Origin of the sequence: Tsukamurella sp. USMM236, assembly GCF_037148755.1 — a bacterium.
Classification (GTDB): Bacteria; Actinomycetota; Actinomycetes; order Mycobacteriales; family Mycobacteriaceae; genus Tsukamurella.
Genome location: NZ_JBBCSS010000004.1, coordinates 166771 through 280849, shown reverse-complemented (window position 1 = coordinate 280849; position 114079 = coordinate 166771). Strand labels below are relative to the sequence as shown.

At 71.7% G+C, this 114079-nt stretch carries 107 protein-coding genes and 1 pseudogene (2 of these 108 running past the window's edge); 60 read left to right on the top strand and 48 right to left on the bottom strand.

The genetic code is table 11. The features are described 5' to 3' along the window. The 5 genes from WFK95_RS15430 to eno all read left to right on the top strand — a co-directional run. Positions 1-945 carry the 3' portion of a sugar-binding transcriptional regulator gene (locus WFK95_RS15430; RefSeq protein ID WP_336671188.1) on the top strand. Its footprint begins 9 nt before the window's first position, so 945 of the gene's 954 nt are visible here — the last part of the coding sequence; the start codon falls outside the window, past its left edge; it ends in the stop codon at positions 943-945. Positions 946-1001: 56 nt separating this feature from the next. After that, complete coding sequence (pyk, locus tag WFK95_RS15425) at positions 1002-2432, top strand: pyruvate kinase (protein ID WP_336671187.1); 1431 nt, start codon at positions 1002-1004, stop codon at positions 2430-2432. A 56-nt stretch (positions 2433-2488) separates the two neighbouring features. After that, the gene (gene fbaA, locus WFK95_RS15420; RefSeq protein ID WP_336671186.1) at positions 2489-3517 is read left to right on the top strand and encodes a class II fructose-bisphosphate aldolase; all 1029 of its coding nucleotides are present in this window, start codon (positions 2489-2491) and stop codon (positions 3515-3517) included. Positions 3518-3598: 81 nt separating this feature from the next. Beyond that, entirely contained in the window at positions 3599-4618 is a 1020-nt protein-coding gene (gene gap, locus WFK95_RS15415) for a type I glyceraldehyde-3-phosphate dehydrogenase (RefSeq protein WP_336671185.1), read from the top strand. Next, on the top strand, positions 4615-5901 hold the full coding sequence (gene eno / locus WFK95_RS15410) for a phosphopyruvate hydratase (protein WP_443081552.1): 1287 nt from the start codon (positions 4615-4617) through the stop codon (positions 5899-5901). Before gap ends, eno begins: the two co-directional genes overlap by 4 nt. Positions 5902-5914: 13 nt before the next feature. Here the strand turns inward: eno and WFK95_RS15405 are convergent, their stop codons facing one another. Further along, positions 5915-7072 carry an aminotransferase-like domain-containing protein gene (locus WFK95_RS15405; RefSeq protein ID WP_336671184.1) on the bottom strand — a complete coding sequence of 386 codons (1158 nt, stop codon included), beginning with the start codon at positions 7070-7072 and terminating at the stop codon, positions 5915-5917. 68 nt (positions 7073-7140) lie between these two features. Then, positions 7141-8700, bottom strand: a complete 1560-nt coding sequence (gene glpK / locus WFK95_RS15400; protein WP_336671183.1) for a glycerol kinase GlpK — start codon at positions 8698-8700, stop codon at positions 7141-7143. A gap of 75 nt (positions 8701-8775) precedes the next feature. Here glpK and WFK95_RS15395 point away from each other — a divergent pair, with 75 nt between their 5' ends. After that, positions 8776-10542 carry a glycerol-3-phosphate dehydrogenase/oxidase gene (locus WFK95_RS15395; RefSeq protein WP_336671182.1) on the top strand — a complete coding sequence of 589 codons (1767 nt, stop codon included), beginning with the start codon at positions 8776-8778 and terminating at the stop codon, positions 10540-10542. Here the strand turns inward: WFK95_RS15395 and WFK95_RS15390 are convergent, their stop codons facing one another. After that, positions 10543-11115, bottom strand: a complete 573-nt coding sequence (locus WFK95_RS15390) for an META domain-containing protein (protein ID WP_224647290.1) — start codon at positions 11113-11115, stop codon at positions 10543-10545. 50 nt (positions 11116-11165) lie between these two features. Next, positions 11166-12791 carry an MDR family MFS transporter gene (locus tag WFK95_RS15385; RefSeq protein ID WP_336671181.1) on the bottom strand — a complete coding sequence of 542 codons (1626 nt, stop codon included), beginning with the start codon at positions 12789-12791 and terminating at the stop codon, positions 11166-11168. A gap of 128 nt (positions 12792-12919) precedes the next feature. Between WFK95_RS15385 and WFK95_RS15380 the strand changes: the two genes are divergently transcribed. Then, positions 12920-13363, top strand: coding sequence for an SRPBCC domain-containing protein (locus WFK95_RS15380; protein ID WP_336671180.1), 444 nt, complete (start codon positions 12920-12922; stop codon positions 13361-13363). A gap of 26 nt (positions 13364-13389) precedes the next feature. On the opposite strand, the gene WFK95_RS15375 is transcribed toward WFK95_RS15380, so the two are convergent. From WFK95_RS15375 to WFK95_RS15355, 5 genes and pseudogenes are all read right to left on the bottom strand, one after another. Then, the gene (locus WFK95_RS15375) at positions 13390-13605 is read right to left on the bottom strand and encodes a dodecin (protein WP_224647287.1); all 216 of its coding nucleotides are present in this window, start codon (positions 13603-13605) and stop codon (positions 13390-13392) included. 65 nt (positions 13606-13670) lie between these two features. Next, complete coding sequence (locus tag WFK95_RS15370; protein ID WP_336671179.1) at positions 13671-14036, bottom strand: VOC family protein; 366 nt, start codon at positions 14034-14036, stop codon at positions 13671-13673. Positions 14037-14167: 131 nt separating this feature from the next. Continuing rightward, a complete protein-coding gene (locus tag WFK95_RS15365) occupies positions 14168-14557 on the bottom strand; it encodes a PaaI family thioesterase (RefSeq protein ID WP_224647284.1) in 390 nt (129 codons plus the stop codon). Positions 14558-15276: 719 nt separating this feature from the next. Next, positions 15277-16680: pseudogene (locus tag WFK95_RS15360) on the bottom strand (acyl-CoA synthetase); the annotation flags it as partial. Further along, entirely contained in the window at positions 16677-18014 is a 1338-nt protein-coding gene (locus WFK95_RS15355; protein WP_336671178.1) for an SLC13 family permease, read from the bottom strand. The pseudogene WFK95_RS15360 and the gene WFK95_RS15355, both read right to left, overlap by 4 nt. A 100-nt stretch (positions 18015-18114) precedes the next feature. On the opposite strand from WFK95_RS15355, the gene WFK95_RS15350 reads away from it, so the two are divergent. Further along, complete coding sequence (locus tag WFK95_RS15350; protein WP_336671177.1) at positions 18115-18858, top strand: IclR family transcriptional regulator; 744 nt, start codon at positions 18115-18117, stop codon at positions 18856-18858. Positions 18859-18868: 10 nt separating this feature from the next. On the opposite strand, the gene WFK95_RS15345 is transcribed toward WFK95_RS15350, so the two are convergent. Further along, positions 18869-23335 (bottom strand): ATP-dependent helicase, encoded by a 4467-nt coding sequence (locus WFK95_RS15345; protein ID WP_336671176.1) that lies wholly within the window; start codon positions 23333-23335, stop codon positions 18869-18871. A 171-nt stretch (positions 23336-23506) separates the two neighbouring features. Here WFK95_RS15345 and WFK95_RS15340 point away from each other — a divergent pair, with 171 nt between their 5' ends. The 3 genes from WFK95_RS15340 to mftM all read left to right on the top strand — a co-directional run bounded on the left by WFK95_RS15340 (position 23507) and on the right by mftM (position 26552). Then, positions 23507-24931: a carboxylesterase/lipase family protein gene (locus tag WFK95_RS15340; protein ID WP_224647277.1), complete on the top strand. Its 1425-nt coding sequence runs from the start codon at positions 23507-23509 to the stop codon at positions 24929-24931. A 109-nt stretch (positions 24932-25040) separates the two neighbouring features. Next, positions 25041-25658 (top strand): LGFP repeat-containing protein, encoded by a 618-nt coding sequence (locus tag WFK95_RS15335; RefSeq protein WP_224647275.1) that lies wholly within the window; start codon positions 25041-25043, stop codon positions 25656-25658. A gap of 87 nt (positions 25659-25745) precedes the next feature. Next, on the top strand, positions 25746-26552 hold the full coding sequence (gene mftM / locus WFK95_RS15330) for a mycofactocin oligosaccharide methyltransferase MftM (RefSeq protein ID WP_224647273.1): 807 nt from the start codon (positions 25746-25748) through the stop codon (positions 26550-26552). A 6-nt stretch (positions 26553-26558) separates the two neighbouring features. Here the strand turns inward: mftM and WFK95_RS15325 are convergent, their stop codons facing one another. From WFK95_RS15325 to WFK95_RS15290, 8 genes are all read right to left on the bottom strand, one after another. Further along, a complete protein-coding gene (locus WFK95_RS15325) occupies positions 26559-27215 on the bottom strand; it encodes a MadR family response regulator transcription factor (protein WP_224647271.1) in 657 nt (218 codons plus the stop codon). After that, the gene (locus WFK95_RS15320; protein WP_308011446.1) at positions 27212-28546 is read right to left on the bottom strand and encodes a MadS family sensor histidine kinase; all 1335 of its coding nucleotides are present in this window, start codon (positions 28544-28546) and stop codon (positions 27212-27214) included. The genes WFK95_RS15325 and WFK95_RS15320 overlap by 4 nt, the downstream gene beginning before the upstream one ends. Further along, positions 28543-29715: an iron-containing alcohol dehydrogenase gene (locus tag WFK95_RS15315; RefSeq protein WP_336671307.1), complete on the bottom strand. Its 1173-nt coding sequence runs from the start codon at positions 29713-29715 to the stop codon at positions 28543-28545. The genes WFK95_RS15320 and WFK95_RS15315 overlap by 4 nt, the downstream gene beginning before the upstream one ends. Positions 29716-29874: 159 nt before the next feature. Continuing rightward, positions 29875-31371, bottom strand: coding sequence for a MadC family VWA domain-containing protein (madC, locus tag WFK95_RS15310; protein WP_336671175.1), 1497 nt, complete (start codon positions 31369-31371; stop codon positions 29875-29877). After that, positions 31358-32419 carry a MadB family AAA-type ATPase gene (locus WFK95_RS15305; RefSeq protein ID WP_336671174.1) on the bottom strand — a complete coding sequence of 354 codons (1062 nt, stop codon included), beginning with the start codon at positions 32417-32419 and terminating at the stop codon, positions 31358-31360. The genes madC and WFK95_RS15305 overlap by 14 nt, the downstream gene beginning before the upstream one ends. Before the next feature lie 29 nt (positions 32420-32448). After that, on the bottom strand, positions 32449-33720 hold the full coding sequence (gene mdo, locus WFK95_RS15300) for an NDMA-dependent methanol dehydrogenase (protein ID WP_224647266.1): 1272 nt from the start codon (positions 33718-33720) through the stop codon (positions 32449-32451). Positions 33721-33897: 177 nt separating this feature from the next. After that, positions 33898-35661: an N-acyl-D-amino-acid deacylase family protein gene (locus tag WFK95_RS15295; protein ID WP_336671173.1), complete on the bottom strand. Its 1764-nt coding sequence runs from the start codon at positions 35659-35661 to the stop codon at positions 33898-33900. Positions 35662-35754: 93 nt separating this feature from the next. Then, positions 35755-36315 carry an NADPH-dependent FMN reductase gene (locus WFK95_RS15290; RefSeq protein ID WP_224647262.1) on the bottom strand — a complete coding sequence of 187 codons (561 nt, stop codon included), beginning with the start codon at positions 36313-36315 and terminating at the stop codon, positions 35755-35757. 125 nt (positions 36316-36440) lie between these two features. On the opposite strand from WFK95_RS15290, the gene WFK95_RS15285 reads away from it, so the two are divergent. Genes WFK95_RS15285 through WFK95_RS15275 form a run of 3 tightly spaced genes read left to right on the top strand, consistent with a single transcriptional unit; the run spans position 36441 to position 37710 of the window. Further along, complete coding sequence (locus WFK95_RS15285) at positions 36441-36701, top strand: type II toxin-antitoxin system Phd/YefM family antitoxin (protein WP_224647261.1); 261 nt, start codon at positions 36441-36443, stop codon at positions 36699-36701. Further along, entirely contained in the window at positions 36698-37111 is a 414-nt protein-coding gene (locus WFK95_RS15280; protein ID WP_336671172.1) for a type II toxin-antitoxin system VapC family toxin, read from the top strand. Before WFK95_RS15285 ends, WFK95_RS15280 begins: the two co-directional genes overlap by 4 nt. A 20-nt stretch (positions 37112-37131) precedes the next feature. Continuing rightward, positions 37132-37710 carry a helix-turn-helix domain-containing protein gene (locus tag WFK95_RS15275; protein ID WP_224647257.1) on the top strand — a complete coding sequence of 193 codons (579 nt, stop codon included), beginning with the start codon at positions 37132-37134 and terminating at the stop codon, positions 37708-37710. 3 nt (positions 37711-37713) lie between these two features. Here WFK95_RS15275 and WFK95_RS15270 read toward each other — a convergent pair whose 3' ends face one another. After that, entirely contained in the window at positions 37714-38130 is a 417-nt protein-coding gene (locus WFK95_RS15270) for a hypothetical protein (protein WP_224647255.1), read from the bottom strand. Between the two features lie 186 nt (positions 38131-38316). Between WFK95_RS15270 and WFK95_RS15265 the strand changes: the two genes are divergently transcribed. After that, positions 38317-39537 (top strand): HNH endonuclease, encoded by a 1221-nt coding sequence (locus WFK95_RS15265; protein WP_336671171.1) that lies wholly within the window; start codon positions 38317-38319, stop codon positions 39535-39537. Here WFK95_RS15265 and WFK95_RS15260 read toward each other — a convergent pair. The 14 genes from WFK95_RS15260 to WFK95_RS15195 form a co-directional block, all read right to left on the bottom strand. After that, positions 39534-39761, bottom strand: a complete 228-nt coding sequence (locus WFK95_RS15260; RefSeq protein ID WP_224647251.1) for a hypothetical protein — start codon at positions 39759-39761, stop codon at positions 39534-39536. The two genes, WFK95_RS15265 and WFK95_RS15260, sit on opposite strands and share 4 nt — an antisense overlap. 3 nt (positions 39762-39764) lie before the next feature. After that, positions 39765-41573, bottom strand: a complete 1809-nt coding sequence (locus WFK95_RS15255; RefSeq protein WP_336671170.1) for an acetyl/propionyl/methylcrotonyl-CoA carboxylase subunit alpha — start codon at positions 41571-41573, stop codon at positions 39765-39767. Positions 41574-41702: 129 nt separating this feature from the next. Continuing rightward, the gene (locus WFK95_RS15250) at positions 41703-43163 is read right to left on the bottom strand and encodes a condensation domain-containing protein (protein WP_224647249.1); all 1461 of its coding nucleotides are present in this window, start codon (positions 43161-43163) and stop codon (positions 41703-41705) included. 24 nt (positions 43164-43187) lie between these two features. Next, positions 43188-43604 (bottom strand): SufE family protein, encoded by a 417-nt coding sequence (locus WFK95_RS15245; protein ID WP_224647247.1) that lies wholly within the window; start codon positions 43602-43604, stop codon positions 43188-43190. Continuing rightward, positions 43601-44494 carry a sulfurtransferase gene (locus tag WFK95_RS15240; RefSeq protein ID WP_224647245.1) on the bottom strand — a complete coding sequence of 298 codons (894 nt, stop codon included), beginning with the start codon at positions 44492-44494 and terminating at the stop codon, positions 43601-43603. Before WFK95_RS15240 ends, WFK95_RS15245 begins: the two co-directional genes overlap by 4 nt. Positions 44495-44564: 70 nt before the next feature. Continuing rightward, entirely contained in the window at positions 44565-45839 is a 1275-nt protein-coding gene (locus tag WFK95_RS15235; protein ID WP_224647243.1) for a hypothetical protein, read from the bottom strand. Next, positions 45836-47083: a phthiocerol/phthiodiolone dimycocerosyl transferase family protein gene (locus tag WFK95_RS15230; protein ID WP_336671169.1), complete on the bottom strand. Its 1248-nt coding sequence runs from the start codon at positions 47081-47083 to the stop codon at positions 45836-45838. Before WFK95_RS15230 ends, WFK95_RS15235 begins: the two co-directional genes overlap by 4 nt. Position 47084: 1 nt before the next feature. Continuing rightward, positions 47085-48467, bottom strand: coding sequence for a glycosyltransferase (locus WFK95_RS15225; RefSeq protein WP_224647241.1), 1383 nt, complete (start codon positions 48465-48467; stop codon positions 47085-47087). A 1-nt stretch (position 48468) separates the two neighbouring features. Further along, positions 48469-49176, bottom strand: a complete 708-nt coding sequence (locus WFK95_RS15220) for a VC0807 family protein (RefSeq protein ID WP_336671168.1) — start codon at positions 49174-49176, stop codon at positions 48469-48471. Further along, a complete protein-coding gene (locus WFK95_RS15215; protein WP_336671167.1) occupies positions 49173-50459 on the bottom strand; it encodes a phthiocerol/phthiodiolone dimycocerosyl transferase family protein in 1287 nt (428 codons plus the stop codon). The genes WFK95_RS15220 and WFK95_RS15215 overlap by 4 nt, the downstream gene beginning before the upstream one ends. 55 nt (positions 50460-50514) lie before the next feature. After that, positions 50515-51756, bottom strand: coding sequence for a phthiocerol/phthiodiolone dimycocerosyl transferase family protein (locus WFK95_RS15210; RefSeq protein WP_336671166.1), 1242 nt, complete (start codon positions 51754-51756; stop codon positions 50515-50517). Positions 51757-52021: 265 nt separating this feature from the next. Then, a complete protein-coding gene (locus WFK95_RS15205) occupies positions 52022-52651 on the bottom strand; it encodes a Maf family protein (protein ID WP_336671306.1) in 630 nt (209 codons plus the stop codon). Positions 52652-52671: 20 nt separating this feature from the next. After that, complete coding sequence (locus tag WFK95_RS15200; RefSeq protein WP_336671165.1) at positions 52672-52944, bottom strand: acyl-CoA carboxylase epsilon subunit; 273 nt, start codon at positions 52942-52944, stop codon at positions 52672-52674. After that, on the bottom strand, positions 52941-54593 hold the full coding sequence (locus WFK95_RS15195) for an acyl-CoA carboxylase subunit beta (RefSeq protein ID WP_336671164.1): 1653 nt from the start codon (positions 54591-54593) through the stop codon (positions 52941-52943). The genes WFK95_RS15200 and WFK95_RS15195 overlap by 4 nt, the downstream gene beginning before the upstream one ends. Before the next feature lie 61 nt (positions 54594-54654). Here WFK95_RS15195 and WFK95_RS15190 point away from each other — a divergent pair, with 61 nt between their 5' ends. The 4 genes from WFK95_RS15190 to WFK95_RS15175 are packed head-to-tail and all read left to right on the top strand — an operon-like array spanning position 54655 to position 58312. After that, a complete protein-coding gene (locus WFK95_RS15190) occupies positions 54655-55461 on the top strand; it encodes a biotin--[acetyl-CoA-carboxylase] ligase (protein WP_224647230.1) in 807 nt (268 codons plus the stop codon). 2 nt (positions 55462-55463) lie between these two features. After that, the gene (locus tag WFK95_RS15185; RefSeq protein WP_336671163.1) at positions 55464-56009 is read left to right on the top strand and encodes a PH domain-containing protein; all 546 of its coding nucleotides are present in this window, start codon (positions 55464-55466) and stop codon (positions 56007-56009) included. After that, the gene (locus WFK95_RS15180; RefSeq protein ID WP_224647226.1) at positions 56006-56692 is read left to right on the top strand and encodes a response regulator transcription factor; all 687 of its coding nucleotides are present in this window, start codon (positions 56006-56008) and stop codon (positions 56690-56692) included. The genes WFK95_RS15185 and WFK95_RS15180 overlap by 4 nt, the downstream gene beginning before the upstream one ends. A gap of 48 nt (positions 56693-56740) precedes the next feature. Continuing rightward, the gene (locus tag WFK95_RS15175) at positions 56741-58312 is read left to right on the top strand and encodes a GMC oxidoreductase (RefSeq protein WP_336671162.1); all 1572 of its coding nucleotides are present in this window, start codon (positions 56741-56743) and stop codon (positions 58310-58312) included. A 9-nt stretch (positions 58313-58321) separates the two neighbouring features. Here the strand turns inward: WFK95_RS15175 and WFK95_RS15170 are convergent, their stop codons facing one another. Together WFK95_RS15170 and WFK95_RS15165 are read right to left on the bottom strand one after the other, a co-directional pair. Next, complete coding sequence (locus WFK95_RS15170; protein ID WP_224647222.1) at positions 58322-59629, bottom strand: sensor histidine kinase; 1308 nt, start codon at positions 59627-59629, stop codon at positions 58322-58324. Positions 59630-59640: 11 nt separating this feature from the next. After that, complete coding sequence (locus WFK95_RS15165) at positions 59641-60126, bottom strand: GtrA family protein (protein ID WP_255603464.1); 486 nt, start codon at positions 60124-60126, stop codon at positions 59641-59643. Between the two features lie 216 nt (positions 60127-60342). Between WFK95_RS15165 and WFK95_RS15160 the strand changes: the two genes are divergently transcribed. Genes WFK95_RS15160 through WFK95_RS15150 form a run of 3 tightly spaced genes read left to right on the top strand, consistent with a single transcriptional unit; the run spans position 60343 to position 62703 of the window. Beyond that, positions 60343-61527, top strand: a complete 1185-nt coding sequence (locus WFK95_RS15160; protein WP_336671305.1) for a 5-(carboxyamino)imidazole ribonucleotide synthase — start codon at positions 60343-60345, stop codon at positions 61525-61527. Beyond that, entirely contained in the window at positions 61520-62026 is a 507-nt protein-coding gene (gene purE / locus WFK95_RS15155; RefSeq protein WP_224647218.1) for a 5-(carboxyamino)imidazole ribonucleotide mutase, read from the top strand. Before WFK95_RS15160 ends, purE begins: the two co-directional genes overlap by 8 nt. Positions 62027-62046: 20 nt before the next feature. Continuing rightward, positions 62047-62703, top strand: coding sequence for a dihydrofolate reductase family protein (locus WFK95_RS15150; RefSeq protein WP_224647217.1), 657 nt, complete (start codon positions 62047-62049; stop codon positions 62701-62703). A gap of 10 nt (positions 62704-62713) precedes the next feature. Here the strand turns inward: WFK95_RS15150 and WFK95_RS15145 are convergent, their stop codons facing one another. Then, complete coding sequence (locus tag WFK95_RS15145) at positions 62714-63487, bottom strand: DUF6882 domain-containing protein (protein ID WP_224647215.1); 774 nt, start codon at positions 63485-63487, stop codon at positions 62714-62716. A gap of 201 nt (positions 63488-63688) precedes the next feature. Here WFK95_RS15145 and WFK95_RS15140 point away from each other — a divergent pair, with 201 nt between their 5' ends. Beyond that, entirely contained in the window at positions 63689-64849 is a 1161-nt protein-coding gene (locus WFK95_RS15140) for an acyl-CoA dehydrogenase (protein ID WP_224647214.1), read from the top strand. Positions 64850-64947: 98 nt separating this feature from the next. Beyond that, on the top strand, positions 64948-65556 hold the full coding sequence (locus WFK95_RS15135) for an AMIN-like domain-containing (lipo)protein (RefSeq protein WP_224647212.1): 609 nt from the start codon (positions 64948-64950) through the stop codon (positions 65554-65556). Between the two features lie 4 nt (positions 65557-65560). On the opposite strand, the gene WFK95_RS15130 is transcribed toward WFK95_RS15135, so the two are convergent. Together WFK95_RS15130 and WFK95_RS15125 are read right to left on the bottom strand one after the other, a co-directional pair. Continuing rightward, positions 65561-66262, bottom strand: a complete 702-nt coding sequence (locus WFK95_RS15130) for a TIGR03089 family protein (RefSeq protein WP_224647211.1) — start codon at positions 66260-66262, stop codon at positions 65561-65563. Then, complete coding sequence (locus tag WFK95_RS15125; RefSeq protein WP_224647210.1) at positions 66250-67992, bottom strand: LCP family protein; 1743 nt, start codon at positions 67990-67992, stop codon at positions 66250-66252. Before WFK95_RS15125 ends, WFK95_RS15130 begins: the two co-directional genes overlap by 13 nt. A 123-nt stretch (positions 67993-68115) precedes the next feature. Between WFK95_RS15125 and rfbD the strand changes: the two genes are divergently transcribed. Genes rfbD through WFK95_RS15105 form a run of 4 tightly spaced genes read left to right on the top strand, consistent with a single transcriptional unit; the run spans position 68116 to position 71842 of the window. Next, a complete protein-coding gene (gene rfbD, locus WFK95_RS15120) occupies positions 68116-69012 on the top strand; it encodes a dTDP-4-dehydrorhamnose reductase (RefSeq protein ID WP_336671161.1) in 897 nt (298 codons plus the stop codon). A gap of 9 nt (positions 69013-69021) precedes the next feature. Continuing rightward, entirely contained in the window at positions 69022-69924 is a 903-nt protein-coding gene (locus WFK95_RS15115) for a glycosyltransferase family 2 protein (protein WP_224647207.1), read from the top strand. Beyond that, positions 69924-71027, top strand: a complete 1104-nt coding sequence (locus WFK95_RS15110; protein ID WP_224647205.1) for a sugar phosphate nucleotidyltransferase — start codon at positions 69924-69926, stop codon at positions 71025-71027. The genes WFK95_RS15115 and WFK95_RS15110 overlap by 1 nt, the downstream gene beginning before the upstream one ends. A gap of 8 nt (positions 71028-71035) precedes the next feature. After that, the gene (locus WFK95_RS15105; RefSeq protein ID WP_224647204.1) at positions 71036-71842 is read left to right on the top strand and encodes an SGNH/GDSL hydrolase family protein; all 807 of its coding nucleotides are present in this window, start codon (positions 71036-71038) and stop codon (positions 71840-71842) included. 181 nt (positions 71843-72023) lie between these two features. On the opposite strand, the gene WFK95_RS15100 is transcribed toward WFK95_RS15105, so the two are convergent. Then, positions 72024-72677 (bottom strand): O-methyltransferase, encoded by a 654-nt coding sequence (locus tag WFK95_RS15100; RefSeq protein WP_224647203.1) that lies wholly within the window; start codon positions 72675-72677, stop codon positions 72024-72026. Between the two features lie 242 nt (positions 72678-72919). Between WFK95_RS15100 and sigE the strand changes: the two genes are divergently transcribed. The 5 genes from sigE to WFK95_RS15075 all read left to right on the top strand — a co-directional run bounded on the left by sigE (position 72920) and on the right by WFK95_RS15075 (position 77273). Continuing rightward, entirely contained in the window at positions 72920-73573 is a 654-nt protein-coding gene (sigE, locus tag WFK95_RS15095; protein ID WP_224647201.1) for an RNA polymerase sigma factor SigE, read from the top strand. 118 nt (positions 73574-73691) lie between these two features. Further along, positions 73692-74072, top strand: coding sequence for an RNA polymerase subunit sigma-70 (locus WFK95_RS15090; RefSeq protein WP_224647200.1), 381 nt, complete (start codon positions 73692-73694; stop codon positions 74070-74072). A 10-nt stretch (positions 74073-74082) separates the two neighbouring features. Continuing rightward, positions 74083-75558, top strand: coding sequence for a S1C family serine protease (locus tag WFK95_RS15085; RefSeq protein ID WP_224647198.1), 1476 nt, complete (start codon positions 74083-74085; stop codon positions 75556-75558). 60 nt (positions 75559-75618) lie between these two features. Beyond that, positions 75619-76110, top strand: coding sequence for a Sec-independent protein translocase protein TatB (tatB, locus tag WFK95_RS15080; RefSeq protein ID WP_224647197.1), 492 nt, complete (start codon positions 75619-75621; stop codon positions 76108-76110). Positions 76111-76748: 638 nt separating this feature from the next. Then, positions 76749-77273 carry a hypothetical protein gene (locus WFK95_RS15075; RefSeq protein WP_336671160.1) on the top strand — a complete coding sequence of 175 codons (525 nt, stop codon included), beginning with the start codon at positions 76749-76751 and terminating at the stop codon, positions 77271-77273. Between the two features lie 197 nt (positions 77274-77470). On the opposite strand, the gene WFK95_RS15070 is transcribed toward WFK95_RS15075, so the two are convergent. From WFK95_RS15070 to WFK95_RS15060, 3 genes are all read right to left on the bottom strand, one after another. After that, entirely contained in the window at positions 77471-78607 is a 1137-nt protein-coding gene (locus WFK95_RS15070) for an Mrp/NBP35 family ATP-binding protein (RefSeq protein WP_224647194.1), read from the bottom strand. A gap of 45 nt (positions 78608-78652) precedes the next feature. Next, the gene (locus WFK95_RS15065; protein ID WP_336671159.1) at positions 78653-79990 is read right to left on the bottom strand and encodes a lytic transglycosylase domain-containing protein; all 1338 of its coding nucleotides are present in this window, start codon (positions 79988-79990) and stop codon (positions 78653-78655) included. Positions 79991-80090: 100 nt separating this feature from the next. Then, complete coding sequence (locus tag WFK95_RS15060; RefSeq protein ID WP_336671158.1) at positions 80091-80729, bottom strand: dTMP kinase; 639 nt, start codon at positions 80727-80729, stop codon at positions 80091-80093. Between the two features lie 52 nt (positions 80730-80781). Here WFK95_RS15060 and mtrA point away from each other — a divergent pair, with 52 nt between their 5' ends. From mtrA to secA, 6 genes are all read left to right on the top strand, one after another. Next, the gene (gene mtrA / locus WFK95_RS15055) at positions 80782-81468 is read left to right on the top strand and encodes an MtrAB system response regulator MtrA (RefSeq protein WP_224649371.1); all 687 of its coding nucleotides are present in this window, start codon (positions 80782-80784) and stop codon (positions 81466-81468) included. A 94-nt stretch (positions 81469-81562) separates the two neighbouring features. Then, entirely contained in the window at positions 81563-83173 is a 1611-nt protein-coding gene (gene mtrB, locus WFK95_RS15050) for an MtrAB system histidine kinase MtrB (RefSeq protein ID WP_224649473.1), read from the top strand. Next, complete coding sequence (lpqB, locus tag WFK95_RS15045) at positions 83166-84977, top strand: MtrAB system accessory lipoprotein LpqB (protein ID WP_336671157.1); 1812 nt, start codon at positions 83166-83168, stop codon at positions 84975-84977. The genes mtrB and lpqB overlap by 8 nt, the downstream gene beginning before the upstream one ends. A gap of 23 nt (positions 84978-85000) precedes the next feature. Next, positions 85001-85681, top strand: a complete 681-nt coding sequence (locus tag WFK95_RS15040; RefSeq protein ID WP_336671156.1) for a ComF family protein — start codon at positions 85001-85003, stop codon at positions 85679-85681. A 230-nt stretch (positions 85682-85911) separates the two neighbouring features. Continuing rightward, positions 85912-86637: a ribosome hibernation-promoting factor, HPF/YfiA family gene (hpf, locus tag WFK95_RS15035; protein ID WP_336671155.1), complete on the top strand. Its 726-nt coding sequence runs from the start codon at positions 85912-85914 to the stop codon at positions 86635-86637. Positions 86638-86772: 135 nt separating this feature from the next. Then, positions 86773-89487 (top strand): preprotein translocase subunit SecA, encoded by a 2715-nt coding sequence (secA, locus tag WFK95_RS15030; RefSeq protein ID WP_443081566.1) that lies wholly within the window; start codon positions 86773-86775, stop codon positions 89485-89487. A gap of 66 nt (positions 89488-89553) precedes the next feature. Here secA and WFK95_RS15025 read toward each other — a convergent pair whose 3' ends face one another. Together WFK95_RS15025 and WFK95_RS15020 are read right to left on the bottom strand one after the other, a co-directional pair. Next, the gene (locus tag WFK95_RS15025; protein ID WP_224649393.1) at positions 89554-90234 is read right to left on the bottom strand and encodes a lysophospholipid acyltransferase family protein; all 681 of its coding nucleotides are present in this window, start codon (positions 90232-90234) and stop codon (positions 89554-89556) included. A gap of 66 nt (positions 90235-90300) precedes the next feature. After that, entirely contained in the window at positions 90301-90861 is a 561-nt protein-coding gene (locus WFK95_RS15020; RefSeq protein ID WP_336671153.1) for an Rv3235 family protein, read from the bottom strand. A 107-nt stretch (positions 90862-90968) separates the two neighbouring features. Between WFK95_RS15020 and WFK95_RS15015 the strand changes: the two genes are divergently transcribed. From WFK95_RS15015 to msrA, 15 genes are all read left to right on the top strand, one after another. Continuing rightward, complete coding sequence (locus WFK95_RS15015; protein ID WP_336671152.1) at positions 90969-92372, top strand: WS/DGAT/MGAT family O-acyltransferase; 1404 nt, start codon at positions 90969-90971, stop codon at positions 92370-92372. After that, positions 92373-92915, top strand: coding sequence for a DUF6912 family protein (locus tag WFK95_RS15010; protein WP_336671151.1), 543 nt, complete (start codon positions 92373-92375; stop codon positions 92913-92915). It abuts the gene before it with no gap. 37 nt (positions 92916-92952) lie between these two features. After that, a complete protein-coding gene (locus tag WFK95_RS15005) occupies positions 92953-93564 on the top strand; it encodes a Uma2 family endonuclease (RefSeq protein ID WP_336671150.1) in 612 nt (203 codons plus the stop codon). Positions 93565-93586: 22 nt separating this feature from the next. Then, the gene (locus WFK95_RS15000; RefSeq protein WP_224649402.1) at positions 93587-94021 is read left to right on the top strand and encodes an META domain-containing protein; all 435 of its coding nucleotides are present in this window, start codon (positions 93587-93589) and stop codon (positions 94019-94021) included. Between the two features lie 72 nt (positions 94022-94093). Next, complete coding sequence (locus WFK95_RS14995) at positions 94094-95239, top strand: ferredoxin reductase (RefSeq protein WP_224649405.1); 1146 nt, start codon at positions 94094-94096, stop codon at positions 95237-95239. Then, the gene (locus WFK95_RS14990) at positions 95236-96321 is read left to right on the top strand and encodes a hypothetical protein (RefSeq protein WP_336671149.1); all 1086 of its coding nucleotides are present in this window, start codon (positions 95236-95238) and stop codon (positions 96319-96321) included. The genes WFK95_RS14995 and WFK95_RS14990 overlap by 4 nt, the downstream gene beginning before the upstream one ends. Then, on the top strand, positions 96321-97193 hold the full coding sequence (locus tag WFK95_RS14985; RefSeq protein WP_336671148.1) for a hypothetical protein: 873 nt from the start codon (positions 96321-96323) through the stop codon (positions 97191-97193). The genes WFK95_RS14990 and WFK95_RS14985 overlap by 1 nt, the downstream gene beginning before the upstream one ends. Beyond that, entirely contained in the window at positions 97190-97579 is a 390-nt protein-coding gene (locus tag WFK95_RS14980) for a GntR family transcriptional regulator (RefSeq protein ID WP_224649411.1), read from the top strand. Before WFK95_RS14985 ends, WFK95_RS14980 begins: the two co-directional genes overlap by 4 nt. Before the next feature lie 98 nt (positions 97580-97677). Then, complete coding sequence (locus WFK95_RS14975; RefSeq protein ID WP_224649414.1) at positions 97678-98940, top strand: fatty acid desaturase family protein; 1263 nt, start codon at positions 97678-97680, stop codon at positions 98938-98940. 52 nt (positions 98941-98992) lie between these two features. Next, positions 98993-99712: an endonuclease/exonuclease/phosphatase family protein gene (locus WFK95_RS14970; RefSeq protein ID WP_224649416.1), complete on the top strand. Its 720-nt coding sequence runs from the start codon at positions 98993-98995 to the stop codon at positions 99710-99712. Between the two features lie 176 nt (positions 99713-99888). Then, positions 99889-101175 carry a fatty acid desaturase family protein gene (locus WFK95_RS14965; protein WP_224649418.1) on the top strand — a complete coding sequence of 429 codons (1287 nt, stop codon included), beginning with the start codon at positions 99889-99891 and terminating at the stop codon, positions 101173-101175. A gap of 33 nt (positions 101176-101208) precedes the next feature. Continuing rightward, positions 101209-102627, top strand: a complete 1419-nt coding sequence (locus WFK95_RS14960) for a fatty acid desaturase (protein WP_224649431.1) — start codon at positions 101209-101211, stop codon at positions 102625-102627. Between the two features lie 60 nt (positions 102628-102687). Next, positions 102688-104055, top strand: coding sequence for an FAD-dependent oxidoreductase (locus tag WFK95_RS14955; protein ID WP_224649433.1), 1368 nt, complete (start codon positions 102688-102690; stop codon positions 104053-104055). Beyond that, the gene (locus WFK95_RS14950; RefSeq protein WP_374201347.1) at positions 104052-104540 is read left to right on the top strand and encodes a GNAT family N-acetyltransferase; all 489 of its coding nucleotides are present in this window, start codon (positions 104052-104054) and stop codon (positions 104538-104540) included. Before WFK95_RS14955 ends, WFK95_RS14950 begins: the two co-directional genes overlap by 4 nt. A 44-nt stretch (positions 104541-104584) precedes the next feature. After that, positions 104585-105121 carry a peptide-methionine (S)-S-oxide reductase MsrA gene (msrA, locus tag WFK95_RS14945; protein ID WP_224649435.1) on the top strand — a complete coding sequence of 179 codons (537 nt, stop codon included), beginning with the start codon at positions 104585-104587 and terminating at the stop codon, positions 105119-105121. On the opposite strand, the gene WFK95_RS14940 is transcribed toward msrA, so the two are convergent. Genes WFK95_RS14940 through aroA form a run of 3 tightly spaced genes read right to left on the bottom strand, consistent with a single transcriptional unit; the run spans position 105064 to position 108629 of the window. After that, entirely contained in the window at positions 105064-106308 is a 1245-nt protein-coding gene (locus WFK95_RS14940) for a glycosyltransferase (protein ID WP_224649437.1), read from the bottom strand. The two genes, msrA and WFK95_RS14940, sit on opposite strands and share 58 nt — an antisense overlap. 35 nt (positions 106309-106343) lie before the next feature. Beyond that, positions 106344-107336: a ribosome small subunit-dependent GTPase A gene (gene rsgA, locus WFK95_RS14935; RefSeq protein WP_224649439.1), complete on the bottom strand. Its 993-nt coding sequence runs from the start codon at positions 107334-107336 to the stop codon at positions 106344-106346. 3 nt (positions 107337-107339) lie between these two features. Beyond that, positions 107340-108629 (bottom strand): 3-phosphoshikimate 1-carboxyvinyltransferase, encoded by a 1290-nt coding sequence (gene aroA / locus WFK95_RS14930; RefSeq protein ID WP_224649442.1) that lies wholly within the window; start codon positions 108627-108629, stop codon positions 107340-107342. Positions 108630-108698: 69 nt separating this feature from the next. On the opposite strand from aroA, the gene WFK95_RS14925 reads away from it, so the two are divergent. From WFK95_RS14925 to WFK95_RS14900, 6 genes are all read left to right on the top strand, one after another. Continuing rightward, entirely contained in the window at positions 108699-109568 is an 870-nt protein-coding gene (locus tag WFK95_RS14925; protein ID WP_224649444.1) for a hypothetical protein, read from the top strand. A gap of 33 nt (positions 109569-109601) precedes the next feature. Beyond that, positions 109602-110054 (top strand): redox-sensitive transcriptional activator SoxR, encoded by a 453-nt coding sequence (gene soxR, locus WFK95_RS14920; RefSeq protein ID WP_224649446.1) that lies wholly within the window; start codon positions 109602-109604, stop codon positions 110052-110054. Positions 110055-110095: 41 nt separating this feature from the next. After that, positions 110096-110860 carry an SOS response-associated peptidase gene (locus WFK95_RS14915; RefSeq protein ID WP_336671147.1) on the top strand — a complete coding sequence of 255 codons (765 nt, stop codon included), beginning with the start codon at positions 110096-110098 and terminating at the stop codon, positions 110858-110860. Between the two features lie 67 nt (positions 110861-110927). After that, positions 110928-111251, top strand: a complete 324-nt coding sequence (locus WFK95_RS14910; protein ID WP_336671146.1) for a hypothetical protein — start codon at positions 110928-110930, stop codon at positions 111249-111251. Positions 111252-111259: 8 nt separating this feature from the next. Further along, a complete protein-coding gene (locus WFK95_RS14905; protein ID WP_336671145.1) occupies positions 111260-111436 on the top strand; it encodes a hypothetical protein in 177 nt (58 codons plus the stop codon). Between the two features lie 173 nt (positions 111437-111609). Further along, on the top strand, positions 111610-113019 hold the full coding sequence (locus WFK95_RS14900; protein WP_336671144.1) for a serine hydrolase domain-containing protein: 1410 nt from the start codon (positions 111610-111612) through the stop codon (positions 113017-113019). A 96-nt stretch (positions 113020-113115) separates the two neighbouring features. On the opposite strand, the gene WFK95_RS14895 is transcribed toward WFK95_RS14900, so the two are convergent. Beyond that, positions 113116-114079, bottom strand: the 3' portion of a protein-coding gene (locus WFK95_RS14895; protein ID WP_224649454.1) for an NAD-dependent succinate-semialdehyde dehydrogenase. 389 nt of this gene lie beyond the right edge of the window; the window shows 964 of its 1353 coding nt (coding positions 390-1353); the start codon falls outside the window, past its right edge — the gene reads right to left on this strand; it ends in the stop codon at positions 113116-113118.

The following is a 114079-nucleotide window of genomic DNA, read 5'->3' as shown; positions in this document are numbered from 1 at the left end:
GCCGAAGTCGTCCAGGCCGCCGCCATCGCGCGACGGTTCTACTTCGACGGGAAGTCGAAGATGGAGATCGGCGCCGAGTACGGGCTGTCCCGGTACAAAGTGGCCAGGATCCTGGACGCGTGCCTCGAATCGGGCCTGGTCCGCATCGAGATCAACACCGATGCCGCGGTCGACGCGGACCTCTCGGAGCGGCTGCGCCGCGCGTACGGGTTGCGACGTGCGCTGGTCGCCACCGGCTCGTTCACCGACTTCGACGGCCTGCGGCACGGCCTCGGACGGGTCGCTGCGGACCTGCTCAGCGAGGTCGTGACCGAGTCGGACGTGCTCGGCGTCGGCTGGGGGCGCACCCTGGACGCGATGGCGCAGCACGTCCGCGACCTGCCGCCGTGCACGATCGTCCAGATGTCCGGCGTGGTGGGCGACGTGCAGGCCAGCTCGGTCGACCTGGTGCGCCAGCTGACCTCGGTCTCCCGCGGCCCCCAGTACCCCATCTACGCACCGCTGATCATGTCGGACCAGCGGATGAAGGCGGCCCTCGCCCGCCAGCCCGGCGTCGCCACCGCGATGGGCCTGTGGAAGCGGATCACCGTGGCCGTGGTCGCGGTCGGCAGCCTCGATCTCACGGGATCCCAGGTGTACGCCATGCTGTCGGATCAGGGCCGGGCGGAACTGGATTCGCTCAGCGTCGCGGCCGAGCTCTGCGCCATTCAGTTCGACGCCGCGGGGCGCCCGGTGCGCACGAACTACAGCGGGCGCACGCTCGCCATCTCGTACCGCGAGCTGAGCGCGGTCGACGAGGTCATCGCCATCGCCGGCGGACACCAGAAGGTGGAGGCCATCCGCGCGAGCCTCATCAGCGGGGTCGTCACGTCGCTGGTCACCGACCGCGAGACCGCCATCTCGCTGCTGCGCGTGGCGCCGGCCGAATCGGCGGATCGCGCCTGATGCCCATATGGGCGTGACGGTTGTCACCCCGATCCGGGGTGCATACGTTCCGTCCTGTGACTCGTCGAACCAAGATCGTCTGCACCCTGGGCCCCGCTGTCGGAACCGATGAGAAGGTTCTTGCTCTCGTCGAGGAGGGCATGGACGTTGCGCGCCTGAATTTCAGCCACGGTGAGCACGCCGATCACGGCGTGAACTACGAGCGGGTCCGTGCGGCTTCGGATAAGACCGGTCGTGCGGTCGGGATCCTCGCGGATCTGCAGGGCCCGAAGATCCGGCTGGGCCGGTTCGCCGGTGACGGCCGGACGGTGTGGGAGACGGGTGAGACGGTGCGGATCACCGTCGAGGATGTGGTCGGTACGCATGATCGGGTCTCCACCACCTACAAGGAGTTGGCGCAGGACGCCCGCCCGGGCGATCGGCTGCTGGTCGATGACGGCAAGGTCGGCCTGAAGGTCACCTCGGTCGACGGCAACGACGTGGTGTGTGAGGTCACCGAGGGCGGCCCGGTCTCGAACAACAAGGGCGTCTCGCTGCCGGGGATGAACGTCTCGGTTCCGGCGCTGTCGGAGAAGGACATCGAGGATCTGGAGTTCGCGCTCGAGCTGGGGGTGGATTTCATCGCCTTGTCGTTCGTGCGGGCTCCGGCGGATATCGAGCGGGTGCACGCGGTGATGGACCGCGTGGGTCGCCGGATTCCGGTGATCGCGAAGCTGGAGAAGCCGGAGGCCATCGAGAACCTGGAGGCGGTGATTCTGGCGTTCGATGCGGTGATGGTCGCCCGTGGTGATCTGGGTGTGGAGTTGCCGCTGGAGGAGGTGCCGCTGGTGCAGAAGCGGGCGATTCAGATCGCGCGGGAGAACGCGAAGCCGGTGATCGTGGCGACGCAGATGCTGGAGTCGATGATCGAGAACAGCCGTCCGACCCGGGCGGAGGCCTCGGATGTGGCGAACGCGGTGCTCGACGGTGCGGATGCGGTGATGCTCTCCGGTGAGGTGTCGGTGGGCAAGTACCCGATCGAGACCGTCCGGACCATGGCCAAGATCGTCTGCGCCGTCGAGGACGTGGAGGACGGTGCGCCGTCCGTCCCGCCGCTCAATCATGTACCGCGCACCAAGCCGGGCATCCTCTCCTACGCGGCCCGCGACATCGGGGAGCGGCTCAACGCCAAGGCGTTGGTGGCGTTCACCCAGTCGGGTGACACGGTGCGCCGCCTGGCCCGGCTGCACACCCGCCTGCCGCTGCTCGCGTTCACGCCGCTGCCGGAGGTCCGCAGCCGGCTCGCCCTGTCCTGGGGCACCGAGACCTTCCTCGTGGACGGTGTGGACAGCACCGACGCGATGATTCGGCAGGTCGACCACTCATTGGAAGGCATCGGTGGCTACTCCACGGGCGATCAAGTCGTGATCGTCGCCGGTGCGCCTCCCGGGACCGTCGGCTCGACCAACCTGATCCACGTGCACCGCATCGGCGAAGACGACCACTGAGCGCCTGAATCCCCGCCACTCCCACGACTTTTACTCAGCTACAGAAGGACACGACCATGCCTATCGCCACCCCCGAGGCCTACCGGGAGATGCTGGACCGCGCCCGTGAGGGCGGTTACGCCTATCCGGCGATCAATTGCACGTCGAGCGAGACGATCAACGCGGCGATCAAGGGCTTCGCCGATGCGGGCAGTGACGGGATCGTCCAGTTCTCCACCGGCGGCGCCGAGTTCGGTTCCGGCCTGGGCGTCAAGGACATGGTGGTCGGTGCGGTCGCGTTGGCGGAGTTCGCGCATGTGGTGGCGGCGCAGTACGACGTGACCGTCGCCCTGCACACCGATCACTGCCCGAAGGACAAGCTCGACAGCTATGTGCGGCCGCTGCTCGCCATCTCGCAGGAGCGCGTCGATGCGGGGCAGAACCCGTTGTTCCAGTCTCACATGTGGGACGGCTCGGCGGTGCCGCTGGAGGAGAACCTGCAGATCGCCCAGGAGCTGCTCGCCAAGGCGAAGGCGGCGAAGATCATCCTGGAGATCGAGATCGGCGTGGTCGGTGGTGAGGAGGACGGTGTCGAGAACGAGATCAACGACAAGCTGTTCACCTCGGATGAGGATTTCGCGAAGACCGTCGATGCGCTGGGCGCGGAGGGGTATCTGCTGGCGGCGACGTTCGGCAACGTCCACGGCGTGTACAAGCCGGGGAATGTGAAGCTGCGGCCGGAGGTGCTGCGGGACGGTCAGGCGGTGGCGTCGGCGAAGCTGGGCCTGCCGGCGGGGAGCAAGCCCTTCGATTTCGTGTTCCACGGCGGTTCGGGGTCGCTGAAGTCGGAGATCGAGGACTCGCTGTCCTATGGCGTGGTGAAGATGAACGTCGACACCGATACGCAGTACGCGTTCACCCGGCCGGTGGCGGGGCACATGCTGTCGAACTACGACGGGGTGCTCAAGATCGACGGTGAGGTCGGCAACAAGAAGGTCTACGACCCCCGCTCCTACCTGAAGAAGGCGGAGACGTCGATGGCCGAGCGGGTCGTCGAGGCGTGCAACGACCTGCACTCCGCCGGCAAGTCCATCAGCACGAACTAGCCGAAACCGGCTGCATCCCAGACTCATCCCGTCCGACGACGCGGAGACACCGCGAACGGACACATCTGAAAGGAACAACCCATGACGATTCGCGTAGGCATCAACGGATTCGGCCGGATCGGCCGCAACTTCTTCCGGGCCGTCGCCGCCCAGAAGGCGCTCGGCGGCGCCACCGACATCGAGATCGTCGCGGTCAACGACCTCACCGATAACGCCATGTTGGCGCACCTGCTCAAGTTCGACTCCATCCTCGGCCGCCTCGACGCGGACGTGGTCGCGGACGGCGATTCCATCCGCGTGGGCGATCAGGTGATCAAGGCGCTCGAGGTCCGCGAGGGGCCGTCGGCGCTGCCGTGGGGCGACCTCGGCGTCGATGTGGTCGTCGAGTCGACGGGCATCTTCACCGCCCGCGACAAGGCGCAGGGCCACCTCGATTCCGGCGCCAAGAAGGTGGTCATCTCCGCACCCGCCTCGGGCGAGGACATCACCATCGTGATGGGCGTCAACGACGACAAGTACGACGGCAGCCAGAACATCATCTCCAACGCCTCCTGCACCACGAACTGCCTCGGCCCGCTCGCGAAGGTCGTCAACGACGAGTTCGGCATCGTCAGCGGCCTGATGACCACAGTCCACGCCTACACGCAGGACCAGAACCTGCAGGACGGCCCGCACAAGGACCCGCGCCGCGCCCGCGCCGCCGCGATCAACATCGTGCCCACCTCCACCGGCGCCGCCAAGGCCATCGGCCTCGTCCTCCCCGAGCTCAAGGGCAAGCTCGACGGCTACGCGCTCCGCGTGCCGATCCCCACCGGCTCGGTCACCGACCTCACCGTCGAGCTGGGCAAGCGCGCCACCGCCGACGAGATCAACGCCGCCCTCAAGTCCGCGGCCGAGGGGAAGCTCAAGGGCATCCTCAAGTACTACGACGCCCCGATCGTCTCCTCCGACATCGTCACCGACCCGCACAGCTCGCTCTTCGACGCCGGCCTCACCAAGGTGATCGACAACCAGGCCAAGGTCGTCTCCTGGTACGACAACGAATGGGGCTACAGCAACCGCCTCGTGGATCTCACCGGCCTGGTGGGGAAGTCGCTGTGACGACCGCCGGAGAGATCGTCCAGGTAGGTGCCCGCGAGATCCTCGATTCCCGTGGTAACCCCACGGTGGAGGTGGAGATCGTGCTGGCCGATGGCAGCTTCGCTCGTGCGGCGGTGCCGTCGGGTGCGTCGACCGGTGAGCACGAGGCCGTGGAGCTGCGGGATGGTGGCGAGCGGTACGGCGGCAAAGGCGTCACGAAGGCCGTCGAGGGCGTGCTGGATGTCATCGCGCCCGAGGTGATCGGCATCCCCGCCGATGAGCAGCGGATCATCGATCAGACCCTGCTGGATCTGGACGGTACCCCGGACAAGAGCCGTCTGGGTGCGAACGCCCTGCTGGGTGTGTCGCTGGCGGCGGCGAAGGCCGCCGCCGAGTCGGCGGCGCTGCCGCTGTTCCGGTATCTCGGTGGCCCGAACGCGCACATCCTGCCGGTGCCGATGATGAACATTCTCAACGGCGGCGCGCATGCGGACAGCGGTGTGGATGTGCAGGAGTTCATGGTCGCGCCGATCGGTGCGGAGACGTATCGGGAGTCGCTGCGCTGGGGTACCGAGGTGTACCACTCGCTGAAGTCGGTGCTCAAGAGCAAGGGGCTGAACACCGGCCTCGGCGACGAGGGTGGTTTCGCCCCGTCGGTCGCGGGCACTCGGGAGGCGTTGGAGCTGATCTCGGAGGCCGTCGCGAAGACGGGCCTTAAGCTCGGCTCCGATGTGGCGTTGGCGCTGGATGTGGCGGCGACGGAGTTCTACAGCCCGGAGGGCTACAAGTTCGAGGGCAAGGTGCTCACCGCGGCGCAGATGGGTGAGTTCTACGCCGAGCTGATCGGTGAGTTCCCGCTGGTGTCCATCGAGGATCCGCTGTCGGAGGACGACTGGGAGGGGTGGGTCGACCTGACGGATGCGATCGGCGACAAGATCCAGCTCGTCGGCGACGATCTGTTCGTCACCAACCCCGAGCGGCTGGAGGACGGTATCGCCCGGGGCGCCGCGAACGCGCTGTTGGTGAAGGTCAATCAGATCGGCACGCTGACGGAGACGCTGGATGCGGTGGCGTTGGCGCACAACAACGGCTACAAGAGCATGATGAGTCATCGCTCGGGGGAGACGGAGGACACCACCATCGCCGACCTGGCCGTGGCGGTGGGGTCGGGGCAGATCAAGACCGGTGCCCCGGCCCGCAGCGAGCGGGTCGCGAAGTACAACCAGCTGCTGCGCATCGAGGAGGAGCTGGGCGACGCCGCACGGTACGCCGGCGACATCGCCTTCCCCCGCTACGGCGCTTGACTGGCCTGCCCGATCACAGCACCGTCGACAGTCGCCGGACGGCCTCGCGGAGATCGTCCGGCGATCCGGTCGTGAAGCACAGGCGCAGGGCGTGATCGAGGTCGCGCTGCACCGCGAAGGCGGAGCCGGGGACGTAGGCGACGCCGGCGTCCACGGCCGCAGTGAGGGCCCGGGATGTCGGTGTGCCGTCGGTGAACTCGCCCCAGAGGAACATTCCGCCCTCGGGCGTGGTCAGGCGCAGCCGGTCGCCGAAGGCGTCGACGAGTGCGGCGTGCAGGGCCAGCGCCCGCTCGGCGTAGACCTCCCGGATGCCGGCGACGTGCGAATCGAGCCAGGCGGTGTCCGCGAGCAGTTCCGCCGCGATCGCCTGGGTGAGGCTCGAGCCGCACAGGTCGGCGCCCTGTTTGAGCCGCTCCACGAGGGCGAGAACGGAAGCGTCGCCGTGCATCCAGCCCACGCGCAGCGACGGCGCGACGATCTTCGACGCGCTCGACAGGCGCAGCACCCGGTCCGAGAAGGCGGCGACGGGCGGCACCGTCGTTCCTGCGAAGCGCAGCCCTCCGTACGGGTCGTCCTCGATGATCCAGAAGCCGAATTCGTCGGCGAGGCGGGCGAGTTCGCGCCGCCGTTCCTCGGAGAGGGTGGCGCCGCCGGGGTTGTGGAAGTTCGAGACGGTGTGCACGACCCGGACCCGCTCGCGCTCCAGCAGCGGGCGCAGCTCGTCGACGCGCATCCCGTCGGCGTCCATCGGCACGCCGATGACGCGCGCGCGGGTGGTGTCGAAGGCCTGCAGCGCGCCGATGTAGCCGGGGTCCTCGACGATCACCGCGTCGCCGGGGTCGAGCAGCGCCTGGGCCAGGAGGGAGAGCGCCTGCTGTGAGCCGTGCGTGACGACCACGGCGCCCGCGTCGCGTCCGAGCGCGGCCGACTCGCGGGCGTGGACCACGTCCCGGAGTGCGGGGGCGCCGGTGGTGAGGCCGTACTGCAGCGCCGACGGCGAGCGCAACGCGGACTCCGCCGCGCGGGCCACCCGTGCGGCGGGCAGCAGGTCCGCCGCCGGCAGGCCGCCGGCGAGGGAGATGACCCCGGGACGTTCGGTCACGGCGAGCAGATCGCGGATCGCCGAGCCGCGCACGGCCCGGACGGACTGGGAACCGGTTTCCTCGGACATGCGAGCACTCTCTCAACAACCCCTCCCAGTTGTCGAGATAGATATCTCAGTATATGAACACTCGCAGGTCAGGCCCAGTTCAGCGTGCGCTCCACCGCGCGGTTCCACTCGCTGAACAGGTGCTCGCGCTCGTCGGCGGGCATCGTCGGCAGCCACCGCGCGTCCTCCGCCCAGTTGGTGCGGATCTCGTCGAGCGTCCACACGCCCGTGGCGTAGCCGGCCGCGTAGGCGGCGCCGAGCGCGGTGGTCTCGATGATCCGCGGCCGGATCACGGGCACGTTCAGCACGTCGGCCTGGAACTGCATCAGCGTGTCGTTGACGACCATGCCGCCGTCGACCCGCAGCTCGGTGAGCGGGATCCCGCTGTCGCCGTTCATCGCCTCGATCACCTCGCGCGACTGGTACGCGGTCGCCTCCAGGGCGGCCCGCGCGATGTGCCGCTTGTCGGAGAAGCGGGTCAGGCCCACGATCACCCCGCGGGCGTCCGGCCGCCAGCGCGGCGCGAACAGGCCGGAGAAGGCCGGCACCACGTAGACCCCGCCGTTGTCGGGGACGCCGGTGGCGAGCTCCTCGATCTCGGGCGCCGCGGAGATGATGCCGAGGTTGTCGCGCAGCCACTGCACCAGCGAGCCGCTCACCGCGACGGACCCCTCGAGCGCGTACACAGTGGCCTCGTCGCCGAGCTTGTAGCAGACCGTCGTGAGGAGGCCGTGCTCGCTGAAGATCGGTCGCTCGCCCGTGTTGAGGAGCAGGAAGTTGCCGGTGCCGTAGGTGTTCTTGGCCGAGCCCTCGTCGAGCGCGGCCTGGCCGAACATCGCGGCCTGCTGGTCGCCCAGGATCCCGGCGATCGGCACGCCGCCGAAGACGCCGCGCTCGCGGACGGTGCCGTAGACCTCGGCGCTGGAACGGATCTCGGGGAGCATCGCCATGGGGATCCCCATCGCCGCGCAGGTCGCCGGGTCCCAGGCGCCGTCCGCCAGGTTCATCAGCATCGTCCGCGAGGCGTTGGTGATGTCGGTGACGTGCAGCGGGCGGGCGGTGTCGCTGCGCTCCATGCCGGTGCCGAAGTCGTCGTCCGTGGTCAGGTTCCACACCAGCCACGAGTCGATGGTCCCGGCGCACAGCTCCCCGCGTTCGGCTCGCTCGCGCGCACCGTCGACGTGGTCGAGGATCCAGGCGATCTTGGGTCCCGAGAAGTAGGTGGAGAGCGGCAGGCCGCACGAGGCCTTGAACCGGTCGCGGTCGGGCTCGTCGAGGCCGACGGCGGCGAGCTCCTCGCACAGCGCGTCGGTGCGGGTGTCCTGCCAGACGATGGCGTTGTGGATCGGTGCGCCGGTGGCGCGGTCCCAGACCACGACGGTCTCGCGCTGGTTGGTGATCCCGACGGCTGCGATGTCGGTGGCGGTGAGGTCGGACGCCGCGAGGGCCTCCGCGCACACCAGTCGCGTGTTCACCCATATCTGCGTGGCGTCGTGCTCCACCCAGCCGCCGCGTGGGAAGATCTGGTCGTGTTCCCGTTGTTCGGAGGCCACGATGGTCCCGTGCCGATCGAAGATGATGCACCGCGTCGAGCTGGTGCCCTGATCGATTGCGGCGACGAACTGCGGGTCGCGCGATGAAAGAGCCACGACCGAATACTGACATGGTGATCACTGATGAACGCTGCCAACCCTGAAACCGCCACGACTCCGGGGACTTCCGGAATGGCGTCCGCGGGTGTCGCGACCGCCGCGCCGCTGCTGTCGCCGGAGTACCGGGCGCAGGCCTGGGACCGGCTGGGCTCGGAGGAGTTCGACGTCGTCGTGATCGGCGGCGGCATCGTCGGCGTCGGCTCGGCCCTGGACGCGGCCACGCGCGGTCTTAAGGTGGCGCTGGTGGAGGCCCGCGACTTCGCGTCGGGCACCAGTTCCCGCAGCTCGAAGATGTTCCACGGCGGGCTCCGCTACCTGGAGCAGCTGGAGTTCGGCCTGGTCCGCGAGGCCCTGCACGAGCGCGAGCTCTCCCTCTCGACGCTGGCGCCGCACCTGGTCAAGCCGCTGCCCTTCCTCGCGCCGCTCACCAAGCGCGTCTTCGAGCGCCCCTACATGGCCGCCGGCATGTTCCTCTACGACACCATGGGCGGCGCCAAGTCGGTGCCCGCGCAGAAGCACCTCACCCGCGCCGGGGCCCTGCGGCTCGCGCCCGGCCTCAAGCGCGGCGCGCTGGTCGGCGGCATCCGCTACTACGACACCGTCGTCGACGACGCCCGGCACACCATGACCGTCGCCCGGACCGCCGCGCACTACGGCGCCGTCGTCCGCACGTCGACGCAGGTCGTCGACTTCCTCCGCGAGGCCGACCGGGTCTCCGGCGTGGTGGTCCGCGACAGCGAGACCGGCGCCACCACCGAGGTCCGCTCGACGGTGGTCATCAACGCCACCGGCGTGTGGACCGACGAGCTGCAGGCCCTCTCGCACCAGAAGGGGCGCTTCCGCGTCCGTGCGAGCAAGGGCGTGCACATCCTGGTGCCGCGCGACCGCATCGTCAGCGACGTGGCGCTGATCCTGCGCACCGAGAAGAGCGTCCTGTTCGTGATCCCGTGGGGCATCCACTGGATCATCGGCACCACCGACACCGACTGGAACCTCGACCTGGCGCACCCCGCGGCCACGGCGACGGACATCGACTACATCCTCGACCACGTCAACAAGGTGCTCATCACCGAGCTGACGCGCGAGGACATCACCGGCGTCTACGCCGGCCTGCGCCCGTTGCTGGCGGGGGAGTCGGACGAGACGTCGAAGCTGTCGCGTGAGCACGCTGTGGCTGCCATCGCGCCCGGCCTCGTGACCATCGCTGGCGGCAAGTACACGACCTACCGGGTCATGGGATCCGACGCCGTCGACGCCGCGGAGGCCTACCTGCCGCACAAGATCCCCGCGTCCTGCACGGAGAAGGTGCCGCTGCTCGGCGCCGACGGCTACTACGCCCTCACCAACCAGACCACGTCGATCGCGCGCGAGCACGACGTGCACCCGCACCGCGTGACGCACCTGCTCAACCGGTACGGCTCGCTGATCGGCGACGTGCTCGCCCTCGCCGAGAGCGACCGCGGCCTGCTGGAGCCCCTGGCCGGGGCCCCGCAGTACCTCCGCGTGGAGGCGCTGTACGCGGCGAAGGCCGAGGGAGCGCTGCACCTCGAGGACGTGCTGGCCCGACGGACCCGTATCTCCATCGAGTACCCGGACCGCGGGCTCGAGGCCGCCGCCGAGGTCGCCGAGCTCATCGCCCCCGTCCTGGGCTGGTCGGCCGCGGACGTCGAGCGAGAGCTCGAGAACTACGGCGCGCGCGTGGCCGCCGAGCTCGAATCGCAGAACATGCCCGACGACGAGACGGCCGACGCGCTGCGCGCCGCCGCGCCCGAGGCGCGGGGCGAGATCCTCGAGCCCGTGCCGGTGCCCGACGCGGTCGCGCGGGCGATCAAGCGCTGATCAGCGCGCGGGGGTGACCGCGGCCGACGGTGCCGGGGTCGCCGCGGTGGAGACCGCCGCGGCGGGGTTCGACGGGGTGGGGCTCGACGGCGCGGCCGCCGCGCTCGACGAGGCGCCCGCGGGGGTCAGGACGAAGGTCCACGCCCGGTTGTTGTCGGGGTCGGTGAGCACCAGCTCGGTGCCGTTGCGCGACCAGATGCGTTCGCCCTTGAGGGCCTCGCTGATCGCCGTCTGCGTGCCCTTGGGGTCCGTGCAGTAGCGCTGCGTGGCCGCGAGGCCGGCACCGAAGTCGACGCGGTCCGCGGTGGCCAGCGATGTGGCCGTGCCGGTGAGCGAGTTGCAGGAGTCGTTGCCCGTGATGTTCGAGCCGCGGACCCAGAACCAGGCCGTCGGATCGGACTTCAGGCGCCACTGCGAGCCCACGAGGGCGGGCTTCGACGCGGCCGCCGATGCGGACGGGGCGGCGGACGTCGAGGTGGCCGGGTCGGCGCCCGCGGAGGCGGCGCAGCCGGCCGTCAGGACCGCGGCGCCCGCGAGCAGCGGAAGGGCGAGGGAGGCGGACTTACGCATCATGCCTGCGATTATGCCGTCTCACTCGCCCCTTGCGCACCTTCAGTTACACCTCAGTTGGTCTTGGAGATCCCTACCCGAGGCCTGTCGGCGGCCTCCGTCGGGGCGCCGGTGACGGCGTCCGCGCAGGTCGGGGCGTTCGGGCCGGTCTCGTCGGCCGGCGCGGCATCCGCGCCGGACTCCATGTCGATCGTGGTGCGCAGCGGCTTGTTGGGCAGCAACGCGACCGCGATCAAAGTGACGATCGCGCACGCCGTCGAGACCAGGAAGATGCGTCCGGTCGCGTCGCCGAACGCGGCATTGGTGATCTCCCGGATGAGCGGGCTGTGCGGATCGCGGACGTGGTTCGCGACGACGCCCTCCTTGACCAGGTCCGTGACGCGGGCGGTGAGGACCGCGCCGAGCGCGGAGACGCCGATCGCGCCGCCGAAGGTCCGGAAGAAGGCGACCGAACTGGACGCTGCGCCGATGTTCTGCACGCTCACGGTGTTCTGCACGGCGAGCACCAGGTTCTGCATCAGCGCGCCGATGCCGAAGCCCATGACGGCGATGTACGCCTGCACCTGCCAGATGGGCGTCAGGTGATCGATGGTGCTGAGCAGCGCGAAACCGATGACCAGGATGACGGCGCCGCCCACGACGTACCGCTTCCACTGGCCGGTGCGGGTGATCAGCTGGCCGGAGGCGACGGACGAGATCAGCATGCCGAGCACCATCGGGATGGTGAGGATGCCGGCCATTGTTGGGCTGTAGCCGCGCGAGCTCTGGAAGTACAGGCCCAGGAAGGACATGGCGCCGAACATGCCCACGCCCACGGCGATCGAGGCGATGATCGCGAGACCCGTGGTCTTCTCCGTGATGATCTTCAGCGGGATGATCGGCTCTTTCGCCCGCGATTCCACGAACACGGTGGCCGCGAGCAGCCCGAATCCGCCGACGAGGTACACGACGGTCGACACCGACAGCCAGCCGTAGTTCTTGCCGGCGAACGAGACCCAGATGAGCAGCACGGAGACACCGGCGGTGAGCAGAGTGGCACCGAGCCAGTCGATGGAGACCTGGTCGTTGCGCTTCGTCGGCAGGTGCAGGGTGCGCTGGATGAGGATCAATGCGGCCACCGCGACCGGGACGCTGATGTAGAAGCACCAGCGCCAGCCGATGTGATCGGTGATGATGCCGCCCAGGATGGGGCCGCCGGCCATCGAGACCGCCATGACGGCGCCCATGTAGCCGGAGTACCGGCCGCGCTCGCGCGGCGGGATGATGCTGCCCATGATGGCGACGACGAGCGCCGTGAGGCCGCCCATGCCGATGCCCTGGATCACGCGGGCGACCAGCAGGACCTCGATGTTCGGGGTGGCGCCGGCGAGGACCGAGCCGGCGACGAAGATGACGATCGCGGCCTGGACCAGGACCTTCTTGTTGAACAGGTCGGCCAGCTTGCCCCAGATCGGGGTGGAGGCCGCGTTGGCCAGCAGCGCCGCGGTGATGACCCAGGAGAACGCCGTCGTGGAGGCGCCCAGGTCGGAGATGATCTTCGGCAGCGCGGTCGAGACGACCGTGGTGCTCAGCAGTGCGGTGAACAGTGCGGCGAGCAGGCCCGCCATGACCTCGAGGATCTCCCGGTGCGTCATGGGGGCCGAGGCCTGTGGTTCGGCTTCCGCCGTGATCTCGGACATCGGGACCTTCCTTCAAAGCTCTAAGCAATAACGTGCAGGGTGCAACTGTAACTTCGGCGAAGATATTCCGCCACCTCATTACCTGTGACTCAGCTCGCAGCGGGTGGAACATGTTCTAGGTTGGTGGCATGCCCTTCACCATCGATCACACCCGCGAGATCGCCGCCCCTCCGGCGCTCGTCTGGCAGGCGCTCACCGACTTCGACGCCTACGGGCAGTGGAACCCCTTCGCCGTCGAGGCGGCCTGCGACCTCCGGCCCGGCGGCGCCATCACCATGCGGGTGGCGCTCCGGCCGCCGAAGGTGATGACGCAGAAGGAGTTCATCGTCTCCGTCGACGAGGGCCGCGGCTTCGCGTACGCCATGAAGCCCGCCCCCGCCGGGCTGTTGCGCAGCATCCGCGAGCAGGACATCGTCGACCTCGGCGACGGCCGGTCGCGCTACACCTCGCACTTCCAGCTCGACGGTCCGCTCTCACCCGTCGTGAGCGCACTCCTCGGCGCGCACCTGCGCCGCGGCTTCGACGGCAACGTCGACGGACTCGTACGGCAGGCGGAGAAGCTGGCTCGGTGACCGCCGACCGCCTGACCCGCACGGGGTCAGGCGGTGTCGTCCATCCGGAAGCCGATCTTCAGCGTCACCTGGGTGTGCGCGACGGCGCCGTTCTCGATGTGTCCGCGGGTGGACACCACCTCGAACCACTCCAGGTTCCGCATCGTCTGCGAGGCGCGGCCGACCGCGTTCGCCACGGCCGCGTCGTACCCCTCGGTGGAGGTGCCGACGACTTCGATGACTCGGTACACGTTGTTCGTCATACCTCCCCATACTCCGCTTCCCGCGGTGCCGGGGTGGCGGAACGGCGAGGTCGCTAGCGTCCGGCTCAGTCCACCGGGGAGACCCGGATGAGGTTGCCGTCGGGGTCCGTGACCACGAACGTGCGGCCGAAGACCGCGTCGTGCGGCTCCTCCACGACGCGGACCCCCTTCGCGACCCACTTCGTGAAGATCTCGTCCACCGCGGACGCCGGTCCCGGCACCATCAGTCCGACCTCGCTCGTGCGCGGGGTGGCCGGGGCCACGTGCTCGCCGCCTCCCGTCCACACCGCGAACAGGACGCCGGGAGCGACGTCGAAAGCCACGTAGTGGGGGGTGATGAAGCTCGGTTCGATCTCGAACAGGTCGCTGTAGAAGGTCGTCGCGGCCGTTGCGTCGCGGACGTAGGTCAGGAACAGGTTGGGTGCGGGCACGGAGCGCTCCTCGGGTCGGTGACTGTCGTACCGCTCCAGTCGACCGCACCATCGGGACAGTTCCTGTCCCGAATTCGCCAGGAACGCCCAGGGGGCCGCCCCGCCCTCGATCGGAGCCCCTGTAGGGCGGGCTATCTCGCGCGGACGCGCCGGGTGAACCGGGCGGTGGCGCGGGCGATCACCTGCTCCTCCGGGTCGGTGACCCGGATGACGAAGATGTCCTCCTTGGGGAGCCGCTCGCCGACGCTCGCCTCGGCGCGCAGGGCGTCGCCGAGGCGGGTGGGACGCAGGTAGTCGATGTGGATCGCGCTGGCGACGCCGGTGTGCTCGTCGTCGTTCGCCGCCGCGGCGACGGCCGTGCCCACGAGGGCGAAGACGAAGGCGCCGTGCGTGGTGTCGTGCGGGTTGAGGTGGTCCTCGGTGACGGTCACCGTCGACACCGCCCGGCCACCGCCGTGCCCGGTGACCTCGATCCCGAGGAACTGCGCGTAGCGGTCGACGGGCTGTTGCGGGGTGCTCATCGGTCCATCTTCTCCGATCGGGCATCGGCCGCCGCGAGCGCGGCGCGCATCGCCTCTCGCTCGGCCTCGGGCCAGGGGCCGGACGCGGCGAGGGGGATCTCGGTGAGGAAGCGCCGTTGGTCCTCCGGGATCCGGGTGACGAACAGGTCGGGGTCGCGTCCCGCCGTCGCGAACAGGTCCGGGCCGTCGGCGTAGTACGGGTCGATGAGGACGGGGCTGCCGTCCGCGCGGAGCATGACGTTCGACGGGTTGGTGTCGAGCGGCCCGCACCACGGCAGGTCTCGGAGCGCGTTCTCGTGGACCCGGCCCACGACGGCCGCCAGCTCGGCGACCTCCTCCGTCCCGGCCGCGATGGACCGATGGAAGGCCTCCGCCGCGCCCTGCGGGGCCTCGGCGAGCCGCTCCATCACCTGCAGGTCGCCGCCTCCCGCCAGCCGGCGGTGCGCGTGCAACACGGGAACCTGCCCGGTGCCGGCCGCCTCCCGGTACAGCGTCGCGCTGTACGGCCCGACGGGGTCGAACGGGCTGATCCGCGCGACGAGGGCACCATCGGGCGAGGCCAGCGCGACGGCCCAGTCCCCGGCCCCGCACCGCTCCCAGCCCGCGGCCGCGAAGGCGGCCTCCGCGGCGCGATGATCGGCGCCGGACGGCAGGTCGACGGGGAGCGGGTCCATGGCCCCAGTGTGCCCGGCGGCGTCGGCGGCGGGCCCGTCGCCGCGGATCAGGGCGGCCTTCTGCACCTTGCCCATCGCGTTGCGCGGCAGTGCGTCGACGAAGCGGATCTCGCGCGGACGCTTGTGCCAGGACAGCTCGCCGGCGACGTGCGCGACGAGCGCCTCGGCGTCCGCGTCGCTCCCGGGTGTCGCGGCCACGTACGCGACGATCCGCTGCCCGAGGTCGGCGTCCGGCACGCCCACGACGGCGACCTCGCGGACCTCCGGCCGGGCGAGGAGTGAGGTCTCGATCTCGCCCGCACCGATCCGGTAGCCACCGGACTTGATGAGGTCGACGGACTCCCGCCCGACGATGCGGTGGAACCCGGCCCCGTCCTTGACGGCGACGTCGCCGGTGATGAACCAGCCGTCCTCGGTCCACGACGCGGCGGTCGCGTCCGGCCGGCCCAGGTAGCCCGCGAACAGCATGGGGCCGCGGACTTCGAGTCGTCCGACGCTCTCGCCGTCGGCCGGCACCTCCGCGCCGTCCTCTCCGCGGAGCCGGGTGTCGACGCCGTCGACGGCGGAGCCCACCCACCCGGGGCGGCGCTCGCCGTCGGCGCGGGTGCTCAGCGTGATCATCGTCTCGGTCATGCCGTACCGCTCGATCGGCGCGTGGCCGGTGAGTGCGCGCAGCCGCTCGAAGACGGGCAGAGGGAGCGGGGCGCTGCCGGACACGAGCAGCCGCGCGTCGGCGAGTGCGCGGGCGGACGCCTCGTCCGCGGCGATCCGCCCCCACACGGTGGGGACGCCGAAGTACATCGTGGCCGGTGTCGCGGCGTACCGCTCGGGCACGGCCTTCCCGGTGTGCACCACGCGGGACCCGATGTGCAGCGAGCCGAGGATCCCGAGGATGAGCCCGTGGGTGTGGAACAGGGGCAGCCCGTGGGCGACGGTGTCGCGGTCGGTCCAGTCCCACGCCTCCGCGAGCGCGTCGATGCCGGCCGCGATCGCCGCACGACTGAGCAGCACGCCCTTCGGGGCGCCCGTGGTGCCGGAGGTGTAGAGGATCATCGCGACAGCGTCGTCGTCCGGCTCCGCCTCCTGCGCCGGAACGGATCCCGTGTCCGGGACGACCTGATGGACGGGCAGGTCCACGTGCTCGCGCGGCTCGCCGACCCAGGCGGTCGCCGCGGAATCCGCGAGGATGTGGGCGATCTCGGCCGAACCGGCGTCGGGCGGGACCGGTACCGCGGTGATGCCGGCTAGGAGGCAGCCGGTGACGGCGACGACGGTCTCCAGGGTCGGCGTCGCGCAGATCGCGACGGGGCCGCGGGTGTCCAGGGATGCGGCGAAGGACAGGGCTGACGCACGCAGTTCGGCGCGGGAGACGCTGTGGCCGTCGACGGTGACCGCCCGCGGATCGTCGGCACGGGTGCGATCGAGGAGGGCGGCGAGCAGAGCAGTCATGAGAACACCATTCCTGGGACGATGAGGACGAGCGTGAGGACGATCGGGCCCGCGACGACCATGGACAGGCCCCAGCGGGTGAGCAGCCGCGTCATGCGCGGCCGTTCGGCCTCGTCGACGGTGGTGGCGACGTAGGTCGCGCCGACGGTGGAGAAGGGCGAGACGTCGACGATCGACGAGCACACGCCGATCGCGCAGATCAGGGCCCAGCCCGGGATGCCGCCGTCGGCGATGAGCGGGAGCGCGAGGGGGACCAGGGCGGCCAGCATGCCCGTGGTCGAGGCGAACGCCGAGATCAGGCCGGCGGCGGCGCAGAGCAGGAGGGCCGCGACGAGCGGGGAGCCGAGGTGGACGGCCTGCTTGCCGAGCAGGTCGACCACGCCGAGCCGGGTGAGGACGCCGACGAAGGTGATGATGCCGCCGACGAGGAGGACGGAGCCCCAGTCGATCCGGGTCATGGCCTGCTTGCCCGCGACGGGATCGACGAGGGCGAGGACGGCGCCGAGGGCGAAGCCGAGGACGCCGATGTCGGGCTCGAGGCCGCTGACCGAGAGCGCGATGACAGTACCTACGAGGCCGGCCATGGCGACCACGGTGAGGAGCTGGATCGGTGTCGGCCGGCCGGGGCGCGCCGGCTCGGCGGCCGGACCCTCGTCGACGGCGAGGGTGGTCTGGCCGGATTCGGAGAGCGCGGCGCCGCGGGCGACCATGGCCTCCGCGAAGGCGGGCGTGCGGCGCTCCGCGCGTGAGCGTCCGAAGAGGGCGTAGGCGACGGCGACGAGCACCAGGTTCACGGCGACCGCGACGCCGAACAGTAGGAGCGGGCTCAGCGGGATGCCCGCGGCGTCGGCGGTGCCCCAGGTGATGATGCCGAACAGACTGGTGGGCGCGAAGGCGCCCGCGCTCAGGCCGGCGCCCATGGCGAGCGCCATGAGCATCGGATCGATGTTCCGGCGGTGCGCGATGCTCATGCCCATCGGCGCCATCACCAGGCCGCCGAGCGGGGCGCCCATCGCCGAGAGCGCGGCGGTGAGGACGAAGAAGACGACCGGGAAGAGCTTGTCCCGCCCGCCGACCCGGGCGAGTGAGGACTCGATGAGCCAGTCGACGGTGCCGTTCGCGTGCGCGACGCCGAAGAAGTAGGTCACCCCGACGAGCAGCACCAGGATGGACAGGGGGAACCCCGCGACGACGTCCTTGAGCGCCATGTCCGCGACCCAGAGCCCGACGCCGCACGCGGCCGGGAACATGACGATCCCGATGTTCACGTTCCGGGCGGCGGACAGGGCGAAGATCGCGACGAACACTCCCAGCGCTATCAGTTGTGCTGACACGGGGACCTCTTTTCCTATCGGTCCACTGTGTGGCACAATGGACTACTGTATGGACCAGCGGGATGTAATGTAGGTCACGACCGAGGAGCGGGGCAAGGGAATGGCGACGAACAGTGTGGTCTCGGCGTTCAAGGTGCTCGAGGCGGTGGCGCGGATGCAGCCCGTGGGGCTCTCCGAACTCGCCCGCGCGGTGGAGCTCCCCAAGAGCACGACCCAGCGGTGCCTGCTGACGCTCCAGGAGGTGGGGTGGCTGGCGCCCACCGAGGGCAGTCCGCCGCGGTGGCAGATGACCTATCGCGCCATCGCGGTCTGCGGCCGCGCCGGCGTCGGGCGTGGGCTGCGCGACGTGGCGATCTCCACCATGAACGAGCTGCAGCTCGCGACGACGGAGACCGTCCACCTGTGCGCACCGGACGGCGATTCGCTGGTGCTCATCGAGCGCCTGGACACCTCGCACCCGCTGCGCGCCTTCCTGCCGCTCGGAGAACGGATCTCGTTGCACGCCAGCGCGACCGGGCTCGCCTACCTGTCCGCGTGTACGGCGGAGACCATCGACGAGTACCTCGCCGGACCGCTGGTGGCGTCCACGCCGGATTCGATCACGGACCCGGGCCGGCTCCGCGAGGTCCTCGCGGCGGTGGCGGAGCGGGGCTATTCGACGAACGTCGGCGGGCTGTCCGTGGGGATCAGCTCGATCGGCGCGCCGATCCTCGACCACGGCGGGTCCCCGGTCGGTGCGATCTCGGTGTCCGGGCCGAGCAGCCGGCTGGTCCAGGACCGCTTCGACGAGCTCGGGCCTCAGGTCGCCGGCGCCGCCGCGCGGATCGGCCTTCTCCTGCAGTGACTCCCGCGGGTCAGCGCACGCGCAGCCCCTTCGGGGTGCGCGCGAAGCCGGCCGCCGCGAGCGCGCCGGCCAGCGGCGAGGTGAGCGCGGGGGCACCGTCGACCTTCTCGACGGTGAGGCCGCCGAGCCGCGGCGCCGCCCCCGCGAGCGCGGTGAGGGCGGCGTCCGGCGCGTCGGTGAAGGTCAGCAGGGTGCGGCCGCCGCGCTCGACGAACAGCGCGAGCGCACCGTCGACCAGCACGACGAGGGCGCCCGCCTTGCGGCCGGGCCGGGCACCGTCGGGCGTCTCCGGCCAGGGGAGCGCGGCGCCGTACGGGTTGGCGGGGTCGGTGGCCGCCAGCACCAGCGCGGACGCCTCGCCCCGCTCCTGGGCCCGCTCCAGCGCGGACGCCGCGTCGCGCAGCGCGTCGACGGTGCCGCCCCGCGCGAACTGTGCCGCCCCCAGCCGCTCGATGAAGTAGCCGCGCCGCGCCTTCCCGGATTCCTCGAACGCGGCCAGGGTGCGATAGATCCGGGCGAAACCGCCCTCGACGTGCTCGGCCATGACTGCGCCGCGGGTCACCACGCCGTATCGCTCCAGCAGCTGCTCCGCCAGGGCGGCGGACTGCTCCGTGGCGCTCGCCTCCGCCGGCGCGGGCGGCAGCGACCAGCGGCCGGCGACCATGGGCGGCGACTGGTCCACGGCGACGCGGAACCGCGCGCGGGGAGCGCGCCGCGGCGTGCGGTGGGCGGTGGCGCGGCGGCCGCCCGCGAGCCGGGCCCGGACGGGAGCGAAGGTGTCGCCCGTGAGCCGGCCCGCCCACACCAGGTCCCACAGCGCCTCCGGGGTGGCGCCGGCGAGCTGGCGGTAGAAGTACGCGCCGCCGCCACGGACCGCGTCCTCGATCGCCTCGTGCGCCGCGGCGGTGTCGAGCGCGCCCGGCGGGGGCAGGGTGAGCGGCGCGAGATCCGCGGGGTGGAACGCGATCCAGCCGTCCTGCGCGCCGATCGCCCCGTGCCCCGTCCACACCACCTCGCCGGTGCCGGTCAGCTCGTCGAGCATGGCGGGTGAGTAGTCGGCGACGCGCTGCGGCAGCACGACGGACTCCCACGCGGACGCGGGGATCGGAACCCCGGCGAGCTGGTCGATCACGGCGGCGACGCCGTCGATCCCGCGCAGCGGGGCCTTGAGGTGGTGCCAGCCCGCGAGGAACTCGGCGTAGGCCCGCTCGGGCACCGGTTCCACGTCCTGCCGGAGCCGGGCGAGGCTCCGCTGCCGGATGCGGCGCAGCACTTCTGCGTCGCAGAACTGCGGGACCCCGTCGACGCCCGCGTCCTCGCCGTCCGGGACGAAGCGGCCCTCGATCACCTTTCGCGACGCGACCAGTTCGGTCAGCGGGCGCTGCACCACCGCGACGCCCAGGCCGTAGCGCGCGGCGACCTCGGCGGCGGTGAACGGGCCGTGCCGGCGGGCGTACCGGGCGACCAGGTCGCCGACCGGGTCCGGCACGGCATCAGTGAACGCCGACGCGATGCCCGGCTGCAGGGGGACGCCGAGCCCGTCCCGCAGGCGCGCCGCGTCCTCGACGGCGGCGATCCAGCCGTCGCCGTACTCGAAGACCCTTCCCGCGCCGAGTAACTCGTCGACCGCAGAGGGCGCCCCCTCGGAGCGCTCGCCGATCTCGGCGCGCGTGAGCGGGCCCAGCTCGCGGATCAGGTCCGCCACCTGCTCGACCGTGCGCGCCCGATAGCCGGGCGCAGTGCGCTGCAGCTGCGCCGCGATCTCGGCGAGGATCTCGGCGTCGAGGAGCTCGGTCAGCTCGACCCGGCCGAGCAGCTGGGAGAGCACCGCCGGGTCCAGGCTGAGCACGGCGGCGCGGCGCTCGGCCAGCGGCGCGTCGCCCTCGTACATGAACGCGCCGACGTAACTGAACAGCAGCGAGGCCGCGAAGGGCGAGGGCGCGACCGTCTCCACCTCCGCCAGCCGGACGGTGCGCGACTCGAGCGAGCGGTGCACGGCGATCAGCTCCGGCACGTCGTAGACGTCCTGCAGGCACTCGCGGACCGCCTCGAGGACGATGGGGAACTGCGGGTAGCCGCGCGCCACCTCGAGCAGCTGGCTCGCGCGCTGGCGCTGCTGCCAAAGCGGCGCCCGCTTGCCGGGGTCGCGGCGGGGCAGCAGCAGCGCCCGGGCCGCGCACTCGCGGAACCGCGAGGCGAACAGGGCGCTGGATCCCACGGCCTCGGTGACCAGGGCGTCGATCTCGTCCGGTTCGAAGCGGAAGAGCTCGGCGCCGGGCGGGGCGTCGTCGGTGTCGGGCAGGCGGACGAGGATCCCGTCGTCCGTCGCGGTGACCGCGCCGGAGAGCCCGAGGCCGGCGTTCAGCCGCGCGCCGATCGCGAGCGCCCAGGGGGCGTGCACCTTCATCCCGAGCGGCGAGTGCAGCGCCACGCGCCAGTCGCCGAGCTCGTCCCGGAACCGCTCCACCACGAGCGTGCGGTCGGTGGGCAGGACGCCCGTGGCCCGCTGCTGCTCGTCGAGCAGGGCGACGAGATTGTCGGTGGCCCACGCGCCCAGGCCCACCTCCCGGGCCTGCGCGCGCTGCTCGGCGTCGCCGAGCGCGGTGAACTCGCGGGTGAACCGGCCGATGGCGCGGCCCAGCTCGGCCGGGCGGCCTACGGTGTCGCCGATCCAGAAGGGCAGCCGTCCCGGCTGGCCGAAGGCGGGGGAGACCAGCACCCGGTCGTGCGTGATCTCCTCGATCTTCCAACTGGTGGCGCCGAGCGCGAAGACGTCGCCCACGCGGGACTCGTAGACCATCTCCTCGTCGAGCTCGCCCACCCGGGAGGCCTTCTCTCCCACCATGAAGACGCCGAAGAGGCCGCGGTCGGGGATGGCGCCGCCGGAGGTGACCGCGAGCCGCCCGGCGCCGGGACGCCCGGTGAGCGTGCCGGCGTCGCGGTCCCAGACGACGCGCGAGCGCAGCTCACCGAAGTCCTCCGCGGGGTACCGCCCGGAGATCAGGTCGAGCACCGCCTCGTACGCCGAATCCGGCAGCGCGGCATAGGGGTGCGCCCGCCGCACCAGAGCGAGCCAGTCGTGCACGTCCAGCTGGTCCATCGCCGCGGCGGCGATGGTCTGCTGCGCCAGCACGTCGAGCGGGTTGCGGGGGACGACGAGCTTCTCGATGGCGCCCTCACGCATCCGCTGCACCGTGACGGTGCTGTGCAGCAGGTCCGTGCGGTGCTTGGGGAAGAAGACGCCGCGGCTGGGCTCGCCCACCTGGTGGCCCGCGCGGCCCACGCGCTGCAGGCCCGCGGCCACCGACGGCGGCGCCTCCACCTGGATCACGAGATCGACCGCGCCCATGTCGATCCCGAGTTCCAGGCTGGACGTGGCGACGACGCAGCGGAGCCGGCCGGACTTCAGATCGTCCTCGATGATCGCGCGCTGCTCCTTGCTCACCGAGCCGTGGTGCGCCCGTGCGAGCACCGCGTCCGCACCGTGCGTCTGGCCGCTGGCGAGCACCTGCGCCGGGGAGCCGCCCGCGACCGCGGGGTTCGGCGGACCGGCGTGCACGCCCGCGGCCAGCTCGTTGATCCGGGCCGTGAGCCGCTCCGCGAGGCGGCGGGAGTTGGCGAAGACGATGGTGGAGCGGTGCCGCTCGATGAGCTCCACGATGGACGATTCCACGTGCGGCCACAGCGAACCCTGCTGCACCGGCTCGTCCGGATCTTCCGAGACCACGTCCAGCTCCGTCATGTCCGGGACCGGCACCGTGACGGTGAGCTCGAACTCCTTCTGCGACGGCGGGCGCACGACCGTCGCCGGCCGCGGGCCGCCGAGGAACGCCGCCACCTCCTGCGCCGGCTCGACGGTGGCGGACAGCCCGATCCGCTGGGCGGGTTCGTCCAGCAGCTCGTCGAGGCGCTCGAGCGAGAGCGCGAGGTGCGTGCCGCGCTTGGTGCCGGCGACGGCGTGCACCTCGTCCACGATGACCGTGCCAACCTGCGCCAGGGTCTCGCGGGCCTGCGAGGTGAGCATGAGGAAGAGCGACTCGGGCGTGGTGATGAGGATGTCCGGAGGCCTGCGGACGAGCTGCCGCCGCTGCTGCGCCGGCGTGTCGCCCGAGCGCACGCCGACGGTGACCGCGGGCGCCGGCTCGCCCCGGCGCTCCCGGACCCGGGCGATCCCGGCGAGGGGCGCGCGGAGGTTGCGCTCGACGTCGACCGCGAGGGCCTTGAGTGGGGAGACGTAGAGGACCGACGTGCCGCGCGGACCGTCGGACTCCGACGGTGCGGGGCGGTCCGCGAGCCGATCGAGGGCCCAGAGGAACGCCGAGAGGGTCTTGCCCGAGCCCGTGGGGGCCACGACCAGCGTGTTGTTCCCCTGCGCGATCGACCGCCAGGCGCCGGCCTGTGCCGCGGTGGGCGCGGCGAAGGACTCGGCGAACCATTCGGCGGTGGCGGGCGTGAACGCCCGGAGGGCGTCCGGCATGGGTCCATCATGGCGCAGCCCTCCGACATGTGGCCGCGGCCGGAATGCCGCACGTGTGCATCGGTCGGTCGCAAAGCCGTCGGACCGCCGCGAGTTCTGCTTCAATCGCAAAGGACAGGTGTTGGAACGGGCCGTTCGGGCGACCGCCGGCCCCGGTGAAGGTGGTGCGGAATGAGTGGACCCAGGGTCGTGTGCCCGGCCGGCGAGATCAGCGGCGCATTGGTGGGAGGTGTCGCGCGGTACCTCGGGATCCCGTACGCCAAGCCCCCCGTGGGGGAGCGCCGCTTCGCGCTGCCCGAGCCGGCGGATCCGTTCGACGGTGTCTTCGAGGCCACCGCGTTCGGGCCGACGCCGCCGCCGTCGATGGAACTGCCGCAGCCCTACACCTACCCGGTGATCGAGGGCGACGACTGGCTCACGCTCAACGTCTGGGCGCCGGCCGATGCGCAGCCGGGCGACGCGCTCCCGGTCTACGTGTGGATCTACGGTGGCTCGTTCGCCATGGGCAACACCGCGCAATCGCTCTTCGACGGGACCGCCTTCGCGCGCGACGGCGCGGTGTACGTCTCGGCGAACTACCGGGTGGGCCTCGAGGGCTTCACGCACCTGCCGGACGCCCCCGACAATCGTGGCCTGCACGACCAGCTGCAGGCGCTGCGCTGGGTGCAGGCGAACATCGCCGCGTTCGGCGGCGACCCCGGGCGCGTGACGATCGGCGGCGAGTCCGCGGGCTCGATGTCGGTGTCGTCCCTCGCGACCACGGAGTTCGCCGGAAAGCTGTTCCATCAGGTCATCTGCGAATCCGGCATCGGCGTGGCGGCCGACGTGCCGACGGCGGCGAAGCTCGCGGACCCGCTCAAGGCCGCGTTGGGCCTGCACCTGACCGCGAAGGCGCTGCGTGAGAAGGACCCTCGGGAGTCCGCCGCCGCCGTCGCGAAGGTGCTGCGCAAGCTGAGCCCGCACAACGTGCTCACGCTGTTCCCGCCCGTGATCGACGGCGAGCTGCTGCCCGAGAACCCGGTGAGTCGCCTGGCGAAGGGACCCGTGCCCGTCCGGATGATCATCGGCAACAACCACAAGGAGTCCGACTTCTGGCGAGTGTTCGGCGAGTTCGTGCCCGGCGACAATCCGCTCAAGGCGCTCGACGTGCTGCTGCGCCCGTTCGGCGACACGGCGCCGATCGTGGGCGCGTACCGGAAGGTGTACGGCGACACGCTCACACCGGGCGAGATCGTGCTGGAGCTGCTGTCCGACGGTGCCTTCGGCGGACCCAGCTACGCGGCGCAGCGGGGACAGGGCGAGAACTGCTACGCCTACTACTTCACGTGGCCGTCGAGCGTGCACACGAAGTCGGCGATGCACACCCTCGACCTCGGTTTCGCCTTCGACAACGTGGCCGACCCTGGCTTCGCGATGTACGCGGGCGACGCCGCGCCGCAGGCCCTGGCCGACGACATCCACGGGCGCTGGATGGAGTTCATCGCCACCGGCGTTCCGGGACAGGACTGGCGGCCGTTCGGCTCCGAGGCCGACGTCAAGGTGTTCGGGCCGCCCGCCACGCGGAACCTGGACGCGTTGGGCTCCTGGCAGTACTGACGTCCGGTGTGTCGCCGGGCACACGCCCGGCGACACACCAGTGATTGTTGTTGTTTGTGTGACTCATGTGATTCATGATGTTCAGGAGGTACGGACCTAAGGAGCAGGAATGACCACGCACGTCTCGTCGAACAGCCACCGTCGCGCCTGGGTCCGGGGTGCCGTCGCTGCGGCGGCCGTCGCCGTCGGCATCAGCGGCACCGTGGCTGCGGTAGCCAGGGCCGACCAGCAGGTCGGCCGCTTCCTCGTCAAGGGCCAGATCGAGGTCTCCTACTTCGCGACGGGCGGGCCGTCGACGTGGGGAGTGCCGCTCATCGCCGAGACGAACGCCGGCCGCGGCGGCAAGTTCCAGACCTTCAAGAACCAGGCCTCGTTCTACTGGCACCCCGGCGCCGACGGGGGCAACGCCCACCAGATCGGCGGCGCGATCCGCGCCAAGTGGGGCGAGAACCGCTGGGAGAACGGCCCGCTGGGCTACCCGACCACCGACGAGCTGCAGTCCCGCGGCCCGTTCAACGCCGTCACCGGCGCGATGAACGCCTTCCAGGGCGGCGTGATCTACTGGTCGCCCGCGTCCGGCGCGTGGCCCGTGTGGGGCGAGATCCTGGTGAAGTGGAGCGCCGACAAGCGCGAGTCCGGCAAGTACGGCTACCCGACCGGCCCCGAGATCCGCACCGGCAGCACCTTCTCCCAGACCTTCCAGCGCGGCGTGATCACCTGGCCGTGACGGCCGGCGCGTCCCCTCCGACCGGGTAGGCCTCCGCCCCGCCGTCGGCCCGGCGCGGTGCGCCGCGGGCGTTCCTACGCTCGGAGGATGATCGATGTCCTCGCCCCGCAACGGCCCGGAACCTGGTCCGACGGAACGGTGACCGTGTCCCGGTCGGCCGAGCTCGACGGGGCGCTCGTCACCGTCGAACGCGCGGGCGGGCGGGTGCACCTGCGGCACCGGCTGCGGCCCGAGCACCTGCGGGACTCCCTCGCGGCGCGCCTCGCCGCCGTCGCGGCGCCGCGCACCGTCGACGAGTTCGAGCGGCTCGTCGTGGGCGCGGTGCGCAGCACCGTCGACGCCGCGGACGCGGCCTGGCTCACCTACTACCGCAACTCCCTCGCGGACCTCGAATCCGGCTGCACCCCTTTCGCCCCCGTCCACGCCCGTGCAGAGGAACTGTTGGAGGGGGATTCGCTGCTCGACCTCGGTTCCTGCTTCGGCTTCTTCGCGCTGCGCGCGGCCCGCCGCGGGTGGCGCGTCACCGCCTCGGACCTGTGCCCCGGCGCCATGGACCTGCTCGCGCGGGTCGCTCCCGACCTCGGGGCGCCGCTGCGCACCGTCGCCGCGGACGCCGCCGCGACCGGCCTGTCCGACGGGTACGCCGACACCGTCACCGCCCTGCACCTGCTCGAGCACGTGCCGCCCGCGGCCGGGCGCGCGATCCTCGCCGAGGCGGTGCGGCTGGCCCGCCGCCGGGTGATCGTCGCGGTGCCCTACGAGGACGAGCCCGACGCCCGGTACGGGCATGTGCGCACCTTCACGGCCGCGGCGCTGCGCGACCTCGGCGCCGCGACCGGCCTCGGCTTCTCGGTCTCTGAGCACCACGGCGGGTGGCTCGTTCTCGACCGGTGACGCTCGCTAGATGATCCCGCGCTTGCTGGCCTCGTAGGCCGCCTCGGTGCGGCGGCTCACGCCCAGCTTGCGCAGCAGGTTGCTGACGTGGAACTTGACCGTGGTGGGCGAGATGAACAGTTGCTCGCCGATCCGGCTGTTGGAGTGGCCCTTCGCCAACAGGCGCAGCACCTCCAGTTCGCGGACGGTCAGGGTGTCGTCGGGCGCGCCGCCCGCGAGCGTCCGCACCACGGCGACGGCGGTGCGCGAGTCGAAGGCGCTCTGCCCGCGCGAGACCGACCGGATGGCGCTCACGAGCTCCGTGGTGTCGACGTCCTTGACCACGTAGCCGCGCGCACCGGCCTGGACGGCCTCCACCACGAGCCGCTCGTCGAGGAACGTGGTGAGCACGAGCAGCCCGATCTCCGGGTGCGCCGCCGTGAGGTCGCGGCACAGGCTCAGGCCCTCGAGTTCCGAACCGCCCGACAGCTTCAGATCGATGACCATCACGTCGGGCCGCACGTGTTCGGCCACCGCGCGCGCCTCGGCCCGGGACACCGCCTCGCCCACGACCTCCAGGTCGGGCTCCCGCTCCAGCACGGACCGCAGCCCCTGCCGCAGGATGGCGTGGTCGTCGACCAGCACCAGCCGCGACCGCTCCGTCCGTTCCTGCGTCTCCGTCACGATTCCTCCTCCACCGGTAGTGCCACGTGCACGCGGACGCCGCCGATCCGCGAACGCCGGATCGCGAGCCGCCCACCGCATTCCGCGGCCCGCGCGGCCATGTTCGCAAGGCCGCGCCCGTGACCGTCGAGGTCGCGCTCCCGGCTGGTGGCGAGCGCGGAGCGCAGTGCCGCGGGATCGCCCGCACCGTCGTCGTCGACGGCGAGCTCGACGACGTCCGGCCCGTACCGCAGGGAGACCACCGCGCGGGTGGCCTCGGCGTGGACGGCGACGTTGAACAGCGCCTCGCCCGCGATCCGCAGCAGTGCGTGATCGACGGCAGCGGGCAGCTCGCGGGTCTCGCCGCGCACCCGGACCGAGACGGTCAGCTCGTCGGGCTCGTGTACGACGCCGAGCCGCCGCAGCATCTCCGGCAAGGCCGCGTCCTCGTGGTCGTGACTGTTGCCCAGCGTGTAGATCGCCGCGCGCAGTTGTTCCACGCCTCGCCGCGTCATCTCCTTCGCCAGGTCGAGCCGCTCGGCGCGCTCCGCCGCGGGGATGTCGCTGCGGCACACCTCGATCTGCATGCCCGCGGACAGCACGGCCTGCGTGACGCTGTCGTGCAGCTCGCGCGCGATGCGGTGCCGCTCGTCGTCGAGCACGCGCTGTCGCTGCGCCACGCCGAGCTCGCGCTGCGTGCTGATGAGCTCCGCGTTGCGCACCGCGAGGTCGGCGGCCGTCCGCCGGGCCTGCGCGTGGGCCTGCTCGGAGCGGGTGAGCAGCGTTGCGATGCCCTCGTAGAGTGCCGCGTTGTGCAGCGCGACCGCCGTCTGGCTGGCCAGGATGCTCAGCACCGCGGCGTCGGTGCCGTCCAGCTCGCGTCCCTCGGGCACCCACGCGGCGATCGCGCCGACCACCGCACCGTCGAGCACGAGCGGCACGAACGCGTGCCGCCCCTCGAGGGACGTCCGGTCCGACACGGTCGCGGGGTCCCGGATCCGTTCGAGGCAGTCGACGACCTCGTAGGGCAGCGGCGGGCCGGTGACCCGGTCCACGAGATACGGGATCCCGTCCGGGCCCAGCACGAGGCGTCGCATGCCCGCGGCCGTCAGCCGGCCATCGGTGAGCGCGAAGACCACCCAGTCGGCGCGCAGGTGCTCGCGCGCCACCTCCGCGACCGAGCACACGAGCGTCTCCGGGCCCTCGACGGTGCGCACCAGCGCGCCCGCGATGAGGTCCAGCGCGTGCAGCACGCGCTCGGCGCGCTCGACCGCCCCGCGGTACTGCGGGTAGTAACTGCTCTTGCCCGACCGCAGGCCGGTGAGCGCGGCGAGGTCGGATTCGGCGGTCACATCGCCGCCCGGAAGAGCTCGGTGATCTCGCCGACCGTCGCCGCCCGCGGGTTCGTCGTCATGCACGAGTCCTCGAGACTCTGCGCGGCCAGGCGCGGGAGAACTTCCTCGGGCACGCCGAGCTCCGACAGGCCCCGCGGGACGCCGACCTCCCGCGCCAGCTCCTCGACCCGGTCGGCGACGGCGGCAGCCGCCTCCGCGGCCGGCGCCTGCTGCTCGTCGAGCCCCATCCCGGCGGCGATCGCCACGTACGGCGTCGGATCGGCGGCGGCGTTGAACCGCACCACGTGCGGCAGCAGGATGCCGTTGATGACGCCGTGCGGCTTGTCCAGGAGCCCGCCCACCTGGTGGCTCATCGCGTGCGCGGCACCGAGGATCGCGTTGGTGAAGGCCATCCCCGCCTCGAGGCTGGCCTGGGCCATCACCAGCCGGGCCGAGATGCTGCGCGGGTTCGCCATGCTCGCGGTCAGGGATTCGGAGACCAGGCCGACGGCCCGCAGCGCGTGGTGGTCGGTGAGCGGGTTGTGCGCGAGCGAGACGTACGCCTCCACGCCGTGCGTGAGCGCGTCGAGGCCGCTCGCCGCGCCCAGCCACTCCGGCATCGTGGTCAACAGTCGCGGGTCGATGACGGTGACGTCCGGGACCAGTGCCCTGCCCAGGATGGTGACCTTGGTGGCCCGCTCGGTGTCGGTGACGATGCAGAACTGGGACACGTCGGCGCCCGTGCCCGCGGTCGTGGGAACCATGACCGTCGGCGGGATGGGGCGGGTCACCCGGTCCACGCCCACGTAGTCGAGGATCCGGCCTCCGTTGGTGGCGAGGATCGCCACGCCCTTCGCCGCGTCCATGACGGACCCGCCGCCGATGCCGAGCACCACGTCGCAACCCGCCTCGGCGTACCGCTCGAAGGCGGCTGCGACCTCGTGGTCCTTCGGATTCGGCGTCACCGCGCTGAAGACCTCGGGCCGCAGCCCGGCGTCGCGCAGGTGCCCGAGGAGCTCGGCGACCCAGCCCGCCTCGATCAGCCCCGGGTCGGTGACGAGCAGTGGGCGCACCGCGCCGAGGCGGACCGCCGCGTGGGCGGCCTCGCCGAGGGAGTCGACGCCGAAGACGATCTCCGGGGCGTGGAACTTGACGGTGCGCGGCACCTCCCGGGACACCAGCGGCATCATCGCGGCGCGCTGATCCGGGCCGGCGGCGGGGCGATCATCGAGGTGGTTCACGGGCTGCTCCTCAATGGATCGATGTGACCCATGTTACGTCAGCCCGGGGTGCCGGCGGCGGGCCGTTCGCAGGGGCGGGTACCTGCCCGATCGGGCAGGTACCCGTCAGCGCAGCGCGTTCCCGAGCTCCGCCGCCCGCGCGATCAGCTGGTCCGCGTCGCGGGCGGTGACCACCGCGTCGCAGTGCTCGCGGTAGACGGGCATCGCGCACGTGGCCTGCGCCCAGTACCGCTCCGGCTCGGGCGTGATCCAGGCCAGCCGGTGCACCCGCCGCCGAAGCTCCGCGAGGTGTTCGGCACCGTCGGGCAGGCCACCGGAGCGCCCGTCGCCCACGATGAGCACCGACGTGCGCCGGGTGAGACCGGCGGGCGCCGTGAGCAGTTCGGCGAAGACCCGGGCGTAGTCGCTGGAGGCCTCGAGGTCGATCCCCGGGTCGGCGAGCACGCGGGCGAGGGCGTCGTCGCCCGCGCCGGGCAGGAGGGCTTCGGTCACGTCCACCGGCCGGTCGACGAAGCCGTAGACCTCGCACCGCGCGGTGCGCCGCCGGAGCGACTGCGCGAGGCGCAGGACGAACGCGGTGACCGGCCGCACCGAGAGCGACACGTCCGCGAGGATCAGCAGCCGCAGCCGGTCGGGGCGGGGGACTCGGGTGGCGAGACGGAACGGGACGCCGTCGGTGCGCTGCGCGGTCCGGGCGGTCGCACGCAGGTCGAGCCGGCCGTGACCGTGGTAGCGCACCCGCTCGCGGGGCGCGCCGCGCATGCGGCGCAGCACCTCGTGCACCGCCAGTTCCAGCTCGGCGTGCGGGCGCGATTCGACCTCGCCCGGCGGCCCGGGCGGGGTCTGGCCGGCCGCGGCCAGCGCCTCGACGAAGGCGCTCAGCGCCGCAGCCAGGCGGTCCGCGGTGGCCTGCGTGAGCTCCTGTTCCGGTCCGGCGTCGGCGTAGACGCGGCTCGGGTCGTAGCGGTCCAGCCAGGCCAGGATCGCCGCCGGATCGTCCCAGCGCAGCGTGCCGGACGCGGCCATCGCGGCACCGTCGGACAGCGCCCCGACCTCGGCGGTCCCGGCCCGCGCCACGTCGAGGGTGTAGCTGACGCCGCGGCGGCCGCCGTCCTCGGCGGAGACCGCGAGCTCCGCGTCCGCCGCCGCAGTCACCGAGAAGTCGTCGTCGTCCTTGTGCGGGTTGAAGCCCTCGTCCGCCTTGGGGGCGTCGACGACGAGGTCGCCGACCTCCGCGGCCCGCTCGTTGTAGTCGGCGTAGCGGCCGACCTCCGCGTCGGGGTCGAGAACGAGGTCCTCGGGCAGGCCGCCGGTGAGCGCCGCGTGGGCCGGTGCCGCGTCCGGGGCGTCGACGCCGTGCCGCGCGGCGGCGAAGAGCTCGGCGAACGCGGCGTCGAAGCCGGCGTCCTCGTGCGCGTACTTGACGCAGGTCGCCCGCAGGCCCGCGCCGAGTCGAGCCCGGTCGCGGGCCCCGTAGAGCGCCAGCACGCGCCGCACCTCGATCACCTCGGCGGGGGAGGCGCCGACGCCGTGCGCGCGCAGCCGGGTGCCGAACGCCGCCGCCACGACGTCGAGCAGGCCCGCGGTCTCAGTTGCCGCCACGGCCCCGGCCCCCGTGCCCGCGGAAGACGGCCGTCGTGGTGTTGGCGGGGTTCGACGCCACCGTCGTCCGGTCCGGCCGGCCCGTCGCCTCCACCGCACCCGACGGTGCGCCGGCGTCCCGGCTCCGCACCAGGTCCACGTCGGTCGAGTACTTCAGCAGCGCGGCGTAGAGCAGTTCCGGCCGCTCGGCGGGCGCCGTTCCGGTGCCCGCCAGCACGGCCGCGATGCGGGCCGCGTCGATCACCTCCGAGATCGACGGGCTCTTGCGCAGTGGCAGGTCCCGCAGCCGGCCCGCGAGCTCGACCACCTCCGCGACCGCCGCCGGCTCGACCTCGGGGGCGCGCGCGGTGACGATGTCGCGCTCGCGATCCGCGGCGGGGTAGCCGAGGTGGTAGTGCAGGCAGCGGCGTTTGAGGGCGGCGCTGAGCTCGCGGGTGTCGTTGGAGGTCAACACGACCCACGGCCGGGTGCGGGCGGCGAAGGTGCCGATCTCGGGCACCGTCACCTGGTTCTCCGCCAGGACCTCCAGTAGCAACGCCTCCATCGACTCCTCGGTGCGATCCACCTCGTCGACCAGCAGCACCACCGGTTCCTCCGAGAGGATCGCGGCGAGCAGCGGGCGCGCCGCGAGGAAGGTCTCCGAGTAGAGGCCGAAGTCCTTGGCGGCCAGGTGCGCCGACGCCTGCTCCAGGGTGTCGAAGCCTGCCAGTTCGGTACCGATCCGGTCGCGGAGCATCTGCACGTGGAGCAGCTGCCGTGCGTAGTCCCACTCGTAGAGCGCCCGGCTGTCGTCCAGCCCCTCGTGGCACTGCAACCGGATGAGCCGACGGCCGGCGACCTGCGCCAGCGCCTTGGCGAGCTCGGTCTTGCCGACGCCCGCCGGCCCCTCCAGCAGCAGGGGCCGGCCGAGCACCGTCGACAGGTGGACCACGGTGGCCAGGTCGGGGTCCGCTATGTAGTCCGCGCCGCGCAGCGCCTCCCGCAGCGCGGGCCCGTCGGCGAATCCCGCCTCCGCCGTGGGCGTCTCGATCAAGGCCACCGTGGTCATCTCTGCTCTCCTCCCGAGTCCTCGTGGTGTCAGTACGTGCCGTTGATGCAGTGGTCGACGACGGGGATCATCGACGAGACCGTGACCTCGCGCGGGTTGCCCGGCGTGCACCAGTCGCCCTGGATGTGCTCGGAGATGGCGAGCACCGACTTCTCGTCGCCCTTGATCACCTCGCCTCGGCCCGCGTACTTGCCCGAATTCATCTGGTTCTTCTCGTACGAGTCCGTGCGGATCTGCCCGAAGTTGTCCGGGATGCCCACGTCCTTCGCCAGCCGGATCGCCGCCTCCACAGCCGCGTCCGCCGCCTGCACCGTGGTCATGTTGCGGGTGTCGACCCCCATCGCGACCGCGATCTCGGCGTAACGCTCGTAGCGCGAGGGCAGGTTGTACTCCCACACGCGGGGCAGCGCGATCGCGTTGTTGAGGCCGTGGTGGCTGTCGAAGAAGGCGGAGACCGCGTGCGAGATCGAGTGCACGATGCCGAGGCCGCCCGAGTTGAAGGCCTGCGCCGAGATGTACTGGGCGTTCATCATGCCCTCGCGGGCCTTGAGGTTGCGCGGCTCGAAGGTGGCCTCGCGCAGGTTCTTCGCGACCAGCTCGATGGAGTACAGGGCGTTGCCCAGCGACGGCGCGAAGTCGAGCCGGGAGACGTAGGGCTCACTGCCGTGCGCGAGGACGTCGAAGCCGCAGTACGCCGTGAAGTGCTGCGGGCACGAGTAGTACAGCAGCGGATCGTCGATCGCGAGCGTCACGATGGAGGCCTCGTCGAAGGCCACCCACTTGTGCGGCTTGTCCATGTCGGAGGTGTCGGTGATGACGTACGCCCACGAGGTCTCCGAGCCGGTGCCGGCGGTGGTGGAGACGGCGATGTGGGGCGGGTTCTTCTTGTTGGTGGACTTGGCGAAGCCCTCGAACTCGTTGATGTTGCGGCCGTCGTGCGCGATCACCACACGCGCGCCCTTGGCGGCGTCGTGGCTGGAGCCGCCGCCCACGGAGATGATGCTGTCGCACTTCTCCTTCTCGTACATGGCCGCGGCTTCCATGACGTTGTAGTCCTTGGGGTTCGACTCCACCTTGTCGAACAGGACCACCTCGACGCCCTGGTACTCGATCTTGCCGATGAGCTCCTCGATGATGCCCGAGCCGCGCAGGCCGGTGGTCACCAGCAGGGCGCGCTTGAAGCCGAGGTTCTTCGCCTCCACGCCGATGATGTCGTGCGCGCCGACCCCCATCAGCGCGCGGGGGAAGGGATGGAACTCCTTGATCGGGAAGTCCCAGATCTGGTTCAGCTCGATGGCCATGTCGTCTCTCCTGCGTCTGCGGTCCGGGCGAGATGGCGTGATCCATCTCACAGGGACACTGTGGGCGCGGAGAGTCGTGCGGGGGAGGGCCTCGGGGCGAAACCGTCCGGCCGCCACCCCTGCCCCGTCCGGTCGGGCAGGTGCGGCACCGGCCCGACCGGCGGGCGCTGGGGCGCTCTAATGCGTGCCGGCGCGGAGGTAGTGCCCGGTCTGCTGATCGCGGCCGTAGCCGGGAACGAACTCGCCGAGCCGGAAGACGATGCGGCCGCCGATGCCTGTGGCGACGACGGTCGCGTCGTTGCGGTTGACCATGCGTGAGAGGTCGTCGAAGAACGGCGCTTCGGCCTCGTTGTACGCGTCGACGGTCTCGTCCAGCCGCTCCGGATCGACGATCACGAAATCGGCGCGGTCGCCCTCGCGCAGGAAGCCGGCGTCGAGCCCGAACCAGGCGCCCAGTTCGCCGGTGAGGCGGTGCACGGCCCGGCCCAGCGGCAGCACCGTGCGGCCCGCCTCGTCGGCGTCGCGCATCCGTTTGAGGAAGCGCAGCGGGAAGTTGTAGAAGGCCATGTTGCGCAGGTGCGCTCCCGCATCGGAGAAGCCCAGGTGCAGGTTCGGGTCCTTGGCCATCTCGTCGAGCACCGCGGGGCGGTCGTTGCCGACGGTGGTGGTCCAGCGGACGTTCTTCTCCCCGTTCTCGACGAGGACGTCCAGGAAGGCGTCGAGCGGCGCGATGCCGCGCTCGTCGGCGATCGCGCCGAAACTCCGGCCGATCAGAGACGCGTCCGGACAGTCGACGATGACCGCGTCGTGGAAGTCCTTGTGCCACAGGCCGGGCTTGTGCTTCTTGAGGGCGAACTCGCGCCGGAACCGGCGGCGGTACTCGGTGTCGGCCATGAGCTCGTTGCGCTCGAGCTGGTCCCGGATGTGCAGCGCGGCGGTGCCTGCGCCGAACTCCTCGAAGACCGGCAGGTCGATGCCGTCGGAGTAGAGGGTGAAGGGCAGCGGCAGGTGCTGGAAGGCGACCCGGGAGCCGAAGACCCGGTTGCCGAGCGCGGCGGCGGTGCTGAAGAGGCGGTGCGCGCCGCGGGCGGACTTCGAATCAGCCGCGACCAGCAGGCTCACCGGAACCTTGCGGCCGCGCGCGAACAGCCGGCTGCTGGATGCGAGGAAGAACATCACCACCGTGAGCGGGTTGTTGATGTTGGGCGCGCTCTGCAGGATCCGGCCGCGCTTGCGCAGGACGTTGATGAGGTGCCACCGCTCGTGCCACCAGGCGTAGGTGGAGGGCAGCGCTCGGGAGCGGAAGCGGTCACCGTCGAGCTTGTCGATGGGGGCGTCCATCCCGGACATGCCCACCATGCCGGCGTCGAGAGCGCGGTCGAGCATCTCCGCCATGCGGCGCAGTTCCGCCCGGGACGGGAACGACCAGGTGTCGGTGGCGCGGCGCAGGCCCATCACGGCGGTGCGCAAGTCGGAATGGCCCAGGAACGACGCGACGTTGGGGCCGAGCGGCAGCGAGTCGAGGCGCTTGACGTAGCCCTCGGGTTCGGTCCAGTCCTGGAAGTCCTCCAGCGCGGCGATGACGTGCTTGCGGGGCACCGCCTCGACGCGGCTGAACAGGTCGGCGGCGTCCTCGGGGCGGGCGTAGACGGTGGACATCGAGCAGCAGCCCAGGATCGCGGTCGTCACGCCGTGCCGGACGGATTCGCCGAGTCCGGGGTTGAGGAGGATTTCGGCGTCGTAGTGGGTGTGGATGTCGACGAAGCCGGGCAGGACCCACTTCCCGTTCGCGTCGATCACCTCGGGGCACCCGGCCTCGTCGAGCGGCTCCGCCGAGACGGTGGCGACGCGATCGCCGACGATGCCGAGGTGCGCGCGCCGGGGCTCGGCGCCCGTCCCGTCGAACCAGAGGCCGTCGCGGATCATGAGGTCGTAGCGCATGGGGCTCCCCGCTCGTCGTGTGACGATTGCAAGCGTAATCGATCCCGCGGTCGCGCGCCGGGCCCTGCGGGAATGGGCCCGGCGCGCGGGAGCTCAGCGAGCGGAGGCCAGGTGGCGCTCGGTGGCGGCGGTCAGCTCGTCGAGCAGCGCGGCCAGCTCGGCAGGGCGGCGGTCGATCGGGGCGAAGGCGCCGGCACCGTCGAAATCGGTGAACAGGCCCAGGCTGACCTGGGCGCGGGCGTCGACCATGGAGAAGTTGGCGGTGATCTGGCGCCAGTGCTCCACGGCGCGGACGCCGCCGTCGGCGCCGTAGGCGACGAAGCCGACGGTCTTGCCGGCCCACTCGGGTCCGATCGAGTCGAAGGCGTTCTTGAAGGCGCCGGGGATGGAGTGGTTGTACTCGGGGGTGACGAAGACGAAGCCGTCCTGGGCGTCGATCGCCTCGCCCCAGGCGGTGACCGCCGCGCTGTCGTACTGACGGTTCGCGGCGCCCGGCACGGTGGCGGAGGTGAGCAGCGGGACGTCGAACTCCTTGAGGTCCAGCACGGTGACCTCGACGCCCTCGCGCGCCGCTGCGGCCGCGGCGACCCACTGGCCGACCTGCTCGGCCTTGCGGCCGTCGCGGATGGAGCCGAGGATGATGCCGATCTTCATAGGGGTCCTTTCGACGGGGTTTCTCGCCCGCTCGGGCGTGGTGTCCACCGTAGCGGAGCGGACCGCGGTCCGCTAGGTGCGTCGTGGGTCTAGACTGTCTGGACAGATCTCGGTACCCTGGACGCATGCGGGAATGGCAGGTGCAGGAGGCCAAGCAGCGCCTCAGTGAGCTGCTGCGCGCCGTCGGCGAGGGGGAGCCGCAGGTGATCACCCGGCACGGCGATCCCATCGCGGTGGTCGTGGACATCGAGGACTTCCGCGCGAATCACGGACGGGATCGGAAGCCGAGCTTCTCCGAATTCCTGCTGTCGGCGCCCGCAGTCGATGACTTCGAGATTCCCGAGCGCACCGTCGACCCGGATCGCACGGAGGGGCTCTTCGATTGACCGCGGCGTACCTCTTGGACACGAACGTGGTGTCGGAGTCCATGAAGCGCCGCCCCAACCAGGCGGTGGTCGAATGGCTCGCCGGCGTGGGGAACGCCGGATATCTCAGTGTGCTCACCATCGGTGAGCTGCGCCGTGGCGAGCGCATGTTGGCTCGGAGGGACCCCCGGCAGGCCGAGGCCGTCGCGACGTGGATCGCGGGTATCGAGGACGCCTACCGCGATCAGATCATCGATCTGGACATCCCCGCGGCTACACGATGGGGAGCGATATCGGCGACGGGCCGGACGCTGCCGATCGTCGACGCCCTCATCGCCGCCACGGCGCTCGCCCACGACCTCACGCTGGTCACCAGGAACGTCCAGGACTTCGAGGGCCTCGACGTCCGGACCCTGAACCCGTTCGGCTGATGGCGGGCACAATCGGTCCCATGGCAGACGATCCGGTTCTCGAGCAGGTCGGGCCGCGGTTGCGCGCGATCCGGCAGGAGCGCGACATCACCCTGACCGCGGTCGCGGAGGCGACGGGGATCTCGGTGAGCACGCTCTCGCGGTTAGAGGGCGGCACCCGCAAGCCCACGCTGGAGCTGTTGCTGCCGCTCGCGCGCACGTACGGCCTGCCGCTCGACGAGCTCGTCGACGCGCCCGAGACCGGCGATCCGCGCGTGCGGCTCAAGCCGGTGCGGCACGGCGACCACGTCATCGTGCCGCTCACCCGCCGCGCCGGTGGGCTGCGCACGTTCAAGGAGGTCATCCGGCCCCGGCCCGGGGCGCAGACGCGCACGCAGGTCTCGCATCCCGGCTACCACTGGCTGTACGTGCTCGACGGGAACCTGCGGCTGCTGCTGGGGGAGAAGGACATGGTGATCAAGCCCGGCGAGGTGATCGAATTCGACACCCGGCTGCCGCACTGGTTCGGCAGCGCCGACGGCGAGCCCGTCGAGTACCTGGGCATCTACGGCCCGCAGGGCGAGCGCGCCCACCACGTAGGGCGCGCGGAGCCGGAGTAGCGGTCAGTCGCCGCCGAGGCCGGTGACCTTCTTGAGCTGATTGACGCCGGGGAGCTTGCCGACCCCTCGCTCGACGCCGCGCTGTACGTCGCTGAGCTTGTTGGTCACGTCGACCAGCGGCGGGAGCACGGCGTCGAGGGTGTTGAGGGCCGGGTCGGCGACGGCGGTGAGCCGCTCCACCCGGTCGATGACGTTGTTGGCGCGCTCGATCATGTCGGCCATCGCGAGCATCACCTTCGGCAGCTCGGCGATGAGCTCGATGGTGTCGGGCGGGATGGTGCTGAGCTTGCTGACGCTGGTCACCGTGCGGCCGGTGTTGTCCATCGCCTTGCCGGCGGCGGACCGCACGGAGTCGACCAGGTCGTTGACCGATTCGCTGATGCTGGGTGGGGCCTTCGGGGGCTCCGGCTTTCTCGCCATGTCTCGATCATCGCTCGCGAGGGTGCCCTGGCGTGGGATTTCGCTCTGGACGCGCGACTCGGTATCGGTACTGGTCCGTGAGGAGGAGAGGCGTCAGCGTGTTCTCGTGGCCCGTGTGAACAGGCATCGTTCGATACAGTGTTGCGATGGCGAAAACTTGTCGGTGGGTCGGCGTAGCGTCAGGGCATGGACGAAGACGTTGGTGTAGATGATGATCAGCCGCCTGGCGGTGGTGTTGCGGAGCGGTTGCGTTCGATGGAGCGGCGGCGGTGTCGGACGGTGTTCGAGCAGTACCGGTTGGCGGCGGAGTTGCTGCGGGAGCGGGTGTGCGAGCGGGTCGCGGCGGGGTTGCCGCAGGATCGCTGGCAGCAGGGTGTGGCGGCGGAGGTCGGGTTGGCCATGCATTTGTCGCCGAACACAGCCGCGAGGTTTGTGAATCGGGCGGTGGAGCTGGAGAAGAGCCTGCCTCACACCCGCGCCCGCCTGCGGGACGGTGACCTCTCCCCGGAGGCGGTCCCGGTGATCGTCGGTGGCCTCGCGCACCTGGACGCATCGGACCGCCATGTCGCGGATGCGCAGTTGTGTGCCGATCCGGCGACGCTCGCGGGGATGGGGCTCAAGCAACTCGCCGCGAGGGTCGAGCAGGTCGCGTATCGGCTGGACGCACAGGCGACGGTCGATCGGAACGCGGCGGCGGAGAAGGACCGGACCGTCACCATCCGGCCGCTGCCCGACGGGATGGCCAGGGTGTCGTTGCTGCTGCCGGTGGCGCAGGGCGTCGGGGTGTACGCGGCGCTGCGTAAGCACGCCGACACGTTGATCGGGATCGGCGCGGACCTGCGGACACGGGGTCAGATCATGGCCGACACCGCGTTCGCGCGGATCACCGGCCGCGAGGCCGCGGACGGGCAGCCCGTTATGGTGAACCTGACGATGCCCGCGGCGGTGCTCCTCGGTGACCGCCCCGGGACAGCGCATCTGGACGGTGGTGGGACGGTGCCGGCGGAGATCGCCCGCAACCTCGTCGGCCGGGCTACTGCCGCCGGTGTCGCGTGGGTCAAACGCCTCTACGTGACACCGGAGTCGGGTGCGGTCGTGGGCATGGACTCACGGCAACGCTGCTTCCCCGACGGGTTGGCGGAGATGATCCGAGCCAGGGACCGGTACTGCAGGACCCCGTACTGCGACGCACCGATCGCGCACACCGACCACATCGTCCCGCACGCGGCCGGCGGCCCCACCAGCTTCGAGAACGGGCAGGGGCTGTGCGCCGCGTGCAACTACGCCAAGGAAGCCGCCGGCTGGACCAGCACCGTCATCGAGGATCCGAGCGGGCGGCACACCGTCGAAACGCGGACCCCGAGCGGACACCACCACCGGTCCACCGCGCCGGACCAGGCGGCCTAGAGACTCGCGCCGAATCGCTGCACGGCGGCGCGGGCGGTGCGCAGGCCCTCGCTGTCGGGGCCGTCGACGGTGACTTTCCCCGAGGGGAGGAGGGTGACCTCGCCGATCGAGTCGCCGGTGGTGTTCACGCGGACGGCCCAGGCGTAGGCCTCATCGGCCAGCCAGGCGTCGGGGCGCAGTTCCGTGAGGTACCACGCCCCGACGTTCAGGCCGATCGGATCCAAGAATCAGGCCTCGTCGGACTTGATCTCGAGCAGCACGGTGCCCTGGGTGACGGCGGTGCCGGGCTCGACGGACAGGCCGGTGACGATGCCGTCCTTGTGCGCGGCGACCGGGTTCTCCATCTTCATGGCCTCGAGCACGACGACGAGGTCGCCGGCGCTGACCTGCTGGCCGTCCTCGACGGCCACCTTGACGACGGTGCCCTGCATGGGGGCGGTCACGGAATCACCCGTGGCGGCCACACCGGCGCCGCGGTCGCGGGTGCGCGCCTTCGGCTTGCGGCGGATGACGCTGGCACCGCCGGCCGCGCCGCCACCGCCGAGCGAGAGCTCGCCGGGCAGCGAGACCTCGACGCGGCGGCCGTCGACGACCACGACCACGTTCTGGCGGGGGAGCGAGTCGTCCTCCTCGATGGCCTGGCCACCGGTGTACGGCTCGATCGGGTTCTCCCAATCGGTCTCGATCCACTTGGTGTAGACCTCGAAGCCGTTCTCGTCGCCCACGAACGCCGGGTTGGAGACGATGTGGCGGTGGAACGGGATGACCGTCGCGAGGCCCTCGACCTCGAACTCGGCGAGCGCGCGCCGCGAGCGCTCCAGCGCCTCCTGGCGGGTCGCGCCGGTCACGATGAGCTTGGCGAGCATCGAGTCGAACTGGCCGCCGATGACGTCGCCCTGGTCCACGCCGGAGTCGACGCGCACGCCGGGGCCGGTGGGCTCGCGGTACACGCTGATCGGGCCGGGGGCGGGCAGGAAGCCGCGGCCGGCGTCCTCGCCGTTGATGCGGAACTCGAAGCTGTGACCGCGGGGAGTGGGATCCTCCGTGATCGTCAGCTCCTTGCCCTCGGCGATGCGGAACTGCTGGCGCACGAGGTCGATGCCCGCGGTCTCCTCGGTGACCGGGTGCTCGACCTGCAGGCGGGTGTTGACCTCGAGGAAGCTGACCAGGCCGTCGGCGGCGACGAGGAACTCGACGGTGCCGGCGCCGTAGTAGCCCGCCTCGCGGCAGATGCGCTTGGCCGACTCGTGGATGGCGGTGCGCTGCTCCTCGGTGAGGAACGGCGCGGGCGCCTCCTCGACCAGCTTCTGGAAGCGGCGCTGCAGCGAACAGTCGCGGGTGCCGGCGACCACGACGTTGCCGTGCTGGTCGGCGATGACCTGGGCCTCGACGTGGCGGGCCTTGTCCAGGTAGCGCTCGACGAAGCACTCGCCGCGGCCGAAGGCGGCGACGGCCTCGCGGGTCGCCGACTCGAACAGCTCGGGGATCTCCTCGATGGTGTACGCGACCTTCATGCCGCGGCCGCCGCCGCCGAACGCCGCCTTGATGGCGACGGGCACGCCGTACTCCTTGGCGAAGGCGACGACCTCGTCGGCGTCCTTGACCGGGTCCTTGGTGCCGGGCGCCATCGGGGCCTCGGCGCGCTCGGCGATGTGCCGCGCGGTGACCTTGTCGCCCAGGTCGCGGATCGAGGCCGGGGACGGGCCGATCCAGGTCAGGCCCGCATCGATGACAGCCTGCGCGAACTCGGCGTTCTCGGACAGGAAGCCGTAGCCGGGGTGGATCGCGTCGGCGCCGGACTTGGCGGCGGCGTCGAGGATCTTGTCGAAGACGAGGTAGGACTCGGCCGAGGTCTGGCCACCGAGGGCGAAGGCCTCGTCGGCGAGGCGCACGAACTTGGCGTCGGCGTCGGGCTCGGCGTACACGGCGACGCTGGTCAGGCCGGCGTCCCGGGCGGCGCGGATGACGCGGACGGCGATCTCACCGCGGTTGGCGATGAGTACCTTCTCGATCTTCTTGTCAGCGTGGGCTGCCACTCAAGTCTCCTCGTTCCGTTGCGGCGCACAGCGGCGCGCCGCCCTCTCCATGTCCCGTCCGGGCGCAACTCCTGACGAGTGTATGCCTACTCACTTGTGGCGCAGCCGACAGTCCCCTCGCGGGTTCGGTTACCCGCGAGTAACCGTCGCATCGCCTATTTCGGTCAACAACGAACGTAGCGCGCCGAGGTACAGAGTGACACTCCGGCGTGCCGTTTCGAAGCCGGGGAAGCGCGCCGCCACGTGCAGACCGGACGGTGTGCGCAGCATCCAGAGGTAGACGTCGTCGATCGAGTAGTCGTGCGAGCGGAGCGCCCCGGCCCCGCCCGCGTCGTTGACGTCCGAGCCGGGGGCGGAGCGCGTGTCCATGAACGAGACGACGAAGCGCGGCGGCGGCGCCTGCGAGCGGCCCGGCTCCTCGGCGAGCACCTCGCCGATCCGCAGGTAGGGCAGGGTGCTCCCGATCTTGGACGGCTTCCACGCCGCCTGCGCCCGCTGCGCCAGCTCGCCGAAGGTGCGGGCTCCGGTGGTGTCGAGCCGGAAGGGCGCGATGCCGACGAACCAGCCGAGCGCCGCGATCCACTGTTCAGCGTCGCGGGTGTGCCGGGTGACGGCGCACCGGAAGACGGGGCCGAAGCCGAGGTCGGTGTTGATCTTCGCCATGCACGCGAGTACGCCCGTCACCAGCGATGCGCCCGACTCGGAGCACACGCGGGTGAAGTTGTTGGACCGGTCGTCGTCGAGCAGATGGAAGTTCAGCGACCCCTGCGGCAGCCGGGGCACGCCGTCCGGGTCGCGGCTCAGGGCGGCGCGCGTCTCGTCGGCCAGTGTCTTCGCGCTGAGGGGGAGCAGCGGCATGGGGAAGGGATCGGGCTTGAAGCCGGTCTCGCTGAGGTACTCGTCCCACATCCGCGCGGCCGGGTGGCCCGCGCCCGCGCGGTCAGCGGACTGCCGGTCGGTGTCGGAGTAGTTGACGTAGCTGCCGGTGGGCAGCAGCCGCGGCGGGTCGCCGTGCACGGCTTCCCGGTAGAACTCGCGCAGCTCGTACGGGCTGAGGATGAGGGAGTAGCCGTCGAGCAGGGAGTGGTCGGCCGCGAAGAACAGCGTGAACGAGTCCTCGCGCGCCACCGTCGAGAACATGTAGGCGGGCCAGGTCAGCGGGGCCGTCGACCGGTCGAACTCGCCGAGCAGCTGCTCGGCCAGGGGGCCGGTGGACCGGTAGGTGCCGATCGTCTTGATCCGCAGGTCGACGGTGGCGGTCTGCGCGCTCCGGCGGCGCGGCCGGTCGTCCTCGAGGAAGACGTGGGTGCGCAGCACCTCGTGCCGGTCGATCCACGCGCGCAGCGCGGTGCGCATCCCGGGGATCGACAGCGGCTCGTCGAACTCGATGCCGAGGCCGAGCCAGGATTCGCGCCCGCCGTCGATGTGGCGGCGCCGCAGCACCGCCTGCGCGCCCCGCAGGTGCGCCTCGTGCACGTGCGACGTGGCGCGCGGGTCGTCGCGCCAGCGCGCGGCGGGACCCGTGGTGGGGATCCAGTTGCGCAGTTCACCCGGGCGCAGCGGGTACGCGTCCAGTTCGGTGAATTGCATGGCGGGGCTCGCTTCGTGACAGTGCTACCCGGCGAGCCGGCGCTTGATGCGGGCCAGCATCGCCGACATCCCGCGCAGGCGCAAGGGGCTCACCACGGAGTCGAGGCCGAGGGCGTGGTGGAAGTCGTCGGGCACGGCGACGATCGCCGCGGCCGGCTGCCCGTCGAGGCCCTGCGCCAGGATCGACGCGAAGCCGCGGGTGGTCGGGGCCTCCGGCGGCGCGCTGAAGTACAGCCGCACCGCCTCGGGGTCCGAGGCGTCGACGTCGAGGAACAGCGGCGACTGGCACTCCGGCACCGGCTCCATCGCCGCGGCGGTCAGGTGCTCGGGGAGCTCAGGCAGCTCGCGCGAGAACTCCAGCAGCAGTTCGAGCCGGTCCTGTTCGCCGACCCCGGCGAAGTCGTCGACGATCTCCGCCAGGGGCGCGGGCAGGGCGCTCATGCGCCGGGCGCGGCGCCGGGCTCCTCGCCGCGCACGATGGGGGCCCGCACGGTGTTGCCCCACTCGGTCCACGAGCCGTCGTAGTTCTTGACGTCCGTGAAGCCGAGGAGGTGGGTGAGCACGAACCAGGTGTGGCTCGAGCGCTCGCCGATCCGGCAGTAGGCCGTGACCGGTGCCTGCGGATCGAGGCCGCCGTAGACCTCGAGGAGATCGGCGTGGGGGAGGAACCGGCCGTCCTGCCGGGCGGCCTTGGCCCACGGGATCGACACCGCGGTGGGGATGTGGCCGCCGCGCAGGGCGCCCTCCTCCGGGTAGTCGGGCATGTGGGTGCGCTCGCCCGTGTACTCCTGCGGCGAGCGCACGTCGACGAGGGCGCGCGTGCCGATGTCGGCGCGGACCTGGTCGGCGAACGCGCGGATCACCGTGTCGTCGCGCTCGACGACGGGGTAGTCGCTGCGCGGGTACTCCGGCTGCTCGAGCGAGACGTCGCGGGCGTCGCTGATCCACTTGTCGCGGCCGCCGTCGAGCAGGCGCACGTCCGGGTGGCCGAAGAGGGTGAACACCCACAGCGCGTACGCGGCCCACCAGTTCGACTTGTCGCCGTAGATCACGACGGTGTCGTCGCGGCTGATGCCCTTGGCGCGCATGAGTTCCGCGAACTGCTCGCCGGTGATGTAGTCGCGCGTCACCGGGTCGTTCAGGTGCAGGTGCCAGTCCACCTTCTGCGCGGTCGGGATGTGCCCGATGTCGTAGAGGAGCACGTCCTCGTCGGACTCGATCACCTTGAGGCCGGGGACCCCCAGGTGTCCGCTCAGCCAGTCCGCGGTGACGAGGCGCTCGGGGTGTGCGTAGTCCTGCAGTTCCGCGCTCGGATCGGTCTCGATAGCCACGTCCGCAAGCCTAGCCCCCAGGCCGCCCGGGCGCCCCGCGGCGACCCCGGGCGGCGGCGTGTTCCCGCACTCAGTGGTCCGCGTACTCGGGCAGCGACCGCTCGACGACGCCCTGCAGGTCCGCGGCGGCCGCGAGATTGCTCGCGACGAACAACGAGGTCTCCGCCTCGGTGCCCGTCCATCCCACGTAGAGGTACGGCGGGCGCGGCGGCGCGATCCGGCCGGGGAGCGCGGACCAGGCGAGGCGGAACCACGCGCGGTCGGAGGGGGTGCCGTCGGGCGCGCGGACGGGCGCGGGCAGGGCGCCGACGCCGGCGCACGTCGTCACCGGGTGCGCCGGATCGGCGGGGGCGTCGATGAGCGAGGCCAGCGTGCGACGGGGCAGCAGGGTCAGCAGCGGGCCGAAGGCGTCGTAGCGGCCGGCGTCGGGCAGCGCGCCGAGCACGCCCTTGACGTCGGCCCGCAGGGCCACGATGCCGTCGGGGCCCGTGGCCGGATCGACGAGGAGCTCGGCGTCGACGATCGCGTTGCCACGCAGGTCGCCGTCCTCGCGCCGGTTCACGGACAGGCCGAGCACGGCCTGCCCGTCGGGCCGGATCCAGCCGAGTTCGGCGGCGATCCGCGCGGCGGACCGGAACAGCAGGGTCGATTCGGTGCCCCCGGATTCCTCGGCCCGCGCCGCGAGCGCCGCGCGGTCGAGGTGCGCGACGGCCCAGCGGTCGGGCCCGACGGGGTGCGCCGGCGCAGGACCGTCGTGCTCCAGGCGGCCGCGGGCGAGCCGGGCCGCCGTCGCGGCCGCGCGCACCGCGGCGGGGAGCTCGCGCGCGACCAGGGCGGCGTCACGGCGGACGGCCCGCAGCGGGGTGGTCGCCTCGCGGGGGTAGGGCAGGTCGCGGACGGCGCCCGATGCGGCCTCCGCGACGGCGGTCGCGGTGCCCACCCCGTCGGCGAGGACGTGCGAGACCACCAGGGTCACGGCGGATCCGCCGTCGGTCAGTGGCAGCACGCCCAGGTGCCAGCCCGGCCCCGACCACGGGTCGATCGGGGCGGCGGCGCGCTCGTCGAGCCAGCCGTCGATCGCCTCCCGCGGGCGCGGTGCCGCCTCCACGGCGATCCGCGGCGCGGCGGTGGTCGCGACCCAGCGGTCCCGGCCGAAGGGCAGCGGCGAGTGGGCGATCCGGCGGCCCAGCAGCCCGCCGGTGAGCGCGGTGCGGAACCGCTCGAGCCCGGCGAGGTCGACGCCGTCGTCGTAGATCCAGGTCACCTGGATGAGCGAGTTGCGCCCGGTCGCGCGGGTGCCCGAGGCCGCGCCCTGGTCGACGAACGCCAGCAGGTCGGCCGTCATGCGGCGGCCCCGGCGCCGACGAGACCGGACTCGATCCGGTCCCGGATGCGGCGGGCGGCGTCGGGCGCGAGCGTGCCGGGCGCGTGCCGCAGCTCGATCGACAGCCGTCCGTCGAAGGTGAGGGCGTGGTGGTGCAGGCCGACGAGCGGCGCCAGCGCCTCGGGCGGGGCGCCCCGCACCAGCGCGCGGACCCGCTCGATGTCGACCTCGGAGCTGGTGTGGAAGTCGAGCGCGGTCACGCCCTCCGGGGTCGCCGGTGCCGGGATCGCCCCGATGTTGCTCAGCCGCACGGGAACCCCGCCGGTCACGGTCACCGGGGCGGCGCCGGTGAGAGCGGCGGCGACGGTGCCGTCGGCGAGGTCGGCGCGCAGCCCCTCCAGGACGGCCCGGCCGATCTCCTCGGGCGAGGTGTCGCCGCGCACCGCCACCGGCACCGTCGACGAGCCGGCGAAGTTCGTGACCGCTGCGGCCGGGACGGCGGGCTCGGCGCGGGCCCGGAGGTCGACGGGGCTGAAGACGGCGAGGGGCACCGCCTCGTCGTCGGGCCGGTCGAGCTCGGCGCGCTCCGCGGCGACGATGATGCCCGCCAGCAGGCCGTGCAGGCTCAGGCCGGCCTCCTTGGCGCGACGGCGCAGGGCGTCGGTGGAGGCCGCGTCGAGGCGGATCCGCTCGAAGACGAAGTCGCCGGCATCGACATCGGCCGGCGAGGGCACCGTCGCGGTGGGGAGGACGTCGACGACGGACGGCGCGGGTGGCTCGCCCGCCGCGAGGCGGTCCGCCAGCTCGGTCGGGGCGGCGGGGAGCCCGGCGGGGTCCGCGGGCTCGGCGCCCGAGTACAGCTCCCACAGGCGCAGATTCAGGTACAGGGCGTGCGCGCCGTCGGCGACGGCGTGGCTCACCCCGAGCGTGACGCGGTGCAGGTCGCCGTCGGAGACGAGCTGCACCGCCGCGATCGCCCGCTCGGCGTCGACGCCGAGCCGCACGTCGCCGGGCGCGAACGCGCGCAGCTCGACCTGGATCGGCCCGGACTCCTCGTCGGGCGCGGCGTCGGGCGCGACGAGGTCGAAACCGAAGGCGTGGGGCTCGATCCGGCCCGCGAGGACGGGGTACTCCCGGCGGAGCGCGGCGTAGGCGCGGGCCAGGCGGCCAGCGTCGATCGGGCCGCGGACGGTGAAGCTGCCGCTGGAGGTGGTCCCCGTCAGCACGTAGGGGATCTCGAGCGGGGTCAGGGCTCGTCGGGACATCTCACACCTCCAGCCCGGCGAGGGAGACCACGTCGGCGGCGTCGAAGTCGACGGTGTCGGGCGCCGTCACGGCCGCGACGGTGCGCACGTCCACGCCGTCGTCCTCCGCGATCGACTCGATGATCGTCGCGGCCCGGCGCGCGGGGATGTCGCCGAGGTCGATGAGCGACGAGATGCGCTGCGCCCGACGGCGGGTGGCCGGATCGAGCAGCAGGTCGAAGGCCGCGTGCAGGCGCTCCGCGGTGAGATTGCGCATCGGCAGGCAGGCGCCGACGCCGAGGTCGGTGACCCGCGCGCCCCAGAAGGGCTGGTCCGCGAGTACCGGGCAGATCAGCGTGGGCAGCCCGGCGCGCAGCGACGCGGCCGTCGTGCCCGCCCCGCCGTGGTGCACGGCGGCGGCGCAGTGCGGCAGCACCTCCGCGTGCACCACCTCGTCGACGACCCGGACGTGGTCGCCGAGGTCGGCGCCGACCAGATCGCTCCAGCCGGCGACGATGAGGCCGCGGCGGCCGCGCTCGGCGCAGACGCGGGCGAAGGTGCGTGCCATGCCGTCCGGGTCCGCGATGCGCATGCTGCCGAAGCCCCAGTAGATCGGGGCGTCGCCGTCCTCGAGCCAGGCCATGAGGTCGGCGTCGGTGCGCTTCTGCTCGCCCTGGCGGAGCCAGGCGTCGGCGGGGACCTCGAGGAAGCCGAGCATCGGCCGCGTCCGGCTGAACTCGGGGACCAGGTCCGGGGTGAGGGCGGGGTCGTAGAGCTGCAGATCGACGATCTCGTTGGCGTCGCGGTTCTTCGCGCGCCGCGAGCGGTACGGCGCCTCGCCCACCGACATCCGGTGGAAGTTCACCGCCGCCCGCACGTGCGTCCAGGTGAAGGAGTCGCCGAGCGCCCAGGTCGCGCGCTTGACCATGCGCGGCGACCGCGACAACACGTCGCTGGTCAGGCCCGCGGGGGTGTACTGCGTCATCGGGTAGACGCTGTTGGTGGTGCCGGGGAAGAACCGGTAGCTGATGATCGTCGCGCCGCTGCGGCGGGTGATCGGCAGCGCGAAATCGACCGCGTCCGAATGGGTCAGCACCACGTCGGCATCGCGGCACACGGTCTCGGTCTCGCGGGAGATGGTGGCGATGTTGCGCACCAGCCAGCGGCCGTAGGCCCGCATCCGCTCGACGGGGCGGTGGATCACGTCACGGTAGTCGTCGTCGTAGTCCGGCACGAAGTCGTTGAGCCGGTGGGCGTCCAGCCCCGCGGAGCGGATGAGCCGCACCAGCGGATCGCCCATGGCGGCGATGGTCACCTCGTGCCCGCGGGCGCGGAGCGCGAGCCCGATCGCGATCGTCGGCTGGACGTCGCCGCGGCTCCCCATGGCGAGGATGCAGACCTTCATGTCAGTTCGTCCTTTCGACGGTCGGGTGGAGCTCGGTTCGAGAAGCCCGGACGGCACCCTCGTCGGCGGTGCCGGCGAGCGCGGCCCGGACGGGGCGCAGGAGGAGCAGCGTGAGCGGGAGCACGGGGACGGCGACCAGCAGGGGGATCACCTGGCAGGCGACCACCGCGTAGTCGATGGGCAGGCCCAGCGCCGCGGTGATCGACGCGGTGGTGCTGATGACGACCGCGACGAGCCACAGCGGGTCGACGGCGCCGATCGCCCGCACGCAGCGGCGCTCGGTGCGCACGCGGCGGTTCCACTGCTGGGCCCGCGCCGCGTCGCCGCGCACCGTGAGCCGCATCATCAGCGTGGCGACGGCGCGCCGCCGCAGCACCAGGCCGGCGGCGATCGCGACGGCCATGAGGCCGCCGATGGCCGTCTCCACCAACAGGATCACGCGCGGGCTGCCCGAGATCGCGGCCGCGGTGATCGAGCAGGCGAGCAGCGTGAGCGTGAACAGCTCCAGCGGGTCGGCCGCCCGGCGCACGATCGAGCGGGCCAGGATCCGGACCGCGACCAGCGTCGTGCCGGTGACGAGCGCGACGAGCTGCCCCGCGCCGACCAGGTAGCGCAGCGCGAAGTACACGCCCAGCTGCAGGCCGACGTCGACCAGCAGCGCCACCGGCGGGGCCGGCGGCGACTCGGTGTCGGCGAGGGGGACCGTCATGCCGCGGTGCCGATCTCGAACAGGGCGTGCGCACCGTCGGCGATGCGGTCGAGGAGGCGGAGGCGGGTCTGCGCGTCGAGCGTGCCGGGCAGGACGCGCAGCTCGATCGAGAGCCGCCCGCCGAAGGCGGAGACCAGGTACGAGGTGCCGATCGGCGAGGCCGGGACGCCCGTGCCGGTGTGGCCCGCGGCGTACTCGCGGATCCCGCCGGCGCTGCGGACGATCTGCGCGTGGAAGTCGAGCACCTCGAGCCCGCCGGGGACGGCCGGCGCCGGGACCTCGCCCAGGTTGCTGATGAGCACGGGCGGGCCGTGGCGCCGGGTCCGCGCGTCGGGCATCGGGCTCACCGCGGTCCGCAGCACGGTCCCGTCGCGCACGTCGGAGCGGATCCGGTCCGCGACGGCGCGCGCGATGTCGGCGGTCGGGCCGTCGCCGACGGCGACGTAGGAGAAGCCGCACAGCGCGGTGACCGAGCGCAGGGGGATCGGCGGCGTGATGCGGCCGCGGAAGTCGACCGGCGTCAGGAGGGCGACGGTGGAGTCCTCCGCGCACTCGGCGAGCTCGGCGCGGGCGATGAGGCCGCTGACCAGCGCGTGGGTCGAGACCCCGTGGGCGCGGGCGGCGGCGTCGAGCGCCGCGCTCTCGCCGGCGGTGAACCGGACCCGCAGTGCGTCGTCGACGTCCGGCCCGGGCTCGTCGGGGAACTCCGCCGGGACCGCGCCGTGCCAGACCGTGCCCGCCAGCCGCTCCTCGTAATCCAGCTCCTCGGGGAGGTGGCCGCGCGCCGCCATCACCAGGTGCGGCTCGGCGGGGAAATCGTTGGCGCGCCGGATGATCGGCGTCGCACCGCTCGCCAGCGCGGTGTACAGCTCGAACAGCCGGGCGGCGATCGCGACGATGCCGGAGCCGTCCGTCGCGGCGTGGCTCGCCCACAGGGTGAGCCGGTACCGATCGCCGATCCCGGTGAGCGACAGCGCCGCCAGCTGCTCGGAGCCGACGAACCACGGCGGCGTCTGCTCGTAGCCGGTCCACGGCGCCGTGGTGTCGCGGAAGCCGATCGCGGCGGCGACGGCGGCGTCGCCCGGGGCGAAGTGCGGGCGGCCCTTGACGTCCACGATGCGGGCCGCGAGCACGGGGTACTCCTCCAGCAGGGCCGTGAACGCGGAGCGCAGCGCGGTGCCGTCGACCGTGCCGCGCAGCTCGAACGACGTGCCGATCACCTCCCGGGAGGTGGGGCGGACGAAGGAGGCCTCGGAGAAGGTGAGTGCGCGGTGGTTCTGCATGTGCGGCTCCTGTTCTGGACGGCGGGTTCGGCGTGGACGGCGGCGGTGCGGGGCGTCAGGCGGCGGGTGCCCGGCGGGCCGCGGCGTGGACCAGGGCGTCGATGCGGTCGGCGACGGCTGCGCGGGCGTCGGCGGAGGCGGTGCCGCCCAGGGTGATCGCCTCGATCCCGAGGCGGCCGCGGAAGGTCGAGATCTGGTGGATCGTCGCCGACGGGGACGGGCGACGCGGACCGTCGGGCACGTGCAGGGCGGCGGAGTCCATCGAAAGGATCGGGCGCAGGTCCTCCGCGACCAGGCCGTCGGGGAGCTCCACGTCGATCGGACCCAGGTTGCTGAGCACGACCGGGGGCTCGGGCGCCTCGCCCGCCGCGGCCGCGATCGCCAGCGCCGTGAGCGCGCGGCCGCCCCGGACGTCCCGGCGGACGGTGCGGGCGAGCTCGTCGCCCACGGCGGCGGGGTCGGAGGCGGACGTGAGCTCGGGCGCCGCGTACGAGGCGCCGACGAAGTTGGTCACCGCGGTCGGGTCGAGCAGCGGGCGCACCCGGCGGCGGAGATCGACGAGGGTCATCGCGCCGACCCGGACGGGTGCGGCGGGGTCCTCGCCCAGGAAGCCGGCCCGCTCCGCGGTGAGCAGGATGCCGGAGAGCAGGGCGTTCAGGCCGATGCCCTCGGCGGCGGCGAGGAGCCCCGCGGTGGTCTCGGGGGAGAAGCGCAGCGAGATCGTCTCGGGGAGCACGGCGTCGCCGCCGCGCGGGCCGAGGACGGGCGCGCTGCCGTACCACCGCGCACCGTCGAGCCGGGCGCGGCCGGTGCTGACCTTGGGGACGTCGAGGTCGGCGAGGACCCGCTGCGCCGAGCCCGGGAACGGCTGCGGCGCCCCGATGTCCGTGGCGCCGGTGCGCACGAGCGCGGTGTAGTGCGACCAGAGCCTGCGCAGCAGAGCGTAGAGGTGCGTGCCGTCGGCGAGGGCGTGGTTGACGGCGAGCGCGATGCGGTGCCGGTCGTCGAACGAGGTGACGTGCAGGCGGGCCAGGGCCGTGGCGGGGTCGACGAGCGGCGCGCCGGGGCCGTCGGTGCGGGCGGCGCCGCCCGCGGGGGCGACGAAGGCGTAGCCGTCACCCGCGGGCGCGACGGCGGCGTCGAGTGCGGGGTGCTCGGCGCGCAGCGCGGCGAAGGCGTGGGTGAGCGCCTCGGAGTCCAGCGGGCCGCGCACGGTCAGCTCGAAGGCGCACGTGGTGGGGTGCGGGCCCACGAAGCCGATCTCGGAGGAGGCGAGGGGGCGGAGCGTCGTGGTCATGGGATGACGCTAAAACGACGTCCATTCCTTTCGCGAGGCGAAGTAGTGGTGTCGCTCGTCACGCTCCCGGACCCTTGACCAGGGTTGGTGAACATCGTGGTGGGCGATTGCTTCGGTGTTCTTGCAGCTCGAACGGTGTACGCGATTGAAGCTTCGACAGTGGTTCTCAGCTGCGGAAACGCGCTGATTGCGGGGAGTTAACGCAATGCTTACGAAATTTGGATCGAGAATCCTGTGAGGTCCACCACGTCCGTGATGGCGAAGATCAGGCTCGGTCCGACCACAGGGCGACCGGGGACACGCCCAACTCGGTCAGCAGCTGCCGGGTCAACGGCAGGGAGATGCCGATGACGGAGCTCGGGTCGCCGTCGATGCCCTCGACGAACCAGCCGCCGAGGCCGTCGAGCGTGAATGCGCCGGCCACCTGCAGGGGTTCGTCCGTCGCGACGTACGCCTCGATCTCCGCGTCCGACGGTGCGCCGAACCGCAGCGTCGTCGCGCGGGTGCCGCCGGCTTCGCCGGCCACGGCACCGTCGTCGAGGAGGATCGCGCAGTGCCCCGTGAGGAGGCGACCCGTGCGGCCGCGCATCGCGCGCCAGCGCGCCGCCGCGACATCGGGGGTGTGCGGCTTGCCGACGAGCTCGCCGTCGATCGAGAGCATCGAATCGCAGCCGATCACCACGGCACGGCCGGGCAGCGGCTCCTCGGCGAGGATCCGGCCGACCACGTCCTGCGCCTTGGCCCGCGCGAGCGCGGCGACGGCGTCCTCGTGCGCGACGTCCGGGCCCAGGCCGGCGAGGATCGCGTCCTCGTCGACCTGCGACACGGAGACCAGCGGCGACGTGCCCGCGGCGCGGAGCACCGACAGCCGCGCCGGCGAGGCCGACGCGAGCACGAGCCGCACGGGAGCGGGGATCAGGACCCCTTGGTCCAGAACACCGGCGTCTGGCTGGTGAAGGCGTTGGGGCCGTTGAAGTACTGCGGCCGCATGCGGTCGCGGTTCTGGCCCCACAGCGACTTCGGGCCCTCCGGGCCCGACTGCGGCGCCGAGCCGGTGGCCGCGGCGAGCACCGCGACGACGGCGGCGACGTCCGCAGCCGACGGGTTGCCCTTCTCGAACCGGATGGCCGCCTTGAGCTTCTCGACGTCGGTGGCGCTGGCCTCGACCGGCTTCTGCTCGGCGCTCACAGCGGGATGTTCCCGTGCTTCTTGGGCAGGGTGGCGACGACCTTGCGCTCCAGCATGTTCAGCGCCGTGACGATCTGGCCGCGGGTGTGCGAGGGCGGGATCACCGCGTCGACGTAGCCGCGCTCGGCCGCCACGTACGGGTTGACCAGGGTGTCCTCGTACTCCTCCTGCAGCTTCAGGCGCAGGGCCTCGACGTCCTCGCCCTTGTCGGCGGCCTCCGCGAGCTCCTTGCGGTAGACGAAGCCGACGGCGCCGCCCGCGCCCATCACCGCGAACTGGGCGGTGGGCCACGCGAGGTTGATGTCGGCGCCCATGTCCTTGCTGCCCATCACGCAGTACGCGCCGCCGTACGCCTTGCGGGTGACCACGGTGATCTTCGGGACGGTGGCCTCGCCGTAGGCGTAGAGCAGCTTCGCGCCGCGGCGGATGATGCCGTCGTACTCCTGGCCGGTGCCGGGCAGGAAGCCGGGCACGTCGACCAGGGTGACGATCGGGATGTTGAAGGCGTCGCAGAAGCGCACGAAGCGGGCGGCCTTCTCCGAGGCGTCGATGTCGAGGCAGCCGGCCAGCTGGGTGGGCTGGTTCGCGACGATGCCGACGCTGCGGCCGTCGATGCGGCCGAAGCCCACGATGATGTTCATCGCGCGCTGCGGCTGGATCTCGAGGAACTCGTCGTCGTCGAGCAGGCGGCGGATGACCTCGTGCATGTCGTAGGGCTGGTTCGGCGAATCCGGGATCAGCGTGTCCAGCTCGCGGTCCTCGTCGTTGACCGAGTCCTCGATCGAGCCCGTGAGCGGGTCGGTCGGGACGAAGCGCGGGGCCTCGGCGCGGTTGTTCGACGGCAGGTAGGTGAGCAGCTCGCGGACGTAGTCCAGCGCGTCCTGCTCGCCCGACGCGACGTAGTGCGCGGTGCCCGACTTGGTCATGTGGGTCTGGGCGCCGCCCAGCTCCTCCTTGGTGACCTCCTCGCCGGTCACGGACTTGATGACGTCCGGGCCGGTGATGAACATCTGGCTCTCGTGATCGACCATCACCACGAAGTCGGTGAGCGCGGGGGAGTAGACGTGGCCGCCGGCGGCCGCGCCCATCACCACGGAGATCTGCGGGATGACGCCCGAGGCCTGCGTGTTGCGGAAGAAGATCTGCGAATACAGGGCGAGCGAGACGACGCCCTCCTGGATGCGCGCGCCGGCACCGTCGATGATGCCGACCAGCGGGCGGCCCGTCTTGGTGGCCAGGTCCATGACCTTGACGATCTTCTCGCCGTAGACCTCGCCGAGCGAGCCGCCGAAGACGGTCGAGTCCTGGCTGAAGACGCACACCTCGCGGCCGTCGATGGTGCCGTAGCCGGCCACCACGCCGTCGCCGATCGGGCGGCGCGCGGCCATGCCGAAGTTGGTGGACCGGTGCTGCGCCAGCTTGTCCAGCTCCACGAACGAGCCCTCGTCCAGCAGCGCCAGCACGCGCTCGCGGGCCGTCAGCCGGCCCTTCTCGTGCACCTTGTCGATGGCGCCCTGGCCCATCGGGGCCATCGCCTCGGCGTCCTTCTTGCGGAAGGCAGCCAGCTTGCCGGCCGTGGTGTGGATGCTGGGCTCGGCGTCAGCGGTGTTGCCGCCGGAGGCGCCGTCGGTGGTGGAGGCACTCGTCATGGACCCGACTCTAACCAATAGAGTCGATTCCGAACCGCACTGCCCATAGAAGGAGGACGTCGTGGTGCTCCCCGATCAGGCGGCGATCGCCGCAGCCGTGCGCGGCACGCGCTGGCACCAGGTGTCAGTGGTGCCCAGCACCGGCTCCACCAACGCCGATCTCGCGGACGGCGTCCGCGCGGGCGACGAGCCCGGCCGCGTGCTCATCGCCGACGTGCAGACCGCCGGCCGCGGCCGGCACCAGCGGCTGTGGTCCGCGCCCGCCGGAAGCTTCCTGCCGATCTCGGTGACCGTCGCCGTGCCCGCCGCCGCTGCCCCCCGCGCGGGCTGGCTCTCGCTGGTCACCGGCGTCGCCGCCGTCGCCGCGGTGCGCGAGGTGACCGGCCTGCGCGCCGGCCTCAAGTGGCCGAACGACGTGCTGCTCGAGGCCGAGCCCGGGGGGCGCGGCGGCAAGACCGCCGGCATCCTCTCCGAGCTGGCGACCGCGCCCGGCGGGAACCTCGTCGCCGTGATCGGCACGGGCCTCAACACCACGCTGGCCGAGGCCGACCTGCCGGTCGAGACGGCCACGTCGCTCCAGCTGGCCGGCGCGGAGGACCCCGACCGCACCGCGCTGGCGATCGCCTACCTGCGTCACCTCGACGCCGGGCTGACCGCCTGGACCGACGACCCCGCCGCCGCCCGCGCCGACTACCTGGCCGCCTGTGTCACCGTCGGGCAGGAGGTGACGGTCTCGCTCCCCGCCGACGAGGTGCTCCGCGGCACCGCCGTCGACGTCGACGCCGAGGGCCGCATCGTGGTGCAGGACGCGGCCGGGAAGCGGCACGTGCTCTCCGCCGGCGACGTCACCCACCTGCGACCGGCCTGAGAATGGGATTCCCGGCGAAGGCCCTCGTCGACGACGAGCGGATCCTGCTGCACACCCGGCCGCACGCCACCCGGATGATCGTGCCGGTCCTCGTGCTGTTCGCCGCGTGCGCCGCCGCCGGCGTCGCGCTGGGCCTGCTCAGCCGCGCGAAGCTCGACGGTGCGCTGCCCGACTGGCTGCTGCTCGCGATCGTCGTGGTGTGGGTCCTCATCGTCGGCTGGTTCACGGCGCGCCCGTGGGCGGTCTGGCGGGCGACCCATCTCGTGGTCACCGACCTGCGGATCATGTTCCGCTCGGGCATCGTGCGCCGCCGCGGCATCGACATCCCGCTGCGCCGCATCAACTCGGTGCAGTACCACCAGCGACTGGTCGACCGAGCGCTGCGCAGCGGCGTGCTCACCGTCGAGTCGGCGGGGGAGGACCCGCTCGACTTCCCCGACGTGCCGCGGATCGCCGCGACCCACGCGCTCATCGTCGACGCGCTCGACGACGCCGACGACTACCGCGGCCGCGACGACGGCTCCGCGGAGTACTCTCGGCGGTCATGACGACGCGGGTGCTCCTGGCCGAGGACGACGAGGCCATCGCCTCACCACTGGCCCGTGCGCTGTCGCGCGAGGGCTACGAGGTGGACGTGGCGGGCACGGGCACCGACGCGCTCCGGCGGGCGCTCGACGAGGAGTACGCGCTGCTCATCCTCGATCTCGGGCTGCCCGAGCTGGACGGGCTCGAGGTGTGCCGCGAGGTGCGCGCCGCGCGCCCCGAACTCGCCGTCCTGATGCTGACCGCCCGCACCGACGAGATGGACTTCGTGGTGGGCCTCGACGCGGGCGCCGACGACTACGTGGGCAAGCCCTTCCGCATGTTCGAGCTGATGGCCCGCACCCGCGCCCTCCTGCGGCGCAGCGCGCCCGCGCAGGACGCGCCCGAGGTGGTGGAGGCGGGCGGCATCCGGCTGGACTCGACCGCGCGGCGGGTCACCGTCGACGGCGCCGACGTGGCCCTCGCGAACAAGGAGTTCGAGCTGCTGCGGTTCCTCATGGAGCACGCGGGCCGCCTCCTCACCCGCGAGGAGATCCTCGCCGACGTCTGGGGCGACTCCGACCTGCGCGGCTCCAAGACCCTCGACATGCACATCTCCTGGCTGCGCCGGAAGATCGGCGACGACACCGGCACGCAGCGGCGCATCGTGACCGTCCGCGGCGTCGGCTTCCGGTTCGACGCCGTGTAGGTACCCCGAACGCGCGTCCATGTTGCGAACGCAACATATGCTCACGCGGTGAAAATCGAACCCCGCCCCGCCGTGAGTCGACGGTCGGTGCTCCTCGGCGCCGCCGCCGCGATCGCCGCCGGGGCCCTGCCCGCGCCCGTGCGGGCCGCTCCCGAGCAGACGCGCTTCGCCGCCATCGTCATCGGCACCGGCTTCGGCGGCGTCGTGGCGGCGGCCCGGCTCGGCGCGGCGGGCGTCGACACGCTCGTGCTCGAGCGCGGACGCTCGTACGACCACGACGACCACGCCGCGGTGTACGCGGCCGGGACCGACGTGCTGCACCCCAACGCCCTCTGGGAGCCGGCGCTCGGGCGCACCGGGGTGCTCGATGTGGAGGTCGCGGGCACCGTCGGCGTCGCGCGCGGCGCCGCCGTTGGCGGGGGATCCGTCGTGTACCACGGCGCGACGGTGCCGCCGCACCCGAAGTACTACGACAAGGTGTTCCGCCACGGGCCCCGGTACCCGGAGCTGATCGGGGAGTACGTGCCGCGGGCGGTCCGGCGGCTGCGCGCCGCCGCGATCCCCGACGACGTCCGGTGCAGCCGCCCCTTCGCGGCCATGGTCGAGTTCGAGCAGTCGATGGCGCGGGCGGGCTGGTCCTGCGCGTCCCTGCTCTCCACCGTGAACTGGGACGTCGTGCGCCGCGAGCTGCGCGGCGAGGTCCGGCCGTCGATGACGGCGGGCGAGATCGTCTTCGGCAACAGCAACGGCAGCAAGCGGGAACTCGGCGGCACCTACCTGCGGACGGCCCTCGGCAGCGGAAGCGTGCGGCTGCGGACCCTGCAGCGGGTGACCGGACTGTCCCAGGAGCGGGGCCGGGTCGCCGTGCACGCCGAGGAGCTCGACGCCGCCGGCCGCGTGCTCCGCCGGCGGACCTACACGTGCGACGAGCTGTACCTTGGCGCGGGCGCGTGGGGCAGCACCGAGCTGCTGCTGAACTCCCGCCTGGCGGGTGGGCTGACCCGCCTGAACGAGCACGTCGGGACGCGCGTGGGCGACAACGGCAACCAGTTCAGCGCGCGGCTCGTGGGCCGCCCGCTCGAGCTCCAGGCCGCGCCGATCGTCACCTCCGCGTTCGTCGACGACGACCCGCATCACCTGCCCGTGCGCGTCGAGACCGCGGGCCTGCCGCTGCCGCTGCCCCTCATCTCGTACTTCACCGAGACCGTCGACTGGGAGAACCGGACGTCGTGGACCACCGTGGGTGGCCGCGCCGCGCTGATCGTGGCGCCCGCGGCGATCACCCGCGATGCCGGCGCGGCCAACGCCCGGATCCTGCGCCGGGTGACCGACGCCAACGGCGGCATCGCCCTCGATCCGCTCCCCGGGGCGCCCGTCGGGGGCCCGGTGCCCGGGTTCGGGACGAGCTCGAACGCGCTGCCGCTCTCCTTCACCGCCCACCCGCTGGGCGGGGTCCCGATCGGGCTCGCGACCGATGACACCGGTCGCCTGCACGGGCACCCGGCGATCCGCGTCGTCGACGGCGCGCTCAACCCGGGGAACGCCTGCGGCGCCAACCCCTCACTGGTGATCACCGCCTTCGCCGAGTACGTCATGGACCGCGCCCGCGAGGCGGCCTGACGGGCGCTCTCAGCGGGGCTCGGGCTCCGGCGCCGCGGGGGCGCCGGCCGGCGTGACGTCGGGCGCGGCCGCGGGCAGGAACATGGCGAAGGTCGTCGGCTTGCGGCTCTGCAGCTGGAGGCGCCCGCCGTCGCCCTCGACGAAGGCGCGGGCCAGCGCCAGGCCGACCCCGGTCCCGTCGCCCACGGAGTAGCCGCGCCGGAAGATGCGCTGGGCGTCACCGTCGGAGATGCCGGAGCCCTCGTCGGTGACCGTGACCAGCACGGTGTGCGCGCCGACGGAGCCGAGTCGCACGACGACCTCGCCGCGGCCGTGCATCAGGGCGTTGTCTACGAGCACCGCCGTCGCCTCCCGGACCCGCGTGGCGGTGGCCCGGGCGGGGAGCGGCGGACCGTCGGGAGGGAGCACCGTGAGGCGCCTCCCGGCCCGGTCGAACGACGGGGCGAGGTCGGCCAGCAGGGGCGCGAGCTCGGCCCGCACGTCGACGGTGCCCTGCGGCGATCGCTCGGTCCGCGACATCTTGACCATGTCGCCGACGGACGAGGTGAGCCGGTCGACCTGGTCGAGGGCGGCCCGCGCCTCGGTGACCACCTCGGGGTCGGGGTGCAGGGTGAGCTCGTCGAGGCGGATGTGGATGGCGGTGAGGCGGCTGCGCAGCTGGTGTGAGACGTCGCCGACGATCTGCCGCTCGCGCTGCAGCCGGTCGGCGATCTCCACCGTCGCGGTGTCGAGCACGTCGAGCACGCGGTCGAGCTCCTCGATGCCGTGCCGGTGCGGGTCGGGCCGGAAATCGCCGTTCGCGAGGCGCTGCGCGCGCTCGGCGACCTCCTGCACGGGGTCGGCGACGCGGCTCGCGGTGACCGCCGCGACGACGACGCCCGCGGTCAGCGACAGCACCATGACGATCAGCTCGACGCTGAGCGCCCGGAACTGGCCGTCGCGCACGCCGGCGTAGTCCTGCTCGATCCGCAGCATCCCCGCGTCCCCCAGCGACGTGCCCTCGACCATGGCGTGCTCGATCGGGCCGCTGCCGACGGCGAGCTCGCGCGGGGCCCCGGTCCGGTCGGTGTAGGTGAGCACGAGGCGGCCGTCGGAGGGGACCAACAGCCGGAGCGCCTCGACCGGCGGCTCGTCGGTCACGCCGGTGCTCTGCTCCTGGAGCAGGATCGCGGACGAGGCGCGCTGCAGCCGGTGCTGGAGGTCGGTGCGGGCCGCGTCGTCGAGCCAGCGCCACGTGTAGAACATGAGCGGGAGGCCCAGGAAGAGGCCGGTGACCGCGACGACCGCGATGGTCGAGCGGAGGATCCGGTGCCGCACGCCCGGGAGGCTCAGCGCTCGGTGGAAGCGCTGGTCTCGTCGTCGGGGATCGACTCCTCGACCGGGGCGTCGCGCATGTCCTCGGGGAAGGCGTAGCGGCGCAGCGCCCAGAACCGGAAGGCCATCTGCAGCAGGTTGCCGACGATGTAGTTGAGCACGAAGTCGACGATGATCAGCGTGGTCTTCGAGTCGGTGGCGCGCAGGTTGAAGAAGTTGTTCGCGATGAAGATGGGGGCGGCCATGATGAGCACGCCGATGCCCGAGATCGCGAAGAAGAGCAGCGCCTCGTGGTGCTTCTCGCGGCCGCCGCGGTGCTTGAAGCTCCACTCGCTGTTGAGGATGTAGGAGAGGATCACGGCGCAGACGCCGGAGAAGATCTTGGCGACGGTCGGCTTCTCGTCCAGCACGGTGAGCACGAGGCCGTAGAAGATGGCGAGGTCGAAGACCGCCGTCGTGCTGCCCACGATGGCGAACTTGATCAGCTCGTGGTGCTGCATGACGAGACCGCGGAGCGGTGCCGGGGTGCGATCCAGAATCGCCTCGATGAAAGCCACGTGCGCCACTCTAACGGAACCGTGAATAGTACCGCGGAGAGTGTGACGCGGTCGGTACCGGGGGCGTGCGCCGTGCCGGGCGCCCCCGCGGCAGCGTGGACCTGCGATTATGGAGCGGTGAGTGATGTTCAACCGCGCCGGTCGCGGCCCGTGGTGGCCATGGTCGGCGGAGGTCAGCTGGCCCGCATGACCCATCAGGCCGCGATCGCGTTGGGGCAGTCCCTGCGCGTCCTGGCCGCCGCCCCCGACGAGCCCGCGCCCCAGGTGTGCGCCGACGTGGTGCTCGGCGACCACGACCGGATCGAGGACCTGCGCCGCGTCGCGACCGGCGCGCATGCGCTGACCTTCGACCACGAGGGTGTGCCCACCGAGCACCTGCTGCAGCTGCAGGCCGAGGGCGTGACCGTCAACCCGCCGCCGCAGGCGCTGCTGTACGCGCAGGACAAGTTGGCGATGCGGCACCGTCTGGCCGAGCTCGGCGCGCCCGTGCCGGGCTTCGCGGAGATCGCCACCGTCGCCGACGTCGAGGCCTTCTGGGAGCGGTTCGACGGTGCCGTCGTGCTCAAGGCCGTGCGGGGCGGCTACGACGGCCGCGGCGTGTGGCTGCCGGACACGCTGGACGAGGCGCTGGAGGTCGCGGAGCAGCAGCTCGCGGCCGGGGTGCAGCTGCTCGCCGAGCAGCGGGTCGAGCTGGCCCGGGAGCTGTCGGCGATGGTCGCGCGCTCGCCCTTCGGGCAAGGGGCGACCTGGCCCGTCGTGGAGACGGTGCAGCGGAACGGGCAGTGCGCCGTCGTGCTCGCGCCCGCGCCGAACCTCTCCGACGAGGAGTCCTCCTTCGCCGAGTCGCTCGCGCTGCGGCTCGCGAACGAGCTGGGCGTCGTCGGCGTGATGGCGGTCGAGCTGTTCCAGACCCCGTCGGGCGAGATGCTGGTCAACGAGCTCGCGATGCGTCCCCACAACTCCGGTCACTGGTCGATGAACGGCAGCGTCACCAGCCAGTTCGAGCAGCACCTGCGGGCGGTGCTCGACTACCCGCTGGGGAACACGGCCGCGACCGCGCCGCTGACGGTCATGGCGAACGTGCTCGGCGCACCGTCGGAGCCCGAGATGGGCGTCGACGAGCGGCTGCACCACCTCATGGCCCGGATGCCCGAGGCGCACGTGCACATGTACGGCAAGGAGGGGCGGCGAGACCGCAAGGTGGGGCACGTGAACCTGGTCGGCGATCTCGACGGCGACCGGAACGATCCCGACTACGTGGCGGAGCTGCGGGAGCGGGCGGAACGCGCGGCGCACTGGATGGCGACCGCGGAGTGGACCGATGGATGGAGCGAGCATGGCTGACGGACCCCGCGTCGGATTGATCATGGGCAGCGACTCGGACTGGCCGACGATGGAGGCCGCCGCCGAGGCGCTCGCCGAGTTCGGGATCCGGTTCGAGGTGGGCGTGGTCTCGGCGCACCGCACCCCGCAGCGGATGCTCGACTACGCCAAGGGCGCCGCGGACCGCGGCGTCGAGGTGATCATCGCCGGCGCCGGCGGCGCCGCGCACCTGCCGGGCATGGTCGCCTCCGCGACGCCGCTGCCGGTGATCGGCGTGCCGGTGCCGCTCAAGCACCTCGACGGCATGGACTCGCTGCTGTCGATCGTGCAGATGCCCGCCGGCATCCCCGTGGCGACGGTGTCCGTGGGCGGCGCCCGCAACGCCGGCCTCCTGGCCGTGCGCATCCTCGGCGCCGCCGACCCCGCTCTCCGGTCACGGATGGCCGCCTTCCAGGCGGACCTCGAGAAGATGGTGCTGGCCAAGGACGAGGCGCTGCGGAAGAAGCTCCTCGAGGGCTGATCGCGGCTAGCCTGATCCGCATGACGGGTCAGGTGCGGGTGCACAACTTCGCGATCTCTCTCGACGGCTTCGGCACCGGCGCGGACCAGAGCGTGGACGCGCCCTTCGGGCATGCGGGTGGGTCGCTCATGGAGTGGTTCTTCGGCACGCGACGGGGCGCCGCGATCCACGGGCTGACCAGCGCGGCGCGCGGCGTCGACGACGCCTTCGCCGAGGCCTGGGACGAGGGCATCGGCGTGGAGATCATGGGCCGCGGCAAGTTCGCGCCCACGCCCGAGGTGCTCGCCGACGAGTCCTGGCGCGGCTGGTGGGGCGAGCAGACGCCGTTCACCACCCCGATCATCGTGCTCACGAGTCGGCCCCGGCCCACGTTCAGCACGGAGGACGGCGTCGAGTTCCGGTTCCTCGACGCCTCGCCCGCCGAGGCCGTCGCGGCCGCCCGGGAGATCGCGGGCGAGAAGGACATCCGCATCGGCGGGGGCGTGTCGACGGTGCGCGAATTCCTCGCCGCCGATTTGATCGATCACCTGCACCTGGTGGAGACGCCGATCGTGCTCGGCCGCGGCGAGCGGCTGTGGGACGGGCTCGAGGGCGTGCAGGAGCGGTTCTCGATCGAGTCGACGGTGAGCCCCGCCGCGGGCGTCGTGCACCGTGTCTTCACCCGCCTATCTCGCTGACTTTCCAGGCTCAGTGTCCGCCCGCCGCGGTGGGGCCCGCGTGTGCATCGATGCGGGCCAGACGGCCCCGATCGTCGAAGGAGACGGTCGCGCTGCCGTCCTGCGCCGTCAGGATCATGTCGGTGCCCGTCTGCTCGATCGTCAGACCCTCGCGCCGCACGGCGTACGCCCACGTCGCGAGGTGTGGGTCGGCGACCAGGCCGGCCGCGGTGATTCGGGTGAGGACACCGACCGCCGAGATGATTGACGCCGGCGGCAGGTGGAACTCGGCGCGGTTCTCCAGCACGAACCAGGCGTAGCCGCCGTTGCCGTTCGAGCCGCGGTAGTAGACGGGCTCGATGAGGTCGGTCATCGCCATCGCGGCGTGCACGTAGTCGTGCACGGCGTGTTCGCGTGCGGGTAGGTCCGCATCGCTCCGTTCGCGCGGGTCGAGCGGAAGAACCGGAGTCGTGAACTCCGGGCAGTCGAGGCGCTCACCCGCGTCCCTCACCGATGTCGAGAGCGCAACAGCCTCCTCGGGGTAACCGTTGATGTTCTCCCAACCCCACATCCAGGTGTTGGAGTATTCGGACACCGAACCGATGAAGTGCGCGCGGAACTCGGCGATCGGTTCGCGTTCGAACCAGAACCGGGGCGCCCCGGAGAGGTCCACCTGCCACGGATAACCGGCGTACTTCTCGGCGAACAGTTCTTGTGCCTCCTCGGCCAGCACAGTCGTCTGGTCCGCGAGCATGCGCACCGCGTCGCGGTGCGGGTCGATCCACAGTTCGTTCAACCCGGCCATCGTCGTCTCCATTCGTCTCCGACGGAGGTGAGTGTAGGTAAGGGTGCCGTGCGTTGTGCGTCACAGCCGGATGAGTGGCAGGGCGGTTGTTCCGGGGAACAACCGCACCGTCGGATGTTGGTTACGTGCGACTAACTGACCGCGGGACCGGCATGGATACAATCAGCGCGGACCTAACACGTAGACGCTGATGGAGGCCTCATGGCTGGCAACCCCGACTTCGACCTGTTCCAGCTCCCCGAGGAGCACGAGGAACTGCGCGCCGCCATCCGGGCGCTCGCCGAGCGCGACATCGCGCCGCACGCCAAGGACGTCGACGAGAAGGAGCGGTTCCCGCAGGAGGCGCTCGACGCGCTGGTCGCCAGCGGCTTCAACGCCATCCACGTGCCCGAGGAGTACGAGGGCCAGGGCGCGGACTCCGTCGCCACCTGCATCGTCATCGAAGAGGTCGCCCGCGTCTGCGGCAGCTCCTCGCTGATCCCCGCCGTGAACAAGCTCGGCACCATGGGCCTGATCCTCAACGGCTCCGAGGAGCTCAAGCAGCACGTGCTGCCGTCGCTCGCCAGCGGCGAGGCCATGGCCTCCTACGCGCTCTCCGAGCGCGAGGCGGGCTCCGACGCCGCGTCGATGCGCACCCGCGCCCGCAAGGACGGCGACGAGTGGGTCCTCAACGGCTCCAAGTGCTGGATCACCAACGGCGGCAAGTCCACCTGGTACACCGTCATGGCCGTCACCGACCCCGAGAAGGGCGCCAACGGCATCAGCTCCTTCATCGTCCACAAGGACGACCCCGGCTTCTCCGTCACCGGCTACGAGCACAAGCTGGGCATCAAGGGCAGCCCCACCGCCGAGCTGGCCTTCGAGGAGTGCCGCATCCCCGCGATGCGCATGATCGGCGAGGAGGGCACCGGCTTCAAGACCGCGCTGCAGACCCTCGACCACACCCGCCCGACCATCGGCGCGCAGGCCGTCGGCATCGCCCAGGGCGCGCTCGACGTCGCGATCGAGTACATCAAGGACCGCAAGCAGTTCGGCAAGTCCATCTCCGAGTTCCAGGGCGTCCAGTTCATGGTCGCCGACATGGCGATGCGCCTCGAGGCCGCGCGCCTCATGGTCTACACCGCCGCCGCCCGCGCCGAGCGCGGCGAGAAGAACCTCGGCTTCATCAGCTCCGCGTCGAAGTGCTTCGCCTCCGACGTCGCGATGGACGTCACCACCGACGCCGTGCAGTTGCTCGGCGGAGCCGGCTACACCCGCGACTTCCCGGTCGAGCGCATGATGCGCGACGCCAAGATCACCCAGATCTACGAGGGCACCAACCAGGTGCAGCGCATGGTCATGTCGCGCCAGCTGCTCCGCTGACCCGCCCGCGGGCCGGTACCGGCTCGCCCACGGTTCGATAACGATCCGCCCCTCCCGACCGATCCCTGCATAGCCTGGACCGGACGAGAGGGGCGGACGTGCATTCGAGGACGACACGAGCGCTGTCGGGGGCGACGGCGGTGGTGCTGGGGGCGGCGCTGACCGCGTGCGGCCAGGACGGGCTGGTCACGGCACCGTCGGGCATCGCGCGCCCGTCGTCGGTCACGACGGTGGCCGGGGCGGCACCGTCGAGCCCGAGCTCGGTGACCAGCGCGAGCCCTCGAGTGACGACGAGCACGAGCGCCACCGCCGCGCCGGGCACGACGATGCTGAAGGACCTGCGCACCGGCGCCCGCGACGGCGCCGACCGGGTGGTGCTCGAGTTCACCGGCGCGGTGCCGCCGTACCGGGTCACGCGGGAGGCGGGGCCGGTCATGGACTGCGGCTCGGGCGCGGTGCTCGGCGGGCCGGGGGAGTACCTCGTGGTGCGCGTCGAGCCGGTGGCGATCTTCGACGACGACGGGAACGCGGCGTACGCGGGGGAGCGCACCGTCGCCGGGCCGGGGCGCGCGGTCTCCCGCGCGATCATCACCTGCTCCTTCGAGGGGCAGCTGCAGGTGGCGCTCAAGCTCACCGGGAACGCGCAGCGCTACGCCGATTCCACGCTGACGGGGCCGGGGCGCATCGTCGTCGACGTGCAGCAGTAGCGCGTCAGGCGACGCGGGCGGTGGCCTTCTCGGTCGCGAACTTGTCCGTGAGCTTCGCGGCGTCGGGGTGCGAGACGTGGATGACCGAGGCCGGGGCGGCGAAGGGCGCGAGCAGGCCGTCGTAGAGGTCGTCGACGGCGCGCCACTCCCGCGTGGACAGCACCCGGTCGCCGGCGGCGTATCCGGCGGAGGCGGCAAGCGCCGTGGAGCGGGCCAGCACGATCTCGGCGTCGTCGCCCGCGAGCGCGGTGCCGGCGCCGCCCGGCGTGAACGCGTCGGGGTGCACGCGGACCTCGGTGGTGTAGTCGTCGATGCCCGGCGGCAGGTCGGGCACGGCCAGGCCGAAGGCGTCGAGGCCGACGGCGAGGATCTCGTCGCCCTCCGCCTCGTCGAGGCGGTCGGGGGCGGCGAAGGTCACGTCGCCGGACTCGCCGAAGCGGACCTCGCAGCCGGCCCACCAGGCGCCGAACAGGATCCCCGCGGTCTGCCAGTGCGCCGGCAGCAGGACCCCGACGGGGTCGCCCGGGCCGAGGCCGTACTGGTCGCGCAGCAGGTTGCCGCACTTGGCGGCCCAATTGCCCAGGGTGATCGCCGAGAGGCCCATGCGGGCGCCGGCGGCGTCGTCGTACCAGGTGAACCGGGGTGCGGCCCCGTCGGCCTGGACGATCGGCACGAGCAGCCGGTCGGTCACGGTCAGTCCACGCACGGCACGCCCCCGTCCTGCTGGGCGGTGAAGCCCGGTCGATTGAGCAGCGAGCTGATGCGCGCCGCCTCGCTGGGGTCGAGCGCCTCGGTCATGCCGGGCGGGATCGACGTGGTGGTGGCCGCGGAGTCCGAGCCGGAGTCGCTCGACGAGCCGGGGCCGCTGTAGCCGTCCTGGATCAGCACCTTGACGTGCCCGGACTGCACGGACGTGCTCGCCACGACGGGCAGGCCGCCGAGCAGCGCGGCCACGGCCTTCGCGCCCTGGTCGTTCGCGGAGCTCGCGAGCACGGCGCTCTTCGAGCTGGAGGAGGATTCGGTGGACGAGGCGTTGCCCGTGGAGCCCTGCGCGAAGCCCTTGCCGCCGAGGAACGTCGAGACGGTGCTCGCGAGGCCCGACGTGGTGCCGGCGTTCACCACGTCCACCGTGTACGAGGAGCGGTTCACCGACGGCACGGCCGGGGATGAGCTGGTCGAGGTGGCCTTCGGCTTCGTGGTGCCGGGCTTGTCGCCGAGGAGGCCCGCGACGTACGCCTGCACCTGCTTGGGATCGACGACCACGACGGACTGCTGGCCGTCGTCGCTCCAGCCGTCGTCGCGGACCACGGGCACCGTCGAGAACTGGACGTTGCCCGCCGAGAGGTTCGCCAGCTCCTTCGCGAAGCCCATCACGTCCCACTCCTGGTCGAGGGTGACGGAGGTCGAGAGCGCGTCCTGCAGCTGGCTGAGCTTGCTGGGGCTGGTCAGGGTGCCGGTGGAGAGGATCTTGCTGGCCAGCGAGGCCATGAAGACTTGCTGGCGGGTGACGCGGTCGAGGTCGCCGCGGGGCAGGCCGTGACGCTGGCGCACGAAGCTCAGCGCCTGCGGGCCCTTGAGCGTCTGCTTGCCCGCCTTGAACCGCGCGCCCGAGTACGGGTCGTTGACGGGCTTCTTCAGGCACACGTCGACGCCGCCGACCGCGTTCGTGAGGCGGGAGAAGCCGACGAGGCCGATCTCGGCGTACCGGTCGACCGAGACGCCCGTCAGGTTCGCGACGGTCTCGATGAGCGCCTTCCGGCCCTCGCCGTTGCCCTTCTGCACGGCCGTCTTCTCGTCGTCGCCGTCGGCGATGGCCTTGTCGCGGGTCACGTTGGCCGCGCCCGCGAAGGCGGAGTTGATCTTGCCCTTGCCCTGGTCGGGGATCGCGACGTACGCGTCGCGGGGGATCGAGATCGCGGTGGCCGACTTCCCGTCGTTGGGGATGCGGATGAGGATGATCGTGTCGGTGTTCAGGGTGCCGTCGTCGACGCCCGCGTTGAGCCGCGCCAGCTCCTGCTTGGTGAGCGGATTGCCCTTGGCGTCGGTACGCGAGTCGGTGCCGACCAGCAGGATGTCCGTCGCGCCGTCGGGCTTGGCCGCGATGCTGGGGCCGCGAGTGATGTCGCCGGCGAACTGGGACCACCAGAACCAGGCGACGCCCGTCACCACGAGCACGATGGCCGTGATCAGCGCGATGAGGGCCTTGCCGCTGCGCTGCAGCCGCTCGCGGGTGTCGACCGAGAGGTCGCCGGCGCGGGGCACCGGCCGGGCGCGCAGGGGCTGCGCACCGTCGCCCTCGTTCTCGGCGCGGACGCTCCGGCGCCGGCCGCGCCCCCGCGCGTCGTCACCCTGCGCGGTCGACCGCTCGGCGGCCGCGCGCTTGGCGTCGGCGCTCCGGGAATGGCGCGCGCCGCGTCCACTCGGGCTGTCGGACACCCACCACTCCTCATCGTTCGGGACCGGGCCATCTGCTCCGGCCCGGTTGGTCACATCTCCATAACGGTACCGACTCGACATGTGAAGACTCCGCAGACGCGGCCGTCCCGTACCGTTCGCGGTGTGGAACTGGTGATCACCGGCGCGGCCGGACAGGTGGGGTCGGCGCTGGTCGCGGGCGCCGCGTCGCGGGGAATCGCGACCCGCGCCCTGGGCCGCGGAGACCTCGACGTGACTTCGCCACAGTCCGTCGCCGAGCTCGCGCTGGGCCCGTCGACGGTGCTGATCAACTGCGCGGCGCACACCGCGGTGGACGCCGCGGAGACCGAGCCGGGCGCCGCCACGGCCCTCAACGCGATCGCCCCGGGGCTGCTCGCCGAGCGGTGCGCCGCCACCGGCGCGCGGCTCGTGCACGTCTCGACCGACTACGTCTTCGGCCCTGCGCCCGTGCCGCCGCGGCCGTGGGAGACGGGCGACCCCACGGGACCCGCGAGCGTCTACGGGCTCACCAAGCTCGACGGGGAGCGGAACGGGGCCGCCGCCGACCCGCGGACCGTCGTGGTGCGGACCGCCTGGGTGTACACGGGGCGCGGGGCCGACGGTGCCTGGGCGCGGGACTTCGTCGGGACGATGGGGCGGCTCGCCGACGACGGCGTCGACCCGACGGTCGTTGACGACCAGACCGGCTCGCCGACCTACGCCCCGGACCTGGCCGCGGGACTCCTCGACCTCGCGGTGCTCCTCGGCGCGGAGCCGGAGCGGCCCGGCGCGGTGCTGCACGCCGCCGGCGGCGGCACCGCCACCTGGTTCGACGTGGCCCGCGGGGTCTTCGAACGGGCCGGGGCCGATCCCGCGCGGGTGTCGCCGTGCGGCACGTCGGAGTTCCCCCGCCCGGCGCCGCGCCCCGCGTACTCGGTGCTCTCTCCGGCCTCCTGGGTCGCGTGGGGGCTGACGCCGCTGCCGGACTGGCGCGACGCGCTCGACCGGGCGCTGGACGCGCCCGCAAACCCCGCCCGGTAGCCTGGCCGCGTGCCCGGAACCGACAATGCGCTGCCCACGCTCGCCGTGGTCACCGTCACCTATTCGCCGGGTGAACACCTCGAGAACTTCCTGACCAGCATCGACGGTGCCTTCTCCGGGGTCGCCCCGCGGGTGCTGATGGCCGACAACGGCTCCGTCGACGGTTCCCCCGAGGCCGCCGAGGCCGCCCATCCCGAGGCCGATCTGCTGCGTACCGGCGCGAACCTGGGGTACGGCGGCGCGATCAACTACGCCGTGGCCCGCCTGCGCGCCGATGACGCCGCGTTCCCCGACTTCCTGCTGATCAGCAACCCGGACGTGGTCTTCGGCCCGGGCTCGATCGACGCCCTCATCGAGGCGGCCGCGCGGCACCCGCGCGCCGGGTCCCTGGGCCCCCTGATCCGCGACCCCGACGGCACTGTCTACCCCTCGGCGCGGAACGTGCCCAGCATGCGGTTCGGGATCGGGCACGCGCTGCTCGGCGCCGTCTGGAAGTCGAACCCGTGGACGCGGGCCTACCAGCAGTCGCAGGCCGAGGTGGCCGAGCGCGAGGCCGGGTGGCTCAGCGGTTCCTGCCTGCTGGTGCGGCCGGAGGCCTTCGCGGAGATCGGCGGCTTCGACGACCGCTACTTCATGTACATGGAGGACGTGGACTTCGGGGACCGGCTCGCCCGCGCCGGCTGGAGCAACGTCTACGTCCCGACGGCGGAGATCGTGCACGCCAAGGGCCACGCGGCCGGGAAGGTGCCGGAGCTCATGCTCCCGGCGCACCACGCCTCCGCGTACCGGTTCTTCGCCGACCGGCACCCCGGTCCGGCGGCCGCGCCCCTGCGCGCGGCGATGAAGGTGGGGCTGGCCGCGCGCTCGCGGATCAGTGTTCTCGCGGCGACGCGGAGACGAAAAGGGGAATGATGACCTCGGTGGATCAGGACGCCGGTGTGGACCTCAGCGACGTGGAGGCCGTGATCCTGGTGGGCGGCAAGGGCACTCGCCTGCGTCCGCTCACCCTGTCGGCGCCGAAGCCGATGCTGCCCACGGCGGGCAAGCCCTTCCTCACCCACCTGCTCTCGCGCATCCGCGACGCGGGCATCCGTCGCGTGGTGCTGGGCACCTCGTTCAAGGCGGAGGTCTTCGAGGAGTACTTCGGCGACGGCACCGAGCTGGGACTCGAGCTCTCGTACGTGGTGGAGAGCGAGCCGCTGGGAACCGGCGGCGGCATCCGCAACGTGCTGCCCGCGCTGAAGGCCGACACCGTGCTGGTCTTCAACGGCGACGTGCTCGGCGGCTCCGACATCCGCGCCGTCGTGCAGACGCACCGCGAGAAGGACGCCGACGTCACGATGCACCTCGTGCGCGTGCCCGATCCCCGCGCCTTCGGCTGCGTGCCGACGGACGCCACCGGCCGGGTCACCGCGTTCCTCGAGAAGACGCAGGATCCGCCGACCGACCAGATCAACGCCGGCTGCTACGTCTTCAAGCGCTCGGTGATCGAGGAGATCCCCGCGGGCCGGCCGGTGTCGGTCGAGCGCGAGGTCTTCCCGGCCCTGCTCAACGGCGGCAGCCGCCTCTACGGCCACGTCGACTACGGCTACTGGCGCGACATGGGCACGCCCGAGGACTTCGTCGCCGGCAGCTCGGACCTGGTCCGCGGCATCGCCCCGTCGGCCGCCCTCGACGGCGGTCGCGGCGAGTGCCTCATCCACCCCGGCGCCTCCGTGGCGCCCGGCGCGCTGGTGATCGGCGGGTCCGTCGTGGGGCGCGGCGCGGAGATCGGCGCGGGCGCCCGGCTCGACGGCGCCGTCGTCTTCGACGGGGTGCGGATCGAGGCCGGCGCGATCGTCGAGCGGTCGATCATCGGCTTCGGCGCGCACATCGGGCCGCGGGCCCGCATCCGCGAGGCCGTCATCGGCGACGGTGCCTCCGTCGGCGCCCGCTGCGAGCTGCTGCACGGCGCGCGGGTCTGGCCCGGCGTCGAGCTGCCCGACGGCGGCGTGCGGTTCTCGACGGACGTATAGGGGCTCCGGTGACTGACTTCCTGCGGTACGTGGCGATCGGGGACTCGTTCACCGAGGGGGTCGGCGACCCCGATCCGACGGGGACCCACGAGTACCGGGGCTGGTCCGACCGGGTCGCCGAGGTGCTGGCGTCGCGCTCCGCGGATTTCGGGTACGCGAACCTGGCGATCCGCGGCAAGAAGATGGACCAGATCGTCGACGAACAGCTGGAGCCGTGCCTGGAGTTGGCGCCGGATCTGGTGACGGTGTACGCCGGGGCGAACGACCTGATCCGACCGTCGGTGGACGTGGATGCGGTGGTCTCCGCCTACGATGCGCTGCTGTCGCGGCTCGTGGACTCCGGCGCGACGGTGGTGGTGTGGACCGCCGCGGACACCCACGGCAGCGGGATCTTCGGCGCGCTCCGCGGCCGCTTCGCGATCTACAACGAGCTGGTCCGCGAGATCGCCGCCGACCGGGGGCTGCTGCTGCTCGACTACTGGCGGATGAAGGAGTATCGCGACCTGCGGATGTGGGAGTTCGACCGCATCCACATGTCGCAGCCCGGGCACCTGCGGATGGCGATCGAGGTGCTCGACGTGCTGGGCGTGCCGCATGCGCTGGAGGTCCCCGACCTGGGGCCCGAGCCCGTGATCACGCCCGCCGAGGACCGCGAGATCAAGCGGAAGTGGCGGCGCGAGTTCGCCTACCCGTGGATCTCGCGCCGGGTGCGCGGCATCTCCACCGGCGACGGCCTGCCGCCGAAGTACCCGACGCTGCTGCGGCCCGTCGGGGTGGACGCCGGCGAGCCGGAGGCGGCGGGCGAGCTGTCCTGACCCGTCGGCTATGTCATCGTGACCATGGGGTGACAGATCCGGTATCCACCGAGGCGTCACGGTTCCCTGCGGTTTCGGCGGGGAAATCGCAGGTGAGCGCCGCCGAAACCGCTAGGAACGGGCGATGGGACCCGCCGTGGGGCGGGCGCCGCGGACCGTCGGACCGGGGAACGGGGCCGGACTACTGCTCCGGGGGGACGAAGGCCTTCGCGGCGGCGATGAGGCCGCCGCCCAGGGGGAGGATGACGGGGAGCAGGTTCTCGTCGGCGGCGATGATGCGGGTGGCCTCGCGGGCGGCGAAGGCCTCGTCGTCGTAGGCCTCCGGATCGGGGATGCGGTAGCCCGCGTCGCCGAGGTTGACCACCACGACCCCGCCGGGGCGGAGGAGGCGCACCGCGTCGACGACGTAGCGCGGGTGGTCGACGGGCTCGCCGTCGATGAAGATGAGGTCGTAGGCGGCGTCGGCGAGCCGGGGGAGCACGTCGAGTGCGTGGCCGTTGATGAGGCGCGTGCGGTTCGCGGCGATGCCGGCCTGCTGGAAGCCGATCTTCGCGGCGGCCTGGAACTCCTGCTCCGAGTCGATCGTGGTCAGCACCGAATCGGGGCGCATGCCGGAGAGCAGCCACAGGCCGCTGATGCCGGCGCCCGTCCCGACCTCGACCACGGACTTCGCGCCGCCCGCCGCGGCCAGCACCGACAGCAGCGCGCCCACGGACGGGGAGACGGCGTCGACGCCCAGGTCGGCGGCCCGCTCGCGGGCGGAGGACATCGCCTCGTCCTCGACGATGGCGTTCTCGGCGTACGTGACGAGGGCGGATGCGGCGGAGTTGGACACGCCGCAATCGTAGCCCGTCGCCCACCGGTCACCCCGCCGTGACGCGATCGTTAGCAAAGGCGATGTATGCACAGGCAACACTCAGGGAGGAATCAGCGCTCCCACACCGCGGCAGGGAAAGGTATCGGACAGTGAAGAACGCCCGACCTGGAATTGCCGATCGTGGGAACAAAACGGTCACTCCGGGAGTTCTGCAGTAGTAAGAGCGCCCCGCCGTCCGGCGGAGGCACGAGGAGGAGCGCATGGCCCTGGCCCGCAAGGCCGGACCCCGGCAGGAGCCGCAGCCCCAGGCTGCGTACGCGACGTTCGACGACGAGCGCGCCGCCGAACCCGCGGGTACCGCCGCATTCGATGCGTCGGGCGACCGTGCTGACATGCCCACCTGGGACGAGCTCGTCCGCGAGCACGCCGACCGCGTGTACCGCCTGGCCTACCGCCTCTCCGGCAACGCGCAGGACGCCGAGGACCTCACGCAGGAGACCTTCATCCGCGTCTTCCGCAGCCTGCAGAACTACGAGCCCGGCACCTTCGAGGGCTGGCTGCACCGCATCACCACGAACCTGTTCCTGGACATGGTCCGCCGCCGCAACCGCATCCGCATGGAGGCGCTGCCGGAGGACTACGAGCGCGTACCGTCGTCCGACCCGGACCCCGGCCAGATCTACGCGGACGCCAACCTCGGCCCGCAGCTGCAGAACGCGCTCGACGCGCTGGCGCCGGAGTTCCGCGCCGCCGTCGTCCTCGCCGACATCGAGGGCCTCTCGTACGAGGAGGTCGCGGCCACCCTGGGCGTGAAGCTCGGCACGGTCCGTTCGCGCATCCATCGCGGGCGCAAATCCATCCGTGAGGCCCTGGCGAATCAGGGTCTGACCAGCAGCGCCGCGCTCGCCTACTGAGCGCGCGCCCGGCACCGTCGGGAACTCCCGAGCGACTCGGCTCGTTGTGTGAAGGAGTGCAGGTACTGTGGCGGTAGATCCGCAGTACGCCATCGGACCGAGCAGAGGAGGGGAGCGCGTGGAGCACCTCAGTGGCAGTATCAAGCGCGCCTTCTCGCGTCGCCCGGGCGAGTTCTCGTCCACCGAGCACCTCGCCTACGAGGCGGTCGTCGCGTTCGTCGACGGCGAGCTGCGGATGAACGCGCACCTGCGCGCCGGGACCCACATCTCCCAGTGCGCCGTGTGCGCGGCGGAGGTCGACGCGCAGCGGCAGGTCCGCACCGCGCTGCGCGAGTCCGGCGAGATCACCGTGCCGCACCGGCTGCTGGGCCAGCTGTCCCAGATCCCCACCGATTGCCACACGGGTCGTCCGCCGTTCGACGGTTTCCCGACGTTCACGCCCGAGGCCTCGCGACGCGACGAGCGCAACAAGCGCGGCCGGCGGCGGAACGCTCGGTAGATTCGACTCCGTGACCTCCGAACCCGACACTCGGCGTCCGCGCCTGGAGCCGCGCCCCACGTACCGTCCCTCGGTGTCCGAGGGGGAGCAGGTCGTCTTCGGCAGGCCGGACGGGGTCGACGGTGCCTTCGCGCCCGAGTCCGTCCGCAGCGCCACCACCGCCCGCGGGCCGCAGCCGCAGGCCGCCGCCCCCGACCCGGTGCTCACCGAGGCCTTCTCCCGCCCTCCGGGCGCCCCCGAGGCGCTGCAGCGCGACCCGTACGCGGGTCCGCTCGTGCCCGAGCCGGAGCCCGAGCCCGAGGATCCGTGGCGCGACACCGACTCGCTCGCCGGGATCGGCGAGCCCGGCGTCACGGCGCCGCCGCGGGCGGTCCCGCAGCCGGATCCGGAGCAGCTCGGCGTCCGCGACGTCCTCTTCGGGCGGCGCGTGTCGATCCGCGCACTCGCGGTCCTCGGCGTGCTGGCGCTGGTCATCGGCCTGCTCGGCGGCGCCATCGGCCGGATCACCGGCACCACGATCGAGAAGCTCACCGACTCGCGGGCCTCGCTGCCGGCGGCGCAGGGCCCGCCGGCCGACGCGGGCGCCGTGGCCTCCATGGTCGGCAAGGTCGGGCCGAGCGTCGTGACCATCGAGGTGCGCACCAAGACGTCCGGCGAGACGGGCTCCGGCTCCGTGATCGACGCCGAGCGCGGCTACATCATGACCAACAACCACGTCGTCGAGACCGCGTCCACCAACAAGGACGCCAAGATCGAGGTCGTCTTCTTCAACGGCACCCGCACCCCGGCGCAGCTCGTCGGGACCGACCCGTACACCGACGTGGCCGTCGTCAAGGTCTCCGTCGACGGGCTGCAGCAGATCGCCCGCGGCGACTCCGGGGAGCTCGCGGCCGGCCAGCAGGTCGTCGCCATCGGCTCGCCGCTGGGGCTACGGCGCACCGTCACCTCCGGCGTCGTGTCCGCGACGCACCGTCCGGTGCAGGGGCCCGCGAGCGGCCCGAACCCGCCCGCGACCTTCGACTCCGTGCAGACCGACGCCGCCATCAACCCCGGCAACTCCGGCGGCCCGCTGCTGGACCTGCAGGGGCGGCAGATCGGTATCAACACGCTCGGGCTGTCCCCGGGCGGCGCCGGGTCGATCGGCCTGAACTTCGCCATCGCGTCGAACGTCGCGTGGCCGATCGCCGAGTCGATCATCCGCGGCCAGAAGGTGGTCCACGCCGACCTCGGCATCAACGGCCGCGAGGTGAGCAACGAGGCTGCGTCCGGCGTGCGCGTCGAGAACGTGAAGAAGGGCGGCGCCGCCGAGAAGGCCGGCATCCGCGAGGGCGACGTCATCACCAAGGTCGGCGACACCGAGGTCGCCGAGGCCGCCGACGTGATCGTCGCGATCCGCGCCGTCGGCGTCGGCAAGGAGACGACGGTGACCGTCGCCCGCGACGGCCGGCAGGTCCCGATCAAGGTCACGCCCGAACCGCTGAGCTGAGGGGCCGGGCCGGGCCGCCGCGAGGTGCGTGAGCTCCTGAGCTTCCCGTAGCATGGCGGGGTGTTCTCGAATCTCGGTATGGGGGAGATCCTCATGCTGGTCGTCGTGGGTCTGGTGATCCTGGGGCCGGAGCGACTCCCGGGCGCGGTCAACTGGTTCTTCACGGCGCTGCGGCAGGTGCGCGACTACGCCACCGGCGCGACGCAGCAGCTCAAGGACGAGATGGGCGGCGATTTCGATGCGATCCGCGAGCCCCTGCAGCAGATCCAGAACCTGCGCGGCATGACGCCGACGGCGATCGTCACCAAGCACCTCCTGAACGGCGACGACTCCGTGATCCGCGAGATGAGCGATCAGGTGCGCTCCACCGCTGATGCGCTGAACCTGCGCAAGGCGGTCGACGCGGCCGCGCCCGTCGCCCCCGTCGCGCCCGTCGCCTCGTTGGAGAAGGCGCTGCCCGAGGTCCCGGCCGGCCCGATGCCCACCATGCCGCGGATGCACAAGCCGCTGGCCCCCGAGGAGCGCCCGCCCTTCGACGTCGACGCGACGTAGCGCGTCCGAACCTCCGGTGGCCCGCGAATTCCCGCCGAGTTCAGGGCCGCGCTGCCGACATCTGCGAACGCTGCCGACTACCGGCAGCGCTGACGAGTTTCGGCAGCTTTCAAGCTCGTTCGCGGCAGCGGCGACGTTGCTCGTCCCGACGGGTGCGGGGCGGCCTGTGGATAACGCTGAAGTTGTGGATAACTCGGTCACGGGCGTCAGCCGGGCGGAGTCACCCGGGTTCAATGGTCCGCATGGGGGAGATCTGGACACGGCGACAGCTCACGGCGATGGGGTGGAGTGACACGCGGATCGCGCGTGCCTCCGAGGAAGAGATCCAGCGGCTCGCGCACGGTGTCTACGGCGTGCGCGACGACGACGCACCGGTCTGGGTGAGGGACCGCGATCGGGTGCGAGCGACCGCATTGACCTGCGACGGTGTGGTCAGTCACGAAAGCGCTGCGGCCCTCCACGGAATTCCCTTCCTCCGGCCCGAGCGGAGGTACGTCCATTTCACGATCGACCGCACGAGCGGTGGGTACCGACGACGCAATCTGCACGTGCACGCGCGGCCGTTGCCCGCGGAGCACACGATGATCCGCGACGGCGTGTGCGTGACCACCCGGTGTCGCACGGCGGTGGATGCGGCCATGACCGGCGGACTCGAGCGCGCAGTCGTCGCCTTCGACGCGGTTCGTCTGGTACCGCGGTTCGGGCAACCGGAGGAACCGGCCCCGGTGCCGCTGGCGCAGTTGGAGGACTGCATCGCGATGCTGGGCCGCTGCCGGGGTGCGGCGCTCGCCCGCCGGGCGCTCGCCTTGTCCGTGGAGTGCAGCGAATCGGCCGGTGAGTCGCTGTCGCGCATGCAGATGCTGTCGGCCCGCCTCCCGATGCCGCGCCTGCAGGTGCCGCGCATCCTCGGCGACGAGCTCTTCTACGCCGATTTCGACTGGGGCGCGATGACCGGCGAGTTCGACGGCCGCGGCAAATACGGCGACGAGCCCGCGGACGTGGACGCCGCGATGGCCGAGGAGAAGCGTCGCCACGAGCTGTTCGCGGACGCGGGGATCGAGGTGGTCCGTTGGCGTTGGCGAGTGCTCAACGCGAACGACGGCCTGCGTCGCTTGCTCCTCCCCGCGATGGCGCGCAACGGGATCATCCCGTCGGCCGCGTGATCGTGCGCTGCCGACTTCGGCGCACGCTGCCGGTACTCGCTGCCGCGCTGCTGATATCAACGGACGCTGCCGCGGATCGGCAGCGCACGCGAGTTTCGGCAGCGGATGGGCGGATCGCTACCTGCGGCAGCATCAAGGGGCGGATCGCCACCCGCGGCTTCGATCTCCGCGGCGCGAGCGGACCGCAGACCGTCGGGTTAGAGGTGGCGGGTGGTGTCGATCCCCAGCGACATGCCGGCCAGGCCGCGCTTGCGGACGGCGAGCTTGTCGGCGATGGCGCGCAGGGCGGAGCCGGTGGGGGAGTCCGGCGCGGAGAGCACCACCGGGGTCCCGGAGTCGCCGGCCTCGCGCAGTTGCGGGTCCAGCGGGATCTGGCCGAGCAGGGGCACGTCGGCGCCCACGGCGCGGGTGAGCCGCGCCGCGACCTGCTCGCCGCCGCCGGAGCCGAAGACGTCGAGGACGGTGCCGTCGGGCAGCGTCAGCCCGGACATGTTCTCGATGACGCCGGCCACGCGCTGGCGGGTCTGCAGCGCGATGGCGCCGGCCCGCTCGGCGACCTCGGCGGCCGCGGTCTGCGGGGTCGTGACCACGAGGATCTCCGCACCGGGGATGAGCTGCGCGATGGAGATCGCGACGTCGCCGGTGCCGGGCGGCAGGTCGAGGAGCAGCACGTCGAGGTCGCCCCAGAAGACGTCGGCGAGGAACTGCTGCAGCGCGCGGTGCAGCATCGGCCCGCGCCACACGACCGGGGTGTTGCCGGTGGTGAACATGGCCACCGAGATCACCTTCACGCCGTGCGCCTGCGGCGGCATGATCATCGAATCGACCTGGGTGGGCCGCGCGTCCGTGCCCATCATGCGCGGCACGGAGTGGCCGTAGATGTCGGCGTCGAGCACGCCCACGGACAACCCTCGTGCGGCCAGCGACGCCGCGAGGTTCACCGTCACGGAGCTCTTGCCCACGCCGCCCTTGCCCGACGCGACCGCGTACACGCGGGTCAGCGAGCCGGGCTGGGCGAACGGGATCACGGGCTCGGCCTTGTCGCCGCGCACCGTCTTGCGCAGTTCCGCGCGCTGCTCGTCGTTCATCACGTCCAGCTCGACGCGCACCTCGCCGGTGCCCGGCACGTCGGCGACGGCCGCCCGCACGCGGTCGACGATCTGCGTGCGCATCGGGCAGGCGGAGGTGGTCAGGTACACCTCGACGTCGATCGACGAATCGGCCTGCACCGCGACCGACTTCACCATCCCCAGGTCGGTGATCGGCTTGCCGATCTCGGGGTCGTTCACGGTGGCCAGGGCCGACCGGATCGCGTCTTCCGTAACCGCACTCATAACGCCCTCCATCGTATCCGCAGGCCCGGGCGCGAGAAATCCGCCTTACCGCGGGGGACGGGGCACCGTCGGCGAGGACGACGGCGCGGGCCCGCTCGACGGGGCGGGGCGCGCCGAGGGAACCGCGGGACGGGCCGCGGAGGGCGGCGCCGGGCGGGCGGTCGACGGTCCGCCCGACGGGATCGCCAGCGCGCCGCCGGGGCCGGCGGGACCGGCGGGGACGGAGGCGCCGGGCGGCATCGGCCGGGACGGGCCCGACGGTGCGCCGGGCGTGCTCGGGCCGCTGGGCGGCGGGGTCGCGCATCGGGTCACCGTGGTCGCGAGCGGAGCGCCGTCGGGCCCGCGCTGCGCACCCGACGCCGGCCCGGAGGGCTTCGCCGGCCCGGAAGGCTTCGCGGAGGGCTTGGCGGGGGTCGTCGTCGCGGGTCCGGGCCTGGCGGAGGTCGCGGCCGCTGCGGGCTTCCCGGGCCCGGCGGACGGCACCGTCGATCCGGACGGGCCCGGCGCCACCGATCCGGACGGCGCCGGCGCACCGTCGGGCGTCCCGCAGCCGACGATCACCACGGTGCCGGGCGGAAGCGGCTTGGGCAGCTGCGTCGGCGGCGCGACGGGGGCCGCCATGTCGGGGATGCCGCCGACGGGGATCGCCCGGTCGCGGTAGGCCTTCGACCAGGCCACGACGTTGTCGACGTAGGAGTTCGACTGGTTGTAGGCGAACACGGCGACCCGCTGGGCGGCCTCGTCCTGCAGCCCTGTCGCGCTGGAGCAGAGGTAGCGGGCGGCGCCGTAGGCGGCGTCGCGGACGTTGTTGACGTCGGCGTTCCCGTCGCCGGAGTTGTCGCCGCCGAACAGCGCCCAGGTGGTGGTGAGGAACTGCATCGGGCCGAGCGCGCGGGCGAAGCCGGCGCCGTCGCGGATCACGGCGTTGCCCGCGAGCGAGCCGTCGAGCACGGGACCCTGGATCGGGGTGAGGGTGTTGCCCGCGGCGTCGACGTTGCCGCCGTCCGCATGCCCCGACTCGATGCGGCCGATCGCCGCGACCAGGTTCCACTCGATCCCGCAGCCGGGCGCCTCGAGGGCCATCCGGTCGGCGGCGCCGCGGTAGGCGGCGAAGGCGGCGCCGGGGATGCCGAGCGGCCCGGGTGCGACGTTGACGGCCTCGGGGCGCGGCGGGATCGGCACGTGCCGCGCCGCGGGCGCGGCCGGGGCATCCGACGGTGCCGGCGGGCGCAGCTCGGCGAGGCCGATCGCGGCCTGGGCGACCAGCTCGGGCCCGGGCGAGCGGTGGACGGCCGGGGCCTGGGACGCGGTGGTGTCGGCTCCCGCGACGCCGAGCAGCAGCGCGGCGGCGCCTGCCGCGGCGGTGGCCCCGAGGATGCGCACGGTCGTCCCTCCCGGTTACTGACGAGTCAGTTTCGTGGCGCACGTTACTGCGCCACAGCACCGTTGCGGGTGGGACTTCAGTGAATAACAGGCCTGTTCTTCAGGAAAGGGCCGCGATCGTGTCGGCCAGCAGCTCCGGGGCGTCGTCCACGCCGTGCACGCGCCACGGCGACACCCAGTCCGCCGCCGCCAGCCCGGTGTAGACCGCGCCGGTGCGGGCCTGCAGGTCGCCGTCCCGCTCGTAGGCGTCGCGCTCGCGCGCCGCGTCGCTCGCCTCGCGCGACCGTGCGCGCTCGGCCGCGACGGTCACCGGCACGTCGAGGTACACCTGCAGGTCCGGCACCGGGAGCCCGAACCGGCCGAACTCGAGCTCGCGCACCCAGCCGGCCACGGCACCGTCGGCGCCCTCGCCCAGGCGGGCCGCGCTGTACGCGGCCGAGGAGGCGGCGTACCGGTCCAGCAGCACCACGTCGTGCGCGGCGAGGGCGGCCCGGATGTCGGGCGCCGCGGCCTGCCGGTCGAAGGCGAACAGCAGGCCCATGCCGTACACGGACTCGGCGACGTCGCCGTTGCCGCCGCGCAGCGCCTCGGCGGCGAGGTCCGCGAACTGCGTGCCGTAGCGGGGGAAGGCGAGCGCGGTCACCTTCCGGCCCGACGCCTGCAGCCGCGCCGTGACGGCCCGGGTGAGCGTGTTCTTGCCGGCCCCGTCGAGGCCTTCGATCGCGACGAGTCGTCCCATGGAGAGGATCGTAAGGTGTCGTAAGAGCAGGAACGCCGACAGCAGTGACAATATGGACAGCATGAAACCCCGGATCCTGGTGATCGACGACGATCCCGCCCTGGCGGAGATGCTCACCATCGTCCTGCGCAACGAGGGCTTCGACTCGACCGTGGTCGGCGACGGCACGCAGGCGCTGAGCGCGGCCCGCGAGTTCCGCCCCGACCTGGTGCTGCTCGACCTCATGCTCCCCGGCATGAACGGCATCGACGTGTGCCGCGTGCTGCGCGCCGATTCGTCGGTGCCGATCGTGATGCTCACGGCGAAGGCGGACACCGTCGACGTGGTGCTGGGCCTCGAGTCGGGCGCCGACGACTACGTGATCAAGCCCTTCAAGCCGAAGGAGCTCGTCGCGCGCGTGCGGGCCCGGCTGCGCCGCACCGACGACGAGCCCAGCGAGCTGCTCTCGATCGGCAACGTCATCATCGACGTCCCGGCGCACAAGGTGACCCGCGACGGCGCCGTCGTCTCGCTCACGCCCACCGAGTTCGACCTGCTGGTCACCATGGCGCGCAAGCCGCGGCAGGTGTTCACGCGCGACGTCCTGCTCGAGCAGGTGTGGGGCTACCGGCACCCGGCGGACACCCGGCTGGTGAACGTCCACATCCAGCGCCTGCGCGCGAAGATCGAGAAGGATCCGGAGAACCCGGAGATCGTGCTCACGCTGCGCGGCGTCGGCTACAAGGCGGGGCCGGCGTGAGCGGGCCGATCGGCTCGTGATCGACCGGGCCGGGGCGGCCCGGCAGGTGGACTGGGTGCGCGGCGCGGTGCGCACGTTCCTGGCCGACCCCACGATCGCCCTGCGCGACGGTGCGCGGTTCGCCGGCGCCGGCTTGTCGTACGCGGGCCGGGTGTGGCGCCGTTCGCTGCAGCTGCGGGTGGTCACGCAGACCCTCGTGCTCAGCCTCACCGTGCTGTTGCTGCTGGGTTTCGTGCTGACCTCCCAGATCGCGAACCAGCTGATCGACGCGAAGCTGACAGCGGGCAAGGAGGAGACCGCCCGGGTCAAGCAGAACGTGGAACTCTCGCTCAGTCGCGCGGAGACCCGCACCGAGGGCGTGGAGTCGGTGCTGCGCAGCGTCCGCGCGAGCCTGGTGAGCCAGGGCCTCGACGTGGGCCCGACGGCCGCGCGGTCGGGCAACTACGACCCCGTGCTGATCGTGCCGCACGGCGCGGGCCGCCCGCCGATCGTGATCGGCAGCGAGAGCGAGGTACCGCAGTCGCTGCAGACCTTCGTCCGCGGCGGCCAGACCGCGTTCCAGCACGCGACCGTCACCGACAGCACCGGCCGGTACGGGAAGGTGCTGGTGATCGGCACCCCCGTGCAGTCGACGATCGCGGGTCTCGAGCTGTACCTGGTGTTCCCGCTCACCCAGGAGGAGAACACCCTCAACCTGATGCAGGGCACGCTGTACACGGGCGGCGCGGTGCTGCTCATCCTGCTCGCGGCGGTCAGCCTGCTCGTCGCGCGACAGGTCGTGCTGCCCGTGCGGTCCGCGGCGCGGATCGCGGTGCGCTTCGCCGAGGGCCGGCTCAAGGAGCGGATGCCGGTGCGCGGCGAGGACGACATCGCGCGCCTCGCGATGAGCTTCAACGACATGGCCGAGTCGCTGTCCAAACAGATCGGGCAGCTCGAGGAGTTCGGCAACCTCCAGCGCCAGTTCACCTCCGACGTCTCCCACGAGCTGCGCACCCCGCTCACCACCGTGCGGATGGCGGCCGACATGATCGCCGACTCCGTCGACGACCTCGACCCCGGAATGCGCCGCACCACCGAGCTGATGCAGAAGGAGCTGGACCGCTTCGAGACCCTGCTCGCCGAGCTGCTGGAGATCTCCCGGCACGACGCCGGCGTCGCGGAGCTGCACTCCGAGCAGATCGACATCGAGGTGCCGATCGCCTCCGCGATGGCCACCGTCCGGCACCTGGCCGAGCAGTCCGAGACCGAGTTGATCCTCGACATGCCCGACGATCCCGTCATCGTCGAGGCCGACACCCGGCGGGTCGAGCGGGTGCTGCGCAACCTGCTCGCCAACGCCATCGACCACAGCGAGGGCAAGCCCGTGATCCTCACCATGCGCGCCGACGACGACGCCGTGGCGGTCACCGTCCGCGACTACGGTGTGGGCCTGCGGCCCGGCGAGGAGAAGCTGGTCTTCAACCGCTTCTGGCGCTCTGACCCCTCGCGGGTTCGGCGCTCCGGCGGCACGGGGCTGGGCCTGGCGATCAGCATCGAGGACGCCCGGCTGCATAGCGGCCGGCTCGAGGCCTGGGGCGAGCCCGGCAGCGGCTCCTGCTTCCGGCTCACCCTGCCCCGCACGCGCGGGGGCCGGGTCACCGTCAGCCCCCTGCCCCTGAAGTCGATGACGCGGCGCGGCCCGGACGGGGGCTCCGACGATGTCTAGGACACTGCGCACGCCCGCCGGGAAGGCCCTGGTGATCCTGCTGGCCGCGTTGGTCGCGCTCACCGGGTGCGCCAACATCCCCGAGTCGACGAATCCGCGCGTCGTCGGCGACCTGGGCGGCGAGACCGCGGCGCCCGACCGGGGCCTGGCGCCGCGCCGCGACTCGCAGCCCGAGGTCATCGTCCGCGACTTCCTCAAGGCGAACGCGGTGGCCGACGGGAACTACGCCGCCTCCCGCAAGTTCCTCACGCCCAACGCGAGCTGGGACGTGCCGCAGCAGGCCGTCGTGGTGAAGGACATCGACGTGCTGCCGACGGAGCGCAGCACGAACTTCATGAAGGCGACGATCCGCGCGCAGGCCACGGGCTTCCTCGGCGCCGACGGCACGTTCGAGCCGGCATCGCAGTCGATCACGCAGAACGTCCAGCTCCTCCAGGTCGACGGCCAGTGGCGGCTGCAGGGGATCAGTTCGGTGGGCAACACCCCGATGCTGTTGATCGACACCGAGCAGTTCCGCGTCGTCTACCGCCGCTACCTGCTGTACTTCCCGGATCCGACGGGGCGCACCCTGGTGCCGGACGCCCGATGGCTGGCCGGGCCGCGCTCCAAGCTCGCCTCGGACCTGCTGTTGCTCCTGGTCCGCGGCCCGCGGGCGGCCCTCAAGGACGCCGTCTACAACCCGTTCGGGGCGAACGCCGGCATCCGCGGCGCCGTGACCGACGCGCAGGGCAACCAGCGCGACCCGGGCGTCGGCTTCGCGGGCGTGCGGGTGGACCTGACGGGCCTGCCGCGCGTCGAGCCCGACGTGGCCCGGCTCGTGGCCGGGCAGATCGTGTGGAGCCTCGCCGGCGCCGACGTGCAGGGCCCGTACGTGATCACCGTCGACGGCTCCCCGCTCGACGACAAGCACCAGTCCGGCTGGAACCCCAACGACGTCGCATCGATCAGCCCGAACGCCTCGTCGGATCTCGCGGTCGGCCTGCACGGGGTGCTCGACGGCCGGTTCGTCAAGATCACCGGCGGCCAGGGCGCGGGCGGTCAGGTCACCCCCGTCGCGGGGCCGCTCGGGGCATCGACGTCGATCCGCTCGGTCGGGCTCTCGGGCACGGGGCGGCAGGTGGCGGCGGTGCTCGACGCCGGCGGCCGGGGCGGCCCCGGGACCGCGCTCGCCCTCGCGCCCTACGGTGGCGTGCCCACGCAGGTGCTCACCGCCGGCTCGATGACCCGGCCCTCGTGGACGCCCGACGACGCCGCGGTCTGGACGGTGCTCGACGGGACGCGGGTGGTCCGGGTCCGGCAGGACCAGACCACGGGGGAGGTCTCGACCACCGACATCGACGCGAGCGAGGTGGCGGCGGCCGCGCCGGGCCCGATCACCGAGCTGCGCCTCTCGCGCGACGGTGTGCGGGCGGCCCTCGTCGTGGGCGGGAAGGTGCTGGTGGGTGTCGTGCAGGCGGCGCCCAACGGACAGACCAAGCTCGCCCGTCTCACGTCGGTGGTCACCGACCGGGAGCTGGTCGCCTCGTCGGTCGACTGGCAGACCGGCGACGTGATCTTCATCGGCCGCAACACCTCCGATTCGCCGGTGCTGTCCGTGCGGTACGACTCGGGCGAGGTCACCGCCGTCCCGAGTCGCAACCTCTCGCCGCCCGTCTACAACGTCGCGGTGTCGACGTCCGCGGTGTACGCGACGGACTCGTCGGGGGTGTGGGAGATCGGCATCGGTCCGGACAGCGACGAGCAATACTGGAGCCAGGTGGATCGCCTGGCGGGGGGCCGGGCGAACCCGGTGCTGCCCGGGTAGAGCGCACCTGGAACGGGGGAGCCGTGCGCATCGTGCGGGGCGTCGTCCGTGGGGTGGCCGGCGGCGTCGACGACCTGGTCGAGCTGGCGGTGCCCCGTACCTGCGGCGGTTGCGGCTTCCCGCGGGTGCGCTGGTGCGGCCGCTGCGAGGCGGCCCTGCACGACGTCCCGGCGCTGATCCGCACCACCGTCGATCCGGGGGTGCCCGTCTGGACGCTGGGCCGGTACGACGGTGCGCGGCGCCGCGCCGTCCTGCAGCTCAAGGAGCGCGGTCGCGGCGATCTCGCCGTCCCGCTGGGCCGCGCCCTCGCGCACGCGCTGCTGCGCCTGCGGGCCTGGGGCGAGTTGGGCGATGATCCGGTCCTGGTGCCCGCGCCCACGACGGCGTGGGCCGCTCGACGCCGCGGCGGCGACGTGGTGACCGCGGTGTGCCGCGCCGGCGCCCGCACCGCGGCTCCCGTGTACGCGGTGACGGTCTCGCCGGTCCTGCGCACAGTGGGCGCCGCGGAGTCGGTGGGGCTGGGAGCTTCCGCGCGGGTCGCCAACGTGCGCGGCACCGTCCGTGTCCGGGCGCTACCCGCGGACGGCACCGTCGTGCTGGTGGACGACGTGGTGACCACCGGGGCCACCCTGGCGGAGTCCGTCGCCGCCCTGGCCCGACGGGGCGTGCCCGTCGCCGCCGCGATCACCCTCGCCGCGGCGTGACGCGTCGGTGAACTCGCGGTGACCAAATCCTGGCGGGATCCGGAAAGCCGGGCTATCTTCGGGGGTACCTTTCCCGGTTCGAGAAAGAGGAGGTGATGGCACACCTTCCCAGGCGTCGGGCAGTCCGCCCGCCGTTCGAATCTGAGCCTGCTCCCACGCGCGCTGACCGAAGTGACGGACTGGTGATCCGTACGAGCGCAAGGGATTCGGGCCTGCATGAAAGGTTCCACATGACCCTTCTGTCCCCGCGCGACACGAATCGCGCCCACGCGACCCCCAACGTCGAGGTCGACCCCTTCCGCGAACCCGGCCACGTGGCCGACGAGCGCGACAAGGAGTACCTCACTCCCAACGCCCCCGTGGCCATCGACGGCCGCAACGTGGAGGTGCCCGAGCACTTCCGCGTCTACCTGGGAGACAAGCTGGCGCGGCTCGAGAAGTTCCGCTCCACCATCACCCTGTTCGAGGTCAGCCTCTTCCACGAACCCAATCCACGCCAGTCCAAGGCCTGCCAGCGCCTGGAGCTGACGGTCCGCGGCAAGGGCGGCGTCGCCCGTGCCGAGGCGGCCTCGGAGAACTTCTACGCCGCCTTCGAGACCGCCCTCTCCCGCCTGCAGAGTCGCCTGCGGAAGGCCTCGGACCGCAAGAAGGTGCACTACGGGAACCGCACCCCGGTCTCCGTGGCGGAGGCGACGGCACCGTCGGCCCTGCCCGACGCGCCGTCCGCGAGCGAGACGGACGACGATCCGTACGCCGCCCTCGTCGAGGACCACCTGCCCGGCCAGGTCGTCCGGATCAAGGACCATCCGGGCACGCCGATGACGGTGGACGACGCCCTGTCGCAGATGGAACTGGTCGGCCACGACTTCTTCCTGTTCTTCGACAAGGAGGCCGAGAAGCCCTCCGTCGTGTACCGGCGGAAGGCGTTCGACTACGGCCTTCTCCGCCTGACCTGACGTTTCGCCTACCATGGATCCCGGTCGCGGACGACGCGGCCGGGATTCGTGTGTGCGCGCGCTCACTTTGACTCGTTAACGGATTGAGGTTGCTCAGTGGTTCTCTCCAAGGTGCTGCGGTTCGGCGAAGGCCGGATGGTCAAGCGGCTCGACGGCCTGGCCTCCTACGTGGAGAGCCTGAACGACGAGTACGAGGCGCTCTCCGACGAGAAGCTCCAGGCCAAGACCGAGCTCTTCAAGAAGCGCCTGGAGAAGGGCGAGTCCCTCGACGAGATCCTCCCCGAGGCGTTCGCCACCGCCCGCGAGGCGGCGTGGCGCGTACTCGGGCAGAAGCCGTACCACGTGCAGATCATGGGCGCGGGCGCCCTGCACGAGGGCGACATCGCCGAGATGAAGACCGGTGAGGGCAAGACCCTGACCTCGGTCATGGCGGCCTACGCCAATGCGCTCACGGGCAAGGGCGTGCACCTGGTCACCACCAACGACTACCTCGCCAAGCGCGACGCGGACTGGATGGGCCGTGTGCACCGCTTCCTCGGGCTCGAGGTGGACTGCATCCTCTCCGGGCAGGACCCGGACCGCCGCCGCACGGCCTACAGCGCCGACATCACGTACGGCACCAACAACGAGTTCGGCTTCGACTACCTGCGCGACAACATGGCGCACAGCGAAGACGAGCTGGTGCAGCGCGGCCACAACTACGCCATCGTCGACGAGGTGGACTCGATCCTCATCGACGAGGCCCGCACGCCGCTCATCATCTCCGGCCCCGCCGACGCCTCCTCGAAGTGGTACACCGAGTTCGCGCGCATCGTCCCGCTGATGGAGAAGGACGTCCACTACGAGGTGGACATCCGCAAGAAGACCATCGGCGTCAACGAGGCCGGCGTCGAGCTGGTCGAGGATCAACTGGGCATCGAGAACCTCTACGACGCGACCAACTCGCTGCTGGTCAGCTACCTGAACAACGCGATCAAGGCCAAGGAGCTCTACGAGCGCGACAAGGACTACATCGTCCGCTCGGGCGAGGTCCTCATCGTCGACGAGTTCACCGGCCGCGTGCTCGCGGGGCGCCGCTTCAACGAGGGCATGCACCAGGCCCTGGAGGCGAAGGAGAACGTCGAGATCCAGGCCGAGAACCAGACCCTCGCGACGATCACGCTGCAGAACTACTTCCGCCTCTACGACAAGCTCTCCGGCATGACCGGTACGGCCGAGACCGAGGCCGCCGAGCTGCACCAGATCTACAAGCTAGGCGTCATCCCGATCCCGACGAACCGGCCGATGATCCGCAAGGACCAGACGGACCTCATCTACAAGACAGAGGAGGCGAAGTTCGCCGCCATCGTCGAGGACATCGAGGAGCGCCACGAGGCCGGCCAGCCGGTCCTCATCGGCACCACCTCGGTCGAGCGGTCCGAGTACCTCTCGCGCCAGCTCGAGCGCAAGAAGATCCCGCACACCGTGCTCAACGCCAAGTTCCACGAGCAGGAGGCGGCGATCATCGCCAAGGCGGGCACGCCCGGTGCGGTCACCGTCGCCACCAACATGGCCGGCCGCGGCACCGACGTCGTGCTCGGCGGCAACCCCGACATCATCGCCGACCTGAAGCTGCGCGAGCGCGGCCTCGATCCGGTGACCACGCCGGAGGAGTACGAGGCGGCGTGGGACGAGACCATCGAGCAGGTCAAGAAGGAGTCGAAGGAGGCCGGCGACGACGTGCGCGACGCGGGCGGCCTCTACGTGCTCGGCACCGAGCGGCACGAGTCGCGGCGCATCGACAACCAGCTGCGCGGCCGCTCCGGCCGCCAGGGCGACCCGGGCGAGTCCCGCTTCTACCTCTCGCTGGGCGACGAGCTGATGCGGCGCTTCAACGGCGCGCAGATCGAGGCGTGGATGAACCGCGTCAACCTGCCCGACGACGTGCCGATCGACAACAAGTTCGTCTCCCGCGCCATCCGCAGCGCGCAGACCCAGGTCGAGCAGCAGAATTTCGAGATCCGCAAGAACGTCCTCAAGTACGACGACGTGCAGAACGAGCAGCGCAAGGTCATCTACGACGAGCGCCGCAAGATCCTGCGCGGCGAGGACCTCTTCGACCAGGTCAACCACATGACCGACGACGTGGTCTCGGCGTACGTCGACGCCGCCACGTCCACGGGCTACGTGGAGGACTGGGACCTCGACGAGCTGTGGACCGCCATGCGGACGCTGTACCCGATCGACCTCGACTGGAAGCAGGTCGTCGGCGAGGACGAGAACGGCGACCGCGACGAGATCACCAGCGGCGAGCTCAAGAACGTCCTGCTCAAGGACATCCACGCGGCGTACGACAAGCACCAGGAGTCGATCGAGAAGGCCGCGGGCGAGGGCACGATGCGCCAGGTCGAGCGGTCCGTGCTGCTGTCGGTCCTGGACCAGAAGTGGCGCGAGCACCTCTACGAGATGGACTACCTCAAGGAGGGCATCGGCCTGCGTCAGATCGCCCAGCGCGACCCCGTTGTCGAGTACCAGCGCGAGGGCTACGACATGTTCAACGGCATGCTCGAGGGCCTCAAGGAGGAGTCCGTCTCCACACTGTTCAAGGTCCAGGTGCAGGAGCCCGAGGAGGGCGCGCCCGGGGCCGCCGATGCGGAGGCCGCCGCGCCGGCGCAGGTGAGCAGCCCCGTCGCCGACGTGGACCCGGAGAAGATCACCCTCTCCGGCCCGTCCGAGCAGGGCGAGCTCACCGAGATCTCGCAGAACGCCGACGAGCCGCAGGGCTCCCGGTCGGAGCGTCGCGCCGCCAAGCGCGAGGCCGACAAGGCCGCCCAGAAGGCCGCGGCCGCGCGGGGCAAGCACCGCCGGTAAGCCACCGAACGACGAAGGAGGGCGGCACTGCCGCCCTCCTTCGTCGTCGAGTTCGTCGTCGAGCGGCTACTTGCCGCCCTTCTTCGCGTACTCGGGGACGCGGTCCTGGCCGGTGTGCTCGCCGATGACCTCCATCAGGCGGTCGGTGGCGCGGCGGATCGACTCCTGATCGTCGAGACTCGCGTCGCTCAGGTCCAGCGGCGGCAGTACGTCGACGGTGACGCGGCTCTTCCAGAAGTTCTTCCGGGTCCGGTTGTCGGTGCGGCCCAGCGCGATCGGGATGAGCGGCGTGCCGGTGGCGAGAGCCACCCGCACCGCTCCGGTCTTGCCCTTGTACAGCCGGCCGTCGGGGGATCGGGTGCCCTCCGGGTGGATGCCCCAGGCGCCGCCGTCCTCGACGATCTTCGTCGCCGCCTCGAGCGCGGGCGCCGAGACCGAGCCGCCGCGCCGGTCCACGGGGATCTGCCCCATGCCGGAGAAGAAGATCTTCTTGAACCGGCCCTTGATCCCGGGCTCGGTGAAGTAGTCCGCCTTCGCGAGGAAGCTGACGGGCCGCCGCGCGCTCTGCACCACGTAGAACGAGTCCGAGATCGCGAGGTGATTCGCGGCCAGGATCACCGGACCGGTGCGGGGAATGTTCTCCAGCCCCGTGTATTCGGGGCGTCCCCAGGCCCACAGCGCGGGGCCGATCAGGAAGTGGCGGGCCACCCGGTAACGGAACGCGGCACGCAGCGAGCTCAGCGACATGTCCCTTGTGTACCGCCCCGCCGCGCCGGGCGGTCGTGATTCGCGCAAACACAGGAGTAACCCGCGTCACGCCGCCGTGGTGAACGCGACCCACCGCCACCGTCCGGCCGCGGCCTCGACCCGGCCCGCCGCGGCGAGCACCCGCTCCCCGCGGGTGTAGGTCAGGAAGATCTCGGACCCCACCTCGGGCCCGCGCGGGCGGCGGGCGCGCTGTGCCAGCGCGCGCGGGGTGCCCACGTGCACGTCGCCCCACCCGGAGACCGTGCCGGCCGGCCCCGTCTCCGCGAGCGTCCGCAGCACGTCGACCACGGTGCCCGAGGCGATCGCAGCGAGGTGCTTCGCCGGGCGCCGCCGGTCCAGTACCTCGAAGACGGGCCGGAGCGTGGAGAGCACGAAGCGGTGCGCGTCGGGGTGCACTGCGGCCACGGGCCCGGGCAGGGCGATCGGCTCCGGCGGGGCGGGATCCGACGGTGCCGGCAGCGGCGGCGCGGCCCGCGCGGCCTTCACGCGCACGAGCGGCCGCGCGGGAGGTTCGGCGTCCGGCGCGCGCAGCACGACGAAGCCGGGTTCCGGTGTGCGCGGCGTGCGGGACCGTGCCCCGTCGGCCGCGAGAATGATCGCCCCCATACTGATTAGACGCATCAGGAAGCCGTTCGGATCCCGTGTACTCGAACCGGCGGCGAGCGGTCGATCCCGTATGCTGACGCCGAAGATCGGTCACCGGGGGAGGTGCAGTGAAGGGCAGGCTCGGCCAGTCCGACGCGGAGTTCTACGCGTTGGAGAATTCCACCACTCCCACGCACGTGGGGTCGCTCGTCATCGTGCGCCGACCCGAGGAGCGGCTGGAGTACGAGCGCTTTCTCGACACCATCGAGGAGCGCCTCGCGGAGGTGCCCCGGTACCGGCAGAAGGTCCGCGCGGTGCCGCTCGGCATCGCCCGCCCGGTGTGGGTCGAGGACCGCGACTTCGACATCACGTACCACGTGCGGGTCTCCGCGCTGCCCCAGCCGGGCAGCGACGATCAGCTGCACGACCTGGTCGCGCGTCTCAATTCCCGGCCGCTGGACCGCGAGCGCCCGCTGTGGGAGGTCTACCTCATCGAGGGCCTGGCCGACGACCGGCTCGCGGTGTTCACCAAGACCCACCTCGCGCTCGTCGACGGCCGCGCCAACGTCGACCTGATGCAGCTGCTGCTCACCGACACCCCGCACACGCCGGAGCCGCCCGAGGACCTGTGGATGGGCCAGCACGAGCCCAGCGACGGCGAGCTCGTGATGGGCGCCGTCATCGACATGCTCTCGCGTCCCGCGCGGACCGCGTCCATGATCCAGGGCCTGGTCGGCGAGGTCGCCGAGTCGATCACCGGCCTGCAGGAGGACGCCGCCAACGTCATCGAGCGCGCCTCCAGCCTGGTGCGCGCCCGCACCGCCGTCACCCCGGTGCGCTCGCTCAACGTGCCGATCTCGCGGAGCCGCCGGTTCGCCGTCGCGCGGATGGACCTCGGCGAGTTCCGCCGGCTGCGGGCGGCCTACGGCTGCACCGTCAACGACCTGCTGCTGTCGGTGATCGCGGGCGGCCTGCGCACCTGGCTGATCTCGCGCGGCGAGCCGATCAGCGCCGGCACCGAGGTGCGGGTGCTCGAGCCGATCGCCGTCGACGACGTGGGTCTCGGCGTCGGCGAACAGGTGCGCGCGTACATCGTGCGGCTCCCCGTCGCGGAGAGCAACGCGGTGGTCCGGCTGCGCCAGATCGCGCACGGCGCCGCCGCCCAGGTGGACCGGAACCGCCAGGTCGCGGCGCGGGCGCTGGCCGCCAGCGGCGGCTTCACGCCGCCGACGCTGCACGCGCTGGGCGCGCGGACCGCGATGAGCGTCTCGCCGAGGTCCTTCAACACCCTGGTCACCAACGCGCCGGGCCCGCAGGCCCCGGTGTACCTGTCCGGCATCGAGGTGCAGGAGGTGTTCCCGGTGCCGCCGCTCATCGCCAACCAGGTCGTGTCCATCGGCATCACGTCGTACAACGGCACGGTGTACATCGGGCTCAACGCCGACCGCGACGGCATGTGGGACGTGATCTCGATGACGGAGTTCCTGTACGAGGCCTTGGACGAGCTCGCCGCGTCCGCGAAGGGGGAGTAGATGACGGTCCGCGTGTACGTGCCCAGCACCTTGGCGGGGCTGCAGGTCCTGCAGCGCGACGGGGAGCTGTTCCCGTTGGGCGGCACCGTCTTCGGGGTGACGCCCGCGCTGCGCGAGGCGTACACCTCGGGCGATGACGAGGAGCTCGCCGAGGCCGCCATGCGCCAGGCGGCACGCGCCTCGCTGCGGCTGCTCGCCGTCGACGAGCCGGAGCCGGCCGACGGTGCCGAGGCCGAGGGCGACAGTGCCGCGCCGGATCCCGTTCGGCGCGTGGTGATCACGGCCGACGTCCCGGCCGCGAAGGAACGCCCCGACCTCGACGACGCCGTCCTCAAGGTGACCGAGCCCATCCGGCTGAAGAACGTTCTCGCGGTGCACGTCGACGTCTCCGAGGCGGAGGCCGCCGTGACCCGCGCCGCGCAGGTGGTCGACGCCGCGGACCTCGGCGACGAGGACGCCGAGCTCGCCGTCGGCGATGCCGAGGACCACGACCTCGCCTGGTACGCCACGCAGGAGCTGCCCTTCCTGCTGGAACTGCTCTAGCCTGGATGTGACATCGCCGCGAAGCGAGGAGGGGATCATGGCCGCACCGCTGCATGTCGACGACCCGTTCGACCCGCTGGTCGCTCTCGCAGGTCTGTGGACCACGAAGCTCGCGGAGCGCTATCTCCCGCTCGACGACCTGCCGCCGGCGAAGTACGAATGTCTCGGGGGGAGACTGGTCATGAGTCCGATGGAAGGGGCCGCCAACCGGTACGCAGTGGGCCGGCTGGTGATTCTGCTCGACGGGCCGGCGCGTGATGCTGATGCTCTCGTCTACCCGTCGGTGAACATGCGTTTCGACGACCAGACCTGGATAGAGCCGGACGTGGCGGTGCTCCGCGAATCCGCCCAGCAGGCCACCTGGGTGCCGGCCGGTCGGGTTCTCATGCCGGTCGAGTTCGTTTCGCCCGGCAGTCGCCGTCGCGACCGGATCGACAAGCCGGCGCTCTGCGCGGCGGCCGGGGTGCCGTTCTTCCTGCGCGTTGAGATCGATGGGGCGTACGTCGCCGTCGAGCTCCACGAACTGGTCGACCGCGCGTACGTCTCGCGGCAGCGGGCGGTCAGTGGTCAGCGGTTCCGGACGGACGTCCCGTTCGCCATGGATTTCGACCCGCTGGAACTCCTCGAGCCGGGAGTGGCCCCGCGCTGACGTCCGGGGCTACTGTCGAGGCATGACGGTGCGCGGTACCCGGTTGGCGGCGGCCCTCCTCGTGGGGGCGGGCGTCGCGGCGTCCGCGCCCGTGGCGTCGGCGGCTCCGGTGCCCCTGACGGGCACGCAGTGGAACTTCGCGTCGAGCGGCTTCGCGCGGACCGCGCCGGTGAAGTACACCGGATCGCCCGCGCACTTCAGCATCGATGGCAAGCGGGCCGGCGGGAACGACGGCTGCAACGTCTTCGGCATGACCGCCGAGGTGAAGGGCGATCGGGCCACCTTCAGCGGCCTCTTCTCCACCTTGCGGATGTGCTACGTCGCCGGCGCGGGCGAGCAGTTCCGGCAGGCCTTCGACGGCCCGCGCACCGTGAAGGTCACCGGGAACCGGCTCACGATCTCCGACGGTCCGCGGGGCTACTGGAACTTCGTCGCCGCGGGCCCCGCGAAGCGGTAGCCGCGCCGCACCCGCATAGGACAACCTCACAGAAATTGTCCCAACAAGCTACGGCACCGTAGGCTCACCCCCATGAGCAACTCCTTCCGCGCTTTCCGTGATTGGCTCGAGGCCCCGGCCAAGAACGTCTCCGCCGAGCATCCCCGCACCAACCTGGTGCGCGGCGCGGTCGCGAGGCTCACCACGCCGCTGCTGCCGGACGACTACCTGCACCTGATCAACCCGCTGTGGTCGGCGCGCGAGCTGCGCGGCAAGATCGTCAAGGTCGAGCAGGAGACCGACGAGTCGGTCACGCTCACCATCGAGACCGGCTGGGGCTTCAACACCAAGTACGAGGCCGGCCAGTACGTGGGCATCGGCGTCCTCGTCGGCGGCAAGTGGACGTGGCGCTCCTACTCGCTCACCTCCGTCCCGGACATGGGCCACGGCCGCGCCCCGCGCGAGGTGTCGATCACCGTCAAGGCGATGAACGAGGGCTTCCTCTCGAACCACCTCGTCACCGGCGTGCAGGAGGGCACCATCGTGCGCCTGCAGGCACCGTCGGGCGACTTCACGCTCCCGAACCCCCTGCCGCCCAAGGTCCTGTTCCTCACCGCGGGCAGCGGCATCACGCCCGTCATGGCGATGCTCCGCACGCTGGAGCGGCGCGGCATCCCCGCGTCCACCGACATCGTGGCCGTGCACTCCTCGCCGAACGCCGACTCCGCCCTGTTCCGCGACGAGCTCGAGGCCTTCGACGCCGACCACGACAACGTCAGCGTGCAGCTGCGCTACACCCGCGACGCCGGCCGCCTGACGCCGGCGAACCTCGGCGAGGCCGTCCCGGACTGGCAGGAGCGCCAGACGTGGATCTGCGGGCCGGGCGTCTTCCTCAACGACATGGAGAAGGCCTGGAAGGACCGCGGCATCGAGTCGCGCCTGCACCAGGAGCGGTTCACCGTCGAGCGCGCGGACGTCTCCGCGAGCGGCGGTGAGGTCACCTTCCTCAAGGCCGGCAAGACCACCGACGTCGACGGTGCCACCACCCTCCTCGAGGCGGGCGAGGCCGCCGGCGTGCAGATGCCCTTCGGCTGCCGCATGGGCATCTGCCAGACCTGCGTGGTCCAGCTCGCCGACGGCCAGGTCCGCGACCTGCGCAGCGGCGACCTGCACACCGAGGGCGAGCGCATTCAGACGTGCATCTCCGTCGCGGTAGGGGACTGCACGCTCGACGTGTGATCACGCGATCTTGTGTGGATCTATTGACACAAGATCGAACAAGGGGCAGTCTTGTGTCGATTGATCGACACAAGGGGGTCGTGATGGTGGAGGAATGGGCGGTGCGCGCCGCTGTGACCGCGGTGGGCGCGGTCGTGATGTACCTACTGACGTGGTTGCCCCGGTCGCTCTGGCGTCCCGCTGAGCCTGACCCGACGCGCGCCGCGGATCGTTTCATGCGGCGCGCGGCGACGCTGGTCGCGGCCGCGGTTCTGGTCTGCGGCCTGATCGCCGTGATCGGCGCCGCGCTCGCGGTGCCGTCTGCGGCGGTTGTGCTGATCGCGGTCTGTGTCCTCCTCCCGGTCGCCCTGGTGGTCGCGGAGGTCTTCCCGTTCAGCTCCGGCGTCGTGCGCGGTTCCGTGCTCCGGCCCCGCCGGATCCGCGAACTGGTGCCGCTGCCGCTCCTCGTGGCGGCCTGCTTCGCGGTCCTCGCGGTGCTCGTGCTCTCGGCGATCGTCTGGTATCTCGCGGTTCAGGAGCCGGGGAGCCCTCGGGCGAACCATTGGGGCCTGGCGTGCCGGACGCCGGCCGGGGAGAACTGGCCGCAGGGCTTCTCGACGACGCCCCTTTTGCGTAGCGGTGGCTGGTCCGCGGCGATGGCGACCGCGATCCTCCCCGGCCTGTTCGGGTCGGTCGTGGTGATGGCCCATTGTCATCGTCGACCGTCGCTGGTAGCGGACCCGGCGGCCGACGCCGGCCTGCGCAGATGCATCGCCACTCGATCCGTGTCGATCACCGCGGCCATCGCAGCGTTCGCGCTCGTAGGCGTGGCGGACCTGCTCCACGGCGCGGCGTCGCGCTTCGGCCGCGGCGGGCAGCAGGCGGCCGTCGAAGGCGCGATGCGCGCGCCGCAACCGCCGCCGGGCATCGCCGGCTGCGTCGTCTCGGAACAGGTGACGCAGGCCTGGTCGATGGCGCGTGGTGTCGGCGGCGTACTGAGCGGCGTCGCGTTGGTGATCCTCGTGATGTCGATCGCCTGCTACGCCTACCCTGGCCAGGCATCCGGCCGGATCCGCGCCGCGCAGCCGGCGGTGGTCGGTTGATGGGCACGCTCTTCCTCATGCCGCTCATCGTGCTCGCGGTGCTGGTGCCGGCGATCGTCGTCGCCATGCGGGATCGCGCGCTGTCCGCCGGCGATCCGTTCTCGCGTGCGTCCGCTGCGGTCCAGTGGAGTGATCGGGCGCCGCTGCTCGCCGCGATCGTCCTCGTCGTCGTCTTCTGGCTGAGTCCCACGACGGACGGGCCGGGTCTGACGGCCGGCTCGGTTCTGGTGCTTCTGGCCGTCGACGTGATCGGCCAACGGGTTCGAGCGCGCGGAGTGCACGCCCGCACCGCGCTCGCGGGTCCGCGCCGGATCCCGGATATGGTTCCGCGGGCGTTGCTGGCGGTATCCGGGCTCGTGCTGGTTCTGGCAGTGGCCGCGTTGATCGTCGTCGCCGGATCGGTCACGCCCGGCCCGACTCCGTGCGATCGGCTCAGGGACGAGGCCTTCCCGGGGATGACGGCGCAGGCGCGGTCGGGCGACGGGAATCCGATGTCGCCCACTGTCGCGTGGGCGTGGCTGGTGGTCATCGTCGGTGCCGCCGTGCTCGTGGCGCTCGCGATCGCGGCGGCCGACCGGCGGCCGCCCGCTGCGCCGGATCCGGCCGTCGACCACGAACTGCGGATCAGGGCGATGACGCGGGCCGTGGCTGTGCTGGGATTCGCTGCGGCGAGTGCGCTGGCGAGCGCCACGGCTGCGCTCGTGCGTCTGTATCCCGCTCGATTCGAGAAGTGTTTCGCGTCCGACGGATTCCGATGGGACCCGTCGGTCTGGCCGGGCCTGGCCGCTACGGCGTCGGCCGCTGTCGTCGTCGGCGTGCTCGTCTTCTCTGCCTACCGGTTCGTGGCGCCCTCCCGGCGGTGGCGCCCGTGACCGCAGGGATCACCGTCGATCCGGACAGCCCTGTTCCCGCGTTCGAGCAGATCCGGCAGCAGGTCACAGCTCTCGTGGCCGCGGGGGAACTGCAACCCGGTGATCGGCTTCCGACGGTGCGCCAGCTGGCATCCGACCTGCGGCTCACGCCCGGCACCGTCTCGCGCGCCTATCAGGAACTGGAACGGGGTGGGTGGGTGGTCACTGGCCGCGGTGCCGGCACGCGCATCGCCGACCCCACCCCGCTCGGTCCGGATCCCGCCGGAATCGAAGCTGCGCGGCAGGCGATCGACCGGCTCTCGGCGGGGCTCCTCCGTGCGGGACTGCCGGGTGAGACGGTCCGCGAACTGCTGCTCGAGGCTGCGGACCGGCTCGGTCCCCGGTGAACGTCCGGTCGGGCGTCCGTCTCCGATTGACACCTACGCGGCCGTAACTTACGGTTGCGTAGGTTAGAGATTCGAGACCGACCACGAAGGGCGGCCGCATGGCGATCACCGACATCCCCGAGTACGCGCACCTCACGGAGGCCGACGTCGAGACGCTCGGCGCCGAGCTGGACGCGATCCGGCGCGACATCGAGGCGGTCCGCGGCGAGACGGACGTGCAGTACCTGCAGCGCACCATCGCCGCCCAGCGCGGGCTCGAGGTGGCCGGCCGGCTGATGCTGCTCGGCGCGCACAAGCGCGGCTTCTGGTGGGGTTCGGCGGTGTCGCTGGGTCTGGCGAAGATCATCGAGAACATGGAGCTCGGGCACAACATCATGCACGGGCAGTGGGATTGGATGAACGATCCCGAGGTCCACTCCACGACGTGGGAGTGGGACAACGCCGGCACATCGCGCCTGTGGAAGCACACCCACAACTACGTGCACCACAAGTACACCAACGTCCTCGACATGGACGACGACGTGGGCTACAAGACGCTGCGCGTCACGCGGGACCAGCCGTGGACCCCGTTCAACTCAGGGAACCTGGTCTACAACACGATCCTCATGCTGCTCTTCGAGTACGGCGTGGCCATCCAGCACCTCGAGCTCGGCCGCGCGGCCACCAAGTGGAAGAAGTCCTGGTTCGACCGCGAGGGCTTCAAGGCCGACGCCTCCGACGTGGGCCGCAAGATCGGCCGCCAGGTGCTCAAGGACTACGTCGCGGCTCCGCTGGTCGGCGTGCCCTTCGGCGGCGCGCGCGGCTGGCGCAAGGCGCTCACCGCCACGATCACCGCCAACGTGATCCGCAACGTGTGGACCAACGCGGTCATCTTCTGCGGGCACTTCCCCGACGGTGCCGAGAAGTTCACCAAGCAGGACGTCGACAACGAGACCCAGGCCGAGTGGTACCTCCGCCAGATGCTGGGCAGCGCCAACCTCTCCGGCGGCCCCGTCATCGATTTCCTCTCCGGCAACCTGAGCTACCAGATCGAGCACCACCTGTTCCCCGACCTGCCGTCGAACCGGCTGTCGGAGATCGGCGTTCGTGTGCGCGCGCTGTGCGAGAAGTACGACCTGCCGTACACGATCGGCCCGCTGCACGTGCAGTACTACAAGTCATGGCGGACCATCGCCAAGCTCTCGCTCCCGGACAAGTACCTCCGCGACACCGCGGACGACGCCCCGGAGACGGCCTCGGAGGCGATGTTCGCCGGCACCGAGTTCGCCGAGCCGCGCATCGACGAGCGCACCGGCCGCCGGTTCGGGCTCAAGGCCGCCCGCGCCGCCGTCCACGCCCGACGGGGCCGTCGGCGCCCCTGACTCCTCGGCTGACGATGCGCCGTGGCTGCGCGGAGCGTGACAGTCTGTTCGGGTGACCGACGAGACGCCGTGCCTGAGCCTGCTCACCTGGAACGCGTGGTGGGCGCACCGCGGCACCGCTCGTGGGCGGCGGGTGGCGAGCGTGATCGCAGACGGCGACGCGGACGTCGTCGTCCTCACTGAGGCCGAGGCGGATGTCCTTCCGGCGGGCGGGCATCTGGTCACCTCCTCGCTCGACTGGGGCTACCGAGTGGCGCGTCCCGGCCGCCGGAAAGTGTTGTTGTGGTCGCGGAATCCGTGGTCGGACGTCGGTGATGCAGGCTCGCCGGCGCTTCCTCCGGGGCGATGGGTGGCGGCGACGACCGACTCGCCGCTGGGGCCGATCCGCATCGCCGGTGTCTGTATCCCCTGGTCCGGTGCCCACGTGAGTACGGGCCGGAAGGATCGCGCAACCTGGGAGGATCACGCTGGGTACCTGGCTGCTTTGCCGCCGGTCCTCGATCGGCAGCCTCGGCCGCTCGTGATCGCAGGTGACTTCAACCAGCGAATTCCCCGCGGACGCCAGCCGAAGGCTGTCGCCGCTTCCCTGACGGCCGCGTTCGAGGGGCTGAGGATCCCCACCGCCGGGGTCGATACGCATCTGATCGACCACGTCGCGCACTCCGCTGGACTCGCCGTCGCCGAGCTCTCGCTGATTCCGTCCAGCGATGCAGAGGGGAATCTGAGCGATCACCTGGGGGTTCGAGTCACCCTCACCGAGGACGCCGGCTGAGGCTACTGACGGAGACGTCGCCCGCCCGGCGTGGTCGGGCGCGCCGTCGAACCCGCGACTGTGTGACATGCGCCCCAGGTGGAACAAGATCGATGACTTTGTTCCATCTCGCTGCTATAGTGGAATCGTTCTGTTCTAGGCCGCTGCATGCGGTCCGACCGATTGGGGATCGCCTCGTGGCTATCACTGACATCGCGGAGTACGCGCACCTGACCGACGCCGACATCGAGGCGCTCGGTGCTGAGCTGGATGCGCTGCGCCGCGAGATCGAGGAGAGCCGCGGCGAGGAGGATGCCAAGTACATCCGCCGCGTGATCAAGAGCCAGCGCATCGCGGAGACCGCGGGCCGCGTCTTCGGCCTCGGCGCCGGCATGAAGGGCTGGAAGGGCAAGGCCGCCTGGGCCGCCTCCGCCGCGTGCCTGTCGTACGCCAAGGTCATCGAGAACAACGAGCTCGGCCACAACATCATGCACGGCCAGTGGGACTGGATGAACGATCCGGAGATCCACTCCACCAACTGGGAGTGGGACAGCGCCTCGGACGGCAAGTTCTGGCGCCACACCCACAACTACATGCACCACAAGTACACCAACGTCACCGACATGGACGACGACATCGGCTACGGCATCCTGCGCGTCACGCGCGATCAGCCGTGGGAGCCGTACATGCTCTTCAACCCGATCTACAACTTCACGCTGATGATCGGCTTCCAGTACGGCAAGGCCGTGCAGCACCTCGAGCTGATGAACGCCATGAAGGCGGCGCTCAACGGCGGCGAGCAGTACGAGAACTACGACTGGGAGGAGTTCCGCAGCCGGCTCAAGGTGGTCCTCACCAAGATCACCAAGCAGACCGCGAAGGACTACGTCCTCTTCCCCGCGATGGCCGTGCCCTTCACCGGCGCCCGCGGCTACAAGAAGGCCGCCTCGGCCAACTACGTGGCCAACACCGTGCGCGACGTGTGGGACCACATGACCATCTTCTGCGGCCACTTCCCGGACGACGCCGAGAAGTTCACCATCGAGGACATCGACAACGAGACGCTCCCCGAGTGGTACCTGCGCCAGATGCTGGGCACCGCGAACTTCGAGGGCAGCGACGCGCTGCACTTCATCACCGGTCACCTGGGCCGCCAGATCGAGCACCACCTGTACCCGGATCTGCCCTCGAACCGCTACAACTACATCAACTCGCGGCTCGTCGAGATCTGCGAGAAGTACGACCTGCCCTACAACACGGGCCCGATGTGGAAGCAGTACGCGGAGTCCTGGCGCACCATCATCAAACTCTCGCTGCCGGACCGGTTCCTCAAGGACACCGTCGACGACGCGCCCGAGACCCACTCGAACAAGCGCTTCTACGACGAGAACGGCAAGACCACCGTGGTCAAGGGCGAGATCGATGCAGACGGCAACCGTCGCGGCCTGGTCTCGCACGTCGAGGAGCTGGCGGCCGCGAAGTGACGCGGACCCCCGGACTGCGCGTAGCCTGAACACGTGGCAATCACTGATGTCGGCGAATACGCCCATCTCGACGACGCCGACATCGAGCGGCTCGCGCAGGAACTGGACGCGATCCGCGCCGAGGTCGAGTCGTCGCGCGGCGATCGGGACGCGCGGTACATCCGTGGCGTGATCCGCGCCCAGCGCGTTCTCGAGGCGGCGGGCAGGCTCACGATCCTCGGCTCCAAGAGTCGCTGGTTCTGGGCCGCCGGCGCGGGCATGCTCGGGGTCGCGAAGATCATCGAGAACATGGAGCTCGGGCACAACGTCATGCACGGGCAGTGGGATTGGATGAACGATCCCGAGATCCACTCCACCACGTGGGAGTGGGACATGGCCTGCGTGGGGTCTCACTGGAAGCACTCGCACAACTTCCTGCACCACAAGTACACCAACGTCGTGGGCAAGGACCTCGACGTGGGCTACGGCGTGCTGCGCGTGACCCGGGACGAGCAGTGGGAGGCCAAGCGCTCCGCGCAGTTCCTCAACAACCTGTTCCTCGGGCTCACCTTCGAGTGGGGCATCGCCCTGCACGACATCGAGCTGGCGGAGGCGATCGCCGGCAACAAGCCGTGGCCGCAGACCCGCAAGCAGCTCCGCGAGCTGGGGATCAAGGCCTCGCGGCAGCTGGGCAAGGACTTCCTGCTCTACCCGGCGATCAGCAAGGCCGTCGGCGGCTCCTTCGGCCGCACGCTGTCGGCGAACCTCACCGCCAACGTGGTCCGCAACATCTGGACCTACGTGGTCATCTTCTGCGGGCACTTCCCCGACGGAGCGGAGAAGTTCACCACCGAGTCGATCGTCGACGAGACGCCCGGCGAGTGGTACCTCCGGCAGATGCTGGGCAGCGCGAACATCTCCGGCGGCCCCGCCATGGATTTCATGACGGGCAACCTGAGCTACCAGATCGAGCACCACATGTTCCCGGACCTGCCGTCGAACCGGCTGTCCGAGATCGCTGTGAAGGTGCGCGCGATCTGCGAGAAGTACGACATCCCGTACACCGAGGGGCCGCTGCTGCGGCAGTACTACCTCTCGCAGCGCACCATCGCCAAGCTCTCGCTGCCGGACCGGTGGCTGCGCGCCACCGCCGACGATGCCCCCGAAACCGCTTCCGAGCTGCGCTTCGCCGCGGTCCGGGAGCGCCTCGCGCAGGCTCAGGAGAGCGCCCACGAGCGGTTCGTGCACGCGCAGGAGAACGCGCAGGAGCGCCTGGCGCACGCGCAGGAGAACGCCCACGAGCGGCTCGTCCACGCCCGCGAGGCCGCGCACGCGGCCCAGGAGGAGGTCGAGCGCGTGGGCCTGCGGTCCGCGATCGCCGAGGCCGCGCGGCACAAGGTCGAGCAGAAGCGGCTCGAGGTCGAGGCGAAGCGGGCGCGTCGCGCGCGTCGTCGCCGCTCGGGTGTGGCGTAGACTTCCTACTTTGGGCAGCCTAAGAAGGTTGCCGCGCCGTCCGTTTCGGGAGTGTTGTTGATGAAGCCCTTGCGCGTCGCGATCGTGGGTTCCGGCCCGTCGGGATTCTTCGCCGCCGGGAACCTGTTGGAGCAGGATGACGTCGAGGTGCAGGTCGACGTCTTCGACCGGCTCCCCACGCCCTTCGGCCTGGTCCGCTACGGCGTCGCGCCCGATCATCCCGCGATCAAGTCGGTCACCAAGATCTTCGACCGCACCGCGCAGCACGAGAACTTCCGCTACTTCGGCAACGTCGAGGTGGCCACCGACATCCAGGCCGCCGAGCTGGCGCAGTGGTACGACGCCGTGATCTACGCGATCGGCGCGTCGGGCGGCCGCCGCCTCGAGGTCGACGGTGCCTGGCTGCCCGGCAACCACCCGTCGAGCGACTTCGTGGGCTGGTACAACGGCCACCCCGACCGCCGCGACCTCGACGTCGACCTGGGCGTCGAGCGGGCCGTCGTGATCGGCAACGGGAACGTCGCGCTCGACGCGGCGCGCATCCTCGTCACCGATACGGACAAGCTCTCCGGCACCGACATGGCCGAGCACGCCCTCGAGGCGCTGCACGGCTCCTCGGTGCGCGAGGTCGTCGTCCTGGGCCGGCGCGGCGCCGAGCAGGCCGCGTTCACCCCCTCCGAGGTCGCCGAGCTGGGCAAGCTGCCCGGCGTCGACGTCATCGTCGACCCCGCCGACGTTCCCGCCGAGGACAAGGAGCGCGACAAGGCCCGCCCGCCGGTCGAGCGCAACAACCTCAAGCAGCTGCGGAAGCTGGCCGCCCAGGAGCCGACCGGCGCGGACCGGCGGATCGTGCTGAAGTTCCTGCGCTCCGTGGTCGGCATCGGCGGCGAGGGGCGCGTGCGCACCGTCTCCGTGGCCACCAACGAACTCGTCGCGGGCGACGACGGCTGCGTCGAAGCGCAGCCCACCGGCGCCGTCGCCGAGCACGAAGCCGGCCTGGTCATCCACGCCGTCGGCTACCACGGCACGCCCATCCCCGGCATCCCGTTCGACACGGAGCGGGGCGTCTTCCGCAACGCCGACAGCCGGATCGTCGGCTACGACGGTGCGCCCCTGCCGGGCCACTACGTGGTCGGCTGGATCAAGCGCGGACCGTCGGGCGTGATCCCCACCAACCGCGACTGCGCGCGCGACACCGTCTCGGTGCTGCTCGCCGACGTCGCGGCGGGCAAGCTCGAGCGCAGCGAGTTCGACGGCGCCCAGGTCGAGAAGTTCATCGTCGACCGCGCGCCGAACCTCGTGGAGTACGACGGCTGGATGGCCATCGACGCGCACGAGACCGCCCTCGCCGAGGAGGACGCGCGCCCCCGGGTGAAGCTGACCAGCGTCGACGCCATGATCGACGCGGCGCAGGCCGCCGCGGAGTGATCGCCCGCGCGGACTTCGCCGACCCGGCGCTCGCCGCGTTCCTCGCCGCGCACCACGCGGACATGGCGCCGACCGCGCCGCCGGAGAGCCAGCACGCGCTCGGCCTCGACGAGCTGCGGGCGCCCCACGTCCGGTTGTGGACCTGCCACGACGACGGCGCACTCGTGGGGACGGTCGCGCTGGCCGCACTCGAGCCCGGGCACGAGGAACTCAAGTCGATGCGCACCGCGCCGCACGTGCGCGGGCGGGGGATCGGGCGCCGGCTCCTGGCCTTCGCCCTCGACGACGCCCGGTCCCGCGGCGTGCGGCGGATCTCGCTGGAGACGGGCAGCCAGGACTTCTTCGCCCCCGCGCGGACCCTGTACGCGGCGCACGGCTTCGTCCCCTGCGGACCGTTCGGCGGCTACGTCGACGACCCGAACAGCGCCTACCTCACCCGAGTGCTGGGAGTACCGTCGGAATCGTGCGAGGCACGGCGGTGTTGAAGCGATTGGCGGGAGCACTGGTCTCCCGGCGGAAGGAGCTGCGCATGACTGACAACGGCACCATCACCACGGTCCCCGGCCGCGAGACCGCGGTCCTGGCGGGCGGATGTTTCTGGGGCATGCAGGATCTGATCCGCAAGCAGCCCGGCATCGAGAGCACCCGCGTGGGCTACACGGGCGGCGCGAACGAGCACGCGACCTACCGCAACCACCCGGGCCACGCGGAGGCCGTCGAGATCGTCTTCGACCCCGCGAAGACCAGCTACCGGGACGTGCTCGAGTTCTTCTTCCAGATCCACGACCCGTCCACCGTCGACCGGCAGGGCAACGACGTGGGCTCGAGCTACCGCTCGGCGATCTTCCCGCTCAGCGACGAGCAGGAGCGCGTCGCCCGCGACACCATCGCCGACGTCGACGCCTCCGGCCTGTGGCCGGGCAAGGCCGTGACCACGATCGAGGCGGTGGGCCCGTTCTGGCAGGCCGAGCCGGAGCACCAGGACTACCTGGAGAAGTACCCGGACGGCTACACCTGCCACTTCCCGCGCCCGGGCTGGAAGCTGCCCAAGCGCGCCTCCGCGTAGCGGGTCGACGGCTCGGCGAGCGAGGCAGGGAAGGCCGAGAGGTCGGGGAGTGCCTGTGTACGGCGCGCGAAGCGCTGTGCGTTCCGCCGGTACGCGGGGTCGGCCAGGATCTTCGTGGTGGCCGAAGCGATCTCCTCGGCCGACGCCGTTGCCGGATCGAGCGCGATACCGGCACCGAGGCGCTCGACCTGTGCCGAGTTGCCGGGGTGATCCCCGAACAGGGGGAGCAGCACCGCCGGTACGCCTGCCTGCAGCGATTCGCGAACCCCGTTGAAACCGCCGTGCGAGATGAAGACGTCGCACGTCGAGAGGATCGTCTGCTGATCGACGAAGTCGGTGACGACCACGTTGGCGGGCGGATTCGGGACCGGATGCGATCCGACCGCCACCACGGCGCGCACGTCGAGTGCGCCCAGTGCCTGCACGATGCGGTCCAGGAGCACGCCGCCGATGCCGATCCGCGGCGCGACCGAGCCGAGGCTCGCCAGCACCAGCGGTCCGTCGGCGGGTAGATCCGCGATCGCGGCGTCGAGCGGCGCGTGTGTGCGGGGTCCGGGCCGGAAGCAGTGCACGTGCTCGACGGGCCGCCCGGGCGGGTAGAAGTCGAGTGGGGTCTGTGCGATCCGTGGCGCGCTCGGCGGCTCGGCGACCTCGGGCAGGTCGTGCGCGCGGCGGACCTCGTTGAGGACCGCGAGCAGCTCCGGCGCGCGTTCGTCGAGCATCGGCGCCACGTCGAGGACGGCCTCGCGGCAGCCGAGCTTCTCCGCGACGAGGTGACCGCCGAACTCGGTGTTGTCGCGCAGGATCAGGTCGGGCACGGTGTCGCCGAGCGCGTCGAGGAGCGCCGTCGCCGCGCGGTGCGCGAGGACGCCGATGAAGGCGCGTGCCGAGAGGAGGACCGAGGACGTCGGCAGCGACCCGCCGATCGGTGGCAGCGACGCGGGCGGGGCGTAGCCGGTCACGGTGAAGTCGTCGGCGCGCAGCGCCGGGTCGGTCACGATCTCGCGGAGCTCGGGCACGCCGCGGAGCGGGAGCGCCTCGAATCCGTACTCCGTCACCAGATCCACGCCGGCGTCGGGGACGGCGATCGTCACCCTGTGGCCGGAATCCCGGAGTGCCGACGCCGCGGGCAGGACGAACGGGACCAGGTGCGAGTAACCGGCTACACCGGTGATCAAGATGTTCACGTAACTAACGATATAGGAGTCGGGCCCCGCCGCGCTCAGGCCCAGTCGGGGGTGGCGGTCAGGTCGGCCAGCAGGCCGCGGACCGCCATCGCCCGACGGTGCGCCGTCCCCTCCAGCCGGTCCAGCGCGCACTCGGGGTCGGCGGGCGGCCCCTGGTGGGTGCAGCCGCGCGGGCAGTCCTCCACGGCTTCGGCGAGGTCGGGGAACGCGGCGACCACGTCGTCGATGGAGATGTGCGCGAGGCCGAAGCTGCGGATGCCGGGGGTGTCGACGACCCAGCCGCCGTCGGGCAGCCACAGTGCGACCGACTGGGTGGACGTGTGCCGCCCCTTGCCGACCCCCGAGACCACGCCGACCGCCCGATTGGCATCGGGGACGAGGCGGTTGACCAGCGTCGACTTGCCGACGCCGCTGTGCCCGATGAGCGCGGTGACGCGGCCGGTGAGGAGGTCGTGCGCGGCGTCCAGCGGATCGTCGCGGCCGGCGGCGATCACCGTGAGGTCGAGGTCGGCGAAGGCGGCGGTGAACTCCTCCGCGTCGGCGAGGTCGCCCTTGGTCAGGCACAGGACCGGGGTGAGGCCGCCCGCGTAGGCGGCGATGAGGGTGCGCTCGACGAAGCCGGTCCGCGGCGGCGGGTCGGCCAGGGCCGTGACGATGAGGAGCTGGTGCGCGTTCGCGACCACGATCCGCTCGTAGGGGTCGGTGTCGTCGGCCGTGCGGCGCAGCACCGTCGACCGCTCGTCGACCCGGACGATGCGTGCGAGCGTGTCCTTGCGGCCCGTCAGGTCGCCGACGACGCCCACGGAGTCGCCCACCACGATGGGGGAGCGGCCCAGTTCGCGGGCCCGCATGGCGACGATGATCCGTTCGGGGTCGCCGCCGAGGGCGCAGCCCCACCGCCCGCGGTCGACGGAGACCACCATCGCCGTCTCGGCGTCGCTGTGGTCGGGCCGGTTCTTGGTGCGCGGCCGACTGCTCTTGCCCGGGCGCACCCGGACATCGGTCTCGTCGTACTCGCGCTTACCCAAGGCTCACGATTCGCCGCCGAGCAGCGTGTGCCAGAGGGCCGGGAAGTCGGGCATCGTCTTGGACGTGGCCGCGATGTCCTCCACCTGCACACCCTCGGTGACCAGGCCGAGGATCGCGCCCGCGGTCGACATCCGGTGGTCGGCGTAGCTGTGCCAGACGCCGCCGTGCAGCGTCGCGGGCTCGATGTGCAGGCCGTCCTCGGTCTCGGTGCAGCGCCCGCCGAGGTTCGTGATCTCGGTGGTCAGGGCCGCCAGGCGATCGGTCTCGTGGCCGCGCAGGTGCGCGATGCCGCGCAGGTGCGACGGCGAGTCCGCCAGGGCGGCCAGCGCCGCAACCGTGGGCGTGAGCTCGCCGATGTCGCGCAGGTCCCAGTCGACGCCGTGCAGCGCACCGGTGCCGCGGGCCGTCAGCGCACCGTCGGCGTGCGTGACCTCGGCGCCCATCGCGGCGAGGATATCGGCGAACTGGACGCCCGGCTGGGTGGACTGCGGGTTCCAGTGCGGGACGGTCACGGCGCCGCCGGTGACCGCGGCCGCCGCGAGGAAGACGGTGGCGTTCGAGAGGTCCGGTTCGACGGTCCAGTCGTGCCCGCGGAGCCCGCCCGGCGCGACGCGCCAGGTGTTCGGCTCGGAGGTGTCCACGTCGGCGCCTGCGGCGCGCAGCATGTCGACGGTCATCTCGATGTGCGGCATCGACGGCACGGGCTTCCCGTCGTGGTGCACGACGACGCCCTCGGCGAAGCTCGGGCCGCTCAGCAGCAGGCCGGAGACGAACTGCGAGCTCGCGGAGGCGTCGATGGTGACGGCACCGCCGCGGATCGGGCCGTCGCCGTGCACGGTGAAGGGCAGCCCGTCCCCGTCGATGCGGGCGCCGAGCCCGCGCAGCGCGTCGAGGACGGTGCCCAGGGGCCGGGTCCGGGCCTGCGGGTCACCGTCGAATTCGACGGTGCCGCGCGCCCCGGCGGCGAGCGGCGGGAGGAAGCGCATGACGGTGCCGGCGAGGCCGCAGTCGACCGTGCCGCCGTGCAATTCACCGCCGGTGACCGCAACTGTGGTGTCGGTAACGAAGTCGACGCGCGCGCCGAGCGCGGTCAGCGCCCCCGCCATGAGGTCGGTGTCGCGGCTGCGGAGGGTGTTCGTCAGCGTCGACCGCGACGGGGCCTGCGCGGCAAGGACGTACGCGCGATTGGTGATCGATTTCGAGCCGGGGAGGGCGACGGTGCCCGTCACCGGACCTGCGGCGAAGGGCGCGGGCCAAAGCTCCAACTGCTCCACGCGCACATCCTTGCACATGAGGGTGGCCTCACCGCGTGCTACCTTGCTGGGCGAAACAGGTCAGGTCATCACCGCCGGGAGATCTCGATGAAGCGCACTCGTACGTTCGTGGGCAGGACCGTCGTGTCCGTCGCCGCCGTCGCCACCCTTGCGGGTGTCCTCGCACCGGCCGCGTCGGCCGATCCCAAGCCCGGCGATCCGAAGCCGGCCGCCGCGCCGACCAACAAGGCGGGCGAGCTGATCATCGGCTCCGGCAACCTCCCCGACGGCATGAGCTTCGGCGGTGCGGTGCTGTCCGGTGCCGCCGCCGGCTGGAACGGCGCGTGGGCGTCGCTGAACCGTGCGGCCGTCACGCCGGCCGAGTGCAAGGTGCTGTACGCGGGCCTGCCCATCCCCAAGGGCACCGACACCGCGCAGACCAACGGCTCCACCCGCGGCGTGAACTGGTCGATGGTGGTCTCGAAGTTCGCCATGGACGTCGCCCCGCTGCGCGCCGCGCTGCCCAAGTGCGGCACCTTCAAGGCCGTCCGCGACGGCGCCACCACCGAGGTCAGCGTGCGCTCGATCGCGGTCACCGGCGCGCCCGACGGCCTGGGCCTGGAGTTCACCACCAAGACCAAGCGCGGCAACCAGGTCGAGTACCTGCAGTCGCGGCAGTACACCGCTGTCGTCAACGGCGTCACCATGTCGCTGCGCGGCGGCCGCCAGTCCCGCGAGCCCGCGCCCTTCGTCGGCGCCGACGACCAGCTGGCCGTCGACCTGCTGGGCGTGCAGGTCGCCATCCTGAAGAACCCGCCGAAGCCCGCGGTCGCCGCCCCGGCGCCCGCCGCGAGCGGTTCCGCCAAGCCGGCCGCCCCGGCCGCGTCCGCGAAGCCGGGCGCACCGTCGGCGAAGCCCGCCGCCCCGGCCGCGAAGCCGGCTGCTGCGTCGTCTTCGGCGGCGAAGCCCGCGCGCTGATCCCTGAACTAACGTTCAGGTAGTCTCGACGGGGTGGAGACCACCCGGGAGTTCAGCGTCGGCCAACTGTCCGCGCGCAGCGGCGTCGCGGTGTCCGCGCTGCACTTCTACGAGCGTGAGGGCCTGATCTCCGCGCGGCGTACCTCCGGCAACCAACGGAGGTACCCGCGGGAGATGCTGCGCCGCGTCGCTTTCATCCGGATCAGCCACCGCGTGGGCATCCCCCTCGCCACGATCCGCGACGCCCTCGCCGAGCTGCCCGACGGCCGCACGCCGACGAAGGCGGACTGGGAGCGGCTGTCGCGGCATTGGCACGACGACCTCTCGCACCGGATCGACGAGCTCACCCGGTTGCGCGACAACCTGACCGACTGCATCGGCTGCGGCTGCCTGTCGATGGCCTCCTGCGCCCTCGCGAACCCCCACGACGCCCTCGCCACCACCGGCGCCGGCCCGCGCCGCGTCTTCGACGAGTTCCAGGCCTGACGCGGCCCGAACCTGTCGGTGCACCGTCGTACCCTGGGGGCATGTGCGGACGCTACGCGGTGACCACCGATCCGGCGCTGTTGGCGGCGGAGATCGACGCGGAGGACGAGACGGAAGGCACGGAGCTCGACGTGCCCGGCTTCAACGTCGCGCCCACGACGAACATCGTCACCGTCGTCTCCCGGCATTCGCGGGAGGCTCCGGACGATCCCGCCACGCGGCGGCTGCGGGCCATGCGGTGGGGGCTGCTCCCGCACTGGCAGAAGACGTTGAGCGGCCCGCCGCTGTTCAACGCGCGGGCGGAGTCCGTCGACGAGAAGCCCGCCTTCCGCACCGCGATCAAGTCCAAGCGCTGCCTGATCCCGATGGACGGCTGGTACGAGTGGCAACTGCTCGAGGACCCGGAGCTGGTGAAGAAGCCGCGCAAGCAGCCCACGTACCTCACCCCGGTCGACGGGACGCGCATGTACATCGCCGGGCTGTGGTCCGTGTGGCGGCCCGCCGGCGCGGGGCTGGACGTGCCGCCCACGCTGTCGGCGACGGTGCTGACCACCGACGCGGTCGGCCCGCTGCGCGCCGTGCACGACCGGATGCCGCTGGTCCTCACGCCCGACGCCTTCGACGAGTGGCTGAACCCCGACGGCCCGGTCGACCCGGCGCTGCTCCGCCCGCCCGCCCTCGAGGTGGCCGAACGGATCGAGATCCGCCCGGTGTCCGCCCTGGTCAACGCGGTCGCCAATACCGGCCCCGAGCTGATCGAGCGCGTCGAGCCGGGCAGTGAACCGGGCCAGCTGAGCCTGCTGTAGCGGACGTGTCGGTGGCCCGCGCTAGCGTGCGAGCCATCGAGTTGAATCGAACCTTGGGGGAGGGGCGATGGCGACACCGCATTGGGTGATTCTCGTGGTGGCGATCCTGACTGCGGGAGGCGTGCTGGCCACGCTGTGGCAGAAGCAGCGGTCGGAACAGATCGACTGCGCGCTGAAGGCGAAACATGAGGCGAGAGTCGAATGGTGGCGGAGATTTCAGTGGGCGGCTGAGCATGCGGCCGGCCTCGGAAACGTCGAGAGTCGAGTGACGGGTCGCATTGTCATGACCGAGCTGATTCGATCGCCACTGATCACAGCGAGTGAACGCGACATCGCTCGGGCTGTGGCGGCCGGCCCGCAGCTGGGCGATAATCGGAAGAAGCGAAAGTGAGGTGCGACGTGACGGACCTTGAGCAGAGCGCGCGTGATCGCGATGAGGCGGACTTCTTCCTGCGGGGGCAGTCGGACGAAGAGCGTATGTACAGCGCGCGGATCATCGTCGAGCTCGACCGCCAGGAGGGGAAGAAGACTCCGCAGTGGGTGATCGACGTCGCGGAAGGGCGGCTCCTGTCCTGAGTCGAGGCGCTCGGAGTCACCACCGAGACGGCGCTCTGACGGCCGGCCGAATCCTTCCAGTGCGCTCGTAACCCCACGGGGCGGGCGCAGAAGGTGGTGACTTCCTCCAACCCGTGATGTTCGAGCAGTCCCGGTGCCCCACGGGAGCCGGGACAGGCGGATAGGGTGCGGCCATGACGGAACCCTCGCACCGGTCCGCGGCAGCCGATCGGGCGCTCAACAATTCCCCACCCGCGCTTTCGGATCAAACCAGAGCGAGATTGAACCAGCGATTGCGCCAAGGGCAAAGGGACGGCCGGTTGCCGAGTCTGGTGGCGGGGGTCTTCGCCGCAGGGGTGCCGCTGTGGACCGGTGCGTGCGGCTCGATAGACGGTCGTCCTGGCGGCGTGGATGCGAGTCCGGAGTTCGGGTACCGGATCGGGTCGATCACCAAGACCTTTGTCGCGGTGTCGGTGTTGCGGCTGGCGGCGGCCGGGGCGATCGAGCTGGACGATTCGATCCGGGACCGTCTCCCGGAACTCCCCGGGGAGTTCGGCCCGGTGACGACGACGTCGTTGCTGACCCACACCAGTGGGCTGCCTGCCGAGATCGCGGGTCAGTGGTGGGAGCGGGTGCCCGGGATGAGCTGGGCGCAATTGGCGCCCACTCTGCGTCGGCTTACCCCGGTCGGTCAGAAATTTCACTACAGCAACGCCGGTTTCGCCGTCCTTGGCGAATTGATCCATCGGGTGAGTGGGCAGACGTGGTGGAAGGTGGTGCAGACCGAGCTGCTGGGGCCGCTGGGGATGACCAGTACCCGGTATCTTCCCGATGACCGATGCGTGCCCGGCTGGGCGGTGCATCCGTTCCTCGATCTGATCCAGGCCGAACCGGCCGAGGATGCTGCGGCCGCGGCCCCGGCCGGGCAGCTGTGGTCGACAGTCGCCGATCTGGCCCGGTGGGGAAGCTTCCTGGCCGATGGGGACGAGAAGATCCTCCCCAGCGAGTGGCACGAGCGGATGGTCACCCCGGTAGCGATCCACGATGCTCCGGATCAGCCGTGGGTTGGAGCTCACGGGCTGGGTGTGGAGGTGTTCAACCACGACGGGGATCGAAGGATCGGGCACGGTGGTTCGATGCCCGGGTTCTTGGCCGGCTTGGCGGTTCGACCGAACGGACTCGGGGTGACCGTGCTGGCCAATGCGACCACCGGGCTGGAGCGCAGGCTCGCCGCCGACCTGCTCGAGATCGCCACCGACGGCTGGCTGCCTGAGATCGCCCCCTGGCAGGCGGATCAGTCCCAGCGGGAGGTCATCGAGTTGGCCGGGCTCTGGTACTGGGGCACCACCCCGGTGCTGTTCCGGGCGTGGGCTCAGGGGTGCGAGCTGGTGCCGGTCGGAGTCGGCCGCGGGGCCAGGTTCCGGGCCACGGGTCCCGGCGAGTGGCTCGGCCTGGACGGGTACTACGCAGGGGAGCTGCTGCGGGTTCTGTCCGGAGGGGCGGGCCAGCCGGTGTTGGACTGTGGCACCTTCCGATTCACCCGGACCCCGTACGACCCGGACGGGGATACCCCGGGGCGGCTGGATCAGCAGGGCTGGCACTAGCTCTCGTTCGGCCCTGCGGAGCCACCGCGGTGGCCTGCGGGAAGCAGGACGGCTCCCGGCCCTGGACCTGCCGGGACCGGGGACCGCCCCGTCGACCTACTTGATGGTGCGGATCAGCTTCTTGTTGAGGAACTCCTCGATGCCCAGCGGGCCCATCTCGCGGCCGAAGCCGGAGCGCTTGACGCCGCCGAAGGGAAGCTCGGCGCCCTCGGCGAGCACGCCGTTGACGAAGACCATGCCGGCCTGGATGCCGTCGGCGATGCGGGCGGCCTGCTCCGGGTCGGTGGTGAAGACGTAGGAGCCGAGGCCGAACGGGGTGTCGTTCGCGAGCGCCAGCGCCTCGCCCTCGCCCGCCACGCGGTAGACGGTGGCGACGGGCCCGAACAGCTCCTGCCGGAACGCCGGGTTGTCCTCGGTGACGTTCGTGAGCACGGCGGGCGGGAAGAAGGCGCCGTCGCGGCGGCCCTCGATGGCGAGGTTCGCCCCGGCCTCCACGGCCTGATTGACCTGCTGCTCCAGCCCGATCGCCGCTCGTTCGGAGGACAGCGGCGCGATCCCGTCGCCGGCGGCGAGCAGCTTGCCGGTGAACTTCGCGAGGAAGTCGTCGTAGAGGTCGGCGTGCACGATGAACCGCTTCGCCGCGTTGCAGGACTGGCCGGTGTTGTCGAGGCGGCCGGCGACGGCGGCGTCGACGGTCGCGTCCAGGTCGTCCGTCGAGAGCACGATGAACGGGTCCGAGCCGCCCAGCTCCAGCACGCACTTCTTGAGGTTGCGGCCGGCGACCTCCGCGACCGCGGCGCCGGCGCGCTCCGAGCCGGTCAGCGAGACCGCGGCGACCCGCGGGTCGGCGATGATGTCCGCCGCCTGCTCGTTGCTGACGCGGATGTTGACGTACGCGCCCGAGGGCAGGCCCGCCTCGTCGAAGATCAGCTGCATCGCCTCGGCCGACTCGGGGCACTGCGGCGCGTGCTTGAGCAGGATCGTGTTGCCCGCGGCCAGGTTCGGGCCGGCGAACCGCGCCACCTGGTAGTAGGGGAAGTTCCACGGCATGATCCCGAAC

What these genes read in the sequence shown, in the direction of transcription:
- aroA (WP_224649442.1), bottom strand. Translation starts at nt 108,629, where the DNA reads ATGTGCAAGGATGTGCGCGTGGAGCAGTTGGAGCTTTGGCCCGCGCCC.
- WFK95_RS14925 (WP_224649444.1), top strand. Translation starts at nt 108,699, where the DNA reads ATGAAGCGCACTCGTACGTTCGTGGGCAGGACCGTCGTGTCCGTCGCC.
- mdo (WP_224647266.1), bottom strand. Translation starts at nt 33,720, where the DNA reads ATGGCCATCGAGCTGAACCAGATCTGGGACTTCCCGATCAAGGAGTTC.
- WFK95_RS15075 (WP_336671160.1), top strand. Translation starts at nt 76,749, where the DNA reads ATGACCGGCGGACTCGAGCGCGCAGTCGTCGCCTTCGACGCGGTTCGT.
- WFK95_RS15250 (WP_224647249.1), bottom strand. Translation starts at nt 43,163, where the DNA reads ATGCAATTCACCGAACTGGACGCGTACCCGCTGCGCCCGGGTGAACTG.
- WFK95_RS15140 (WP_224647214.1), top strand. Translation starts at nt 63,689, where the DNA reads ATGGCTGGCAACCCCGACTTCGACCTGTTCCAGCTCCCCGAGGAGCAC.
- WFK95_RS15290 (WP_224647262.1), bottom strand. Translation starts at nt 36,315, where the DNA reads ATGAAGATCGGCATCATCCTCGGCTCCATCCGCGACGGCCGCAAGGCC.
- WFK95_RS15395 (WP_336671182.1), top strand. Translation starts at nt 8,776, where the DNA reads ATGGCGTCCGCGGGTGTCGCGACCGCCGCGCCGCTGCTGTCGCCGGAG.
- WFK95_RS14900 (WP_336671144.1), top strand. Translation starts at nt 111,610, where the DNA reads ATGACGGAACCCTCGCACCGGTCCGCGGCAGCCGATCGGGCGCTCAAC.
- WFK95_RS15380 (WP_336671180.1), top strand. Translation starts at nt 12,920, where the DNA reads ATGCCCTTCACCATCGATCACACCCGCGAGATCGCCGCCCCTCCGGCG.
- WFK95_RS14910 (WP_336671146.1), top strand. Translation starts at nt 110,928, where the DNA reads ATGGCGACACCGCATTGGGTGATTCTCGTGGTGGCGATCCTGACTGCG.
- WFK95_RS15005 (WP_336671150.1), top strand. Translation starts at nt 92,953, where the DNA reads ATGGCCGCACCGCTGCATGTCGACGACCCGTTCGACCCGCTGGTCGCT.
- WFK95_RS15110 (WP_224647205.1), top strand. Translation starts at nt 69,924, where the DNA reads ATGACCTCGGTGGATCAGGACGCCGGTGTGGACCTCAGCGACGTGGAG.
- WFK95_RS15375 (WP_224647287.1), bottom strand. Translation starts at nt 13,605, where the DNA reads ATGACGAACAACGTGTACCGAGTCATCGAAGTCGTCGGCACCTCCACC.
- WFK95_RS15230 (WP_336671169.1), bottom strand. Translation starts at nt 47,083, where the DNA reads ATGTCCCGACGAGCCCTGACCCCGCTCGAGATCCCCTACGTGCTGACG.
- WFK95_RS15340 (WP_224647277.1), top strand. Translation starts at nt 23,507, where the DNA reads ATGAGTGGACCCAGGGTCGTGTGCCCGGCCGGCGAGATCAGCGGCGCA.
- WFK95_RS14995 (WP_224649405.1), top strand. Translation starts at nt 94,094, where the DNA reads ATGAGCAACTCCTTCCGCGCTTTCCGTGATTGGCTCGAGGCCCCGGCC.
- WFK95_RS15010 (WP_336671151.1), top strand. Translation starts at nt 92,373, where the DNA reads ATGACGGTCCGCGTGTACGTGCCCAGCACCTTGGCGGGGCTGCAGGTC.
- WFK95_RS15335 (WP_224647275.1), top strand. Translation starts at nt 25,041, where the DNA reads ATGACCACGCACGTCTCGTCGAACAGCCACCGTCGCGCCTGGGTCCGG.
- WFK95_RS14955 (WP_224649433.1), top strand. Translation starts at nt 102,688, where the DNA reads ATGAAGCCCTTGCGCGTCGCGATCGTGGGTTCCGGCCCGTCGGGATTC.
- WFK95_RS15220 (WP_336671168.1), bottom strand. Translation starts at nt 49,176, where the DNA reads ATGACGGTCCCCCTCGCCGACACCGAGTCGCCGCCGGCCCCGCCGGTG.
- WFK95_RS15225 (WP_224647241.1), bottom strand. Translation starts at nt 48,467, where the DNA reads ATGAAGGTCTGCATCCTCGCCATGGGGAGCCGCGGCGACGTCCAGCCG.
- WFK95_RS15285 (WP_224647261.1), top strand. Translation starts at nt 36,441, where the DNA reads ATGCGGGAATGGCAGGTGCAGGAGGCCAAGCAGCGCCTCAGTGAGCTG.
- WFK95_RS15165 (WP_255603464.1), bottom strand. Translation starts at nt 60,126, where the DNA reads ATGCAGCACCACGAGCTGATCAAGTTCGCCATCGTGGGCAGCACGACG.
- sigE (WP_224647201.1), top strand. Translation starts at nt 72,920, where the DNA reads ATGGCCCTGGCCCGCAAGGCCGGACCCCGGCAGGAGCCGCAGCCCCAG.
- WFK95_RS15390 (WP_224647290.1), bottom strand. Translation starts at nt 11,115, where the DNA reads ATGATGCGTAAGTCCGCCTCCCTCGCCCTTCCGCTGCTCGCGGGCGCC.
- WFK95_RS15150 (WP_224647217.1), top strand. Translation starts at nt 62,047, where the DNA reads ATGACGGGTCAGGTGCGGGTGCACAACTTCGCGATCTCTCTCGACGGC.
- WFK95_RS15215 (WP_336671167.1), bottom strand. Translation starts at nt 50,459, where the DNA reads ATGCAGAACCACCGCGCACTCACCTTCTCCGAGGCCTCCTTCGTCCGC.
- WFK95_RS15235 (WP_224647243.1), bottom strand. Translation starts at nt 45,839, where the DNA reads ATGACGGCCGACCTGCTGGCGTTCGTCGACCAGGGCGCGGCCTCGGGC.
- WFK95_RS15345 (WP_336671176.1), bottom strand. Translation starts at nt 23,335, where the DNA reads ATGCCGGACGCCCTCCGGGCGTTCACGCCCGCCACCGCCGAATGGTTC.
- WFK95_RS15025 (WP_224649393.1), bottom strand. Translation starts at nt 90,234, where the DNA reads ATGTCGCTGAGCTCGCTGCGTGCCGCGTTCCGTTACCGGGTGGCCCGC.
- hpf (WP_336671155.1), top strand. Translation starts at nt 85,912, where the DNA reads ATGACCCTTCTGTCCCCGCGCGACACGAATCGCGCCCACGCGACCCCC.
- WFK95_RS15385 (WP_336671181.1), bottom strand. Translation starts at nt 12,791, where the DNA reads ATGTCCGAGATCACGGCGGAAGCCGAACCACAGGCCTCGGCCCCCATG.
- WFK95_RS15210 (WP_336671166.1), bottom strand. Translation starts at nt 51,756, where the DNA reads ATGACCACGACGCTCCGCCCCCTCGCCTCCTCCGAGATCGGCTTCGTG.
- WFK95_RS15265 (WP_336671171.1), top strand. Translation starts at nt 38,317, where the DNA reads ATGGACGAAGACGTTGGTGTAGATGATGATCAGCCGCCTGGCGGTGGT.
- WFK95_RS15060 (WP_336671158.1), bottom strand. Translation starts at nt 80,729, where the DNA reads ATGGGACGACTCGTCGCGATCGAAGGCCTCGACGGGGCCGGCAAGAAC.
- mftM (WP_224647273.1), top strand. Translation starts at nt 25,746, where the DNA reads ATGATCGATGTCCTCGCCCCGCAACGGCCCGGAACCTGGTCCGACGGA.
- WFK95_RS15270 (WP_224647255.1), bottom strand. Translation starts at nt 38,130, where the DNA reads ATGGCGAGAAAGCCGGAGCCCCCGAAGGCCCCACCCAGCATCAGCGAA.
- msrA (WP_224649435.1), top strand. Translation starts at nt 104,585, where the DNA reads ATGACTGACAACGGCACCATCACCACGGTCCCCGGCCGCGAGACCGCG.
- WFK95_RS15195 (WP_336671164.1), bottom strand. Translation starts at nt 54,593, where the DNA reads ATGACGAGTGCCTCCACCACCGACGGCGCCTCCGGCGGCAACACCGCT.
- purE (WP_224647218.1), top strand. Translation starts at nt 61,520, where the DNA reads ATGGCTGACGGACCCCGCGTCGGATTGATCATGGGCAGCGACTCGGAC.
- WFK95_RS15405 (WP_336671184.1), bottom strand. Translation starts at nt 7,072, where the DNA reads ATGTCCGAGGAAACCGGTTCCCAGTCCGTCCGGGCCGTGCGCGGCTCG.
- mtrA (WP_224649371.1), top strand. Translation starts at nt 80,782, where the DNA reads ATGGACAGCATGAAACCCCGGATCCTGGTGATCGACGACGATCCCGCC.
- WFK95_RS15295 (WP_336671173.1), bottom strand. Translation starts at nt 35,661, where the DNA reads ATGCGCTACGACCTCATGATCCGCGACGGCCTCTGGTTCGACGGGACG.
- WFK95_RS15070 (WP_224647194.1), bottom strand. Translation starts at nt 78,607, where the DNA reads ATGAGTGCGGTTACGGAAGACGCGATCCGGTCGGCCCTGGCCACCGTG.
- WFK95_RS15365 (WP_224647284.1), bottom strand. Translation starts at nt 14,557, where the DNA reads ATGAGCACCCCGCAACAGCCCGTCGACCGCTACGCGCAGTTCCTCGGG.
- gap (WP_336671185.1), top strand. Translation starts at nt 3,599, where the DNA reads ATGACGATTCGCGTAGGCATCAACGGATTCGGCCGGATCGGCCGCAAC.
- WFK95_RS15275 (WP_224647257.1), top strand. Translation starts at nt 37,132, where the DNA reads ATGGCAGACGATCCGGTTCTCGAGCAGGTCGGGCCGCGGTTGCGCGCG.
- WFK95_RS15180 (WP_224647226.1), top strand. Translation starts at nt 56,006, where the DNA reads ATGACGACGCGGGTGCTCCTGGCCGAGGACGACGAGGCCATCGCCTCA.
- WFK95_RS15000 (WP_224649402.1), top strand. Translation starts at nt 93,587, where the DNA reads ATGACGGTGCGCGGTACCCGGTTGGCGGCGGCCCTCCTCGTGGGGGCG.
- WFK95_RS15185 (WP_336671163.1), top strand. Translation starts at nt 55,464, where the DNA reads ATGGGATTCCCGGCGAAGGCCCTCGTCGACGACGAGCGGATCCTGCTG.
- secA (WP_443081566.1), top strand. Translation starts at nt 86,773, where the DNA reads ATGGTCAAGCGGCTCGACGGCCTGGCCTCCTACGTGGAGAGCCTGAAC.
- WFK95_RS15315 (WP_336671307.1), bottom strand. Translation starts at nt 29,715, where the DNA reads ATGCCGCTGGTGTCCCGGGAGGTGCCGCGCACCGTCAAGTTCCACGCC.
- WFK95_RS14975 (WP_224649414.1), top strand. Translation starts at nt 97,678, where the DNA reads ATGGCGATCACCGACATCCCCGAGTACGCGCACCTCACGGAGGCCGAC.
- WFK95_RS15350 (WP_336671177.1), top strand. Translation starts at nt 18,115, where the DNA reads ATGGCGACGAACAGTGTGGTCTCGGCGTTCAAGGTGCTCGAGGCGGTG.
- WFK95_RS14915 (WP_336671147.1), top strand. Translation starts at nt 110,096, where the DNA reads ATGTGCGGACGCTACGCGGTGACCACCGATCCGGCGCTGTTGGCGGCG.
- WFK95_RS15145 (WP_224647215.1), bottom strand. Translation starts at nt 63,487, where the DNA reads ATGGCCGGGTTGAACGAACTGTGGATCGACCCGCACCGCGACGCGGTG.
- fbaA (WP_336671186.1), top strand. Translation starts at nt 2,489, where the DNA reads ATGCCTATCGCCACCCCCGAGGCCTACCGGGAGATGCTGGACCGCGCC.
- WFK95_RS15020 (WP_336671153.1), bottom strand. Translation starts at nt 90,861, where the DNA reads ATGGGGGCGATCATTCTCGCGGCCGACGGGGCACGGTCCCGCACGCCG.
- WFK95_RS15305 (WP_336671174.1), bottom strand. Translation starts at nt 32,419, where the DNA reads ATGACCACGGTGGCCTTGATCGAGACGCCCACGGCGGAGGCGGGATTC.
- WFK95_RS15245 (WP_224647247.1), bottom strand. Translation starts at nt 43,604, where the DNA reads ATGAGCGCCCTGCCCGCGCCCCTGGCGGAGATCGTCGACGACTTCGCC.
- WFK95_RS15160 (WP_336671305.1), top strand. Translation starts at nt 60,343, where the DNA reads ATGGTCGGCGGAGGTCAGCTGGCCCGCATGACCCATCAGGCCGCGATC.
- WFK95_RS14985 (WP_336671148.1), top strand. Translation starts at nt 96,321, where the DNA reads ATGGGCACGCTCTTCCTCATGCCGCTCATCGTGCTCGCGGTGCTGGTG.
- lpqB (WP_336671157.1), top strand. Translation starts at nt 83,166, where the DNA reads ATGTCTAGGACACTGCGCACGCCCGCCGGGAAGGCCCTGGTGATCCTG.